The organism is Nocardia sp. NPDC127526, from assembly GCF_042672265.1.
Lineage (GTDB): Bacteria > Actinomycetota > Actinomycetes > Mycobacteriales > Mycobacteriaceae > Nocardia.
In genome coordinates this window covers 9,101-95,425 of record NZ_JBHXVO010000028.1, presented here as the reverse complement: position 1 = coordinate 95,425, position 86,325 = coordinate 9,101, and the positions used below count along the sequence as shown (strand labels likewise).

The following is an 86,325-nucleotide window of genomic DNA, read 5'->3' as shown; positions in this document are numbered from 1 at the left end:
GCTTTTGGCCGGGATCCACACCAGCCCGGTGGATTCCGGCCAAAAGCACGCCGGAATGACGGGGAAGACCTCGGAGTCCTGGGAGTCCTTCGCTCAGATGCTCGGATCCGCGACCCGCGGCCCCGCGGTCGTCATCGCCGGACCGGAGATCGCGCGGGCCGACGCCCGCGCGGAACTCGCGGCCTTCGCCGCGGCCCTCGACGCCTCGGTGCTCGTCACCCCGGATGCGAAAGACGCCTTCCCGAACGACGATCCGCGCTTCGCCGGAGTCACCGGGATCATGGGCCACCCGCACGTCCCCGGCCTGGTGGCCGAGTCCGCCCTGTGCGTGCTGGCGGGCGCGGCCCTGCCCATGACCGCCCGCGCCGGTTTGGACGATGCGCTGGCGGCGTGCCCGCGCGTGCTGCACCTGGGTGACCAGGAACCCTTTGTCACACCGCATGTCCGGGTTCCCGGGCCGCTGCGCCTCCGCTTGCGGGAACTTGCCCGTCATCCCGGCAGTCTGACCACTCGTCATCCCGGCGTGCTTTTGGCCGGGATCCACACGAGCCGGGGAGATTCCGGCCAAAGGCACGCCGGAATGGCGGAGAGGTTCCCCGAGCTCGTTCCGCCGCCGGCGACCGGTCCGGGCGTGCGATATCGGGACGCTGTCACCGCCATAGCCGCCCGCCTGGACCCCGGCACCGATGTGGTCGCCGATGCCGGGAACACCGGCGCCGCGGTGGTGCACCACCTTCCGGTGCCCGAAGGCGGCCGGTTCCTCATCGCGCTCGGCATGGGCGGGATGGGGTACTCGTTCGGGGCCGGGATCGGATGCGCGCTGGGGCGCGGGCGGCGCACGGTCGTGATCGCCGGGGACGGTTCGTATTTCATGCACGGGCACGAGGTGCACACGGCGATCGAATATCAGGTCCCGGTCACCTTCGTCGTCTTCAACAACAACGCGCACGCCATGTGCGTCACGCGGGAACAGCTGTACTACTCCGGCGACTACACCTACAACCGTTTCGGGCCCGCGCTGCTCGGCGACGGCGTGGCCGCCATGTTCCCGGATCTGCCCGCCTACAGCGCGGCCACCCTCGCGGAATTCGAGACCGCGCTGGACAAGACCCGGATCGAAGCCGGTCCGGCATTCATCGAACTTCGGTGCGATCCCGACGAGATCCCGCCGTTCGCACCATTTCTGAAGGAGCACAACGCATGACCGAATCCGTGCACGCCGCACCCGTCGAGGTCCCGGACGTGGGGGTGCCGGGCGTCTACCGCATCGAGACCCTGGCCATGAAGGAGGGCATGCCGATGGTGCTGGACATGACCCGCGCCGTGTACCCGCACGACGAGATCTTCGGCGAGTACTGCACCGTCAACGAGTACATCGCCGCACCGCCGGACGAGGTGTACGAGTACCTGTCGGACACCCGCAGCCTGTGCGAATGGACCTACAGCATGCGGGGTTTCGAGCGCACCGGGCAGCCGGATCTGTGGGTGTCCGATGACCGGATCGGCTCGCACACCCGCATCTACACGCGCACGGTGGCCAACCCCGGGGCGCGCACGGTGGACTACCACTGCGCCTGGGATCAGGGCGAACACCTGTGGATGATCTACCTGATGCGGGTCGTGGACGCGCAACTGGTGCTCGGCAAGCCGGGATCGGTGGTGCTGTGGACCAACTGCCGCCACCCCTTCTACGACGAGAACGGCTACCCGGACACCGCGCCGCCGGACCGCCCGGTGTGGGTCGGCGACTTCTGGCACCTCTTCGCCGCCGGGCATCTGCTGGAACTGCGCAATCTCAAAGCCATTTGCGAACACCGGCACGCCAACGGCCTGCCCATCAAGCCGGAATGGATGGTCTGACCATGAGCACCGTGAGCCTCATCGACGTCGCCGGGTACCTGCCCGAGAACATCGTCTCCGCAGACTATTTCGCGCAGTACGCGGATCCGGCGGACGTCACCGCCAACACCATGTTCAAGGCCCCCAAGTTCCGTCACCACATCGCGCCGGGGGAGACGCCCGCCGATATGGCCGAGCGGGCCGTCGCTCCCATCCTGGCGCGGCAGGGCCGGGAGGTGCTGGGCGACATCGACATTCTCATCGTGCACACCCAGCTGCCCGAGACCGGCATCGTCGGCAATGGCGGCGAGGTCGCCGCGCGGCTCGGTATCAAACCCGAATGGCTGATCGACCTGCACAATGGCGGCTGCGCGGCCTTCGTGCACGGGATGAAGCTGGCCCGGCAGCTGCTGCTGAGCACCGATGCCAAGGCGGCGCTCATCGTGACCGTGCAGAACGTGGCCGGTCAGGTGTTCACCCAGGAGCAGGTGCGCGGGAAACCGCAGGCCGCCATTCCGGGTGACGGCGCGGGCGCGGGACTGCTGGTGAAATCCGGGGATTCGCCCATTCTCGATATCGAGACCAAGCATCTGCCGGAGTTCGCGGGGCAGATGACCGTCATCGCCGATCCGCCGCGCCGTTACTGGGAGGCCGGCGCGGGCCAGATGCATGTCGGCTTCACCGAATCCAAGATCGCCAAGGTGCTCGGTCGCGGCAATCGCATCGTGCCCGAGGTCGCGCACGCGGTGTGCGGACGGCTGGGCGTCGCCTCCAGCGAGCTCGATCTGCTGGTCACCAATCAGCCCAACCGGGCCTTCCTGCGCAACTGGCGCGATGCGCTGCTGCTGCCGCCGGAACGGCATCCGGACACCTTCGACGAGTGCGGAAACCTGTTCGCCGCGGGCATTCCGGTGACCTTCGACCGCGCGGTGGACGAGGGGCGGGTCCCGGCCGGATCGCTGGTCATGTTCGCCGGTTTCGCGCACGCGGGCGATTTCGCCGCGGCCGCCGCGGTGCGCTGGGGCGGGCGCTGATCATGCGCCGCGCGCTCGCGACGGCCCGGTTCGGCCATCAGCTCCAGCTCAACGAGAACCCGTACGGGCCACCGCCGTCCGTGCGCGCGGCGCTGGCGCATGCCCTGGCCTCGGCGAACCGATATCCGGAGTTCTTGCCGCAGCGGCTGCCCCGGCTCATTGCCGAACGGCTCGGCCTGGCGCCCGACCGGGTGGCGGTGGGAGCCGGGGCGACCGGGGTGATCATGCACATCGTGCAGGAGTTCGGCTCCGCCGGAGCGCATGTCGTCATGGCCACGCCGACCTTCGACGGCTATCCCATCCTGACCGCCATGGCCGGCGGCCATCCGGTCGAGGTGCCGCTCACCGGGGACGGGCGCCAGGATCTGGCGGCCATCGCGCGGGCGGTGGACGAGCGCACCCGGCTGGTGGTGCTGTGCAGTCCGCACAATCCGACCGGAACTCTCATCGCCCCAGCGGAATTGGCGGCCTTCCTGCGGCAGGTGCCCGCCGGGGTGATGGTCGTCCTGGATGAGGCGTATGTGGATTTCGTGGTCGGCGCCGATCGCATCGAGGTGGCGGCGCTGCTCGATCGCCATCCGAATCTGCTGGTGCTGCGCACCTTTTCGAAAGCGTACGGCTTGGCGGCGTTGCGGGCCGGGTACGCCCTCGGCCATCCGGAGCTCATCGCGCGAATCGCCCGGTGGCAGTTGCCCTTCGGCATGAACGCCCTCGCCGAGGTGGCCGTGCGCGCCAGTTACGAGGCCGAACCGGAGATCGCGGCGCGGGTGCGGGTGATCGGCGAGCACCGGCGGCGTCTCACCGCGGGACTGCGCGAGCTGGGCCTGTCGGTCCCCGAGAGCCATGCCAACTTCGCGTATGCGACCCTGCCCGGCCCGGATATCGATCGGGTGGGAACCGCGTTGGCGGGCGCCGACATCCACGTCAAGCACTATCCGACCGGAATCCGCATCACCGTCGGGGACCGGGCGGCCACGGAGGCGGTGCTCGACGCCGTACGCAGTACAGTGCAGTAATGCACGAGAATCCGCCTTCTGGACCCGAGGGACGCCGGGCCGGAGCGGACGAGGAGATCGATTACGCACTGCTGTCCTTGGGCGCGCAGCTGTGTTTCGCGCTGTACTCCACGTCGCGGTCCATGACCGCCGCGTACCGTCCGTTCCTGGACGCCATGCACCTCACCTATCCGCAGTATCTGGTGCTGCTGGCGCTGTGGGAGCGCCCGGGCATCACCATGAAAGAGCTCGGCGAACACGTCCACCTCGACTACGGCACCGTCTCGCCGCTGGTCGGCCGCCTGCAGACGCGCGGCCTGGTGGAGAGCGTGCGCAGCGAGGTGGACGCGCGCGCGGTCATCCTGCGCGCCACCCCCGCCAGCGAGGAACTCCAGCACGCCGCGCAGGACATGATCCGCACCGTGCTCGATCGCGTCGGCATGCCGCTGGAGGATGTCACCGCCCTGCGCGATCGGGTCAAGGCGCTCGGCCTCCGCCTCGACGCGGTCGTGGCCGCCGCCCGCACGCGCTAGCCCGCGCGGGTTCGAGTGGGCGGGCGCACATTCCGCGGACCGCCGCGATGGTCGCACGCCCATTGTGATCCAGGGCGCACCGTCGCAGCATGGTGGCCCGGACCGGAAACCGCCCGGCCCGCCAGCGTGCCCCAGAGAGGTCGTCAGCAGATGGTTTCCACCACCGTTGCTCCCCGCGAATTCGACGTGCCGGTGTCCTACGCACTGGCCGAGGATGCGGCGCTGACCGACGTCGTCGACGATCTCGCCGCGAATTCGCCCGATTTCGTGGCCTTCCGCAAGCCGGTGGACGGCGGCTGGACCGATATCACCGCCGCGCAGTTCGCCGCCGAGGTGCGCGCGCTGGCCAAGGGCATCATCGCCTCGGGCATCGAGGCCGGCGATCGCGTGGCCATCATGGCCGCCACCCGTTACGAGTGGACGCTCATCGACTACGCCATCTGGACCGCCGGCGCGTGCACGGTCGCCATCTACGACTCCTCGGCCACCGAGCAGGCCCGCTGGATCCTCGAGGACTCCGCCACCAAGCTGCTGCTCGTCGAGAACGACCGGCACGTGGCCACCGTCGCGACCATTGCCACTCCCGATCTGCGCGAGACCTTGAGCATCGACGCGCGTGCGGTGGCCGAGCTGGTCGAACGCGGAAGGTCCCTCGGCGACGAGGTGCTGGCCGAGCGCCGCGCCCGGGTGCGCGCCGCCTCCCCGGCCACTCTCATCTACACCTCCGGCACCACCGGCCGCCCCAAGGGCGTGGTGCTCACGCACGCGAATCTGCTCTCCGAGTCCGCCTCCGGCAAGATCGCGCTGCGCCATCTGATGAAGGAGGGGCAGTCCACCCTCATGTTCCTGCCGCTCGCGCACGTTTTCGCGCGCGCCATCGCGGTGGGCGCCCTGGGTGCGAAGGTCACCGTCGCGCACACCGCCGACTGGACCACGCTGACCGACCAGTTCGCCGCGTTCCGGCCGCATTTCATGCTGGCCGTGCCGCGCGTGTTCGAGAAGGTCTTCAATGCCGCGAAGCAGAAGGCTCACGATGCCGGCAAGGGCCGCATCTTCGATCTCGCCGCCGATACCGCCATCGCCTGGAGCGAGGCCCAGCAGTCCGGCGGCCCGGGCCTGGGACTGCGCGTCAAGCACGCCGTCTTCGACAAGCTGGTCTACTCGAAACTCCGTGCGGCCCTGGGCGGTCGCTGCGAGGGCGCGGTCTCCGGCGGCGGTCCGCTCGGCGCGCGGCTCGGGCACTTCTTCCGCGGCGTGGGCATTCCGGTCTTCGAGGGTTACGGCCTCACCGAGACCAGCGCCGCCATCACCGTGAACACCGCCACCCACATGCGCGTCGGCACCGTGGGCCTGCCCATCGAGGGCAATGCCGTGCGCATCGCCGAGGACGGCGAGGTCCTGCTCAAGGGCAATGTGGTCTTCAACGGGTATTGGAAGAACGACGCCGCCACCGCGGAAGCCCTGTCCGACGGCTGGTTCCACACCGGCGACCTGGGCGCGCTGGACTCCGATGGGTTCCTGTCCATCACCGGTCGCAAGAAGGAGATCATCGTCACCGCCGCGGGCAAGAACGTCTCCCCGGCCCCGATGGAGGACTCGCTGCGCGCGCACCCGCTGATCAGCCAGTGCATGGTGGTCGGCGACAACAAGCCGTTCGTGGCGGTGCTCATCACCCTCGATCCGGAAACCCTGCCCGGCTGGAAGCAGCGCAACGGGGTGGCCGCGGAGACCGCCATCGACGCGCTGATCGATCACCCGGCCCTGCTGGCCGAAATCAATGCCGCCGTGGCCGATACCAATGCCAAGGTCTCGAAGGCGGAGTCCATCAAGAAGATTCGCATCCTCACCACCGACTGGACCCAGGAGACCGGGGAACTCACCCCGAAGATGTCGCTCAAGCGCGCCGTCGTGCTGGAGAAGTACGCCGCCGAGGTCGGCGCCCTCTACGCCTGACCCGCACTTCCGCCGCCGAAGATCCGGTGCGCCTCCAGCGCCAGCTGGATCTCGGTGGCCGAGCGGGGCGAGGTGAGGCGGCGGCCGGTGAGCGTCGCGACCCGATTGAGGCGCAGGCGCACCGTATTGCGGTGGCAGAACTGGGCCGCCGCGATGGCGGACACCTCGCCGTCGTGCGTGAACCAGGCGCGCAGGGTGTCCAGCAGGGTGTCGCGATCGTGTGCGGGCAGGGCCAGCACCGGGCCCAGCACCGTGCGCGACAGCGCGGTGGCGACCTCGGGGGACCCGGCCAGTAGCACCGGCAGCAGCGCGTCGTCGTAGCGGAGGACCTCGCGAGAGCCGGGCTGAGTTGCGGCGCAGGCCAATTCGGACTGCCGCAGCGCGGTCGGCGCTTCGGTCAGGGTGGGGAACGGCGAGCTGATGCCGACCCGCCCGATGGCGCGCTCGGAGAGGATGGCCAGCAGCCGCTGTTCGGTGAATCGCGGTGTGAGAACCACGATTCCGACCTGCCCGAGCGCCCGGACCCGCCACGCCGAGGAAACGCCGAGCACCGAGAGGGCCTTGGCGATGCCCGGAAGGGCTTCCGCGGCTTCGGCATCGGTGGCCGCCACGACCGCGTAGGTGCCCTGCGGCGGGAGCCCCAGGGTGCGGGCGCATTCCCAGAGGCGGGCCCCTTCGACCTGCCCGGTGAGCAGCGCGTCCAGCGCGGCGTCGTGGGCGCGCGCATCGCGGCGCAGCTGTTCGGCCACGGCCTCCTGATAGCCGGCGGTCAGGGCCTGGGAGTAGTCGTCGACCAGCTGCCAGACCTCGGCGGCGGCGGTGAGCAGGGCCCGGTTGTCATCGGGATCGTCGCGGGTCTCCGCCAGCAGCTCGTCCCAGACCACGCCGGAGCCGATGCGATAGGCGCGCAGCACCGCGGGCAGCGGCACCCCGATCTCGGCGCGGCGGTAACCGGTGTCGCGGGGCGTCGAGGTGTGCACGCCGGGTTTCCCGGCGAGAAAGCCGAGCACGGCGGAGAGATTGGCCTTGTTGGACCGGCGCAGCTCCTCCCGCTCCACCAGGCGCAGTTCGCCGTAGACGGGCTCGACCTGCTCGATTTCGGTGACCACCCGGTCCACCACCTCGTCGAGCCGGTCGAGGAGGGCGGTGCAGGCGCGGACCATGAAGGCGCCGGTCCGGGGGTATTCCATGGTCCGATGATCACATATCGGCTGTTGACGGCCCGCCAAGGTAGGTGTAACCATGAGGTACATCTAAATTGCTCTGGAGAGGCCCTGACAATGACGTCAGCACCCGTGAAGACCGATCCCGTCGTCGCGCTGGCTCGGCAGTACGCCGAGAAGCTGCTCCTGCTGTCGCAGGGATCGGTGGACAAACACTTCGATCCTTTCACCGATATCGATTGGGACAACCCCGATTTCGAGGTCGCCGCCGATGATCCGCGCTGGATCCTGCCGAAATCCGGCGATATGTTCGGCCGCCATCCCTGGTACCTCGCCCTGCCCGACCGGCGCAAGATCGAGATCGGACTGTGGCGGCAGGCCAATATCGCCAAGGTGGGCCTGCAGTTCGAGACGCTGCTCATCGGCGGCATGGTGCAGCACACCTTCAAGCTGCCCAATGGCTCGCCGGAGTTCCGGTACTGCACCCACGAGGTCATCGAGGAGTGCAATCACACCCTGATGTTCCAGGAGATGGTGAACCGCATCGGCAAGGATGTGCCGGGCATGGGGCCGATCCTCAAGCGCCTCACCTATGTGGTGCCGCCGCTGGCCGCGCTGTTCCCGAATCTGTTCTTCATGGCCGTGCTGTCGGGCGAGGAGCCGATCGACCACATTCAGAAGGCCATTCTGCGCGCCGGCGAAGAGGTGCATCCGATCATGCGCGGCGTCATGGCGATTCACATCGCCGAGGAGGCGCGGCACATCTCCTTCGCGCACGAGTTCCTGGAACATCATGTGCCGGAGTCGAATCCGCTGAACAAGTTCGTGCTCTCGCTGGCCTTCCCGATCGTCATGTGGATCGGCGGGCGGGCCATCATCGTGCCGCCGCGGGCCTTCTTCCGGGAGTTCGGCATCCCGGCGGCCGTGCGCCGGGAGGTCTTCTTCGGGCTGCCCGATTCCAAGGAGACCTTCGCCGGGTACTTCGGCGACGTGCGGGCGCTGGCCCAGCGGATCGGGCTGATGAATCCGGTGGCCAAGCGGGTGTGGAAGGTGCTCGGCATCGACGGCCCGGTCACGCGGTATCGCTCCGAGCCGGAACGGACGGGACGCGTCCGGGCCGCATAGCCGGTCAAGTAGACGTAACCTGAAATAACATGTAATACTCGGTGCGGCCGGACGCAGGTGTCCGGCCGCGACCAGACGAAGCGAGTTTCCTCAATGACGCGGCATGTCGACGTACTGATCATCGGCGCGGGCCTGTCCGGTATCGGCATGGCCTGCCACCTCACCCGGGAGCGGACCGGGCGCAGCTACCTGATCCTGGAGCGGCGCACCGCCATCGGCGGAACCTGGGATCTGTTCAAATATCCGGGCATTCGCTCCGACTCCGATATGTACACCTTCGGCTTCGGCTTCCGCCCCTGGCACGGCACCAAGGTGCTGGCCGACGGACCGCACATCCGGCAGTACATCGAGGACACCGCCGCGGAGTACGGCGTCACCGACCACATTCGCTTCGGCCGCAAGATGACTCGCGCGAGCTGGTCCAGCGAGCGGGGGCTGTGGACCGTCGAGGCCGTCGACGAGCGCACCGGCAAGACCGAGACCTACACCAGCGACTTCGTGGTCGGCTGCACCGGTTACTACGACTACGACAACGGCTACCGCCCGCAGTTCCCCGGCGAGGAGAACTTCCGCGGGCGCATCGTGCACCCGCAGCACTGGCCGGAGGATCTCGACTACACCGGCAAGCAGGTCGTCGTGATCGGCAGCGGCGCAACCGCTATCACGCTGATCCCGGCCATGAGCAAGGACGCCGCGCACGTCACCATGCTGCAGCGCTCGCCCACCTACATTGCCGCGCTGCCCGCCGACGATCCGGTCGCGGTCGGCCTGAAGCTGGCGAAAGTGCCCGCCGCCCTGGCCTACAAGGCCGGCCGCGCCCGCAATATCGCCCTGCAGCGGGCCAGCTACCAGCTCTCGCGCACCAATCCCAAACTGTCGCGCAAGCTCATGCTGGCGGCGGTGCGGGCCCAGATCGGCTCGGGCATCGACATGCGGCACTTCACCCCGAGCTACGACCCGTGGGATCAGCGGCTGTGCGTGGTGCCCAATGGCGACCTGTTCCGGGTGCTGCGCAGCGGCAAGGCGTCCATCGCGACCGATCACATCGACACCTTCACCGAGCACGGCATCCGCCTGCGCTCGGGCGAGGAGCTCGAGGCCGACATCGTCATCAGCGCGACCGGCCTGACCGTGCAGATGCTCGGCGGCGCGGACCTCGAAATAGACGGTGCAGTGCAGCGGACCCGGGAACTGGTGGCCTACAAGGGCGCGCTGCTCGGCAATGTCCCCAACTTCATGGTGGTGCTCGGCTACACCAACGCCTCCTGGACGCTGAAGGCCGATCTGGCCGCCGAATACTTCTGCCGCCTGCTCAATCACATGCGCGACAACGGATACACCGAGGTCGTCGCGGTGCCCGAGCCGGGCGACAAGTCCGAGGCGTCGCTCATGGGCGGCGCGCTGACCTCCGGCTACATCCAGCGCGGTGACGGCGTCATGCCCCGGCAGGGCACGCGCGGCCCGTGGATGGTCATCAACAACTACTTCCGCGATCGTGCGCTGCTGCGCAAGGGCGCGCTGGAGGACGGCATCCTGCGATTCGGCCGCGGTGCGCGCCGGGCCGCCCCGGAACCGGCCGAAACCCGGTCCGCCTGAAGCGCTTCCAAGATCATGCCAGTTTCCGGCTTGCTGGACCTTTCGGACCGGGTCCAGGGCTCGGAGGATGGGGTGATGACGATTGCGCCGACTCCAGTTCAGTTTCCGGCCGTCGCTCGGGAGATGTTCGCGCCCGCGGTGACCTATCTCAATACGGCCAGCTACGGATTGCTGCCGAAGCCCGGCGCCGCCGCCCTTGCGGAGGCCGCGGAGCGGCAGGGCCGGGGTGAGCTCGACATCCTGGTCGACGATCTGGTCCACGAGTGCCGGGTCGCATTCGGCGAGCTGACCGGATTCCAGGCGCGCCAGGTCGCCACCGGCGCGCAGGTCTCGCAACTGGTCGGGCTGGTGGCGCAGAGCCTGCCCGCGGGCGCGACCGTGGTCGTGCCCGAGAACGAATTCACCTCGGTGATCTGGCCTTTCCTGGTGCGGTCCGACCTGACCGTCCGCACGGTGCCGCTGGCGGAGCTGGCGGCGGCGGTGCGCCCCGGCGTCGATCTGGTGGCCGCCGCGGTGGCGCAGTCGGCCGACGGCGGCCTGGTGGACATGCCGGCCGTGGTGGCCGCGGCGCGCGCGTGCGGTGCGAAGGTGCTGTTCGATCTCAGCCAGGCGGCCGGCTGGCTGCCGGTGCGCGATACCGGCGCGGACTGGGTGGTCAGCGTCGGCCACAAGTGGCTGCTGGGCCCGAAGGGCATGTCCTTCCTGGCCGGGACCGATGCGGCGCTGGACACGCTGCGCCCGCTGGCCGCGGGTTGGTACTCCGGCTACACCCCGTTGGAGACCTGCTACGGCGCGCCGCTGCGGCAGGCCGAGGATGCCCGGCGCTTCGATCTGTCGCCGGTGTGGTCCGTCCTGACCGCGCAGCGGATCGGCCTGGATCTGGTGCGGTCCATCGGGATCGAGGAGATCCAGCGGCACGATGTGGCGCTGGCGCAGCGGTTGCAGGCGGGACTCGGGCTGCCGCTCGGGAACTCGGCCATCGTGTCGGTCGAGGTGGCGCCCGGCACCATGGAACGGCTGCGGGCCGCGCGGGTCGCCGGGTCGGTGCGCGATGGCCGGCTGCGGCTGGCCTGCCATCTCTACAACACCGAGGCGGATATCGACCGGGCGCTGGAAGTGCTGACCGCGTAGCGGTTTCGGGCGGGCGGGGCCGCCGGGTCAGACGGGCTGGAATCCGGCGCCGACGCCCTTGCTCGCGTTCACGACCGAGCGGACCGCGTCGAACGATACGGCGATGACCGGCGTGTGCAGCGGGTTGTTGCCGTCGGTGCAGCTGAAGCGCAGCACCCGGGTGTCATTGATCAGCGGGCCGGAGACCATGCCCACCAGCCGATCGCCCACCGTCAGCGGCCCGCCGGAATCGCCGTAGCCCGAACACGCCTGATCGATGAAACCGTAAGGGCTGGAAGCCCAGACCAGCCCGCAGGCGCGTCCGCTGGTGCGGCCGTTCTGGCAGACCACATTCCCGGCGGGCGGGGGTTCGCCGATGCCGGTGATGGTGGTGCCGCCCACCGTGCGCAGCGGCACGACCGCGCCGGCGTCGAATTCGATGACCGCGTAATCGAGTTGGGCGTCGGAGCTCACCACGACGCCCACCACCCCCGCGTCCGGGAACTGCTCACCGGAGACCGGCGTGCCCGCCTCGGCGCAGTGCCCGGCGGTGAACCCGACCAGGCGGCCCGCCCGGTCGTAGCCGATGGTTGTCAGACTGCATGTGGCGCCGCCCCCGAACACGATGCCGGATCCGCCCCCGAGCGCCGCCGGCGGACCGGCCTGAGCCGGTGCGGCCGGGAGAAGCCCGACCGTGGCGGCGACCACGGCGGGCAACGCCCACCGGGTGAATACGAGCATCTGGAACCGTCCGTCCGTCTCGTCCTGGAGTTTGCGTCCAGTTTGCCAGCCCTGCGGCCGGGCCTGCATCCGGTTCATTGTTCGTAGTGCAGGCTACCCAGGACTGGTGGATCGAATCGGCCGGTCGGCGTAGTCGTGGATCCGGTCCCGCGACGGTACCGCTACTCCCCTCCCGGTAGCGGTACCTCGCGGGCAGGTCATCCGGTCGGGCTGACGATCAGCAGGACGACCGTCACCGTGCAGGTCGCCGCCGTGATCGAGGCCATGGCCCAGCGGGAGATGTGCCGGCTCCCGGTCCGGATATTGGTGAGGCTCGAGGCCCGGAACTCGCCGCCGCGACGGGAGTACCCCTCGGCGAAGGCCGGATCGCCGCGCCGCAGATCATGCCCGTACCAGGGCAGGAAGTGCAGGCTCCAGGGCGTGCCCGCGTCATCGGTGAGGTCGAGCCGCAGGCCGGTGCGGGACCGGACGGGCGCCAGCCGGCCGGCGATGCGCGCGATTGGCGTCGAGCCCGAACGCGCCGCCGTGTGCACGCAGACGGCGGCGGTCAGCACCGCGCCCAGCGTCGCCGCCATGACCGTGCGCGGCAGCGGCGGAATGGCCTCGAGCACCAGCAGGAAGGTGGCGAGCACGAACCAGAACGGTTGCAGCACCCGCATTTCCATCGGGCTCGGGTCCGTGGTCACGGTGCCGACCAGACTGGACCGGCGGCGCAGATATCGGGGTGTGGCATCGGCGTACATGGTGGCCCCCGGCGTCGAGGGTCAGGGGCGGACCGGCGCGCTCGCGCCGCGCCGGTGCGACCGGAAATGGGCGTAGCCGGGGCCGTGCCCGCCGCGGTGCAGATCGCGCTGCGCCACTCGAACCGACAGGCGCACAACCACTTCCCGCAGCGAGATGCCCAGCTCGGCGGCGTGCACCGCGGCCATGGCCAGGGCCTGTTCGCTGTCGGCCGGCTCGGGATCGCTCAGGATTTCGTCGAGGGCCATACCGCTGATGGCCTGGTCGCGGGTGAGTTCGCGCTCCGACAGCCAGCTCAGAATCCAGACGTCGGTGGAATCGATGGCGCACACGGCGATTTCGGGAGTCAGGTCACTGGAGATCGACCAGGGCGTGATGGTGAGGGCCATGGGGTGCGAACACCTCCTGCTTCAGAAGGGCCTGTGCCATCAATGCTAGGGCACGACATTGATGACTGAAAGCGAGTATTTGTGTCTTGCAAAGCCATTGAAAGTCGCCGTGTGCTCGGAAAGTATCAGTGAAGATACTCAGTATCGTGAATGTGCTTGTATATACGCAGATTGGCTCAGAATTTCGGCCCAAGAGGCGAGTGTCAAGCTCTTGGCAAACGTCCAGGAGGGATCAAGATCCTTGTCTTGTAACGCCGTTCGGGGTCCGATCCGAACCAATCGGAAAACACTCTCTAGTTATGTGGCACGTTTGACACCTCATGCTTAGGATGGGTCCCGCATGACACGTTCTGGGCGCAGAGATGCAGATGGATGGGAGACGCAGCATGTCCCGCTCGGCCTCGGACGGTGAGCAGGTCGGCAAGCTGGTGCGCCGGCTCCGCGAGGAGCGCCGCCTCACACAACAGGCACTGGCCGACCAGACCGGCTGCTCGCGCAGTCTGATCCAGCAGATCGAAAACGGTACTCGGGTACCACCTCTCGCGCTCCGGGAGCGACTCAGTTCGGTGCTCGGTGAGCGGCTGCCCACCGCCGGCACCGAAACCGACGCCGATCTCGCGGGCAGTGAACTGCGGATGCGCTTCAGCATTCTGCTCGGCAAGGATCCGGCCGCGGTCGAACGCGTGCTGACCATCGCGGAGAGCATCGTCAATGCCAATGCGGCGCGCGCGGAGGTCGCGCCGCTGCGCTTCATCGCCGAACGCCAGCTGGAGCGCGCCGAGGAGGTGCTGACCCAGATTCCCTCGGGCAGCGCCACGGTGTGGGAATGGAACACCATCAATGACTGGCTGGCCGTATTGGGCCGGGCCCAGCAGGCCATCTGCGCCATTCACACCGCCGACCTGGGCACCATCAGCGGCGACGTGGGCGATGAGTACCACGCCGAAATTCTCCGGCTGGCCGGTGCCGGGGTGTGGGTGCGGCGGTTGTATGTTCTGGACGATATCGCCGACGTCGAGTCCTATGAGGACAAGCTCTGGCAACAGGTGCGCGCGGGTGTGGAAACGGTACTGGTCAATCGTCGTTTCGCGAGCAACGCGCAAAGCATGTTGATCGTCGATGAGAACTATGTGGCAACCGGCGAATACGATTACGCCCGCCGGGAACGGGTCGCGACCCGTTTCTCCGCACTGAAGCACGATATTCAGTTCGCACAGACCAGGTTCAACAAACTCTACGATCTCAGGAGCGTCGGAATGGCCCTCGTGGTCAACGACATCGCCGCCCTGCCGCAGCTGGCCGCGTTCCAGCGGCTCGGCCAGGACGACTGTCGCAACCTGTTCCGCACCGCGCTGCGGCAGGCTTGGAACGACGAGGGTGAGCCGCCCGTCGAAGGCGATCACCCGTGACCGAATCCCAGGCACAGCTGTGCCCGGACCCGGTGCGCATGACGACCCGCTCCGATGAGCGCAAGAAGGCCGCCCGCGCATACCTCGGCCCGGACCCCCGGTTTCCGGGCCTGGCGAGTCCCGCCTATCGCGGCGTCATCGACGCCTATCACGGCGAGGCCGGGGTGCCGATGGACGAGCCCGCCGCCGCCGCGCTGAATGCCGCGTGGGCGGAGCTCATGACGCGGACGCAGCCGGAGGAGTACCTCGACGGCGCGCTGTACGACAAGAAGCAGCCGGTGGTGCTCCGAAAGCTGGCCGCGGAGCAGCTGTTCCAGCGCTTGTCGGCGCCCGCGCCGGGGCTGTCCGGGGTGCGGATCGACCTGTCCGAGGTCATCGTGTGCCCGTATTCGAGCACCGTTCTGCTGGAGGAGGCGGTCGCGACCATCGCCCGCCCCGGCGGGGTGCTGGTGTGCCCGGAGGGGTACTACAAGAGCGCCAGCGTGCATGTGGCCAAATACGAGCTGCGGATGGTCGCCAGCGCGGCGACGCCGGACGCGCAGTTCAAGATAGATCCGCGGGCGCTGGCCGCCACCCTGGAACATCATGCGCGCCAAGGGGATCTGTGCGGCGTGCTGCTCACCCTGCCCGGCAATCCGGTGGTTGCACGGTACTCCGTCGAGGAGCTGATCGAGATCGGCCGGGTGCTGATCGCGGCGCGGGTGCCGGTCATCTGCGATATGTCCTTCGATCTGCTGGTGGACGACCACATTCCGATCGCCGCCGTCACCGTGCCCACCGCGGACGGCCCGGTTCGGCTCTACGATCACGTGCTGACGATCACCGGTAATTCCAAGGCGTACAACGCGTTCGGGCCTTGCAAGCTGGGCGCGGCCTGCACCGGCGACAAGGCGTGGCTGGCGCGGGTGCGCAACCGCCTGCAGGTCGCCTGCCAGCGCGAGACCACGCACCTGGTGCGGGCGACCATCGAGCACACCACCGAGGAGTATCTGGTGCGCAACCGTCGCGCCATGCGCGCCCAGATCGACCGCGCCTGCGGGCTGCTCGAGGGCATCAATACCCGCGCCGGCGCGGAACTGCTACGCCCGCTGGGCGCCAGGCAGGGCATGTTCCTCACCGTGGAATTCGAGGCGGCGCTGCTGGCCGCCGCCGGGGTGCGCACCAGCTCCGAGCTGGAGGACCTGCTGCTCACGGTGGCCGGAATCGATTGCGTCGCACTGGATCGCACCGGATCGCCGCGCCCGGCCGTGCGCCTCAATGTGGTGGCCCCGCGCTTCGGCCCCGGCCGCGAGGACCCGGAGCTGATCGGCGAGCTCTTCGACCGCCTCGCCTGCCTGGTGCTGCGCATGCGCGACGGTCTGCGCTATCGAGATGCCCTGCTGGAGAGGCGGATTCCCGAGATGGCGGCGGCCTCGTGATCGTCGGGGCGGTGCGCGAGACCGCGGCGGGCGAACAGCGCGTCGCGCTGACGCCCGATGACGTGGCGCGGCTGTCGGATCGGGGCGCGGAGGTCGTGGTGGAGCGCGGCGCGGGCGCCCGCGCCGACTTCGGCGATGCCGACTACTCCGCCGCCGGAGCCGATCTGGTGCCCGGCCCCGAGCTGGTCTTCGGCCGCTCCGATGTGGTCGCCTGGGTGAAACCGCCGGCCTACGACCTGGATTCGATGCCGCTGCGGCCCGGCCAGGTGCTGATCGGCTTCCAGGACCCGGTGCAGCGCGGCGACCGCATAGCCGCGCTGCGCGCGCGGGGCGTGGAATCGATTGCCTTCGAGCGCATGTCGTATGACGCGCGGGCGGCGCAGCCGGATCCGCTGTCGGCCATGAGCCGTATCGCCGGCGGGGTCGCCTATCGGGAAGGGCGCGCCCTCCTACCCGAGCGGGTCCGCTCGCGCCGGGTGCGGGTGCTCGTACTCGGTTGCGGCCAAGCCGGACTCGCGGCCATTGCCGAGGCGCGGACCCGGGGCGACGAATCGCCGGTCGCCGTCGCCCATCGGGAGGAGCACCGGGTGACGGCCATGGCCCGCGGCGCCCGGCGCTGCCTGGTGAATCCGAGCCCGGCGGCGATCACCGATCTGATCGTCGACATGGATCCGGAACTGATCATCTGCGCCGCCGGACAGCGTGGCACGCACGCGCCGCGGCTGCTCGATCACGCGGCCCTCGCGGCCCTGACCGCGGGCGCGGTGGTGGTGGACCTGACCGCCAAGGCCGGCGGCAACAGCGTGGCCACCGTGGTGAACTCCACCGTGCACCTGGACAATGGCGTGCTCGTCACGCACCGGTCGAACTACCCGTCGGCGGTGCCGCATGCGGCCAGTCGCGCCTATGGGGCCGCGACCGCCGCCGCCATCGGGGAACTACCGCCGCTGCGGACCGGATTGGACTGGTCGGGCTTGCGGAATTGACACGGTAGGTCCTTAGTCTGGCGCAGGAAGTCATGATCGGAGCGGTCGCCGCGTCCTACTGTTTGAAATGCCCGGTCTGACCGGGATATCGGATACGAGGTCCGGTGGATGGCGCCTCCGCACCAGCCACCGGGCCGCCGGTCTCGGTTGAAAAAAGATCGCCGGAGATTCGCTGCATTCCCGGACCGGGGTGGTTCGATGTCCTGGTGGACCAGCGCACGGATCTTCGAGGCGCCATTGGCGGCCTCCTCCCAGAGCTGACCGAACTGCTGGAGCAGTTCGTCGCCATCCCGTCTATCGCCTTCCCGGACTATCCCGAGGAGAATGTGCGGCGCGCGCACGACCTGGTAGCCGAGGAATTGCGCAAATCGGGTGTCAGCGACCTACAGGTCTTGAACCTGCCCGATACCTCGCCCGTCGTGTACGGGCGGATTCCGGCCCCGCCGGGCGCGCCGACGGTACTGCTCTACGGGCATTACGACGTGCAACCCTCCGGCGACGAAAGCCTCTGGCATACACCGCCGTTCACGCCGACCCTGAAGGACGGGGCGATGTACGGGCGCGGGGCCGCCGACTGCAAGGCCAATGTGGTGGCGCACATCGGCGCGCTGCGGGCCTTCGGCGGGAAGCCGCCGGTCGGCGTCACCATCGTCATCGAGGGCCAGGAGGAATACGGGTCGGCCTTCGACGACTACCCGGCCGAGCAGCCCGAGCTGTTCCGGGCCGACGCGCTGCTCATCTGCGATGCCGGCAATATCCGGGCGGGCACGCCCACCCTGGTGACCGCCCTGCGCGGCGTGGCCGATGTCTTCGTCGAGGTGCGCACGCTCGCCGCGCCGGTGCACTCGGGCCAGTTCGGCGGCGCCGCACCCGATGCCCTGCTGGCGCTCATGGCCGCGCTGACCACCCTGCACGACGAGAACGGCAATGTGGCCGTCGCGGGCCTGCGCCGCGACACCTGGACCGGGGCCGACTACACCGAGGCCGAATTCGCCGAGATCACCGGCATGGCACCGGGAATGCCCCTGCTCGGCACCGGTCCCATCGGCGAACGCATCTGGTACGGCCCCGCCATCACCGTCATCGGATTGGATGCCCCGCCGACGAAAACCGCTGCCTCCGCGGTGGTTCCGTATGCCCGCGCGTACCTGAACGTGCGCGTGCATCCGGAACAGGATCCGGCCGAGGGGCAACGGGCCGTCATCGAGCACCTGCGCAAGGTGAAGCCCTACGGCATCGAGCTCACCGTGACCGGTGGTGATGTGGGCGCCGGATTTGCCGCGGCCACGAACGGTCCCGCCTATGCGGCGATGCGCGAGGCCATGGGCAAGGCGTGGGGCGCCGAGGTGGTCGATTCGGCCATGGGCGGGTCCATTCCGCTGACCAACTCGATGGCCGCCGCCAATCCGGGGGCCGAGGTGCTCATGCTCGGCGTCGAGGATTCCCAGTGCAATATGCACGGCTTCAACGAGCGAGTCCTGTTGAGCGAGTTGGGCAATGTGGCGCTCGCGGAGGCCGAATTCTTCCAACTCTTCGCGGACAGGATGCGCAAGTGAGCAATGCGACGGCGGTAGCGGAGCCGGCGCCGGCCCGGCACGAGAAGCAGCGCTCGTTCCCCTCCACCTACACCATTCTCGCGGGCGTCAGCCTGGCGGTGTGGCTGGCGGCCTTCCTCATTCCGGCCGGTGCGTACAACCTCGACGATCAGGGGCGTCCCATCGCGGGGTCCTATCACCGCATCGAGAACACCAAGAGCTTCGTCGAACGGCTGCGGGATCTGTTCCTCGCGCCGATCAACGGCCTCTACGGCGTGCAGGACGCGCAGACCGGGCAGGTCGGCCCGGATATGTCCGGTGAGTTGTACGGTGCGGCAGCGGTTTTCCTGTTCGTGCTGGCGGTGGGCGCGTTCATCACCGTGGCCTTCGCCACCGGGGCTCTGGACGCCGGCATCGGCAGGCTGGCGTACAAGCTGCGCGCCAAGGCTTTTCTGCTCATCGTCGGCATCATGGTGGTCTTCGCCATCGCGGGCACGGTGGAGGGCTTCGCGGAGGAGACCCTCGGGTTCTACGCGCTGCTGGTGCCGCTCACCCTCGCCCTCGGCTACGACCGCATGACCGCGGTGGGCGCCATCATCTGCGGCGCCGGCATCGGCGTGCTGTGCTCGACGGTCAACCCGTTCGCCACCGGCACCGCCACCTCCGCGGCCGAAATCCCCATTGGCGACGGCATTGTGCTGCGCGTCGCCATGTTCGTGGTGCTGACGGCCGTCACCGTCGGCTATGTGCTCTGGTACGCGCGCCGGGTGAAGAACGATCCGGACAAGTCCTGGTCGGGCTGGCTGCCCGGGGACCGGGACGTGAAAGCCGAAGAGCACGAACCGGATCCGATGACCCGGCGGCAGATCGCGGTGCTCTGGCTGGTGGCGCTCACCTTCGCGTTCATGATCTTCTCGATTATTCCGTGGGCCTCGGTCATCGCCGGGCCGGACGCGAAATCCTATCCCTGGCAGCTGGATTGGTTCTTCCCGGAGCTGACCGCGCTGTTCCTGGTGGGCGCGGTGGTGATCGGCCTGGTCGGCGGCCTCGGCGAGGGCAAGATGTCGGAGTCGGTGGGCAAGGGCTTCGGCGACTTCGTGGGCGCGGGCATCGTGATCGTGCTCGCGCGCGGCGTCACAGTCATCATGAACAACACCCAGATCACCGCCACGGTGCTGCACGCCCTGGAAGGCGTGGTCACCGGAACGTCCTCGGCGCTGTTCGCGGTCGGGATCTTTCTGGTGAACGTGCCGCTCGCCTTCCTCATCCCGTCCACCTCCGGGCATGCCACGCTGGCCATGCCGATCATGGCTCCGCTGGCCGACTTCGCCAATGTGCCACGGTCATTGGTGGTGACGGCCTGGCAGTCGGCGTCCGGCTGGGCCAACCTGGTCACGCCGACCACCGCCGTCGTCACCGGTGGCATCGCCCTGGCAAAGGTGCGCTACGACCGGTACGTCAAATTCGTCGCACCGCTCATGGCAATCCTGTTCGTCCTGATCTGCGTCTTCCTGGCCGTGGCGGCCTGGCTCGGCTGAGCCTCAGGACAGCTGCACAATGCTCATGACAGCTGCACGACGGCCGTGGCCCGCCCGAAGATCTTGCGGCCGTTGTGCAGTGCGGTGAGCGCGACGGTCGCGGTGTGCGCATCGGGATCGACGGACTTGACCCGGCCGCTGAATTCGACGCTGCTGGGCCGATCGTCGGCCACATAGACCGGGCTGGTCATGCGCACGCTGTACTGCCGCAGCGCACCGGGATCGCCCAGCCACGAGGTGATGAACCCCGCCCCATAGGCCATGGTGAGCATGCCGTGTGCGACCACCCCGCGCTCCAGTCCGAACAGGCGGGCGGCGTCGATATGCCAGTGAATGGGATTCGGGTCCTCGGCCACCCCGGCGTAGTGCACCAGATCGCCGAGCGCCACGCTGACCGTGCGACCGGGTAGCTCGTCCCCGGCCGCCACCGAATCCAGCGTGCGCGCATGCGTGCTCCAGTGCGCGCCGACGGCGGGCCGCCAGGTGGAGAGCTCGATCAGCCGTTCCCGCGGCGGCTGCGGGCCGCTGCGTACGATGCCGGCCAGCAGCGCGGTGGTTCCGGTGTCCGCGGCCACCTGCCCGGAGCGGGCGATGAGGCTGGTGCGCGTGGTGACCACGGCCTCGTCGAGCTGATTGGTCACCGCGATCTCGATGACCAGCAGATCGCCGCCGAAGGCCTGCCGGAAGGAATGCAGCGACAGATTGGCGGTGAGCCGGTCGCCCACCACGATCGGGCGGTGGAATTCGTAGACCTGATCGGTCTGCACCGAGGCGGTGAGGTCGTAGCCGGCGAGGATCTCGGTGAGCGCGCGCCGGGCCATACCGCCGAGCAGGCAGGTGAAGGTGGGCGAGGCGGTGGTGGCCGCGTAGCCGAAGTCCTTGGCGGCCTGATCGTTCCAATGGATCGGATGGAAATCCTGGACCGCCCCCGCGTACTCCCGGACCTTCTCCCGGCCGACCTCGTAGAAGTCGTCCACCCGATAGCGCCGGCCGACCACCGAGCGCGCATGGGCCGCCGGATCGAATGGCGTTTCGAAGCTGGTATCGATGCTGCGCACGTGTCCGTCCCCTCGTTCAGGCTTCAGGGTGTCTGCCGGCCGTCCCAATTTGAAGCGGCTGCTTGGTTATCGGGATCGATCGCCGAACCGTATCCGTGTGAGGCCCCTTCCGGGGCGGAAATCCGGTTGGTCATAGCTCTGCTCTATGGGTGCATCGACCCGAGGCCGCTACCGGACAGCAACCGGTAGGCGAAAAGTAAGGGGTGACCGAATTCCCGAGGAAACCAGGACACCATGTACACCTTGCTCTTCGCACTCATTCTGCTGTGTGTGCTGGCGGTGGTCCGCGACTGGCCGCGCCGGTACTCCATGTCGCTGTGCTCGGCGACCCTCGCCCTGTCCGTGCTGGCCTTCCTGCCGCACGTCATCGACCATCAGTTCAGCCTCGGCCTGTAAGCCGACCATCCAGGAGAAAGCTCCCATGACCACCTTCGCGATTCCCGCCACCGAGACCGGCCGCGGTACCACCGAGCCCGCCGCCACCGGCCTGTCGCATCGGCTCGGTCTGTGGTTCGCGCACCTCTATGTGATCGGCATGTGCGCCACCCTGGCCGGCGCCTACACCTTCCAGTTCGGCCTCTGGGAGTATCCCTGCCCGATGTGCCTGATGCAACGAATGTTCTTCCTGCTCAGCGCCATCGGACCGGTCTGGATCATCGTCCGCTCCCGCACCGGGACGGTCACCACCCGGGAATTCGCCACCGGTTGGGGCTGGGCGGTGCTCGCCGCCATACTCGGCAGCTTCGTCTCGCTCGCCCAGGTCCTCATGCACATCGCACCCGATGATCCGGGCTATGCCGGAGCCCTGTTCGGATTGCATCTCTACACCTGGGCTTTCGTCACCTTCGTCGCCGCCGTGATCGCCGCGGGCATCATGCTCTTCCTGACCCAGTTCACCGAACCCGGTGCGGTGGCCGCCACCTCCAAGGCGCTGGCCCGGGCCGCCAGAGTCACCCCCGCCATCCTGATCGCCTTCGCCGCCACCAATCTGATCGCCTGCTTCTTCCTGCAGGGCCTGCACTGGAAGATGACCGGCGACCCCACCGGCTACCAGTTCTTCACCGACCTCGGTTGGTGAACCTCCGGCAAAACACCGCCCGCCGCACCGGAATCCGGTGCGGCGGGCGACCGGTTGTTTCAGCGCAGGGCCGGCAGCACCTCGCGCTCGAAGAGCTCGATGCCGGAGGTGTCGTACGCGGCCTCGGGGAAGTTGAAGATCGAGTAGGACAGGCCGAGATCGCGGACGCGTCCGATCCGTTCGGCGATCTGCTCGGGGGTGCCGACGGCGGCGGAGGTGCGGAACATGGAGTCGACCCAGCCCTTGGCCGTATCCGCGCCGGCGACGGGGGCGAGGCGGTCGGCCAGGGCGGCGAGGCGGTCTTCCACCTCGGCCTCGGTGGCGCCGACGACCGCGTTGAAGTTGGCGCTGCGGGTGATGGCGTCGAAGTCGGTGCCCACCTCGGCGCAGTGACCGCGCAGCAGCTCGGACTTGCGGGCGAACTCCTCGGGCTCGGCCGAGAAGTTGGTGTACTGCGCGTATTTGGCCGCGATGCGCAGGGTCACCTTCTCGCCGCCGCCCGCCACCCAGATCGGAATGCCGCCCTCCTGCAACGGAAGCGGGCGCACAATGGCCCCGTTGACCTGGTAGTGCTTGCCGTCGAGGGTGGCCGAACCGGTGGTCCAGGCCTGCTTGAAGATCTGCACGCCCTCGTCCAGCCGGGCCAGGCGCTCACCGGCGGGCGGGAATCCGTAACCGTAGGCGCGCCATTCGTGCTCGTACCAGCCGGCGCCGATGCCCATCTCGACGCGGCCGCCGGAGATGAGATCGACCGTGGCGGCGACCTTGGCGAGGTAGGCCGGATTGCGGTAGCTGATGGCGGTGCACATCTGGCCGAGCCGCACCCGCGAGGTGGTGGCGGCGAAGGCCGACATGAGCGTCCACGCCTCGTGGGTGGCCTCCTCGGTCGGCACCGGCACGGTGTGGAAGTGGTCGTACACCCAGAGCGACTCCCAGGCGTCGTTGTCGTCGGCGCGCTGGGCGAGACCGCGCATCACGTCCCACTGTGCGGCTGGGTCGATCCCGACGAGATCGAGCCGCCAGCCCTGCGGGATGAAAATGCCGAATCGCACGAGTTTTCTCCTGTCGTCCGTGTCTCCCGAGCTTGTGGCTCAGGGGGTATCGGTGGTCGGGGTGGGTAGGTCGGTGGGGGAGAGCACTTTCCGCAGCGCGGACGCCACGGTGTCGAGTTCTCCGCTGTCGAGTCTGCCCCCGAAGCGGCGTTCGATGCCCGCCAAATAGTGCGGAGCGGCCGCGCGGAAGCGGCGTCGGCCCTCCTCGGTAATGCTCACAAAGGCGGAGCGCCCGTCGTCAGGGTTGGATTCACGCCGAACCAAACCCTGCGCCTCCAGTTCGGTGACCAGCCGGCTCACTCGGGTGCGGCTGAGCACCACCCGCTCGCCCAGATCGCTCATGCGCAGCCGTTGCGGCCCATCGAGTTCCAGCAGGACGTCGTACCAGCTCAGCGGCAGCCCGGTGGCGCGGCGCAGGTCGGCGTCGAGTTCGGGGACCAGCCTGGCGTGCACCTGGAGCAGGGCGGCCCAGGCGCCGACGGCGGGATGGGATCGGTTCGGCACGCCTCGATCATAGCCACTTGCGTGCGCGCGCACATACTTGATAGCGTGCGCACGCACATAAATTCGTGCCAGGAAAGGAAATCCCATGACCGCGTTGATCACTCGCGACGAACTGGCCAAGGAAATCGAGGCCGGATCGGTCATCGTGCTCGATGCCCTCGGCGGCGAGTACTACGCCAAGCAGCATCTGCCCGGCGCGCTCGCCCTGGTCGAGGCCGAGGTGGAAGCCCGGGCGTCCGAACTGCTTCCGGACAAGGCCGCGGCCGTCGTCACCTACTGCAGCAATGCGGCGTGCCCGAACAGCCAGAATGTGGCCACCAAGCTGGAGCGGCTCGGCTACACCAATGTCCGCAAATACCGTGACGGCATCGAGGATTGGGCCGGGGCGGGGTTGCCGCTGGAGAACTGATTCATTGTCCCAGACACGTTAGGATAGCGGTCGGTTCCTGTTCTCTCCTTCGAACGCAAAGGGCTCGACGATGAGCACGATCGAACTGACCGCACCCGACGGCCCCATCGAGGCACTGCTGGAAGTCCCCGCCGGGACCGGGCCGTGGCCGGGCGTCGTGGTGCTGCACGACGGGACGGGCATGGGGGCGGACGTGGCCCGCACGACCCGTATGCTCGCCGACCACGGCTACCTGGCCATCGCCCCGAATCTGTTCTCCCGCGGCCGGGTTCGCTGCGTCCCGAGCATGATGCGCGAGATCATGGGCAACCGCGAAGGACAGACCACCCGGGACATCCTCGCTGCCCGGGAGCACTTGCTCGCCGACGGGCGGTGCACCGGCGGCGTCGCCGTCGCCGGCTACTGCCTGGGCGGCGGCTTCGCACTGCTGGTGGCCCCCAAGGGATTCGACGCGGCCGCACCCTTCTACCCCTCGGGCCGCGGCAACTACGAGGAGTTCCTGCGTGGCTCCTGCCCGATCGTGGCCAGCTACGGGGCCCTCGATCCGCTCAACCCGGGCCGCGGCCCCAGGCTCGAACGCGTGTTGACGGAGTACGGCATCGACCACGACGTGAAGACCTATCCCGGCGTCACGCACTCCTTCGCCAATCAGCTGCCGGTCGAGCCGTTGCTGCGTGTCACCGGCCTCGGGTACAGCGAGGAGGCGACCGCGGATGCCTGGTCGCGCATCTTCGCCTTCTTCGAGACCCACCTGTCCGCCGGCCGCCCACCGGGCGAACAGTCGGTGTGACCGAACCGCTCGGGTCAGGCGTTGCGGCCGCGGGCGACCAGGGCGAGGCACCCGACCACCGCGGCCGCGAGCGCCAGGAACATCGCCGGATAGCCGAGACCGGCGTCCTCGTGCAGCACCGCCATGATGGCGGGCACGGCGAAGCCGAGGTAGCTCACCGAGTAGAAGACGGCGGTCAGGCCCGCGAGGTCGTCGGGGCGGGCCATGCGCTCGATTTCCACCAGCCCCGCGACCAGGCCGATGCCGTAACCCGCGCCCAGCACCATGGCGGTGGCGAAGGCGAGCCAGAGCGACAGGGTGGCGGAAGCCGCTGCGGCCAGGGCCATTCCGGCCAGCACCAGCGCCAGCGTCAGGACCGGGAGGCGGATGGTGCCGGGACGGTCCAAGCGGCGGGCGGCGGATTGGATGCCGAAACCGCAGCCGAGGGTGACGACGGTGATCAAGGCCGAGAAGGCGATGGGGGCGCCGTGCACCTTGGGCATCATGAGCGTCGGCATGATGGCGTAAGCCGTTGCCGAACAGGCGAACAGCCACAGCGCGACGGGCAGCACGATCAGCCGGAAGCGGCGGTGCGCGATGGCCGGAATCTTCAGATCGTCCAGCAGACGTCCCGGGCGCGGTTGGGGGACAGCGGTTTCCGGCGTGCGCAGCAGCCACGCCGCAGCGGCCAGGCACAGCGTGACATTGATCAGGTAGGGCAGCGTGCCCGGCCACGGGCCCCACTGCGCCAGCACGCCGGCGACGCCCGCGCCGATGCCGAAACCGGCGGTCAGGCTCATGGCGGAGCGGCGAGCCCCGGTGCCGGAAGCGGTTTCGGGCGCGAACGGCGGCGAGGACAGCTCCTTGAGCCAGCTGCTGCCCACCGCCATGGCGAGGCCCAGCGCCACGCCGCTGAGCACGCGGCCTGCGGAAAGCATTGGCACGGAAGACGATCCGAAGGCCAGTAGCAGGGACCCGGCGGCCGCGATCAATGGCGCCGGGCGCATGAGCGGGCGGCGGCCGTAGCGGTCCGACAGCGGGCCGCCGATCAGCAGCGCCGGAACAATGCCCAGCACGTACTCGAACAGCAGCAGATCCACGGTGGCCAGCGGCAGCCCGTCCCGCTTGTACATCACCAGCAGCGGCGTGAATTCGTTTCCGCCCCAGGCGATGGCGAAGATGGCCGTGGACACGGCCAGCCAGGCGCGGGTGGTGGTGCGGGTTCCGGTCGCCGGGTTGCCGGCCACGGCCAGGGTGGCCATCACAGTCCTCTCAATTCCACGCCGTGCACGTGCGTCAGGTGCTCGGCCAGGGCGGCCGCGAAACCGGCGGTGTCCCCGGCCTCGATGAGATCCGCCAGGCGGGTGTGCTGGTCGATGATGCGCGCGGTGTCGATGGCGCCGTGCCGCAGCGCCACGCTGTTCATGCGCCGCTGCCGTTCCCGCAGCGAGTCGTAGAACCCGGCCAGCAGCGGATTGCCCGCGGCCACCACGAACTCGCGATGGAAATCGGCGTCCACCACCGCGAACTCGTCGAGGTCGCCGGCCGCGGCCAGGGTGCGCTGCTTGTCGAGCGAGGTCCGCAGCGCCTTCATGACCGCGGTCCGATCGGTCTCCGCCAGCACGCGCACCGCGCCGGTCTCCACCACGTACCGCGCCTGGGTCACATGCTCGGCCTCGTGCGAGGGCACCGGCACCACCAGCGCGCCGCGCTTGGGGTACAGCTTCATCCAGCCCTCGGTCTCCAGGCGCAGGAAGGCCTCCCGCACCGGAGTCCGCGAGGTGCCCAGCGCCTCGGCGATCTCGCCTTCGCTGATCAGTTCGCCCCCGGGCAGGGCTCCGCTCAGGATGCGTTCCTTGACCTCGCGGTAGGCGCGCTCGGCGGCTGAATACGTCTTAGACACAAGTTGCATCCTAGGCGCAGACCAGGCGGTATTCGCTGGCCTGTGGCGGGCTTCACCCCCGGCGGGAACTGCGGTAGCCTGCCTGCACTTGCGTCGGGCGCCGGGTTCCGGCGATGATTCTCTCTACTGGCGCTGTGCCAATACGTGAGCGGCGCCGAATGACAGACATGGAGGTCCGCATGACGACTGAAGCCGCCCCGCCGCTGCACGAGATCATCAACGGCGCGATGGAGGCCACCATCCCCGTCGTGCACAACATGGGTGTCAAGGCCACCGAGGTGCGTCCCGGCTATGCGGCCACCACCGTGCCGGCCGAGGGCAATGGCAATCACTTCGGCGTGATGTACGCGGGCGTCCTGTTCACCGTCGCCGAGGTGCTCGGCGGCGCGCTGGCCATTGCCAGCTTCGACACCGCCAAGTTCTTCCCGCTGGTCAAGGACCTGCACATCTACTTCCGCAAGCCGGCCGCCACCGATGTGAAGGCCGAGGCCACGCTCACGCCGGAGGAGATCGCCCGCATCGCCGCCGAGGCGGAGGAGAAGGGCAAGTCCGATTTCACCCTGAAGGCCGTCGTCACCGACGCCAATGGCGTGGTGGTGGCGGAGACCGAGGGGCTGTACCAGCTGCGCGCCCACGGCAAGTAGCCGCGACGGCGGCCCGGCATCGTCATTCCGGCGTGCTTTTGGCCGGAATCCACCGCGGATCCCGGCCAAGAGCACGCCGGGATGACAGGGTGGTCGATCCGGGCCGCGCGTTCAGCCGATCGGCAACTGCGGCACCTGCACCTGCGGCACCTGCACCTGCGGCATCGCGGGCAGCTGCGGCACCGAATCCGGCGTCACCGGGCTGAGCACGATTCGCCCGGTGCATCCGGTTCCGGCGCTGCCCGGCCATTCCGGTGACGACACCTTGAAGTTCAGGATGCCCGGCCCGGGCACCCCGAGATCCACCGTGGTGGTCACCGGCCGATAGGTGTCCGGCAGCGCCACCGAATTACCGGGCAGCTCGATGACCGCACCGTCGGTGAAGTTGTCCGAGGTATTGATCTCCAGCGTGGTCGGCACTCCCGACCTGGCCAGCAGTGTGGTCTTGCCGCACTTGCCCTTGGCGAAGTCCAGCACGATGCGCTGCGCCGGCTCCGTCGCGGACGCACCGGGCGCGACGAGCGCACCGGCCAGGCCGAGCGCGGCGGCGGTCAGGGTGACGCGGCGGAAGTAGCGCTTCGACACGGTTTTCACTGGCAACGAGCCCCTCTCCATTGGTCACGTACGGCTTCGATCGCCGACATCATGCCGTGGCGGGGGCCCGGACACTCCGCAGACGCGCGGAACGGATCAGCAGAGGTTGTCGCGCAGGCACGCGAGCAGCAGCAGGGTCACGTCCGCCTTGGGCGGGGCGGTGGTGCGCGGTTGCAGGGCCAGCGGGATCTGCGGGAAGTCGGCGGTATCGGCGGCGCCCAGCTGGGTGGCGGAGCGGAAACCATAACGCTTCCAGGCGATCTCCTGGATCTTCGGATCCTGCAGGGCGGTAATGAGCCGCTGGGCCTCGGCGGTGAGGGCCAGGATCGGATTGCTGTTGAAGATGGTGGGGTCCGGATACAGCATGCGGGTGCCCGCCAGCAGCGCGTCGGTCGCGGACTTGTTGTCGCGGTAGGCGGAGAGCTGTTGCAGGACTTGGTTCTCGTAGCCCGCGTAGAGGGAGCTGGCGCCCTGGATCAGCCATTCCCGGAAACCGCCGTCGGAGCTCTCCGATTGCAGGCCCTGCGCGTCGTAGAGGCCGCGGACGGTGGGCAGCCCGGCCTTGGCCTCGGCGAGGGTGGGCGGGGAGAAGATATCGCCGGAGGCGACGATGGTGAGTTCCAGCTGGGCCAGGGTGAAACCGGAGTTCGAGGTCTTCGGGTCGGTGCTGGTGATGCGGATCGGGCCGACCAGGTTCTGCGCGCCGATGGCCTCCCACTTCTGTTTGGGCAGCACGTATTCCAGCAGCAGCCGCTCGAGATCCACGATGTAGTAGGAATTGTCGCGCTGGGCGATGATGCCCGCGCGCAGCAGCGCGTCGGTGGCGGCGGGCCCGGCGTAGATGACCTCGGGGGATTCCAGCACCGATTCGGCGCGGTAGTCCGGGAAGTCGCCGGTGTCGTGCGTCTGCTCGAATACGCTGCGGGCGCTCGCCGACGACGGCCACAGGCAGCCGATCTGCTGGGCGCGCAATTGATCGGTGGGGATCTGCACCAGATCGTAGGAGCCGCGCTTGTCGAAGCGCACCTCCAGCCGGAAGTCCTCGCGCAGGATCCGCTGCACATCGGGATCCGCCATGAGCGAGGACTTCTCGGAACCGCCCAGGCAGGTGAGCTTGGTGATGGCGACCGGGGGTTCATTGGCGTCCCGGATCACCACGACGCCGACGGCGATCGCGACCACCGCGAGCACGAGCGCGATCAGCAGGGGCAGGCGGGATCTGTTCATCGGTCCTCGATCCGGGGCAGCGGTGGGGGAGAGAGCAATTCCAGATGCGCCAGCGCGGTGAAGAACGACTCCATGTTCGCGCCGCGCAGCTGCTCGGCGCTGTGCTCGGCGAAGGCCTCGAACCCGGTGAGCACCTGGCGGCTGTGCGCGAGCAGCGCCGCCGCGTCGTGATAGCGGCCGGGGCGGTTCTGGATCTCCAGATAGCGCTCCAGCACCGCCTCGACGCTGCCGAGGTAGTCGTCCAGCGTGCGATAGGTCGTGGAAAGGCTTGCCGGATCGACCGTTTCGGTGCGGGCCAGCAGCACGGGAACGGTATCGCAGGCGCGCAGCAGCGAGGCGCGGGTGTGCACATCGGTGACCTGGCCCGCGAGCTGGGCCACCCGCGCATTGGACTTCTGTACCCGCTGCTGCAGCTGCCGCCGCGCCCGGGCGGACGATATCGACTGTCCGGCAAGGGAAACGATGACCGCCGCGCCCGCCGCGATGAGCGCCGCGCCCAAGGCGGAGCCCAGCACGGCATAGAGCCCCAGGAACGAGGCGACGAGGACGACCAGCGCCGCGATCAGGACGGAATTGCTGGGCAAGCGGGCTCCTACCGGTACCCGGTGGCCTGGCGCAGGGCCGCGACCATATCGTCGGAGGTGAAGTACGAGCCGCCGGTGCGCTCGGCGATCTGCTTCAGAGCGTCGTCGTTGACGGCGTCGCCGAAGCCGATGGTCACCACCGGAACACCGGCGCTGGCAATGGCATTCGCGCTGCCGCCCTCGGTGTCCATACCGTCGGTCATGAGGATGACCAGGCGCTTGCGATCCACGTCCGCGGAGCCGTTGAACTGGCGCGCGGCGGCGTCCAGGCATTTGTAGATGCCGGTCTCGCCGCCGGGATCGCGGTCCCGGATGGTGGCGCGCAGCGTCTTCAGGACCTGCTCGGAATTGCCGTCCAGCCAGGGGGTGCCGGTGGTGACGGCCTCGAACAGCTGGATGGAGGTGCGGTCGCGCGGGCCGGTCTGCAGGAAGTACTTCTTGGCTTCGACCGGATCGAAGAGCAGGTCGGCGGCGCGCTGCACGCCGTCCCAGCCGCCATTGTCGGCCATGCTGCCGGAGGCGTCGATGCAGTAGACCAGATCGGTGGGGGTGCGGTATTCGGTCTGGTACTTGTCCAGCGCGGCATCGATGACCGCCGTGGCGGGGAAGGTGATCGGCTGGCCGGTCAGCGTGGCCTGAATGCCCCAGTCGGGGTTGAAGACCGCGCGCGGGGCGTCGGGCAGTGACAGTCCGATGCTGGTGATGGGCCGCCGGCCCAGTTCGGTCAGCCGCTGCTGGGTGTCGGCGGCGAGCAGGAAGTCCTGCAGCTGCTGGAAGTTGCGCAGCTTGTCCGGATTGTCGCCGTGCGGGAAGAAGCCCAGCGGTGCGTCCGAAATGGCCAGCACGCCTTTGGGATACACCACCTCCAGCGGTTCCTGGCCTGTGGCCACCAGCTCCTTGTTGCGCTCGATCACCAGATCCTCGTAGGTGAACAGCGTCTTGCACTCGGTGGAGGCCAGGCATTCGTCCATGAGCAGGCCGGTCGAGGGCGGTGTGCGGGCGAAAGCGCGGGCGAAGCGGGTGATTCCAGCGCGCACCGGTTCGGAGTCGAGCTGTTCGCGGGTGAGCGGCACGCCCGGGCCATTGCCCGCGAAATAGTTCAGGTAGCCCAGCAGAACCGTGGCGCCGGAATTGGATTGGGTCGGGTTGGTCATCCATGCGGTGGTCTTCTTCGCCTCGACGGCGGCGAGGATCTCCTCGATGCCGACCTCGCGGCCGGAGAAGCCCAGCTTGTCCAGCTCGGATCCGCGCCCGGCGTAGACCAGCGGCGTGCTGAACATCGGCTGCACCTCGCGCAGCCGGTTGCCGGTATCGCCGAGCTGCTGGAAAACGCTGCTGGCGAACCAGAATGCGTCATAGGGCGTATCCCCGGACTGCAGCACCCGCGCCTGATCCACCGAGCCCAGTTTGGTCATGGTGCAGGTCAGATTCTGGTCCCGGCACCACGGTCCGACGATCTGCTCGAATACCGCCTCGTGCTCGGAGCCCGCCACGAAGTTCAGCACGTCCGCGCTGGGGTCGTATTCGGTGACCCGGCTCGGGTCCTGTGTATCGTCGCCGCTGCAGCCCGCAATCACGGCCGCAAGTGTGAGCAATACCGCGACAAGCACTTTCGTGCGCCGGACGGGCAATTTGGCGCCACCTTCCCCTCGATGTCCGCAGCCTAAACAGGGCAACAGGGAGGTTGGGTGAACATTCGGTGACCGCCGAAGGAACCCTGCGGGGTCAGTGGGAGATGGGCGAATCCGAGCGCAGCAGCGGCAGCAGATCGGGGCGTTTGGGGACGCGGGCGTCGCCCGAGGAGCGGCCCTGCAGGCGATGGATGGCCCACGGCACCAAGGCGGTTGCCACCCACTGCAATTCCTCCGAGAGGGCGCCGAGCACACCCGGGGCGGGCAGCGGCGGGGTCAGCGGCAGCGTCCAGGCGTCGGAACTGCTCGGCAGCGCCAGCGCGTGGGCGACGGCATCGGCGATGAGCTGATGCCCGAGCGGGCTGGCGTGCAGCCGGTCCGCGCTCCACAGGCGCCGGTCGGCGACCACCGGGTGATGCCCGGTCTCGGCGACGATCACGCCGTAGCGGTCGGCGGCCGCCCGCATCCGCGCGTTCATGGCGTGCACGCGGCCGCGAATCGGCCGGGTGAGCGGAATGATCTGCCCGACATCGGGAAAGGTCAGCGTCACCACGGTCGCGCCCTGCGCGGTGAGGGCGGCGAACATGGCGTGCAGGTGCTCGGCGACCTCGTCCGCGTCGAAGCTCGGCCGCAGCAGATCGTTCATGCCGGCCATGACGGTGACCAGATCCGGCCGCAGCGCCAGCGCCGCGTCCAGCTGCTGGGCCCGGATCTGCCCGGCCAGCTTGCCGCGCACCGCCAGATTGGCATAGCGCAGCTCCGGATTGACCACCGCCAGCCGCTCGGCCAGCCGGTCGGCCCAGCCGCGCAGGCCGGTCAGATCGTCGCCGTCGCCCACGCCTTCGGTTTGACTGTCGCCCAGGGCGACATAGCGGGTGAATATGCCGTCGCGCATGATGAATCGCCTTTCGGTGACTGTAGACAGATCATCACCGATGAACCGCCCGCGCGGGCAGTGAAGTCGCCCGAAGTTCACTCCATCGCAACTGGAGACCTGTCAGTCGTTCGCGAGCCGGACCAGCATCTTGCCGGTATCGGCGCCCGCGCAGGGTGATTCGCTTGCCGATTGCCAGCGGCAGCTGGCGGGGCCCGGCCGGGAGCTCGACATCGTTGTAGACGGAGATGGCGCCGCACAGGGCGACCCGGCCGAACCGGTTCATGGCCAGCAGGGCGGCGTCGAGGTGATCGCCGCCCACATTGTCATATCGATGTTCCTTCGAGGTCTTTCGGGTGAAGCCCCGCGAGCAGGGCATCCGAGGTGCGGCGCAGCAGATCGGCGCGGCCCGCGCCGAGCAGGCCGCAGGCGGCGGCCAGCAGGATTGCGGCGGTGTCCTCGGCATTGGGCCGATTCGCCGCGGTCAGTACGCCGGTGAGCAGTGCGCGCAGGTCATCGGTGAAACGGCGGCAGATATCGCCGCAGAGCCGGGCCTGTTCATCGAGAAGCTCTGCGGCGTGCGGTGATTCGGCGAACGGCCCGGCGGTGAGCTCGAGCTTCGCCGACAGGATGGCGAAGACGCGATCCGGCAGCGGTGCGTCCCCGCCCGCCGCCGCGCGGGCGTGCCGCAGCGCCCCGTCGTGCAGCCGGGCGGCGACCTGCCGCACGGCATCGTCCTTGTTGCGGACGTACTGATAGACGGCCGACCGGGAAACGCCTGTCTCCGAGGCGATATCGTCCATCGTGGTGCGTCGCGCCCCGTAGCGCAGCAGACAGCGCAGGGTGGCGTCGAGCACCTCGGCGGTCCGGTCGGCCATCGCGCTCAGAGCGCCTTCAGCAGCTCCGCGGCCAGCGGGGCGGAGGAGGCCGGATTCTGGCCGGTGTACAGGTTGCGGTCCACCTCGATGTGCGGCGCCCACGGCGCACCCGCGCGGAAGTCGGTCCCCAGGGCGACGAGGCGGTCCTGCAGCAGCCACTTGGCCTTGTCCGCGAAGCCCGCGATGGTCTCCTCGGCATTGGTGAAGCCGGTCACCCGGTAGCCCGCGAAGGGAGAGTTGCCCTCGGCATCGGCGGTGGCCAGCAGGGCGGCCGGGGCATGGCAGACCACGCCGAGCGGCTTGCCCGAGGCCAGCGCGGCCGCGAGCAGCCTGCCGGAGTCGGCGTTCACGGCCAGGTCTTCCATCGGACCGTGGCCGCCCGGGTAGTAGACCGCGTCGAACTCGGCGAGGTCGACCTCTTCGAGCCGCACCGGGCTGGTCAATGCGCTTGCCTTGCGCAGGGTTTCGGCTATCTTCTCCGCGCCCTCGGGGCCGCCGTTGGCCTCCGGAGCCAGGCTGCCGCGGTCGACCGCGGGCGCCACGCCGCCCGGCGTCGCCACCACGATCTCGTGCCCGGCGGCGGTGAACGCCTCGTAGGGCGCGGCGAACTCCTCGGCCCAGTAGCCGGTCGGGTGCTTGGAACCGTCGGCCAGCGTCCAGTAGTCGACGCCGGTCATGACGAACAGGATTCGCGACATGCGATTCTCCTCGAGTGGGAAGTCTTGTCCCGACGTCCTGACACTCCGAATGCGGAATGTCAGTTCGTCGCGTGGTCAACGGTAGGCACCCTCGGATCGGATTGCCAATAGACTCGTCGATATGGGACATAGAAATGCCGATGGCTCGCTGGACTTGGCGCAGCTCCGCACGTTCCTGGCCGTGTACCGGGCCGGATCGCTGACCGCGGGCGCGAATGCCGTCGGTCTGTCCCAGCCCACCGTGACCGCTCAGTTGCAAGCGCTGGAGCGCCGGCTGGACCGCCCCCTGTTCGAACGCCTGCCGCGCGGCGTCGCCCCCACGGCCGTCGCGCACGACCTGGCCGCCCGCATCGCCGCACCCCTGGATTCCCTCGCCACCGTGCTCGGCGCGGCCGACCCGCACGCTCGCGCCGAACCTCCCGTCCTGCTCGGCGGCCCCGCCGAACTGCTCGCCGCCCTGGTGCTCCCGACCCTGGCGCCGCAGCTCGCCCAGGGCGTCCGCCTCGTCGTCACCACCGGCCTGGCCGACGACCTGCTGGCCGACCTGCGCGTCGGCAAACTGGATCTGGTCATCTCCAGCATTCGCCCCCGCGGCCGCGCCGTCCTCTCCGAACCCCTCGCCGACGAGGAATTCGTGCTGGTCGCCGCCCCCGACCTGGCCGCCCGCGCCGACCCGGACCGCTTGCGCGCCAACGATTTCACCGGCGTGCCCCTGATCAGCTACGCCCCCGATCTGCCGATCCTGCGCCGCTATTGGCGGCATGTGTTCGAAACCCGTCTGGAAGCCGAGCCCGCCCTGGTCATTCCCGACCTGCGGTCCGTCCTGTCCGCGGTCGTCGCCGGGGCGGGCATCTCCGTTCTCCCGCGTTACCTGTGCTCGCGCGAACTGGCCGCCGGTTCGATCGTCACCCTCCTGGACCCCGAAGACGCTCCCATCAACACCATCTACCTGGCCCGCCGGGTCGGCGGGCCGGGTAGTCCGCACCTCGATCTAATCCGCTCCCGCCTGCGCGAAGTGGCCGGCATCTGGCGAGTCTGCGCGCACTGACGATCCGTCGCGGTCCAGGTACACGGCCAGGGCGGCGATGCCCAGGCCGATCGCGGTGACCACAGCGCCGGCCAGGTTGAGCGCGGGATAACCCGCGCCGCTGCCGATGAGCGCGCCGCCGAGCAGCGGCCCAAGGGTATTGGCGAGATTGAAGGCCGCCACATTGGCCGAGGAAGCCAGTGCCGGGGCATCGCCGGCCTTGGCCATGATGCGCATCTGCATCGGGATGACGGTGCCGCCCGCCGCCGCGCCGAACAGGAAGACGGTCACGCAGGTGGCGGTCTTGTCGTGGACGGTGACGGTGAACGCGGCCAGCACCAGGGCCAGGGCGGCCACCGCCGTGAGCACGGCGGCGCGCGGGTGGCGGTCGGTGACGCGGCCGCTGATCAGGTTCCCGGCGAACATGCCCAGGCCGAACAGCATGGTGATCCAGGTGACCGCCCCCGCGCCGAAACCGGTTACCCGGGTGACCATTTCGGCGATATAGGTGTAGGAGGTCATGACGCCGCCGAAACCGAGCACGGTCGCCGCCAGCACCAGCAGCACCTGCGGGCGGCGCAGCACGGTCAGTTCGCCGCGAATGTCGCCCGTCGCGGCGGGCTCGGCCCGCGGCACCAGGGTCATGATCCCGGCCAGACCGATTGCCGCGCACAGGATGACGAGCCAGAACGCGGACCGCCAACCCAGGTGCTGTCCGACCAGCGTGCCCAGGGGCACGCCGAGCACGGTCGCCACGGTCACGCCGGTGGCGACCAGCGAGACGGCGCGACCGCGCTTGCCGGGGGCCACGAGATCGGCCGCGGTGGCCATGGCGACGCCCATGAACGCGCCGTGCGCCAGGGCGGCGGCCACCCGGCCGATCATGAGCATGCCGTAGGCGGAGGCGAGGGCGGAGAGCGCAGTGCCGGCCAGGAACAGGGTCATGAGCCCGGTGAGCAGGCGACGGCGCTCGGTGCGGCCGGTCAGCGCGGTGAGCACGGGCGCGCCGACCACGACGCCGAAGGCATACCCCGACACCAGCATTCCCGCCGTGGGAATCGAAACGTGAAGGTCTCCAGCGATATCCGGCAGTAGCCCGGCGACCACGAATTCGGTGAGACCGATGGCGAACGCGCAGACCGCGAGCGCGACAACAGCGATAGGCATGGGAAGAGCACACCGCGGCGGGCGGTGGCAACCAATGGGCATTGCGTGCTCGCAGCGATATCGAATGCTTATCGTTGCTGCTCGGGCGGATCGCCCGCGTGCGCGAGCAGCGCGGCGAGCAAGGTCAGCGTGGCCGAGGTGGAGTCTCCGCGTACCGCGAGCGCGATGGGCAGCGACATGCCCTCATCGGCGAACGGCCGGAATGTCACGCGGGGGTTGTGCAGCTGACGGGCATTGGCGGCGTAGACCACCGTCCACATGGGCGGACCGGCGCCGATGGCGGCGAGGGTGTCCTGCAGCGTGGCCGCCGCGGGTAGCGGAGCCGGTTCGAAACCCGCTCGCACACAGGAGGTTACGACAAGATCCACCAGGCCCGGATGATTGCGGCGTTCGGTCAGGCTCAGCGGTGTCGACGCCAGCTCGGCCAGGCGCACCGAGTCGTGCGCCGCCAGCGGGTGCCGGGCCGGGAGGGCGGCCACCAGGGGATCGTTCCAGGCGGGCAGGAAATCCAAGTCGGGACTGTCCGCCGGGGAGGGGGAGCGCACGAACGCGGCGTCGAGGCGGCCGTCGGCCACCTGTGCCATGCGCTCGCGAACCGGCAATGCCACCAGCTCGACGCGGACCTGCGGCGCCTGCTCCGCGAAGGCGTCGAGCACGGTGTCGAGGCGTTCCCCCAGGCCGGTGATCGTGCCCAGCCGGAACACCTCCGCCCGCCCGCGGGCCAGCTCCGCCACCGATGCGCGGGCCTGATCGGCGGCCGCGAGCACCGTGCGAGCGGCCGGGAGGAAGCGCGATCCGGCTTCGGTCAGCCGCACCCGCCGCGGGGACCGATCCAGCAGCTGCACCTGCAGTTCCCGCTCCAGCCGGCGCACCTGCTGGCTGACGGCCGGCTGCGCGATGTGCAGTCGCGCCGCGGCGCGGCCGAAGTGCAGTTCTTCGGCCACGGTCACGAAATAGCGCAACTGTCGCAGCTCCACACGGTCATGTAACCAGTTGCGGCGCATCCCGCTTGCTTCGCCGAGCCCCGGCTGTGAGGTGGGACACGTCCGGTCGCCATCGCCTTGACCTAAATAATTGTTCAGGTTTCAAGATGAACTCACACGAACTTCACAGCTTCGACTCAGGAGATCATCATGACCACCGTGGCAACCACCACCGCCGCCAATGTCCGTCCCGCCCTTCGCATTCCGGCGCTGAGCCGTCCGGTCGCCGTGCTCGGCGCGGTCGCCGGGGCCGTGCTGGCCAATGTGATCGTCTGGCTGCTCGGGGAACTCGCGGGCGGATCCTTCGAGGTGAGCAATGGCAGTCGGGTTCAGGATGTGGCGCCGGGCGGCATCATCATGATGACCGCGGTGCCGCTGCTGATCGGGCTCACCGCCGCCGCACTGCTGTCCTACAAGTGGGTGGGCGTGCTGCGCCTGGCGGCCGTGATCGGCTCGGTGCTCGCGGTCGGGACCATCGCCATGACCGTGGCCGCCGATTTCGACACCGCCTCCACCATCGCCCTGTCGGTCACCCACCTGACCCTGGTGCCCGCCCTGGTCGCCGCCACCGAGGGCATCCGGCGCACGCTGATCGGGCGCTGAATGTGCGAATCGAGCGCCGCCTGTAGGGAAGGGCCCGCATCCCATGGATGCGGGCCCTTCCCCGTGTTGTGCGGCGGCCTATTTCTTGTCGCCGATGAGGCCGTACTCCGCCATGAGCTCACCGATCTCGGTCCGATCGAGCTTGCTGATCAGCTTGCGGCGCAGGAACTCCGGGCCGGGGATATCGATGGGGTCGCCGTCGCGCAGCCGGGTGACGGCGGTCAGCAGGGTGCGGACGTCATAGGTGGAGTTGAAGACCTCGGGGACGCCGCGTTCGATATCGAGCAACTGGTAGGCGGCTTCCATGCCGGTGCGGACCGAGTACTCGGTGGTGAATATGCAGTCGCGGGTGGTTTCGGCGAACTGGCCGATGAAGGCGAAGTTGACCGAGCCCTCGGGGACCACGTCGGGGCGGTCACCGGCCTTGCGCGGCATGAAGAAGGCCGTGACGTAGGGCATCATGCACGGAACGCACTTGGCGGCGTCGGCGGCCAGCTCCGGGATGTCGGCCTCGGGAACGCCCATGTGGTACAGCCATTCCTGGGTGATCTCCTCGCCGTTGCAGTCCTGCATGGGCTTCTTCACATAGTCGCCGGGTTTGTCCACGAACAGCGAATAGACCCAGACGACGATCTGATCCTTGGGCTGCTGCTTGAAGTGCGGCTGGCGGTTGACCGTCCAGCTCATCAGCCAGCTGGAGTCCTTGACGGTGACGATGCCGCCGGTGACCACCTTGCCGCTGAAGGGATCCCGCTTGCAGATCTTCTGAATGTATTCGGGGATGCGCTGATCGAGCGTGGTGACGGTGGCCGACTCCCACTTGGTGCGGGAGATGTCCCCGGCGAAGACGTCCGGATGGCCGAAGGCCTTGTCCTTGGCGGCGATTCGCCGCCACAGATCCCAGGCCGGGGCCGGGCCCTCGTTCAGCTTCGCCGGGGTGTGCTGGTCGCCCTCGTCGGAGTTCTCGGTGAGCGAGCCGATGGTCATGAGCACCAGATCGTCCGGGCCGAGATCGACCCCGCCCGCGACGCCCTCGCTGACCCAGTGAATCCGGGTGGCCTGCTTGCGTTTCGCGCTCAGGTCGAAGTCCACGTCGGTGACCGTGGTGTCGAATTTGAAGGTCACGCCCTGATCGAGCAGCCAGCGGTAGAGCGGCAGCACCAGTGACTCGTACTGGTTGTACTTGGTGAACTTCAGCGCCGAGAAGTCCGGCAGTCCGCCGATGTGGTGCACGAAGCGGTGCAGGTACAGCTTCATCTCCAGCGCGCTGTGCCATTCCTCGAAGGCGAACATGGTGCGCCAGTACATCCAGAAGTTGCTGTCCAGGAAGTCCTTCGAGAAGACCTCGTCGATGCGCTTGTTCTCCATCTCCTCGCGGGTGGCGAGGAAGATCTTGGTGATCTCCTTCTGCGCCTTGTCGTTCAGCGTGAACAGGCCGTCGGTGTGCGCGTCCTGACCGCGCTTCACGGTGGCGCGCTGCAGCGAGTAGTTCGGGTCGTCCTTGTTGAGCCAATAGAATTCGTCCAGGACGCTGGCGCCGTCGATCTCGATGGATGGGATGGAGCGATAGAGATCCCACAGGCATTCGAAGTGGTTCTCCATTTCGCGCCCGCCGCGAATCACGAAGCCCTTCTTCGGTTCCTTGATGCCGTCGAGCGCGCCGCCGGGCAGCTTCAGCTCCTCCAGGATGGTGATCTTCTCACCGGACATCTGCCCATCCCGGATCAGGAAGGCCGCGCCGGACATGGACGCGAGTCCCGCGCCCACGAACCACGCCGTCTTGCCGTCGACCCCCGCCGGTTTGCGTGGCCGGGCGAACGCCTCGTAATTGCCGTTGCTGTAGAACATGTGACTCCTCTCCCGCAGGTGGTTCGAAGTACTGCCGCGCTGTTCTAGCTGTATTTGTAGAAGCCCTCCCCGGTGGCGATGCCGAGCTTGCCCTTGTCGATGTAGTTGTCCTTCAACCACTTCGCGAGTTGCTTGACGTTCTCGTCATCGCTATTGGCGAGAATGTTGTAGGGCGTGGTGAGGCCGATCACATCGAGTATGTGGAAGGGCCCGGCGGGTGCGCCCGTGCCGATCTGCCAGGTCTGGTCGATCGCCTCCGGATCGGCGTAGCCGCCGGCGGCCAGGGCCATGGCGGAGTTCAGCAGCGGCACCAGCAGCGAATTGAGGACGTATCCCGCCTTCTCCTTGTGGATCTGGATCGGCACCATGCCGATGGCCGAGGCGAAGTCCACGACCTCGTGGAAGACCTCGGGATCGGTTTCGGTGGTGCCCATCACCTCGGCGGTATTGAAATGCCAGATCTGATTGGCGAAGTGCAGGGCCAGGAATCGATCCGGGCGGCCGGTGAAATCCTTCATGGCGCTGGGCAGCAGCGTCGAGGAATTGGTGGCGAAAATGGTCTTCTGCGGCGCGAGTTCGGCGAGCTTCTCATAGGTCTGCTGCTTGATCGAGAGCACCTCCGGCACCGCCTCGATCACCAGGTCGGCCTCCCGCACCGCGTTCGCGAGATCGGCGGTCAGGGTGATGGCGGCGGCGGCCTGCTCGGCCTTGCCGTTCCCGCCGCCTTTCACCTGGGTCCGGTAGACGGCCGCGAGTTTCTCGAAGCGCGCTCGTCCGGCTTGCAGGGCCTCCTCGGTGATGTCGTAGGCGGTGACATCGAATCCGCTGAACGCGGTCTGGAATGCGATCTGCGAACCCAGGACTCCGGTGCCGAGGACGGTCACCTTGCGAATGGTCATGCTTTTCTCCTGTTCTCGAGCGAAGCGAAGAAGCCGGCGACGATCTGGGCGATCTGGGCGCGCAGATCGGCGAGGGCATTGTGGCCGGGATGTGCGCCTGTCGCAGGTTGGACAACGGCCAATTGCAGAACCGCGAAGACGGTGCGCCCGGCCAGCCTGGCCTGACCCTCGAGCCGGGGTGAATCGAGGCGGCGGGCCCGGGCGTCCTGGGCCAGTCGTTCGGCGATCATGGACTCCAATCGGGCGACCAGGGCGAGCCCTTCCGAACGGTATTTGTCGGTGGGGGATCCGAACAGCAATTCGCGTTGGTACACAACAGTATTCGCGGGATGCCGGTTGGCGGCCTCGGCAATCGGCGCGGTCATGGCGAGAATGGCTTTCACCGGGTCCCGCTGCGCCCGCGCCTCGCGTTCGCCGCGTTCCAGGGCTGCCCGGAAATCCTCGTTGTACACCATGAGCAGCAACTCGCCCTTGGTCGCCGCGTACCGGAACAGCGTGCCCGCCGCGATATCCGCGCGGTCCGAGATCTGTTGTGTCGTAACGTTCTCGAAGCCGCGTTCAGCAAACAGCGTGGTCGCGGCTTCGAAGATGCGCGATTGCTTATCGTGCATATTTCGCAAGCGCCGGCCGACCTGCGCCGACGTGGGCGGTTCGGTCATCCGGCACCTCCGGACCTGCGGCTGGTAAATGATTAGGCTCAGTAATGAGCGTACTCCCAGTTATCGATCTGGCAACCCCTGATTCCGGGCAGGGGGGTCGTGGCACGCCGTCCCGGACACCGCTAATCTCGAGATCGGGACAATTACGGCGCTCCCCGTCATGGAAGCCGGGCCGAGCCGCTGCGCAAGCCACCCACGTCCACGTGACCCGTGTTCGAAAGGCATTGGAAAACAACAGTTTTGGAGTTCGACTGATTATGGCAACGCGTACGGTACCCGCAGCGGCCTTCCACCCCCGTCCACCCGCCACCACCCCCGACACCTGGCATCCCGGCTCGCTCTGGTGGGATTCGAAGTCCGTCCTGGTGACCCGCCCCATCGCCCCCGGCAGTGTCGCCACCACCCCGCACCTGGTGTTGCCCGCCGATCACGGCCGGCTGGCCTTTCTGCTCTCCTCGCACGGCGCGGAAGCCGAGCAGCTGGCCTATGACGGCCGGGTGGTGATCCAGGCCGGTGATTGGCGCGGCCGCCCGGCGCTGGGTTCGCGCCAGCATTACGGCACCGCCCGCATTATCGGCGACCACTATCTGGCCGAGCGGATCCACGAGGGCATGCGCATCAAGTACGGCGCGCGAACCGCCCTGGCGCGCATGGTCCATCGCCTCGCCAATGGCTCGGTCCCCTACGGTGACCTGGTCGCACTCGTCGAACTGCACCCGCCGCGCCCGCTCATGATCGGGTCGTAGCGCGCCCGCCGATCAGTCGGCGGGCAGCCGCCCCCGGACCTGCTGCGCGCGGCGTACGAGTCCTTCCAGATGCCGGTCGGCGCGGCGCAGGACGTCGCGCGCCCGGCGTTCAGCGGCCACGCTGAAGCGGCGCTGATCCTCGGCCCGGGCCAGCTCGTCGCGCAGGCCCGCGATGCGGGAGTCGAGTTCGGCCAGGTCGGCGGCCGCGCGGTCGTGCTCGGATGCGGCGGAAGCCTGTTCGGCGCGCGCGGATTCGACCTCGGCGATCAGCTCCCCGAGTTCACGGCGCACCGCGGCCCCCGCATCCGGGGACTTGTCCGTGCGCGGCGCTTTACCGGCTGTGCGCGTGGCCGCGGTGACCTGCCGATCCTGCTGGTCAGCGGCTTTCGATGCCCTGGAATCGGATTCGCTGGACCGGTCGGTCCCGACGGCGACGAGGGCGGCCGGGCCGAAGCCCTCATAGCTGGCTGCCGCGGTCAGCGTCCCGGCCCGGACCTGCTCGGCGACCTCCGGATCCGCCAGCGCCGCCTGCAGCGTGCTGCCGACATCGCGCAGTACCGATTCGCTCGGCCGCTGCCCGTGCGCCGCGGCCAGCTCACCGGCCTTCCGGGTGAGCGCGTTGACCACCTGCTGGCGCTGTGTGGTGAGCGTTCGCAACTGCTCACCCGACAGCCGCCGCTGCGCCTCCCGCAGGGCGTCGCCCACCTCCAGCAGTGCGCCCACATCCTCGCCCGCTTCGCGGGCCAGCAGATTCACCGCCCACGCCGCCACGGTCGGCCGCCGCAATGTGCCGATGGCGGTGGCCAGCGCCTTGTCCCCGCCGTCCCGCGCCTGCTGCGCCCGCTCGGTGCGCACCGCCACGAACTCTCCGGGCGGCACCCCGTACAGCTCGGCCGCAACCTCTTCGAGGTTCATACCGCCCAAGCCTACGAGCATGCGGACTCGTCGGTTCGCTACAGCCCGGATCAGTGCGCGCGCAGGCCGTTGTCAGCGCTTGCGCAAACCGTTGAGCAGCAGGTCGAGAATGGCGTCGAGATTGTGTGCGCGGGCTTCCGGTCCCAAGGGGCCGGACATCATGTCGACCATGCTGGGGGTCAGCATCATGTAGATGGCACGGCCGAGGGTGTGGGTGTCGATGTCCGCACGCAGGTAGCCCCGGGCCATACCGAGTTCGAGCGCGGCGGCGGTGCCGGCGGCGAGCGCTTCGTTGACCGCCAGCAGCCGGGCGGTGAGTTCGGCGTCGACGGCGGTGCCCTCGAACATGAGCATGCGGACCATGCCGGGTTCCTCGTCGACGGCGCGCAGCACGGCCTCGCCGACGGCGCGGACATGGGTGAGGAAGCCTTCGAAGTCCTCCGGCGGGCCGTCGCCCCAGGCCTCGCGGGCCACGTCGAACATCTTCTCGATGCCGAAATCGATGACGTGGTCGAGCATGTCGCGCTTGGAGTCGAAGTAGCGGTAGAAGGTGCCGGTGGCGACGCCGAGGCGATCGGTGATGTCGCTGACGCCCGCGGCGGTGTAGCCCTTCTCGATGAAGACGGCGTAGGCGGTCTCGATCAGCTCGCGGCGGCGCTGGGCGGCCAATTCGGCGCGCGGGGGACGGCCGCGTTTGGGGCGGTCGGGGGCGGTCGATCCTTCGGCGGTCATGGGCGCTTTCTCGGGGAGTGACGGCGACGGGAACAGCGTACCGCCCGGAAAATTAGGTGAGTGAGGTCTCGTTCACTTATTTACAGAGGTGTCGGGCGGCTGTTAGCTTTTTGGTGAATGAGACCTCATTCATTGATGCGGGCGACCGCAGATCGCCCGTTCAGCAGCATGGAGACGAACATGGCGAAAGATCCCGTGTCCAAGAAAGATCCGGTGGACAAGGAGGTCCCCACCTCCCGCGCGGTGCGTACCGCCGCACTGGGCCGCATTGCCGCCGGCCAGGTGCTGCGGCAGGCCGGTGCGAAGGTCGCCACGGTGGGGCGCGGCGAGGACAAGAAGAAGGTGGTCATGGACCGCCGGCAGGCCGAGGCCATGCGCGCGCTGGTCAACGGGCTGGGCACCATGCGCGGGGCCGCCATGAAGATCGGGCAGGCGCTGTCGGTGGTGGACGGCGGCATCTTCCCGGACGAGATTCGCGAGGACTTCCAGAAAGCCCTTGCCCAGCTGCGCGATTCGGCGCCGACAGTGTCGTTCGACAAGATGCGCAAGGTGATCGAGGAGGATCTCGGCGGCAAGCTGGCCGAGCACTTCGCGCACTTCGAGGACGCGCCGCTGGCCTCGGCCTCCATCGGCCAGGTGTACCGGGCCCGGCTGCACGACGGCCGCGAGGTCTGCGTCAAGGTGCAGTACCCGGGCATCGACAAGGCGGTGCGGGCCGATATCAAGAACATGGCGCTGCTCACCCACGGGCTGAAAATCATTGCGCCCGCTCTGGATACGAAGGCCATGGCCGATGAGATCCGGGATCGGGTGGAGGAGGAGCTGGACTACGAGCTGGAGGCGCAGAATCAGCGCGCGGCGGCCCGGCTCTATCGCGGGCATCCGTTCATCGTGGTGCCCGATGTGGTGTCGAGCCTGTCGGGGCGGCGGGTGCTGGTCACCGAATTCTTTGCGGGGCGTGGATTCGAGGAGATCAAGGACGCCGATCAGCAGACGCGGAATCGCGTGGCGGAGATACTCTTCCGCTTCTTCGGCGGCGGCATGCTGCGCTACCGGCAGTTCTCCGGTGATCCGCATCCGGGCAACTTCCTGGTCGGTGATGACGGCCGGGTCGCATTCCTGGATTTCGGTCTCTACAAGTACGTCGCGGCCGAGGCGGTCGAGCATCAGCTCCGGATCCAGCGGGCCATGGCCGAGGACGACGCGGTGGGCGTGCATCGGGCGCTGAGCGAGGCGGGCTTCATTCCCGAGCCGGACTCCGTGCCGGTGGACGAGGCCGCGGGCATTGTCGGCGCGGTGATCGGCTGGCTGACCACCGATGAAAACCTGTGCATCACACCGGAAATGGTGAACGACGCCATGGCGCAGACCATTGTGCCCACCTCCGACAGCTTCGGGCTGATTCGCAAGCAGTCGGTGCCGCAGGAGCAGCTGGTCACGCTGCGCACCCTGGTCATGGTGATGGCGGCGCTGGGACAGCTGCGGGCCGAGGGCAATTGGCATCGCATCGCCCGCGAGTGGCAGTACAACGACGCACCCGTCACCGAACTCGGCCGCATCGAGGCGGAATCCGAGTGGGCGATCACGACTCTGGCCGCGGCCGGCTGATCGTCCCAACCATTCGCAAGGAGGAACCCGTGATCACCAATCTGCTCAACGACGTGCTCAGCAACCCCATCACCCGCGGGGCGATCGACCGCGCGCAGGACGCCCGCGATGCCGCCCTGGAGGCGCAGGAGGCGGTGCTCGGCCTGTTGAACCTGCCCACCGCCACCGGTGTGGACACCATCCTGCATCGGATGAAGTCGATCTCGCAGCGCCTCGAACTCCTCGAGGACGCCGTGGAGAATCTCAATCGGTCGGCCGCGACCATCGCCTCCATCTCCAAGAAGCTCGCCGAGCTCGACAAGCACCTCGAGCAGGTGCTCGCGGAGCGGGCGGCCGAGACCACCGTGTGATCCACGATCGAATATTTGGCCTGCGGCTTTCCGAAAGTTAAGCCCGGGAAGCCGAACCGTCATGCACGAGAATCTGAACGTTCAACCATCCGGCCTACCGTCGAGTAGAGGGCACGACGGAGGTTCCGATGCAGAACGCACGTCTTCGAACCGTATGGCTGGCGAATGTGACCGCGGGGGCGGCGGTGGTGACGGCGCGGGCCTCGCTCCCGCGCTCCGCGTTCACCGTTTATCAATCGGCGATCTCGCGATCGGAGGCCGCGCGGGTCCGGCGCAGCGCCATCGTGGCCTCGGACCTCGAGGTGGTCACCGTGACCGATCGGTCCGTGGTGTTGACCTGGACCACCCGGGCGCGGGACAAGACCGGGCGGCTGCGGCCGGCGCCGGCCGATACCGAGGTGCGCATCACCCCGGCCGACGGGGTCGCGCCCGCGCTGCCGCTGTATGCGGACGAGCGGCCGACCGCCTTCCACTACGCGGAGATCGACGGGCTGGAGCCGGGGCGGAGCTATCGGTTCGAGGCGTACTCGGCCGGGCACCGGGTGGTCCCGGCGCGCACGCGGGTGACGCAGCGGGCCGGAACACCGGAGACCACCGGGGTTTTCACCACCCTCACGCCGCCGCCGGGCCGTCTGCTGCGCACCCTCGCGCTGGCCAATGACGTGCACTACGGGGAGGAGGCCAGCGGCATCTTCGTGGCCGGATGGCCGCCGGGGCTGCGGCACGACACCGAGGATCATCCGGAGGTCATGCTCGACGCGCTGCTGGATGACGTGCGCGAGCCCGGGCGGGGCGCCGATCACCTGATCCTGGCGGGCGATCTCACCGACAGCGGGACGCTGGCGCAGTCGCTGGGCGTGCGCGCCCGGCTGGATCGCTGGGGTGCGCTCGGCCGCGACTATTTCGTCTGCCGCGGCAATCACGATGCGCCGCTGCGGTATCCGGACGATCCCTGGGGTTCGGTCTTCCATCCCCGCCAGCAGCTGGTCGACAACCGGGCGGGCGGGTTGCGGATCATCGGCCTCGACACCACCCGGCTGCGCGGGGCGGGCGGGACGATCGTGCGCCCGCAACTGGATCACCTGCGCGAGCTGCTCACGGCGGAGCCGGAGCGCCCCACCCTGATCTTCGGCCACCACCCGGTGACTTCCTGTGCGGCGGTGAGCAATCCGGGCGGTCCGGGCTTCGTGCTGGACCGTTCCAACGCGGCCGCACTGCACGATCTCTACCGCGCCGCGCCCGGAGTCTTCCTGCACCACTGCGGCCACACTCACCGAAATCGCCTGGGCCGCCCCGATTCCGGCATCGACGTGGAATTCCTCGAAGTAGCCGCGGTCAAGGAATACCCGGGCGGCTACCTGCTGCTGCGAATCTACGAGGGCGGCTACATGGCCAACTTCTACAAGACGCGCACGGAGCCGGCCCGCAGCTGGAGCACCCGCACCCGCCGCCAATTCCTGGGCATGTATCCCGATCACGCACTCGGCAGCTTCGCCTCGCGCAATCATGTTGTGCTGCGCGACTTCTCCGGTCTGGCGGCCGCGGACTCCGCGGCCGTCGTTCAGCGCGGATGGGCGGCGACGTAGCGGGCCACCTCGAAGTCGCGCAGTTTCTGGGCCTCCGGATTCTTCAGGTCCTCGGGCAGGCCGTGCTGGCGGAGCCGATGGGCGCGGTTGAGGTGCATGTGCGCCGAGCAGTAGAACCACGCCAGGATCATGGCCAGCAGCGTCATCGCGCCGCGCAGCCACAGCTCGCCAGGGAAGCACAGGAATGCGGCGAACAGTGGTGAGAACGGCACCATCCCGCGAATCAGGTGCCGCATATAGGAGTGCTTGCAGGTCAGGTCGTAGCGGACCCAGTCCGTCATCGAATCCGGCAGGCGCCGCCCGAGGGCGTAGCCGAGCCATTGGATCGGATTGGGCCGCCGTTGTGGTTTCGATGTCATACCCACAGTCTTCGCGCGCGCGAATGTGCCCGGTAGCGGGTGCGATTCTGGTTATGCATAGAACGGTTCTATGGCTTGCGGGCCGGGAAGCGTTCCTCGAGGAAGTCGGCGAAAACCTGCCGGGAGATCTGCGTACCCCAATCACCCCAGGTGAAGTCGTACACATGCTCGCCGTAGGGCACCGGCAGCAGTTCGTTCGGCACGCCCGCGTCGTCGAGGCGATCGATCAGGGCCACCGACTGCTCGTAGGGGACCACATGATCGCGGGTGCCGTGCATGATCAGCGTGGGCGGCAGCCCCGGGCGCACATAGTTGATCGGCGACGCGGCCGCGTAGTGGCTGGGCACTTGCGCGGGCGTGCCGCCGGTGTAGTCCTCGACCAGATCGCGGATCTCCGGTAGCAGCCGCGGATCTCGCCATGCGGCGGCGAGATCGGTCGCCGGATAGAAGGTGGCGACCGCCCGCACGGAGGTGTCGGGCACCGCGCAACTGGGCGCGATCGGATCGGCATAGGCCGCCATGAGCGCCAGATTCCCGCCCGCCGAACCGCCCGCCACCATCACCCGCTCCGGATCGATCGTGTACTCCAGCGCATGCTGCTTGACCCACCCGATCGCGCATTTCACATCCGCCGCCGCCTGATCCCACCGCGGCGGCGGCGACATCCGGTACTCGATGGCGAACACCGCATACCCCTTGTCGTTCAACCACTTGTGCCACTTCGGCGCCTCCCCCCGATCCCCGTGCGCCCACCCGCCCCCGTGCACCCACACCACCGCGGGCCGCGCCCCCGACGGCCCGCCCATGGGCACCTTGGCATCCAGCAGCAAGGCCGTCCCGTCGATGGTGTTGTAAATCGTGCTCAACGACTCGACCGGCCGCCCCGAATTGGACCCACCGGTGACATAGTCCAGCACCGACAACTTCGCCTCGTACCGATCAGCCGACCGATACGAACTCACCACCGGAAACACCGCCGCGACAACCCCGATCAGGCACACCACCGCGGTTCCAATGCCGACCACCCGCAGCGCACGAGCCATTCGCCGCTGTGCGAGCAACGCCGACAACCCGGCGCCGAACAATCCCAGCGGTATCAAATAGAACCCGTAATTGCTCACCAGATACGACAGCTCGACCATTTCGGCGGGAATCCGCGCGGTGGCAATCACATACGTGAACAACCCCATCGCCACCGCGACCAGCACGGCCACACCGGCCGAGACCAAGCGCACGACCATGCCGCCCATTAACGCATGCACTCACCACGCCGACCCCCGCCGACACGCCCCCACTCCGGACGCCGAGCTCAGCTCGCCCGGAATTCGGCGGTGGTCAGTCCGGCGACGCCCCAGTCCTCGAGTTCGACCTCGTCGATGAGGACGAAGGTGAGGCGGGGGTCCTTGTCGAGGACGTCGACCAGGACCTGGGTCATGCGGGCGATGATCTCGGCCTTCTGTTCGGGGGTGGCGCCTTCGCGGGTGATTTTGACGTTGACGTAGGGCATGGTGGGGCTCCTTTGAAGGGGTGGTCAGCTGAAGGGGTGGTCAGCGGCGGGCGGTGACGAAGCCGCCGTCGTGGTCGAGTTGGGCGCCGGTGGTGAATTCGGCGTCGGCGAGATGCAGGACGGAGGCGGCGATTTCGGAGGGCTCGGCGACCCGATCCAGGACCGCGAGAGCGCCCAGGCCGTCCACGTCGGAGGCGTGCAGCGGGGTGCGCACGATGCCGGGGGAGACCTCGTTGACCCGGATGCCGTAGGCGGCGAGTTCGGCCGACAGTGAAACGGTGAGGGCGCGGACACCGCCCTTGGACACCATGGCGGCGCTGGCCGGGAAGCCGGCGATGGAGTGGGAGAGCAGGACGGTGGTGATGTTGACGATGGCGCCGCCGGAGCCCTGCTGGATCATGCGGCGTGCGACGGCCTGGGTGATCAGGTAGGTGCCGCGCAGGTTGCCCTGCAGGAAGCTGTCCAGCTGAGCGGGGGTGACCTCGGTGAACGGGGTCGAGGCGAAGGTGCCGGCATTGTTCACCAGGATGTCCGCCGAGCCGAACGCCTCGACCGCGGTATCGACCAGGGCTTGTCCGGTCGCCTCGTCGGCGAGATCGCCGACCGTGAACCGGCTGCGCACACCGCCGTCCAGCTGGGCGACGGCCTTCTCCAGCTTGGCCCGGTCGCGGCCGCCGATCACCACATTGTCGCCACGGGCGACCAGCGCCGCCGCGACGGCGAAGCCGATGCCGCTGGAACCGCCGGTCACGATCGCGGTGCGTGGATTGCTCGTCATCTCATCCTCTTTCGTTTCCGCCCGGCTCTCGATCGCCGGCGCCCTTCGAGGATCGTCCGGAGGCGCTATATAAGTCCACGACGTAATAGTTCGCCAACCGCTAAGCTGAGCTTATGGATTTGGATGTCCGCGATCTGGAGCTGCTCGACGCGCTGGCGACCGGCGGCACCCTGCAGCAGGCGGCCGATCGGCTCTATGTCAGTCAGCCCGCGCTCAGCCAGCGGCTGCTCAAAATGGAGGAGCGGCTGGGTACCCCGTTGTTCGACCGGGTGGGGCGGCGGCTGGTGCCCAATATGGCGGGAAAACGCCTGTTGCCGAGAGCATCTCGCATTCTCGCCGATCTCGCCGCCGCCGAGCAGGAGGTGCGCGAGATGGCCCGCTACGGCGATCGCCACATCCGCCTCGCCACCCAGTGCGCGACCACCTTCTCCTGGCTCACCCCGGTCATGCGCGAACTCCGGATCAATCGCCCCGACAGCCTGATTCGCGTCCAGAACATCGGCGACGAGGACCCCATCGACGCCCTGCTCGCCCAGCGCATCGACGTCGCCGTGGTCACCAAACTGCACTCCACCGCCGACCACGTCCACCTCACCCACCTCATGGACGACGAGATGCTGGCCGTGGTCGCCCCCGACCACCCCTGGGCCACAAGGGAACACATCACCGGCGCCGACTTCGCCACCGAGAACCTGATCCTCTACGACACCTACGATCCGAGCCGCCCCAACCCGACTCCGCCGCCGCTGCCGCCCGGCACCCACCCCGCCCGGCTGACCCTGATCCCCATCCTCACCGAACTGTTCATCGAATTGGTCGTCGCCGGTGAGGGTGTCGGCGTCCTCCCGTCCTGGGTAGCGGCCCCCTTCGTGGCCCGCGGCGATATCGCAACCGTCCGCATCGGCGCGGGCGGCGACATGAGGCCCTGGTACGCCGGCGTCCGCCCCGATGACGACCGCCCGCACATACGGGATTTCGTCGCTCTCATCCGAGCGCATTTCAATGCCGAACCGGCCGAAGCGGCGGCCCGCTGGGACGCCGCTTCGTTCTGATCCCGCCCTGGCCTGGTTCACGCGGGCACGATGACGACTTTGCCTGTCACCGTGCCGGATTCGGCGAGCTCCAGGGCGCGGGCCGCTTCGCTGAGGGGGATGCGGGCGGCGACCTGGGCGTGCAGGACGCCGGTGGCGCCGTTGACCACGAAGGTTTCCGCCTCGGCGGGATCGAGGGATTCGGGGACCCGGACCAGGTCGGCGGCCTCCAGCAGGATGTGGCTGCTCCAGCCGCCGATCTTGGTCAGGGCCGCCACGCGGCGGCCGACGAGGCTCGGGTGCCGCGGCGCATCTGCTGTTCGGCGAAGGAGACGCCGGAGGCGTCCACCCGGACCAGCGCCTGATGCGCTGCGGGCGCGGGCAATTCGCGCTCGGTCACGAGCAGGCCCTGTGGTTCGACCTTGCCGGGGTTTTTCGGGATTGTCCAGAGGGGCCTCGGGAATCCCGGGCCGTCGATACCGTGGAGGGGCGAGACGGCGGTTCCGATAGTTGGAGGTTGCGTGAATTCCCTGTTCCCGGCGGCGGATTCGCCCAAGAAGGCCCTGATGAACGTGCGAATCCTCGATGGATCGGGCATATCCGGTCCGACGACCGTGGTGATCGACGGCTCCGTCCTCGGCAGCGACCCCGAGGGTGCGGAGCGGATCGACGCGCAGGGTGCGGTGCTGCTGCCCGGCTTCATCGACTGCCATATTCATCTGCACGGCCGGGAGACCCTCGACCAGCTGGCGGCGCACGGCGTCACGACGGCCTTGGATATGACCACCTGGCCCGTCGAGAAGCTGGCCGGGCTGCGGGAAGTGCCCGGTACCAGCGATATTCGCAGTGCGGGCGTGCCGGTGATCGGCGGGGGCGGAGTGCACGCCAAGCTGCCCGGGCTGGCCGCCGAGGCGGTCATCGCCGATACCGCGCAAGCCGATCGCATGGTGGCCGAGCGTGCGGCCGCCGGTTCCGATTACGTGAAGCTGGTGCTGGAGGCCCCCGGACAAGGCGGGCCCGAGCCCGAAGCCGCCGCGGCGGTGGTGACGGCCGCGCACGCCCGGGACCTGCGGGTCATCGCGCATGCCACCGCGATCAGCGCGTACGCCCTGGCCGCGCAGATCGGCGTGGACGTCGTCACGCATGTGCCGTTGGACGGCGTGGTCCCCGCGGAAGTGGTGCGGCTCTTGGCCGAACGCGGCCTCACCGTCGTCCCGACCCTGGTGATGATGGAGGGCATCGCGGCGGCGATCGGCGCGCCCGAGGCTTTCGACGGCTGCCTCGCCACCGTGCGCGCCCTGCACGAGGCGGGCGTGCCCGTCCTCGCGGGCACCGATGCCAATGCCCAAGCGGGCGTTCCGTTCCAGCCGCCGCACGGGGCCGCGCTGCACCGCGAGCTCGAACTGCTGGTGTCCGCCGGGCTGACCCCGGCCGAAGCTCTCCGCGCCGCAACACTGCTGCCCGCAGAGCATTTCGGGCTGCACGACCGCGGCCTGATCGAGCCCGGCCTGCGCGCCGACCTGGTGCTCCTCGACGGCGACCCGCTCGCCGATATCCGCGCAACGCGTGAGATCACCCGCGTCTGGTGTGCGGGGACCGAGCACGACGTGGCGAAACCCGATAACTGACAGCCGGTTCCACCTCGCACCAAGGCGCTGTGCGGCCCGCGCCCTGTGCGGTCCTCGTCGCGCCGGCACTCTCTATTCGGCATTGCGCCCCGCTGCCGTCAGGCAGCGGGGCACGAGATCACAGAGCTACTTCAGCGCGTGCTCCGCGCCGCGGTTGAGCGGGACCGGGTTGGTATTGCCCGCGGTCGCGCGGTCGATGCCCTTGGCGGCCGGGTTGGCTTGCACCAGTTGGTCTTTGCGATCGAAGAGGACCTTGGTCAGCACGCACGCCAGGTTGGCGTCGATATTGTCGCGGACCAGCAGGACATTCGGGACCACGATCGTCTTCACATCGGCGGGCAGGCCGTAGGTGGCGGCCGGAATGACGCCCTGCTCGTAGACCGGGTTGACCGTGCGCATCTTGTCGAGCTGATCGGCGATATCGAGGAACTTCACCGAATCCTTTGCGGTGGTGAACAAGTCGGTGATACCCGGCGTGGGCAGCCCGCCCGACCAGAACATGGCGTCGACCGAACCGTCCTTCATGCCTTCCACGGTCTTGGTCAGGTCCAGGCGCTGGGCGGAGATGTCCGAGTCCGGATTCAGCCCCGCGGACTGCAGCAGCCGGTTGGCGATGACCTCGGTCCCGGACTTGGGCGAGCCGGTGGACACCCGCTTGCCGCGCATATCGGCAATGGAGTTGATGTTCGCGCCATTGCGCACGATCACCTGGGTGTAGTTGGTGTAGATGCGCGAGATCGCCTGGATCGGCTGCTTTTCCTTGAAGGTGTCCCCGGCGCCGAGCACGGCGTCGGCGGCGGAATCGGCGAGGGAGAACGCCACCTGATACTGCCCCTGCACGAGCTGCTGGATGTTCTGCACCGAGGCGCCGGTCTCGGCGGCGGTCGCCTTCACCTTGCCGCCGGTGGCCGCCGAGATCTGCTCCGCGTAGGCATTGCCGAGCGCGTAGTACACGCCCGTCGCATTGCCGGTCGCAATGCTGACCCGCGTCTCCTGCGTCACCTCGCAGGTGATCTCGCCGCCGGTGTCGGCCGTCGGAGTGTCCTGCCGGCCACCGCATCCGGTGAGCAGCGCGGCCGTGACCGCCGCCGCCACCGCGATCGTCGCGAATCTGGTCATGATTTCCCCTCGTGTGAGACCGGCTTCGAAAGAGCTTGTGCCGGGGCCGGTTCCCGACGGTGACTTGTGAAGCGGGTGAGCGCCCAGGCCGCGGCCAGCAGCGCCGCCCCGATGCCGAGCGTGACGAAGTTCGGATACAGCAGCACGACACCCGCCAGGGCCGCGAGTATCCGGGCGACCCGGTCGGCGTGCCCGGCGCCGAGAATCCAGCCGCCGGTGGCCATGGCCAGCGCCGCCACCGCGAGCGCGACCATCAGGCTGGTGATGACGATTTCGACGATCGGCCCCCGGCCCAGCAGCCGCTCACCGGAATCGGTGAGCACGAACACCAGCGGAACCAGGAAGGCGGGCAACGCATATCGCAGGGTCTGCCACATGGTCGGCAGCGGCCGGGCGCCGGTCACGGCCGCCGCTCCGACCGCCGCGAGCGCCGTCGGCGGCGTCACCTCCGACAGCACCGAGTAGTAGAAGACGAACATGGCGGTCGCGGGCGCGGACACGCCCAGCGTCAGCAGCGCCGGCCCGATGATCACCCACCCGATCACGAACGACGCCGTCACCGGAATGGCCAGCCCCAGCAGCGCCAGCGCGATGGCCGCCAGCGCCACCGTGGCCGCCAGCACCACGGTCGCATTGTCGGACAAGGCCGATGCCGTCCGCACCAGCACCGCCGCCAGCTGCGCGCCCAGCCCGGTCTTGGTGGTCATCGAGGTGATGATCCCCGCCGCCGCGCACACCGCCACCACCGGCAGGGCCGAGCGAATGCCCGCCGACAGCGATGACAGGCTGCCCGTCACGAACTCCCGCACGGCCGCGCGATCGAACGAACCCTGCTGCCGCACAGCCCGATCGATCAAGGCCAGCACCAGCGCCAGCGCCGTGGCGTACGCGACCGCCTTGGTCGCGCTCACCCCGATCAGCAGCAGCACGATGATGGCGATCAGCGACAGGAAGTGATATCCGAAGCGCCCCAGCAGTTTCCACGCCGGCACCGGCGGCTGTACCACTTCACCGTTGGTGGCGGCCGTGCCCTGCGAGTGGAACCGCCGCGCATCGATCTCGACCGCCAGCAGAATCCCCAGGTAGTAGAGCACCGTCGGAATCGACGCCCAGACGAGCACCTGCAGATACGAAACCTCCAGGTATTCGGCCACAATGAACGCCGCGACCCCCAGCGTCGGCGGCGACAGAATCGCCCCCACGCCCGCCGCGGCGAGCATCCCGCCGGCCTGTTCCGGCGAGTATCCCGCCTTCCGCAGGATCGGCCACGTCACCGCTCCCGTGCTGACCGCGGTAGCCGTCCCCGACCCGGACACGGTCCCCAGCAGGAATCCGGACGTGACCGCGGTCCGCCCCGGCGCGCTGTTCGACCGCCGGAACGCCGCCACCGACAGCTCCACGAAAAACCGTGCCGCCCCTGAGAATTCGAGCACCGCCCCATAAATCGTGAACAGCACGATGTAACTGGCGGCCACATCGAGCGGAGTCCCGTAGAACCCGCTGGCCGAGTTGTACAGCGCATCCACGATCTGCGAAAAGTCCAGTCCCGCATGCGCCACCGACCAGTCCTGCGGCAGCAGCCCGCCGTAATACCCGTACGCCAGGAAGATCGCGCCCACCAATGGCAGCACCCACCCCGTGGTCCGCCGGCAAGCCTCCAGCACCAGCAGCAGTACTACCGCGCCCATTCCGATATCGACGGGATCGAGCAACCCCTGCCGATCCAGGAATTCGTTGTAACCCCCGCCTCCGGAACCAATTTCAAATGGAAGCACCGGATAAAGGCAGGCAACCAGCGCCACCCCCGCCAGCACCCAATCCAGCCACACCGGCCGATCCACCCGATCCAGCCGCCGCCACCCCGACCCGTAACTCAGGAAAACCAACGGCAGCGTCAACCCCAGGAACAGAACGAGGTAATACTGACTCCCCTGCGCCAGCGGCCGGAAAACCTGCCACAGCGCCAGCGCCCCAATCCCGAACGCCCACACCGAAACCAGGCGATTCGACCACCCCCGCAATGCCCGCGAGGGCCGCTCCTCATCGTCCACCCCGAGCTCGGCCGGCGTAGCCAGACCCGTACTGGCACCTTGCGCAGCCAACATGTGCGAGACGATATAACGCTCAGTTTGTTTCCGCAGACGAACAAAGCCCCCATTTCCGGACTACGCCGCACTCCGGTGCGGATGATCGAGCGTGGCGCGGGCCCGGATCAGAACCTGCGCGGGATCGAAGGCGTCGGCATGCCAGAGGTCGGTGGCCACGGTGACCCGACCGCGCCAGGCCCGGACGATCTCGGTGTGCACCGGCCATCGAACGAACCGGCGCATATCTCGCTCGGACTCCCAAACGGTGATCGAACCACCCCGGAACTCGCCGGGACGACCCCAGAGCCACAGCCCCACGGCTCCTTGCATGACCGGCCAAGTCCGGCCCAATTCCAGCCCGAGCTCATAGATCTGGCGGACATCGTCCTCGGAGCCGGTCTGGAAATCCGTCACGCTGACACATACCGGACCCGGGATGTCATGGCGTGGACCGGGTTTCCATGGCATGAGGACGGTGCCGTCGGCGAAGGCGGGTACGGAGTCAATAGTACGCATGTGCATACCGTATGCGTAAGCCTATGATTAAGCAACAATGGTGAGCGCCGTCGAGGGGCTCCGGGGTGCGGATATTTCGACCCGCGATACGCCGATATGGCACGATCGTGCAGGTGAGCAACCGGACCGGTACTCAGCAACATCTGCAGGATCTGGCGCGGCTGCGGCGGGTCAAGGATCGGATCGACCGGGAGTACGCGCAGCCGCTGGATGTGGAGCGGCTGGCTCGGGATGCGCATATGTCGGCGGGGCATTTGAGCCGGCAGTTCAAGGCCGCCTATGGGGAATCGCCCTATTCGTATCTCATGACGCGACGGATCGAGCGGGCCATGGCATTGCTGCGGCGGGGGGATCTCAGCGTGACCGAGGTGTGCTTCGAGGTGGGGTGTTCGTCGCTGGGGACGTTCAGTACGCGGTTCTCCGAGCTGGTCGGCGTGTCGCCGAGTGTGTACAAGCGGGAGGCGGAGGAGGCGCGGAATACCGAGGGGATTCCGCCGTGCGTGGCGAAACAGGTCACCAGACCGGTCAGGAATCGAGAAGCACCGGCCGCCGGGCAGCAATTAGCGTGATGCGCATGGACATCAGAATTGCTCAGAGCTACTTACCGCAGACCGATCCGGAGGCCGCGATCGGCTTCTACCGCGACGTGCTCGGGTTCGAGGTGCGCTCCGACGTCGGGTTCCAGGGCATGCGCTGGATCGCCGTCGGGCCGCCCGGCCAGCCCGATATCGCCATTGTGCTGTACCCGCCGGGGGCCGATCCGGGAGTCACCGAGGACGAGCAGAAGGTCCTAGAGGAGATGATGGCCAAGGGCACCTTCGCCAGCATCAACCTGGCCACGCCGGACCTCGACGGGGTCTTCGAGAAATTGCAGGCCAGTGATGCCGAGGTCGTGCAGGAGCCGACCGACCAGCCCTACGGCGTGCGCGACTGCGCCTTCCGGGATCCCTCCGGCAACATGATCCGCATCAAGCAACTCTGAGGAGACGGACGGATGAGCCCTGCCACGAAAGCGAAGCGGGCGCCCGCCCTGCCGGCCGCGGACAGTCACGATCTGATCCGGGTGCACGGCGCGCGCGAGAACAATCTCAAGGACATCAGCATCTCGATTCCGAAGCGCCGGCTCACGGTGTTCACGGGCGTCTCGGGCTCGGGGAAGAGCTCGCTGGTGTTCGCGACCATCGCCGCGGAATCGCAGCGGCTGATCAATGAGACCTACAGCGCTTTCGTGCAGGGCTTCATGCCGACGCTGTCGCGGCCCGACGTCGACGTGCTCGAGGGGCTGACCACGGCCATCATCGTCGATCAGGAGCGGATGGGGTCGGACCCGCGCTCCACGGTCGGCACCGCCACCGACGCCAATGCCATGCTGCGCATTCTGTTCAGCCGGCTGGGCAAACCGCATATCGGCTCACCGCAGGCGTTCTCCTTCAATGTGGCCTCGATCAGCGGGGCGGGCGCGGTGAGCATCGAGCGCAATGGTCAGACGGTGAAGGAGCGGCGCAGCTTCAGCATCACCGGCGGCATGTGCCCGCGCTGTGAGGGGCGCGGGTCGGTCAACGATATCGATCTGACCCAGATCTACGACGAGAACAAATCGCTCAACGAGGGCGCGCTCACCGTGCCCGGTTACAGCATGGACGGCTGGTACGGCCGGATCTTCAGCGGCAGCGGCTTCTTCGACATGGACAAGCCGATCAAGAAGTTCACCAAGAAGCAGCTCAACGACCTGCTCTACAAGGAGCCGACCAAGATCAAGGTCGAGGGCATCAACCTCACCTACGAGGGCGTCATCACCAAGCTCCGCAAGACCACCCTCGCCAAGGACGTCGACTCGATGCAGGCGCACGTGCGGGCATTCGTGGAGCGGGCGGTCACCTTCCAGACCTGCCCCGACTGCGAGGGCACCCGGCTCAGCGCCGAGGCCCGGTCCTCGAAGATCAAGGGCATCAGCATCGCCGACGCCTGCGCCATGCAGATCAGCGATCTCGCCGACTGGGTGGGCAAGCTGAAGGAGCCGTCGGTGGCCCCGCTGCTGGAATCGCTGAAACACACGCTCGACTCCTTCGTGGAGATCGGGCTGGGCTACCTCTCGCTGAACCGCCCGTCCGGGACGCTGTCGGGCGGTGAGGCGCAGCGCACCAAGATGATCCGCCACCTCGGCTCCTCGCTCACCGATGTCACCTACGTCTTCGACGAGCCCACCGCCGGCCTGCACCCGCACGACATCCAGCGGATGAACAATCTGCTGATCCAATTGCGGGACAAGGGTAATACGGTGCTCGTGGTCGAGCACAAGCCGGAGACCATCGTCATCGCCGACCACATCGTGGACCTCGGTCCCGGCGCGGGCGCGGCGGGCGGCGAGGTCTGCTTCGAGGGCAGCGTCGACAAACTGCGCACCAGCGGCACCATTACCGGAAGGCACTTCGACGATCGCGCGTCGCTCAAGGACGAAGTGCGGAAGTCCAAGGGCGCACTGAAGATTCGCGGCGCGAAGGCGAACAACCTGCGCAACGTCAATGTCGACATCCCGCTCGGGGTACTGTGCGTGATCACCGGCGTGGCGGGCTCGGGCAAGAGCTCGCTCATCCACGGATCCATTCCGGCCGCGGAGAACGTGGTGGCCGTCGACCAGACCCCCATTCGCGGCTCGCGCCGCAGCAATCCGGCCACCTACACCGGCCTGCTGGAACCGATCCGCAAGGCCTTCGCCAAGGCCAATGGCGTGAAACCCGCCCTGTTCAGCGCCAATTCCGAGGGCGCCTGCCCGAACTGCAACGGCGCCGGCGTCATCTACAGCGATCTCGCGATCATGGCCGGCGTAGCCACCGTCTGCGAAGTATGCGAGGGCAAACGCTTCCAAGCCGAGGTCCTGGACTACAAGCTCGGCGGCCGCGACATCGCCGAAGTACTCGCCATGTCCGTAGCCGCCGCCGAAGAATTCTTCGCCTCCGGCAAAGCCCGCATCCCCGCCGCACACGCCATCCTCCAGCGCCTGGCCGACGTCGGCCTCGGCTACCTCACCATCGGCCAGCCCCTCACCACCCTCTCCGGCGGCGAACGCCAGCGCCTCAAACTGGCCACCCACATGGCCGACAAAGGCGGCGTCTACGTCCTGGACGAACCCACCACCGGCCTCCACCTGGCCGACGTCGAAAACCTGCTGTCCCTCCTAGACCGCCTGGTCGAATCCGGCAAGTCCGTCATCGTCATCGAACACCACCAAGCAGTCATGGCCCACGCCGACTGGATCATCGACCTGGGCCCCGGCGCCGGCCACGACGGCGGCACAATCGTCTTCGAAGGCACCCCCGCCGACCTGGTCGCGTCCCGCTCCACCCTCACCGCCGAACACCTCGCCGACTACGTCGGCGCCTGACCGCCGCGCAATCCGATTCCCGGGCACCCGGCAGCACGCGCTGCCGGGTGCCCGTCGGGTCTGTCAGGAATCCCGGGCGAGCAAACGTGCCAGTGGCCGCCGGTGGTGCGGGCGGTAGCGGTCGGCCCAGCGGGGGTTGTCCTCGTTGCGGCGGTAGGCGGCGACGCGGCCGACGATGCCGAAGCGCAGGCGGGTGCCCTCGCCGATGACCTCGCCGTCGGCGGCGACGGCCTGGGGTGCGGTGAGGTCGACAATGAGTTCGCGGGTTTGCCGTTCGCCATAAACCTTGCTGTGCCCAACCGCCGCCAAGGCCAGGGCGAGCACCGCCCGCGTCCGAGAGAAGCGCAGGTCCGCCCGCAGCCAGCGGACATCGAGCAGTCCCTCGTCGAGCCGGGAGCGAAACGCGGGAACAGCCCCGTGCGGGTGATACGGCCCATTGCCCACGAACAGGAACCACACATCATGCCAGCGGTCGTCCACCCGAATGCGAATCGGCGTGGCCCGCCGCAGCGTCACCACCAGGGCCGCCGCGAAAGCCGGCCACTTACCCCAGCGCTCCTGCCATTTCTCGCGCAGCCGCACCAGATCCGGATAGGAGCCGAGGCTGGCGGTATTGATCCAATAATGCGTGCGCACCCCATCGGCGGTATCGAATTCCACACCGGCGATATCGACGGCCACGGCTTCCCCCGCTCCGGTGGCGTCGACAACCTCCCGCAGGTCGTACACGCCGAGATCGCGCGCAAAATGGTTGAGCGTGCCGGTCGGTATGACGACCAGCGGCAGCTTGTGCCGCACCGCGACCGCCGCCGCCGCGGCAATGGTGCCGTCACCACCGGCCGCGCCCACCGCCACGATCCGATCCGGATGCGCCGCCAGCGCCTCTTCGAGCTGCTCGACGCAATCCCGCCCGGGCTCGGTGCGCAGCACCAGCGCGGCGGGCAGCGCCGTGGCGATATCGAGCGTCGGGTCGTAGTAGGGATCGCCGGACACCGGATTCACCGCCAGCACCAGCCCATTCCCCGCCACCAGGGCGGGTGCGTCGCGCACCACGCGCGCCTCCGCCTCATCGGATTCGCGCACCGGCCACCAGCGCCGGGTGGCCAGCGCGACACCGGATCCGATGGCCGCGCCCACCAGCACATCCGAGGGCCAGTGCACGCCGGTGTGCACGCGCGAATACGCGACGGTCGCCGCGAGCGGCCCCACCGCCAGCGCGGTGCGCGGGCTCTCCAGGGCGACGGCCGTGGCGAAGGCGGCCGCGCAGGCGGCGTGCCCGGACGGGAACGACGAGGACGTCGGCACCTTGACCAGCCGCCGATGCGCCGGCAGCACCTCCGCCGCCGGCCGACGCCGCACGAACAGCGATTTCAGCACGAAGTTCACCACCACGGTGGTGCCCCCGACGGACACCATGCCGCGCAGCGCGGCCCGGCGGGTGGAACCCGGTTTGGTGGCCAGCAACGCCGCGGTGACCGACCACAGCAGGCTGTGATTGGCGGCGGTGGTCAATCGCAACATGCCGGAATCGATTCCGGACTTGGGTATCCGGGCGACCACCCCCGTCATCGATCGGTCGATATGTCCCACCCTGCGGAATCTCCGCCGCAACCGCGCACTCACCTGTTCGACCCTACCGACCTTGACGGCCAGTGCATTTCGAACGGTCCGGCAAATCCGGACCGGCCTGTTTGCTGGACCGGTGGGCGCAATGCCCGATACGGGAATATGCTCAAGGTAACCGGCTGGTAGTTGTATCGAGGTTGCCGTGGCGTATATCGATCCGCTCTCCACGCAACGTTCGCCGACCTCCGGATTCGCGGCGGAACTCGAGGCTGCCGGGTTCGCCGACGCCATCGAGATCGGGCGGGGCGGCTTCGGCGTCGTGTATCGCTGCTTCCAGGCTGCCCTCGACCGGATGGTGGCCATCAAGGTGCTCACCGCCGATCTGGAATCGGAGAACCTGGAACGCTTCGTCCGCGAGCAGCTGGCCATGGGCAAGCTGTCCGGGCACCCGAACATCATGACCGTCTTCGAGGTGGGATCCACCGCGACCGGGCGGCCCTACATCGTCATGCCGTATCAGGCGCACGGCTCGCTGGATGCCCGGGTCGCCGAGCAGGGCCCGATCACCTGGCAGGAAGCGGTGCGCATCGGCGTGAAGATCGCGGGCGCGCTGGAGACCGCGCATCGGCGCGGCATGCTGCACCGCGATGTGAAGCCGGGCAATATCCTGCTCACCGAATACGGTGAACCACTGCTCGGCGACTTCGGCATCGCCCGGCTGGTGGGCGGTTTCGAGACGACGGCCGGGACCGTCACCGGCTCGCCCGCCTTCACCGCCCCCGAGGTCCTGCAGGGGCAGACGCCCGACGCCACCGCCGATGTGTACAGCCTGGCCTCCACGCTGTTCTGCGCGAGCACCGGGCACGCGGTCTTCGAGCGGCGCAGCGGCGAACAGCTGGTGGCGCAGTTCGTGCGCATCACCAAAGCGCCGATCCCGGATCTGAGCGGATCCGGGCTGCCCGCCGATCTGACCGCGGCCATCGAGGGCGCCATGGCCCGCGATCGCGGGAAACGGCCCGGCACCGCAGCGGAATTCGGCGAAATGCTGCGGGAGGTGCAGGAGCGGCACGGCCTGCCGCTCGATGAGATGGCAGTACCGTTGCCGGCCGCCGAACCGGCCGCCCATCGCACCGCGCCGACGCCGACCGGATCCAGCCGCCGGCGCGGCACCTCCTCGGCGCGCGTGACCCCGCCGGTTCCGGCCACCCGGCTGCGGCCGCCGGTGCTCACCCGGGCGCTGGTCGAGCGGGAGCGGCTGATCGACCGGCTGCGGCAGGGGAGCGGGCGGCGGCTGGTGGTCATCCACGGCCCCACCGGTTTCGGCAAGACCACCCTGGCCGCGCAGTGGGCGGCGGCGCTCACCGCCGACGGCGTCTCGGTGGCCTGGCTGACCGTCGATCACGACGACAATAATGTGGTCTGGTTCCTGTCCCATCTCATCGAAGCCATTCGGGCCGTGCGGCCTTCGCTGGCGCGGGAGCTGGGGGAGCTGCTGGAGGAGCACGGTGACGAGGCCGAACGCTTCGTGCTCACCTCGCTGATCAACGAGATCGACCGGCGCGGTGAGCAATTGGCGATCATGATCGACGACTGGGATCGCGTCACCGATCCGGCCACCACCGGTGCGCTGCGCTTCCTCATCGAAGGCTGCTGCCCCGGCGTGCAGACCGTGGTGACCAGCCGGCGCCAGACCGGGCTGCCCATGAGCTCCATGCGCGGGCGCGACGAGCTGGTGGAAATCGGCACCGCCGCACTGCGTTTCGATATCGACGAGACCTACGAGTTCCTGGTCGAGCTGAGCGAGCTGGAGCTGGATCGCGGGGATGTGGAGGATCTCACCGAATCGACCGGCGGCTGGATCGCGGCGCTGCAGCTGGCGGTGCTGTCCCTGCGCGGCAGCGAGGATCCCGCGCAGCTCATCGGCCATCTGACCGGACGCCACCACGCCATCAGCGAATTCCTCGCCGAGAACGTCCTGGACACCCTCGAACCCGGAATCCTGGATTTCATGGTGGCGACCTCGATCACCGAACGGGTCTGCGGCGAGCTGGCTTCCGCGCTCACCGGTGTTCCCGACGGGCAGGCGCTGCTGGAGCACATAGAGCAGCAGGATCTGTTCCTGCGCAGGCTCGATGGCGGCCAATGGTTCCAATACCACCGCCTGTTCCAGGATTTCCTGCAACAACGCCTGGAACACGATCTGCCCGAACGCATCGACGATCTGCACCGTGCCGCCTCGGCCTGGTTCGCCGAACATCGGCACGTCAGCGAGGCGGTCGATCACGCCCTGCTCGCCGGGGACGAGCAGCGCGCGGTGGAAATCGTCGAGCGCGACGGCATGTCGCTGCTGGAGTACGGGCAGATGGCCACTCTCATCGGCTTGGTCAATAAGCTGCCCGCCCCGGTCATCGAAACCCATCCACGGCTGCAACTCGACCTGGCCTGGGCCAATATCCTGCTGCACCGCGCCGTGCCCGCCGAACGCGCGCTGCGGCTGGCCGAGGCGACCATCGACCAGGGCGGCCTCGATCCGGAGACGGCCGCGCTGCTGCGCGCCGAGGCCGGTGTGGTGCACGCGGTCATCACCGTCCGCGCCGATGTCCTCGCCGGTGTCGAGGACATGCTGGCCCCCTGCTTCTTCCGCGCCGACGACCTCTCCCCGTACGTGGTCGCCATCGGCGCGAATGTGGCCAGTTTCGCGGCCGGCTACCGCTACGACTTCGACGAGGCGCTGCGCATCCAGGAATGGTCCGCCCCGTACATGCGCCGCAACAAAGGCTTCTACAACAACGTCCACGGCCTGTGCTTCCTGGGCGGCGCGGCCAGTCTGCAACTCGATATCGCCGGGGCCGAGAAGTATTTCCGCAAGGCCCTCAAGGTCGCCAAGCAGTCCGGCGGCAGCCACTCCTACGGCGCGCGCCTGGCCGGATCCCTGCTCGGCGAACTCCTCTACGAGCGCAACGAGATAGCCGAGGCCGAACGCCTGCTCGACGAGGGCTACAAACTCGGCCCCGATGCGGGCGTGGTCGATTTCAAGCTCGCCCGCTATGTGGTCGGGGCCCGCGTCAAGGCCCTGCTCGGCGACCGCAGCGCCGCCATCCGCCGCCTCAATGAGGGTGCGCGCGTGGCGCATTCCATGAACCTGCCGCGCCTGCGCGCCGAAGTCGAGAACGAACGCCTCCGCCTGGGCCTGCCCCCGCATCCCGAATTCGGACCCCTACCGGTGGTCGACTACAACAATCGCCGCACACCGGTGGACGCCATCGACGAATTCACCGTCCTCTACGAGGAATTCACCTCCATCCGCCTCCTCCTCGCCGACGAGACCCCCGAAAGCACCGCCCTGGCCTGCACCTGGGCCAAGGAGTGGGTGGACAAACTCGAATCCGTTCACCGCCCACGGGAACTCCTCAAGGCCCGCCGCCTCCTGGTGGCCTGCCTGGCCGCGGCGGGCCGCACCGCGGAAGCGAAGACGCTCCTGGCCACGGTCACCGCCCAATGCGCCGAACTGGGTTCGGTCCGCTACATCCTCGACGGCGGCCCGCACGTGGTGGCCACCCTGGCGGCCCTGCACGAGGACCAGACCACCGGCCGCTGGCAGACCGACTGGCCCCACGTCCCGGCCGCCTTCCTCCAGGCCCTGGTCGACGCCCACGCCGCCCAAACCATCTGAAGCATCATCGACCGGGAACTGGTGGCGGGCGCTACTCGGGAATCGGCGTTGTGGTCCGCGTGATGAGAGCCGTTGCCGCCAGTGCGATCAGTAGGGCGGCGGCGCAGATGTAGGCGGAGATCTCGATACCGGTGCTCATGGCGGCGCGTGCCGACTCCGCGACCGCGGTGGTGCCCGGATCGGCGGCGAGCGCGGGGATGACCGCACCCGCGCTGTCGGCGACCGTGCGGCTCAGTTCGTCGGCGGCGGGGTGGCCGGTGTCGGCGAGCCGGTCGCGGACGCCGGTGCCGAGGAGGCTGAAGAACACCGTCGTGAGCAGTGCGATGCCCAGCGCCGAGCCCAGTTCGCGGGCGGTGCTCTGGATTCCGGAGCCTTGGCCCGAGAGTTCGGCGGGCACGTCGGCGAGGACGGCATTGGTCACCTGGGCGGTGGCGAAGCCGACGCCGATGCCGTAGACGAACAAGGCGATGGCAATGGCCCACCAGGCGGTGCCGGTCCCGGCGATCAGTCCGAGCAGTGCCAGCCCGCCTGCTTCCAGCAGCAGTCCGATGCGCACCTGGGTGAGGGCGGAGGCGGTCAGGGAGAAGCTCGCGCCGCTGGCGCAGAAGCTGCCGACGGCAAGTGCCGCGAGTGCCAGCCCGGCCTGCAATGCGCTGTAGCCCAAGGTGAATTGCAGCCAGAGGGGCAGCACCGCGATGATGCCGAACTCGCCGAGGCCGACGATCAGGGTGACGGCATTGCCGGTGCGGAACGAGCGGATGCCGAACAGGCGCACATTCATGAGCGGCTCGCCGCCCGTGCGCGTCAGGGCGGCCTGTCGTCGCCAGCAGGCGTAGAGGGCGAGACCGGCGGCGAGGAAGGCGACGAGGACCGGCGATGGTCCACTGTCCCAGCGGAATTCACCGATGCTCAGCGGTGTGATGGTGACCAGCCAGCCGTAGGTGCGTCCTTCGATCAGGCCGAAGGCGAGCAGTCCCAGGCCGATGATCGACAGCAGCGCGCCGATTCGATCGACTCGCCCCGAAATGCGTTGGGGAGCGGGAAGGTAGCGCAGGACGCCGATGGCGATCAGCGCCACCAGCGGGAGGTTCACGCCGAAGGCCCAGCGCCAGGAGAAGTCCGCCAGCCAGCCGCCCAGCAGCGGACCGACGGCGGCGGCCGCGCCGATGGTGGAGCCCCAGATCGCGAACGCCTGCCCGCGCGCCTTGCCGGTGAAGCTCGCGTTCACCAGCGCCAGCGAGGTCGGCAGGATCAGGGCCCCGCCGATGCCCTGGAGGAAGCGTGCGCCGATGAGCAGCGCGCCGCTGGGTGCGATGGCGGCGAGCAGGCTGGTCGCGCCGAAGACGGCCAATCCGATCAGGAAGATGCGCCGCGCGCCGTGCAGGTCGGACAGCCGCCCGGCGAGCAGCAGCAGGGCGGCGAAGACGATGGCGTAGGACTCCTGGATCCATTGCGCCTCGATCGAGGTGATGCCCAGATCGTCGATGATCGGCGCGACGATCACATTGACGATGGTCATGTCCACCACGATCAGCGCCACGCCCAGCGAGACCGCGATCGAGCCGAACCACACCCGCCGCGCGGGTGCGTCTATCTCGGTAGCCAATGTACCTCCATGGTAAAGTAACTTCATCATGAAGCTAAAGCGGCGACGGGTAGGTTGTCAATCCGATCGACGAATGACGAAGGAGGGACCCGGATGGCGGGGCAGTCGCCCGAAGGCATGGCAGGGAAGTCGCCCGAAGGCATTGCCGCGCAACGAGAACGGCTGGCCGAGGGGCTGCAGGCCTATGGCGCCGCGTTCACCGAGCTGGGCCGCCGTTTCGCCGTGACGCTGAACGTGCACTCGACCGATGCCTTCGCGCTGCTGGAGATCGCCTCGGCCGAGGCCAAGGGCGCGCCGATCTCGCCCGCGCAGCTGAGCAAGCGCATCGCGCTGACCTCGGGCGCGATGACCACGCTGCTGAACCGGCTCGAGCAGGCCGGATACATCGGCCGCACCCGTGAGCACAGTGATCGCCGGGTGGTCACACTGCGCGCGAGTCCGCTGGTCAAGGAGTTGGGTGACGACTTCTTCGGGCCGATCAACGCCCGGCAGGACGCGGTCCTGGCCGAGTATTCGCCGGAGGTGCTGCGCCAGTTCGAGACCCTGGTGGCTCGCCTGCGCGCCACGATCGAGGACTACAACCGCTGAGTGCTGCATATTTATGTGATGTAGCGGAAAAGTATTTACATTCGCGCGTTGGCCGCCTACGCTCCGAGCGATGGTGACAATCGCTGTGCTGTCCGATGTCCACGGCAATACGCCCGCCCTCGCGGCCGTCCTCGCGGAGATCGACCGGCAGCGCGTCGACCTCATCGTGAACCTGGGCGATATCGCCTCCGGCGGCGTCGACCCGCGCGGCACCTTCGACCTGCTGCGGCAGCGGCCCGAAATCATCACGGTGCGCGGCAATCACGAACGCCAGGTGCTCACCTTCGCGGAGGAGCGCATGAGCCGGTCCGACCGGCTCGCCGCCCGCCTGGCCACGCCCGCCGACCGCGCCTGGCTCGAAAGCCTGCCCGCCACAGCCGAACCCGCCCCGGGCGTGTTCGCCTTCCACGGCAGCCCGGCCGATGACCTCTGCTACCTGACCGAGACCGTCGAGCCGACCGGACTGCGCGAGGCGACCGACGAGGAGATCGTGCGGCGGCTCGGCGAAACCTATGGCCGCCACCGGGTTTACCTGTGCGGCCACACGCACCTGCAACGCACCCGCCGCCTGCCCGACGGCTCCCTCGTGATCAATCCCGGCAGTGTCGGCTGGCCCGCCTACGACGACGAGCTGCCCTATCCGCACAAGGTCGAGGCCGGCACCCCGCCCGCCCGGTTCACCATTATCGACGACGGCGAACCCGGTTGGATCGCAAGGGAGTTCGTCGTCGACTACGACTACGAGGCCGCCGCGCGGATCGCCGACGCCAACGACCGCCCCGACGTCTCGTATGCCCTGCGCACCGGCCGCATGCGCTGAGCGGGTGCGGCCTCAGTCGCTCAGGTGGCGAATGAGGCGCTGGATCTGCTCGATATAGAAGCGCTGGAATTCGGGTGAATCGGGATCCAGGCCGGTGACGCGCCGGACGACCTGCGGCAGCACGGTGGGGACCAGGGCCGCGCCCATGACGGTCAGCAGGAATGCGCCCGGATCGATGTCGGCGGGGAACTGCCCCTCGGCCTGGCGGCGGCGCAAGTCCGAGAGGTCCTCGGGCGCGTAGTCGACCGGCGGTGCGCCGCTGGATTCGGCCAGGCCCTCCCAGGCCAGCAGGCGGCTCATGCGGGAATCCTCGAAGCCGTTGCGCAGGTAGGCGGCGGCCAGCTCGTCGAGGGGGAGGTCGGGGGCGGCGAAGCCGCCTTCGATTTGCAGCCATTGCTGTTGGAGGGTCTGGTAGAGGCCGTCTTTGCCGCCGAAGTAGTAGGTGATGAGCTGTTTGTTCACACCTGCGCGGTCGGCGATCTCCTGGACTCGCGCGCCGGCGAAACCCTTGGCGGCGAACACATCCAAGGCGGCGGCCAGCAGCCTGCCGCGGGTGCGTTCGGCGTCTCGCTGCCGTTCGTCGGCGGTGGGTACGCGGCGTGCTCGGCGGCCTGCGCCGGTGTCTTCATTCGGGGTCTCATCAGCCATAACGGGGTGTAACTGTACTCGTGGTTGACACAATCATCCAAATGGATGATTATTTACGGCATGTCGAAGCACACTTCCGAAACCACCATTGCCATTGCCGGAGCCGGGTTGAGCGGCCTGTGCCTGGCGCAATCGCTGCTCCACGCCGGGTTCGACGTCCAGGTGTACGAGCGCGACGAAGCGCCGCACGCCCGTCGTCAGGGGTACCGCATCACCACCGACGAGCACGGGATCGAGGCGCTGCGGCGCTGCCTGCCGCCGCGGCTGTTCGAGCTGTATCTCGCCACCGCGAGCGATACCCGCGAGGGCGGGCACTTCCGGTTCTTCAACCAGCGCATGCAGGAGATCTTCAGCCTCGCCTTCGACGGCGATCCCACCGGCGAGGACCTCACCAAGCCACGGCAGTCCGACCGTCAGACACTGCGCGCCCTGCTGCTCGACGGGCTCGAGGGCCGCGTGCACTTCGGTAAGGTGGCCGCGCGGGTCGAGACGGGTTCCGACGGCGCGACACTGTATTTCACCGACGGCACCGCCGTGCGAGCCGATCTCGTGGTCGGCGCGGACGGCGCGAACTCCCCGCTGCGCGAGCAACTCCTACCGGACTGCGCGCCGAAGAACACCGGTATGACCGCCGTCTACGGCTGCTCGCAGCTGGTTCAGGACGGTGATGCCCTGGTTCCGGCGGCGCTCGCCGACAGCGGCGTACTGTCCGTGGGCGCACCCGGATCGGCCTTCTTCTTCACGACCATGCCGTTCAAGGAATCCCCGGCGCAGGCGTTCGGCCGGCTGGCCCCGGCCCAGCGTCCGCCCGTCGAGGACGACTACGTGATGTGGGCGATCATCTTCCCCGACACCGTGTTTCCCTCTGATCAGCGGCTCGACAGCACCGCGCTGCATGGACTCGCGTTGGCGGCTTCTCGTGAATTCCACCCTGTACTACAGCGTTTGGTCGAGCGCGCCGATATCGAGTGCACCCTGGCGGTTCCGTTGCGCGCTTCCATCAAGCCCGCGCATTGGCCGCCCGCTCGCGTCACTCTCATGGGCGACGCCGTCCACACCATGCCGCCCTTCGGGGCGCACGGCGGCAATACCGCGCTGCGCGACGCCGCGCTCTTGAGCGAAAAGATCCAGGCGGCAGTGCATGCCGGCGCATCCCTCGAATCGGCCGTCGACGCCTACCAGCGGGAGATGCTCGCCTACTCCTTCAAGGAGGTCGAAGCCTCCGAGAAGATGATGGCCCGCTTCACCACCCGCAACCCGATCATGCGCTGGGGCATGATGCGCGTCGCCCCGTGGATCCAATCCCTGCGCGGTAAGGCGGTCGATCTCGAAGCCGCCTGAAGCCCGATTCTCGCGGCTATCGTGAATTCATGTCTCGCCCCAGTGTTCTCGCCACCGCCGAGCCACCGGCCATTCCGGGCGTGCGCCGCTCATTCGTGGAGGCCCGTGGGGTCCGATTCCATGTCACGGAGTCCGGCGATCCCACCGGCCGCCCCGTCGTGCTGCTGCACGGCTGGCCGCAGCACCATTACGCCTACCGCGACCTGCTCGCCGATCCGCCGGAGGGGCTGCGCATCATCGCACCCGACCTGCCCGGATACGGCTGGTCGGGCCCGGCCCCGCATCGCTGGGCGAAGGAGGACATCGCCTCGGATGTGCTTGCCCTCCTGGATGTTCTGGGCCTGGAACGGGTGCTGCTGGTCGGCCACGACTGGGGCGGGTTCATCGGCTACCGGATGGCGCTGCGCGAGCCCGAACGCTTCTCCGGCTATCTGGTCCTGAACATGGCCCACCCCTGGGTCCCCGCCCCCATCGTGGCCCGCAATGTCTGGCGCTTCCTCGTCTATCAGCCGCTGATCGCCGCCGTCGGCGTTCCCCTCCAGCAGCGCACCCGCTTCCTGGAATGGACCATCGGCGCCGCTCTCACCAACCGCGCCGCCCTCTCCCCGGAACAGGTCCGCATCTTCGCCGACCGTTTCCGCGACCCGATCTGCGCCCGCGCCGCCACCGACACCTACCGCACCTTCTGGCTGCGCGAAATCCCCGCCTCCGCCCGCACTCCCGAGCGTCGCCGCGCCACCATCCCCGTCCGCGCCCTCTTCGGCGTGAACGATGCGGCCGTCCACTACTCGCTGGCCGCGCCCGAAACCGCCCGAGCCGACGACTACACCCTCGAACTCGTCTCGGACTGCGGCCATTTCGTCGTCGACGAACGCCCGGACCTGGTCCGTGCCCGTCTGCTCGAACTGGCCGCCGCCACGAAGTAGGCCGATCAGCAGACCAGGTAGGGATCGGCGCCCGCCCACGCCTGCCGGCGTTCGGCCGGAAGACGGTCGTCGGTCAGGCGTGGCTGGGCGTCGAAGGACATGCACGCCCGGTTGTCCGGGGTGAACGACGGCCACGCGGGTAGGTCGGGTACGGCCGGGTCGCCGGTGTGAGCGAAGGCGGTGAAAGCGGAAACCATTGCCTTGGAGAGCTTTTCGGTGGTCGCCGGTTCGGTGAGCTCGGTGGTGTCGAGGTTGCCGAAGCTGTAGGGGACATCGGCCCCGTGCACCGCGCCCCGGGGGCCCGCGGCGGCGTAGTCGAAGGTGTACTGCCAGACCTTCGCGCCCGCGCGCTGGGCGTGTTCGGCGAGCCACACCGAGGGCATGACGGCGAACCAGCCGCTGAGGATGTCGTTGAGCGGGACGTGGCCGTCTACCGGTGTGCCGGTATAGGTCTGGAGGATGTGGTTCCAGGTTCGGTCGCCGATCGCTTGGCGGGCCTGGGTTTCGAAGCGGGTGCGATTGGCCGGATCGATGAGGAAGAGGTCGGCCTCCTTGGCGCAGGTGCCGATGAGCAGATCGACGCTGCCGTCGACGGTGCGCAGGGGATGATCGGTCAGCACGATGCCGTCGATGACGTGTGGATAGGGTTCCAGCAGTTCGGCATTGGCGTGGGCGGCGACAGACGCGTCCAGGAGGTCCCGGGTGGGGACGTCCATGAGACGGGCCGGATCGTTCAAGCCGAGGGTGCGCAGGACGGCGGTGGTGGTGAGGGCCGCGAATTCGGGCGTGCGGACGGGGCGGGGGCCGCCGCTGGACAGGATCGCGCGGTGGAACAACCGGCGGGCGACCTGAATGCCGAGCAGCGGGCCGATGGACATGGCTCCGGCGGATTCGCCCATGACGGTGACATTGTCCGGGTCGCCGCCGAAGCCGGAGATGTTGTTGCGCACCCAGTTCAGCGCCGCCATCTGGTCGAGCAGGCGCAGGTTGCCGGAACCGGGCTTGCCGGGCTGATAGAGGCAGCCGAAGGCCCCGAGCCGGTAGTTGACGGTCACCAGCACGCAGTCGCGATCGACGAAATGCCGGCCGTCGAACCGCGTGTCGCCGCCGGTGCCGACCACGAACGCGCCGCCGTGAATCCACACGATCACCGGCCGCTGACCGCTGGTCGAGCGGGACCACACATTCAGGTAGAGGCAGTCCTCGCTCTGGTTCGGCGCCGCGGGCGTGCCCGGCGCGAGCGGTCCTTGCGGTGCGACGGGGCCGAATTCGGCGGCCTCGCGAATGCCGGTCCACGACTCGGCGGGCTCGGGCGCGGCGAATCGGCGCGAGCCGGTCGGCGGTGCGGCAAAAGGGATGCCCTTCCAGGTGATGACACCCTCGGATTCGATGCCCCGCACCTTGCCCTGCCGCGTGGTCGCCACCGTGGCGGCGTCCGAGGCCGCCCCGCTGCCGCACGCGGTGCCCAGCGCCACGCTCGCGGCGACCGATCCGGCCGCACCCAGGAAGCGCCGCCGGGTCAGCGGGCGGTCGGCGGACCGGCTGTCGATCATAGTGTCTGCCTTTCGAATTCATTGTCGGCCGCGACGGGCTCGGCCAGGTTTCGGTGCCGCGTCTCGGAGATGGCCAGTACGCACGCCACCGACAGCAGCGCGAAGGCCGCGACGATCAGTGAGACGCCGATGGTGTTGTTATCGAAGGACTTCTGCATGCTCGTGAAGATCAATGGCGCGACGCCCGCGCCGATACCGGCGAGCTGATAACCCAGGGAGGCGCCGGTGTAGCGGGAGGAGGTCGAGAACATCTCGCTGCACAGCGCCGCCAACGGCCCGTACCAGGCCGGATGCAGAATACCCACACCGATGACGAGGGCGATGAGCAACATGGGCCAGCTGCCGGTGCGAATCAGGGGGAACAGGGCGAAGGCGAACACGCCCATCGACACCGCGCCGGCCAGGATCACGGGTCGGCGGCCGACCCGGTCGGTCAGGCCCGCCCACACCGGAATCAGCACCACCGAGCAGGCCGAGGCGATGGTGAGCGCGTTGAGCACCGAGGGGCGGGCGAAGCCCACGTTCACCGCGTAGGCGACGACGAAGGTGGTCAGGGTGCCCTGCGCGATGAACGCGCCGAGGCCGACGCCGACCGTCAGCAACAGATTGCGCCAATGGTCGCGCAGCACCTCCAGCAGCGGGAAGCCGCGGTCGTGCACGGCCTCGTGCAGCTGCTCGAAGGCCGGTGTCTCGCGCACGCTCAGCCGGATGTAGAGGCCGACCGCCAGCAGACCGAGGCTGAGCAGGAATGGAATTCGCCAGCCCCAGGACAGGAACTGCGCATCGGTGGTGAGACCGGCGGTCGCCGACATGACGGCGGTGGACAGCACCAGGCCCGCGGGTGCGCCGGCATTGGTGAAGCTGGCCCACAGCCCGCGCCGCGAGGTGGCGTGCTCGGCGGTCATGAGGACCGCGCCGCCCCATTCGCCGCCGACGGCGATGCCCTGGACCACGCGCAGCAGGGTCAGTAGCAGCGGGGCCCAGAAGCCGATGGCCGCGTAGGTGGGCAGCAGGCCGATGACGGTGCTCACGCCCGCCATCAGGGTCATGGTCAGCACCAGCATCTTCTTGCGGCCGAGCCGATCGCCGAAGTGCCCGAACACGATTCCGCCGATGGGGCGCGCGAGATAGCCGGCCGCGAAGGTGGCGAAGCTGGCGATGGTGGCGGTCAGGCCGTCCAGGTTGGAGAAGAAGACCTTGCCGAAGACGACCGCGGAGGCCGTCGAGTACAGCATGAAGTCGTAGTACTCGATGAGGCTGCCGGTGAAGCTGGAGGCCACGACCCGGCGCATTTGGCTGCGCGCGTCCGCGGGGGAAATGGATGACATGGGGAGCTCCCAGAAGTGGTGCAAAAAGATCAGAGTTCCTGATAGTCAGGAACCCTGATGATTATGCTGTGTGGTCCAGCTCACGTCAAGAGGCCGAGCAGACCCGCGGCATTGTTCTTGAAAATCCCGGGCAGCACGTCCTCTTTGAGGCCGAGCGTCGCGAAATCGGCGAGCCAGCGCTCGGGTGCGATGAGCGGATAATCGCTGCCGAACAACACTTTCCGGCGCAGCATGCCGCCGGCCGCCTGCGCCAATTCGGCGGGGAAGTATTTGGGGGACCAGCCGGACATATCGATGAAGACATTGGCCTTATGGGTGGCCATGGAGATGGCCTCGGCCTGCCAGGGCACCGATGGGTGCGCCAAAATGACTGTCAGACCGGGGAAGTCGGCGGCGATGTCATCGAGCAGCAACGGGTTGGAATAGCGCAGCTTGATGCCGCGCCCACCGGGCAGGCCCGCGCCTATGCCGTTCTGGCCGGTGTGGAACAGGGCGGGCACGCCGAGTTCTTCCAAGGCTGCCCACAGCGGATTGAACTGCGGCTCATTGGGTGCGAAACCTTGCAGGCTGGGGTGAAACTTGAAGCCGCGCACGCCGTATTCGGTGACCAGCCGCCGCGCCTGCGCGATCGCGGCGTCCCCGCGCAGGGGATCCACCGAACCGAAGGGGATCAGCACATCCGCGTGCTCGGCCGCCCGCTCGGCGATCTCCTCGCTCGAAATGGCCGGGTGCCCGGTGGAAGTCGCGGCGTCCACGGTGAACACCACCGCTGCCATGCCCGCCGCGCGATAGCGTTCCGCGATGTCGTCGACGGTCGGCGTGCGATTGTCCGACGATTTGAAATAGGCCGCCGACGCGTCCATCAACTCCTGATCCAGCGAGAGGCACCCGTGGTGGTCCTGTTCGATATGGACGTGCATATCGAGCGCGGTGATCGCCTCGACATCGATCTTGCATTCGTACTTCACGGGTTCTCCTCGTTCACCGCTCCGTGTAGTTCACGAATGCGGGCCTTGATCAGCTTTCCGGAGGCGTTGTGCGCCAATTCGTCCACGAACACAACGGATTTCGGGATCTTGTAGCGGGCAATGCGGGTGTCCAGGAAGGCCAGCAATTCGGCCTCGGTGAGCGCCGCGCCCGGGCGGAGCACGACAATGGCGCGGCCGACCTCACCCCAGGTTCGATCGGGAATGCCGATGACCGCGCATTCGGCCACGGCCGCATGGGCGTAGATCGCCTGCTCGACCTCGGCGGGATAGACGTTCTCGCCGCCGGAGATGAACATGTCCTTGAGCCGGTCGACGATATAGAGGTGGCCGTCCGCGTCGCGGCGGCCCAGATCGCCGGTGTGCAGCCAATGCCCCGCCTCGTAGGCCGCGGCGGTGGCGTCGGGCCGATTCCAGTAGCCGGGACTGACATTCGGGCCCTGCACCAGGATTTCGCCGGTATCGCCGGAGTCGCCGGTCAGCCGGACATCGGTGAAGAAGCACGGCGTGCCCGCGGAACCCAGTTTCGCGCCGTCCGCGCCGGGATCGGTGTCGCGCAGCATGGTGACCCCCGGCGACGCCTCGGTGAGGCCGTAGCCCTGGATGATGTTCAGCCCGCGCGCCCGGTAGGTCTGCAGCAGTGCGACCGGAATCGGCGCGCCGCCGCTGAGCGCATTGCGCAGCGAGGACAGCTCGGCGGTGTCGAACCCGGGCGTCAGCGCCAGTGACTGATACATCGAGGTGACGCCGAAAAGCATGGTGACGCCATCCTTTTCGATGAGCCGCAAGGCCCGTTCCGGATCCCATTTGGCTTCGATGAGCGCGGTGCCGCCCTTGAGCAGTACCGGGAACAGCGCTTGATTGAGCGCCGCGGTGTGGAACAGGGGAGCCGTGACCAGCGCGACCTCGGTACTGCGAACGTCCATGTCCACCAAGAGGTTGTAGACGTTCCAGGTGATATTGCCGTGGGTGAGCATGACACCCTTGGGCTGCCCGGTAGTGCCGGAGGTGTACTGGATCATGAACAGGTCGCCGAGGGCGATCGGCTCGTCCAGCGCTGTGCCGGAACCGGATTCGCGAATCTCGCCGAGCGTGGTCGCGCCCGCCCTCACCCGATCGTCGACGCCCACCAGGTCCAGCCCGAGCGCCCGCACCTCACCGGAGTCGAGCACGGCGTCGAAGCCCTGATCGGCGATGAGCAGCCGTGGCGCGCAATCCGCGAGGATGAACGCGGTCTCGGGTGCGGCCAGCCGTGTGTTCAGCGGCACCACCACCGCCCCCAATTTGGCGACCGCGAACATGGTTTCGACGAACGCGACCGAATTCCAGCCCAGATAGGCGACTCGATCCCCGCGCTCCACCCCGCGCAGTCGCAGCCCGTGCGCCAGCCGCGTCGCCCGCACCTCCAACTCCCGATAGGTCGTCGCCACCCCATCCTGGGCCAGCGCCGCTCGCTCCGGTGTCATTCGGGCGCGCCGAGTGGTCCAGGACCCCATGCCCCGGTCGTTCATCGGTGTCTCCAAACTTCGCTGTCTGCCAATGCCACTTCGCTGTCCGGCAATGTCTCGGGCATATCAGCCGAGCCCGTGCCGGTTCTTGAGCGACAACAGGTCTCGCAATGCGTGATCCCGCCGCTCCAGCAACTCGTCCGCCGCGGTCTCACCGAGCTCCTCGGCAACCCCCGTCACCAGGCGTTCGATCAATCCGGGCGTCAGCTCCGGCGACCCCATATCGGCCCACCAGTCCACCATCGGCGGCCCGAGATGCTCGAGCACATGCCCCAGCCCGCCCGGCCCACCGGACAGGTGCTGAGTAGCGAACGGCCCCAGCAACGCCCACCGCAGCCCCGGCCCCGCCGCAATGGCGGTATCGATATCGGCCACCGACACTACGCCCTGCTCCACCAGGTAATACGCCTCCCGCCACAGCGCGGCCTGCAACCGATTCGCCACATGCCCCGGCAACTCCCGCCGAATATGCACCGGCTCCTTACCCCAGTACCGCAGCACCGCCATGGCGGCGGCGATGGCTTCCGCCGAAGTTTTCTCACCCCCGACCACTTCCACCAGCGGCACCAGATGCGGCGGATTGAACGGATGCGCCACCAGCACGCGCTCCGGATACCGGCACACCTGCTGAAAACCGCTCGGCGCAAGCCCCGACGAACTGCTCGCGAGCAGCACCTCCGGCCCCGCCGCCGCATCCAGCTCCGCGAAGATCTCCCGCTTCACCTCCAACCGTTCCGGCCCGTTCTCCAGCACCAGATCCGCGGCAGCGGCCGCCTCGGCCAGTTCAGGGGTGAAGCTCAACCGCTCCCGCCAGTGCGACACTTCCGCGCCGCTGTGCAGCCGTGCGCGAGTGGGCGCTCCGAGCGGACTGCCGCCTGCGCCGGGGGAATCCGCGACTCCGCCGGCGCCCTCGACGGTGTCGTCCGCCCCGAGGTCGGCCAGCAGGGCATTCACCGTGTCGGACAATGACTCCCGTGCACCAGGCGCGGGGTCGGTGGCGATCACCGTGAGCCCGCGAGCCAAGGCCAGCGCCGCCCAGCTCGCTCCGATCGAGCCCGCACCGACAATCGCCACGGTCCGCACTTCCTCGGCCGGGATCACAACGCCACCTCCTCTCGTGATGCTTCCTTCGTCATTCCGGCGTGCTTTTGGCCGGAATCCACGGCCGTGTGCGAGATCCCGGCCAAAAACACGCCGGGATGACGGGTGTGGGTCGCGTCGGGATGCCTTATGAGGCTTGTGTTTACGTGCTCGGGTGTGATCACGGTGCAACCGCCCTTCGGTCTTCGGCGAGTGCGATGAAGGGGTCGAGAGCGGTGGGGACGGCGAGGGCGTCTCGGCTGGCGACAGATTCGGGCAATGCGCCGAGGAGGATCCGCTTTGCGGGGAGTTCGAGCTTCTTGCCGGTGAGGTTTCTGGGTATCAACGGGATTTGGTGGATCTCGTCGGGGATATGCCGGGGTGACAAGGAGGTGCGCAGGACTCGGGTGATCGTCGCGCGGAGATCCGTGTCGAGGTGGAGGCCGGGCTCCAGGGCGACGAACAGGAGGAGGTCGCCGTTGCCGCCGTCCGGGTCTTCCAAGTGGACGACCAGGCTGTCGGCGATGCCATTGATTTCCTCGACCACGCGGTAGAACTCGGCGGTGCCGAGGCGGACGCCGCCGCGGTTGAGGGTGGCGTCGGAGCGGCCGGCTACGTGGCAGGTGCCGTTGGCGTTGAACTGGATCCAGTCGCCGTGACGCCAGACGCCGGGCCAGCGGTCGTAGTAGGTGGAGCGCAGACGGGTGCCGTCCGTGTCGCCCCAGAAGGCGACGGGCATGGAGGGCATGGGGGAGGTGATGACGAGTTCGCCGAGTTCGCCGGTGACGGGGGTGCCGGATTCGTCGAAGGCGTGGGCGTCGACGCCGAGGCAGCGGCCGGAGATCTCACCCGCGTGGACGGGGAGGAGCGGATTGTTCTGCACCAGGCCGGAACACACGTCGGTGCCGCCGCTGCCGACGTTCAGCTGGACGCGGGGGCCGAATTGATCGCGTATCCAGGCGTAGCCCTCGGGCGGGAGGGGCGCACCGGCCGAGCCGATGACGCGGAGGGGGAGGTTCAGGTCGCCGGGCCGCAGTCCCGCCTTGCGGGAGGCCATGAGGAAGCCGGGGCTCGCGCCCATGATGGTGGCCCGGGTCTGCTGGGCGAGCCGCCACTGCCAGCCCACGTCGGGGTGCATGGGGTTGCCGTCGATCAGGACGATGGCGGAGCGGGTGAGCAGGCCGGACACCAGGGCGTTCCACATCATCCAGGCGGTGGTGGTGAACCACAGCATGCGGTCCTCGGGGCCCATGTCCCAGGAGAGCATGTGATTCTTCAAGTGCTCCAGCAGGATTCCGCCGTGGCCGTGCACGATGGCCTTGGGCTTGCCGGTGGTGCCGGAGGAGAAGAGGACGAACAGCGGGTGGTCGAAGGGCACCGGGAGGAATTCAGGTGTGCCGCCGGGGGCGGCGGAGAGCATGGCGTGCCAGTCGAGGGCGTCGTCGACACGCCATGGCCCGTATTGGATGTCGGCCACATGCCGCACGCTGGGCAACTCGGCGCGGATCTCGGCGATCTGCGGGCGGCGGTCGATGTCCTTGTCGCCGTAGGCGTATCCGCCCGCGACCAGCAGCATCGCCGGTTCCAGCTGGGCGAAGCGATCGATCACGCTGCGCGGGCCGAACTCGGGGGCGCAGCTCGCCCAGATCGCGCCGAGGCTCGCCGTCGCCAGGAAGGCGACCAGGGTTTCCGGCGCGTTGGGCAGGTATCCCGCGACCCGGTCGCCGGGACCCACGCCGAGGTCGCGCAGGACATTGCGTGCCCGCGCCACCTGATCGCGCAACTGCCCGAAGGTCAGCTCGATATCCGGCCGGGTTTGCGAAATGCCCAGCACCGCACTGCGATCGGTATCCGCTTCGGTGCCCATGGCATGTTCGGCGTAGTTGAGCAGCGCGCCGGGGAACCACTGTGCGCCCGGCATGACCCGATCGGCGAGCACGCTGTCGTACGGTGCGTGGCCGATCACGCCGCCGAATTCCCAGATGGCGGACCAGAATCCGGCGAGATCGGTGACCGACCATCGCCACAGCTCATCGTGACTGCTGAACTCGAGTCCGCGATGCTCACGCAACCAGCTCAGAAACTGCCCAGCCCGGCTGCGCTCGAGCACATCGGCCGATGGCGACCAGACGATCTCGCCCTGTTCGATGCGCCGACCCGTCGCCCGGCCGTCACCCCTCATGGAATCGCTCCGCGATGCAGTGCTCATGCCGGCTCCTCAGTGACCTTGGCCGTGCGCCCGGCGAGGAAATCGCCCATGCGGCGCTTGGCATCGTCACTGCCCGAGGCAATGGCCGCCATGAGCGATTCCATGAGGTATCCGTCGCGCGGATTGGCTTCGGCAATGCGTGGCAGGGCTTGCAGCACGGCGTAATTCGTCTGCGGGGCATTGCCGGCCATGCGCTCGGCCAGTTCGAGAGCCTTGTCCACACCGGTCCCGTCGGCCACCACGTACTGCGAGAGGCCGATGGCAAAGCCCTCCTGCGCGTTGTACTTCCGCCCGGTGAGCATCATGTCCGTCATGCGGGCCACGCCGATGAGCCGCGGAATCCGCACGGATCCGCCACCGCCGACGAACAATCCGCGCATGCCCTCCGGCAGCGCGTAGAACGTGGACTCCTCGGCCACCCGGATGTGCGCGGCGGCGGCCAATTCCAGCCCGCCGCCCACCACCGCGCCCCGCAGCGCCGCCACCACGGGCACCCGCCCGTTCTCGATGGCCTCGAAGACCCGGTGCCACATCCGCGAATGCGCCACCGCGTCGAGCGTGTTCCGCTCGGTCATCTCCGCCAGATCCAGTCCGGCACAGAAATGTTCGCCGTCGGCGGTGATGACCGCCGCCCGCACGTCGGGTCCCAGCGAGGTGAAGAACCGCTCGATGCCCAGGATGGTGTCATCGCTGAGCGCATTGCGCTTGTGCGGCCGGGCCAGCGTCAATACCGCCACGCCGCCCCTCATGGCGGCGCGCAGGGTATCGGGCAGGGTGACGGCGGAGAGCGGTCGGGGCGGGGTCAACGAATCCTCCGAAGCAGCAGATCATCAGGTTTCCTGATAATGAATCAGGTTTCCTGACTATGCAAGATCCTGCTTGAATGGCCGTGTGACCGCTTCCGATGAGCCGGCCCCCGCCACGCTGCTGTACCTGATCAAGCGCCTCGAACTGGCCAGCCGCGCACAGCTGGACGCCCTGCTCAAACCGTCGGGTGTGACGGCCCTGCAGTACACCGCCCTGTCCGTGCTGGAGCGGCGGCCCACCATGTCCTCGGCGGATCTGGCGCGGGCGTCGTTCGTGCGGGCGCAATCGACCTCGGATCTGATCGGCGCGCTGGAGCGGCGCGGGCTCATCGAGCGCGCCGTGGATCCGGCCAATCGGCGGCGGCTGCTCATCAGCCTCACCGACGAGGGGCGAAAGTTCTTGGCGCGGTACAACCCTCGCGTTGCCGAGATGGAAGAGCGCATGGTCGCGGAGCTGAGTGCGGAAGAGCGGCGCGTCTTCCGCGAGTTCCTCGTCACCAGCCGCCGGGCGCTGAGCAAGGACTCCGACGCCTGAGCGAAGCCGTTTCCGGCTCGCTCGCATCCGCGGGTCTTGAGTCGATGACGCCTGCGCGTTAATGTGTGCGTATAGCAACCATGTGTTCGTATAGCGCACATTCTCTAGGGAGTGAGTATGGCCAAGATCCAGTCCTTGGCTGCGGCGGTCGCCGAACTCGTCCACGACGGCGACACCGTCGCCTTGGAAGGGTTCACCCATCTGATCCCGGTGGCCGCCGGGCAGGAGATCATCCGGCAGCGGCGGCGCGAGCTGACGCTGGTGCGAATGACCCCGGACATCGTCTACGACCAGCTGATCGGCGCCGGCTGCGCGCGCAAGCTGGTGTTCTCCTGGGGCGGGAATCCGGGCGTCGGCTCACTGCACCGGTTCCGCGAGGCCGTGCAGCAGGGCTGGCCGGCGCCGCTCGAGATCGAGGAGCACAGCCATGCGGGCATGGCCAACCGGTATGTGGCCGGGGCCTCCGGGCTGCCGTTCGCGGTGCTGCGCGGCTACGCCGGAACCGATCTGCCGACGGTGACCGACACCATCAAATTCATCGAGTGCCCGTTCACCGGCGAGCGGCTGGCCGTTGTGCCCGCCATCAATCCCGATGTCACGATCATTCACGCCCAGCGCGCGGACCGGCAGGGAAACGTGCAGCTCTGGGGCCTGCTCGGGGTGCAGAAGGAGGCCGTGCTGGCGGCGCGGCGCAGCCTGGTCACCGTGGAGGAGATCGTCGACGAGCTGACGCCGGTGCCCGGCGCCATCGTGCTGCCCGGCTGGGCGATCACCGCCGTCGCCGAGGTGCCCGGCGGGGCGCATCCGTCCTATGCGCAGGGCTACAGCGAACGGGACAACGCCTACTATGCGGCATGGGACGCGATCGGCCGCGACCGTGACGCCTTCACCGGCTGGCTCGACCGGCACGTCTTCACCACCACCGGGAGCCCGGCATGACACTCACCGATATCGAGTCCGCGACCGCCGCGCCGGAGTACACGGCCGACGAGATGATGACCGTCGCGGCCGCGCGGGCGCTGCGCGACGGCACCCGATGCTTCGTCGGCATCGGCCTGCCCTCGACCGCGGCCAATCTGGCCCGCACCACGCACGCGCCCGGACTCGTCCTGGTCTACGAGTCGGGGACGCTCGGGTCGAAGCCGGATCGGCTGCCCGCCTCCATCGGCGACGGAATTCTCGCCGAGACCGCCGACGCGGTGATCAGCGTGCCGGAGGTGTTCAACTACTGGCTGCAGCCGGGGCGCATCGACGTCGGATTCCTGGGCGCGGCGCAGATCGACAAGTACGGCAATATCAATACGACCGTCATCGGCGGGGACTACGCGGATCCGGGTGTGCGGCTGCCCGGCGCGGGTGGTGCGCCGGAGATCGCGGCCTCCTGCGGTGAGGTGTTCGTGGTGGTGCGGCAGTCGCGGCGATCGTTCGTCGAGCGGGTGGATTTCATTACCTCGCTCGGGCACGGGCGGGGTGACGGTGAGCGGGCGCGGCTCGGAATGCGCGGGGCGGGACCGACTTTGGTGATCACCGACCTCGGCGTCATGCGGCCGGATCCGTCCGGGGAGCTGGTGCTGACCGCCGTGCATCCCGGGGTGACGGTGGCACAGGTGCGGGCGGCCACCGGCTGGGAGCTGCGGGTCGCGCCCGAGCTGTCGGCCACCGAAGCGCCTACCGCCGAGGAGCTTTCGGCGCTGCGCGCATTGAAGGCGGCGTCGTGAAACAGGCATTTCTCTACGACGGCATCCGAACCCCGTTCGGCCGCTTCGGCGGCGCATTGAGCCGGGTGCGGCCCGACGATCTGGCGGCACATGTGCTGCGGGTGCTCGCCGACCGCACCGGGCTCGATCCGGAGACCGTGGACGAGGTCGTGCTGGGCGCGGCCAATCAAGCCGGGGAAGACAACCGGAATGTGGCGCGCATGGCCGCGCTGCTGGCCGGGTGGCCCACCACCGTTCCCGGAACCACGGTGAATCGGTTGTGCGGGTCGAGCCTGGATGCCGTCATCCACGGCGCTCGGATGATCGAAACCGGGGACGCGGCAACGATTGTCGCGGGCGGTGTGGAATCCATGAGCCGCGCGCCGTGGGTGATGGCCAAGCCCGCCAAGGGCTTTCCCGCCGGGAACGAGACCCTGCACTCCACCACGCTCGGCTGGCGGCTGGTGAATCCGGCCATGCCCGGCAAGTGGACGGTCTCGCTGGGCGAGGGCACCGAAATCCTGGCCGAGCGCTACGGCATCGGGCGTGCGGCGCAGGACGAATTCGCCGCGCGCAGTCACCAATTGACGGCCAAGGCGTGGGACAGCGGGTTCTACGAGGATCATGTCATCGCCGTGCCCGGGACCGACCTGGCCCGGGATGAATCGCTGCGTCCGGCGACCACCGTCGAGACGCTGGCGGGGCTGAAACCGTCCTTCCGCGGCGACGGCACGGTCACGGCGGGCAATGCCTCACCGCTCAATGACGGCGCGTCGGCCTTGCTGCTGGGTGATGAAACCCTTGCCGAGCGAATCGGTTTCGCGCCCATGGCCCGGATCGCCGGGCGCGGTGCGGCCGGTGTGGATCCGGACGCCTTCGGCATCGGACCGGTGCAGGCGGCGCGAATGGCGCTGCGGCGCGCGGGCATCGGCTGGGAGGATCTCGGCGTCGTCGAGCTCAACGAGGCGTTCGCGGCGCAGGCGCTGGCCTGCCTGTCGGAGTGGCCCGCGCTGGATCCGGCCATTGTCAATATGAACGGCGGCGCCATCGCCCTCGGGCATCCGCTCGGGGCGTCCGGCGGTCGTCTCGTCAATCAGCTGGCTCGCGAGATGCGGCGCAGCGGCAGCCGGTGGGGGCTGGCGGCGCTGTGCATCGGGGTGGGCCAGGGTCTTGCCGTGGTTCTGGAGGCCGCATCGTGAAAATCCTTACCAGCCAGCAGCTTCCGGTCTATCGGCCGGATGAGGCGGGTACGCATCCGCCGCTGGATTTCCCGGACTACAAGTCGACGGCGCTGCGGCATCCCAAGGAGCCGTTGGTGCTGCTGCCGCAGACGCTGACCGAGATCACCGGCCCGGTGCTGGGCAACGGCCTGGTCCGGCCCGGCGATCACGATCTCACCTACCAGCATCGCGGCGATCCGATCGGCCAGAAGATCCTGGTCTTCGGCCGCCTGCTCGACGGCGACGGCCGACCCATTCCGGACTCGCTCATCGAGATCTGGCAGGCCAATGCCGCCGGGCGCTACCGTCATCTCGGCGATCGCTGGGATGCGCCGCTGGACCCCAACTTCGACGGTGTGGGCCGCACCCTCACCGATAAGCAGGGCCGCTACGAGTTCGTCACCGTCAAACCCGGGGCGTACCCGTGGGGCAATCACCACAATGCCTGGCGACCGGCGCACATTCACTTCTCGGTCTTCGGCCGCGCCTTCACCCAGCGCCTCGTCACCCAGATGTACTTCCCGGACGATCCGCTGTTCGGCCAGGACCCCATCTACAACTCCATTCCGGAAGCCGCGCGCCCCCGGCTGATTTCGCGCTTCAGCCTGGAACGCACCAAGCCGAACTGGGCGCTGGCCTTCGAATTCGACATTGTGGTGCGCGGGCGCGCCGCCACCCCGTTCGAGGAGCCGCACGATGACTGAGACCGGATTGCCCGCCACGCCCTCGCAGACCGTCGGCCCGTACCTGCACATCGGCTTGGACTGGGGTGATGACGGCCGACTGGTGGTGCCAGAAGGAACGCCCGGCGGGTTCTGGATTCGCGGCGCGGTGCTGGACGGCGCGGGCGAGCCCATCCCGGACGCCATGATCGAAACCTGGCAGGCCGATCCGGACGGGCGTTTCGACCATCCCGACGATCCGCGCGGGCGCGTGCACGGCTGGCGCGGTTTCGGCCGCAGCGACACCCGCCTCGGCGAATTCGCCGTCCACACCGTCCATCCCGGCGTGGTGCCGGATCGCGACGGCCGCCCGCAGGCCCCGCACCTGGACGTCTCGGTCTTCGCGCGCGGCATGCTGAACCGCGTGGTCACCAGGATCTATTTCCCCGACCACGCCGACCGCCACGACGCCGACCCGGTGCTGGGATCGGTGCCGCCGCACCGCCGTCCGACGCTGATCGCCCAGCCCGCACCCGGCGGATACCGTTTCGACATCCGCATTCAAGGCGAGCACGAAACGGTGTTCTTCCATGTCTGACGGGTTGTTCGACGGCGTGCTCGCGGCCGGACCGGTCGCCGAGCAGGTGAGCGACCGCGCCTGGGTGCAGGCCATGCTCGACTTCGAGGGAGCGCTGGCGGGTGCGTCGGCCGAGGCGGGTGTGATTCCCCCCGAGGCCGCCCGCGCCATCGAAAGCCGCTGCCACGCAGAGCTGTACGACATCCCCGCACTCGGCGAACGCGCCGTGAGCATCGGCAACCCCGCAGGACCGCTGGTGCGGGCCCTCACCGCCCGCGTCACCCCGGAGGCCGCCGGATACGTCCACCTCGGGGCCACCAGCCAAGACGTCATGGACACCGCGGCCATGCTGGTGACCGCCCGCGCCCTGGCCGCACTGCGAAACGACCTGCGCGCCGGCGCCGACCACCTGGCCAACCTCGCCGAAACCCACGCGGCCACAGTGCAAGCCGGTCGCAGCCTCCTGCAACAGGCACTCCCGGTCACCTTCGGCCTCACCGCCGCCAACTGGCTCTCCGGCCTCATCGCGGCCCTCGACCGCCTCGACGCCGTCCGCGACCGCCTGGCCGTCCAATTCGGCGGAGCCGTAGGCACCCTGGCAGCATTGGGCGACAAGGGCATTCCCGTCCGCGCCGCCCTCGCCCGCCGCCTCGGCCTCTCTGAGCCAGCTCTGCCTTGGCACACCGAACGCAGCCGCATCGCGGAAGTCGCTGCCGCCCTGGGCCAAACCTGCGGCGCGATCGCGAAGATCGCCCGCGACATCACCCTCCTAGCTCAAACCGAGGTCGCCGAGGTCTCCGAACAGGGCCCACCCGGCACCGGCGGCTCCTCGACCATGCCGCACAAGCGAAACCCGGTCGCCGCGGTCCTCGCCGCCGGCTCCGCCGCCCAAGCCCCCGCCCTGGTGGCCGCCCTACTGGGCGCGAGCGCCCACGAACACCAGCGCGCCGCCGGCTCCTGGCACGCCGAATGGCGCCCCTACACGGAGTTGCTGCGCACCACGGGCTCTGCCGCGCACTGGCTGCGCACAAGTCTGGACCGGCTCCAGGTGGATCCCGAGCGCATGCGGGCCAACCTGAACCTGACCGGCGGCCTGCTCCTGGTGGAAAACGTGGCCATAGAACTGTTTTCGGCCTCCCACGGTGAACTCGGCAGACAGGCCGCCGCCGACCTAATCGCAGCCCGCTGCGCACCCACCGCCCCCACGGCCGAAGACTCACCTGCTCCTGTGGGTGAGGGCTTGCCTGCTCCTGTGGGTGAGGGCTCGCCGGCTCCCGTGGGTGAGGGCTCGCCCGCCCCCATGGTTGACGACTCGCCCGCCCCCATGGTTGACGACTCGCCCGCCCCTATGGTCGACGACTCGCCCCGTCATTCCGGCGTGGGTTTTGGCGGGCTGACCCACCCCCGGGGGGGTTCCGGGCAAAAAGAAGCCGGGGTGGGGGGGGGGGGTGGGGGGGA

General features: G+C 68.5%; 84 protein-coding genes and 1 pseudogene. 42 read left to right on the top strand and 43 right to left on the bottom strand.

The features are described 5' to 3' along the window. From ACFVIV_RS31755 to ACFVIV_RS31730, 6 genes are all read left to right on the top strand, one after another. Positions 1-1,204: thiamine pyrophosphate-dependent enzyme (locus ACFVIV_RS31755; protein WP_379202710.1), on the top strand; the 1,204-nt coding region annotated here is incomplete at its 5' end. Further along, complete coding sequence (locus ACFVIV_RS31750) at positions 1,201-1,860, top strand: SRPBCC family protein (protein WP_379202708.1); 660 nt, start codon at positions 1,201-1,203, stop codon at positions 1,858-1,860. The genes ACFVIV_RS31755 and ACFVIV_RS31750, both read left to right, overlap by 4 nt. Positions 1,861-1,862: 2 nt before the next feature. Further along, positions 1,863-2,873, top strand: a complete 1,011-nt coding sequence (locus ACFVIV_RS31745; protein ID WP_379202706.1) for a 3-oxoacyl-ACP synthase III family protein — start codon at positions 1,863-1,865, stop codon at positions 2,871-2,873. A 2-nt stretch (positions 2,874-2,875) separates the two neighbouring features. Then, positions 2,876-3,889 (top strand): pyridoxal phosphate-dependent aminotransferase, encoded by a 1,014-nt coding sequence (locus tag ACFVIV_RS31740; RefSeq protein ID WP_379202704.1) that lies wholly within the window; start codon positions 2,876-2,878, stop codon positions 3,887-3,889. Positions 3,890-4,011: 122 nt separating this feature from the next. Then, positions 4,012-4,401: a MarR family winged helix-turn-helix transcriptional regulator gene (locus ACFVIV_RS31735; RefSeq protein ID WP_379202718.1), complete on the top strand. Its 390-nt coding sequence runs from the start codon at positions 4,012-4,014 to the stop codon at positions 4,399-4,401. Positions 4,402-4,551: 150 nt separating this feature from the next. Next, positions 4,552-6,354: an AMP-dependent synthetase/ligase gene (locus tag ACFVIV_RS31730; RefSeq protein WP_379202702.1), complete on the top strand. Its 1,803-nt coding sequence runs from the start codon at positions 4,552-4,554 to the stop codon at positions 6,352-6,354. Here the strand turns inward: ACFVIV_RS31730 and ACFVIV_RS31725 are convergent. Next, positions 6,345-7,544: a PucR family transcriptional regulator gene (locus ACFVIV_RS31725; RefSeq protein WP_379202700.1), complete on the bottom strand. Its 1,200-nt coding sequence runs from the start codon at positions 7,542-7,544 to the stop codon at positions 6,345-6,347. The genes ACFVIV_RS31730 and ACFVIV_RS31725 overlap by 10 nt on opposite strands. Positions 7,545-7,628: 84 nt before the next feature. On the opposite strand from ACFVIV_RS31725, the gene ACFVIV_RS31720 reads away from it, so the two are divergent. From ACFVIV_RS31720 to ACFVIV_RS31710, 3 genes are all read left to right on the top strand, one after another. Continuing rightward, on the top strand, positions 7,629-8,642 hold the full coding sequence (locus tag ACFVIV_RS31720; protein WP_379202716.1) for a diiron oxygenase: 1,014 nt from the start codon (positions 7,629-7,631) through the stop codon (positions 8,640-8,642). 93 nt (positions 8,643-8,735) lie between these two features. Then, positions 8,736-10,238, top strand: coding sequence for a flavin-containing monooxygenase (locus ACFVIV_RS31715; protein ID WP_379202698.1), 1,503 nt, complete (start codon positions 8,736-8,738; stop codon positions 10,236-10,238). Between the two features lie 75 nt (positions 10,239-10,313). Beyond that, positions 10,314-11,369: an aminotransferase class V-fold PLP-dependent enzyme gene (locus tag ACFVIV_RS31710; protein WP_379202696.1), complete on the top strand. Its 1,056-nt coding sequence runs from the start codon at positions 10,314-10,316 to the stop codon at positions 11,367-11,369. A gap of 27 nt (positions 11,370-11,396) precedes the next feature. Here the strand turns inward: ACFVIV_RS31710 and ACFVIV_RS31705 are convergent, their stop codons facing one another. From ACFVIV_RS31705 to ACFVIV_RS31695, 3 genes are all read right to left on the bottom strand, one after another. Next, positions 11,397-12,167, bottom strand: a complete 771-nt coding sequence (locus tag ACFVIV_RS31705; protein WP_379202694.1) for a hypothetical protein — start codon at positions 12,165-12,167, stop codon at positions 11,397-11,399. Between the two features lie 119 nt (positions 12,168-12,286). Next, positions 12,287-12,832 (bottom strand): hypothetical protein, encoded by a 546-nt coding sequence (locus ACFVIV_RS31700; RefSeq protein WP_379202692.1) that lies wholly within the window; start codon positions 12,830-12,832, stop codon positions 12,287-12,289. Between the two features lie 21 nt (positions 12,833-12,853). Further along, entirely contained in the window at positions 12,854-13,219 is a 366-nt protein-coding gene (locus tag ACFVIV_RS31695; protein WP_379202690.1) for a hypothetical protein, read from the bottom strand. 386 nt (positions 13,220-13,605) lie between these two features. Here ACFVIV_RS31695 and ACFVIV_RS31690 point away from each other — a divergent pair, with 386 nt between their 5' ends. The 5 genes from ACFVIV_RS31690 (at position 13,606) to ACFVIV_RS31670 (ending at position 20,105) form a co-directional block, all read left to right on the top strand. Further along, positions 13,606-14,628 carry a multiprotein-bridging factor 1 family protein gene (locus ACFVIV_RS31690; protein ID WP_379202688.1) on the top strand — a complete coding sequence of 341 codons (1,023 nt, stop codon included), beginning with the start codon at positions 13,606-13,608 and terminating at the stop codon, positions 14,626-14,628. Beyond that, the gene (locus ACFVIV_RS31685) at positions 14,625-16,046 is read left to right on the top strand and encodes an aminotransferase class I/II-fold pyridoxal phosphate-dependent enzyme (protein WP_379202686.1); all 1,422 of its coding nucleotides are present in this window, start codon (positions 14,625-14,627) and stop codon (positions 16,044-16,046) included. The genes ACFVIV_RS31690 and ACFVIV_RS31685 overlap by 4 nt, the downstream gene beginning before the upstream one ends. Before the next feature lie 11 nt (positions 16,047-16,057). Then, positions 16,058-17,032 carry a hypothetical protein gene (locus ACFVIV_RS31680; protein WP_379202684.1) on the top strand — a complete coding sequence of 325 codons (975 nt, stop codon included), beginning with the start codon at positions 16,058-16,060 and terminating at the stop codon, positions 17,030-17,032. Positions 17,033-17,238: 206 nt separating this feature from the next. After that, complete coding sequence (locus tag ACFVIV_RS31675) at positions 17,239-18,588, top strand: M20/M25/M40 family metallo-hydrolase (RefSeq protein ID WP_379202682.1); 1,350 nt, start codon at positions 17,239-17,241, stop codon at positions 18,586-18,588. Next, entirely contained in the window at positions 18,585-20,105 is a 1,521-nt protein-coding gene (locus tag ACFVIV_RS31670) for a YfcC family protein (protein ID WP_379202680.1), read from the top strand. The genes ACFVIV_RS31675 and ACFVIV_RS31670 overlap by 4 nt, the downstream gene beginning before the upstream one ends. Positions 20,106-20,128: 23 nt before the next feature. On the opposite strand, the gene ACFVIV_RS31665 is transcribed toward ACFVIV_RS31670, so the two are convergent. Then, positions 20,129-21,163, bottom strand: coding sequence for a fused (3R)-hydroxyacyl-ACP dehydratase subunits HadA/HadB (locus ACFVIV_RS31665; RefSeq protein WP_379202679.1), 1,035 nt, complete (start codon positions 21,161-21,163; stop codon positions 20,129-20,131). A gap of 234 nt (positions 21,164-21,397) precedes the next feature. Between ACFVIV_RS31665 and ACFVIV_RS31660 the strand changes: the two genes are divergently transcribed. Both ACFVIV_RS31660 and ACFVIV_RS31655 read left to right on the top strand, forming a co-directional pair. Continuing rightward, positions 21,398-21,559 carry a hypothetical protein gene (locus ACFVIV_RS31660; RefSeq protein WP_379202677.1) on the top strand — a complete coding sequence of 54 codons (162 nt, stop codon included), beginning with the start codon at positions 21,398-21,400 and terminating at the stop codon, positions 21,557-21,559. 25 nt (positions 21,560-21,584) lie between these two features. Next, positions 21,585-22,241, top strand: coding sequence for a disulfide bond formation protein B (locus ACFVIV_RS31655; protein ID WP_379202675.1), 657 nt, complete (start codon positions 21,585-21,587; stop codon positions 22,239-22,241). A 59-nt stretch (positions 22,242-22,300) separates the two neighbouring features. Here the strand turns inward: ACFVIV_RS31655 and ACFVIV_RS31650 are convergent, their stop codons facing one another. Further along, a complete protein-coding gene (locus ACFVIV_RS31650; protein WP_379202673.1) occupies positions 22,301-23,293 on the bottom strand; it encodes an LLM class F420-dependent oxidoreductase in 993 nt (330 codons plus the stop codon). Positions 23,294-23,332: 39 nt separating this feature from the next. After that, positions 23,333-23,797 (bottom strand): MarR family winged helix-turn-helix transcriptional regulator, encoded by a 465-nt coding sequence (locus ACFVIV_RS31645; RefSeq protein WP_379202671.1) that lies wholly within the window; start codon positions 23,795-23,797, stop codon positions 23,333-23,335. Positions 23,798-23,882: 85 nt separating this feature from the next. Between ACFVIV_RS31645 and ACFVIV_RS31640 the strand changes: the two genes are divergently transcribed. Further along, complete coding sequence (locus ACFVIV_RS31640; protein ID WP_379202669.1) at positions 23,883-24,206, top strand: rhodanese-like domain-containing protein; 324 nt, start codon at positions 23,883-23,885, stop codon at positions 24,204-24,206. A gap of 70 nt (positions 24,207-24,276) precedes the next feature. Then, on the top strand, positions 24,277-24,996 hold the full coding sequence (locus ACFVIV_RS31635; RefSeq protein ID WP_379202668.1) for a dienelactone hydrolase family protein: 720 nt from the start codon (positions 24,277-24,279) through the stop codon (positions 24,994-24,996). Positions 24,997-25,010: 14 nt separating this feature from the next. Here the strand turns inward: ACFVIV_RS31635 and ACFVIV_RS31630 are convergent, their stop codons facing one another. Both ACFVIV_RS31630 and ACFVIV_RS31625 read right to left on the bottom strand, forming a co-directional pair. Next, positions 25,011-26,237, bottom strand: a complete 1,227-nt coding sequence (locus ACFVIV_RS31630) for an MFS transporter (RefSeq protein WP_379202666.1) — start codon at positions 26,235-26,237, stop codon at positions 25,011-25,013. Then, a complete protein-coding gene (locus ACFVIV_RS31625) occupies positions 26,237-26,887 on the bottom strand; it encodes a GntR family transcriptional regulator (protein ID WP_379202664.1) in 651 nt (216 codons plus the stop codon). The genes ACFVIV_RS31630 and ACFVIV_RS31625 overlap by 1 nt, the downstream gene beginning before the upstream one ends. A 170-nt stretch (positions 26,888-27,057) precedes the next feature. On the opposite strand from ACFVIV_RS31625, the gene ACFVIV_RS31620 reads away from it, so the two are divergent. After that, positions 27,058-27,522 carry a PaaI family thioesterase gene (locus ACFVIV_RS31620; RefSeq protein ID WP_379202662.1) on the top strand — a complete coding sequence of 155 codons (465 nt, stop codon included), beginning with the start codon at positions 27,058-27,060 and terminating at the stop codon, positions 27,520-27,522. Positions 27,523-27,633: 111 nt separating this feature from the next. On the opposite strand, the gene ACFVIV_RS31615 is transcribed toward ACFVIV_RS31620, so the two are convergent. The 8 genes and pseudogenes from ACFVIV_RS31615 to ACFVIV_RS31580 all read right to left on the bottom strand — a co-directional run bounded on the left by ACFVIV_RS31615 (position 27,634) and on the right by ACFVIV_RS31580 (position 34,008). Beyond that, positions 27,634-28,116: a hypothetical protein gene (locus ACFVIV_RS31615; protein ID WP_379202660.1), complete on the bottom strand. Its 483-nt coding sequence runs from the start codon at positions 28,114-28,116 to the stop codon at positions 27,634-27,636. A gap of 96 nt (positions 28,117-28,212) precedes the next feature. Continuing rightward, positions 28,213-29,343 (bottom strand): hypothetical protein, encoded by a 1,131-nt coding sequence (locus ACFVIV_RS31610; RefSeq protein WP_379202658.1) that lies wholly within the window; start codon positions 29,341-29,343, stop codon positions 28,213-28,215. Then, a complete protein-coding gene (locus ACFVIV_RS31605) occupies positions 29,340-29,927 on the bottom strand; it encodes a hypothetical protein (protein WP_379202656.1) in 588 nt (195 codons plus the stop codon). The genes ACFVIV_RS31610 and ACFVIV_RS31605 overlap by 4 nt, the downstream gene beginning before the upstream one ends. Before the next feature lie 8 nt (positions 29,928-29,935). Then, positions 29,936-31,504 (bottom strand): VWA domain-containing protein, encoded by a 1,569-nt coding sequence (locus tag ACFVIV_RS31600; RefSeq protein ID WP_379202654.1) that lies wholly within the window; start codon positions 31,502-31,504, stop codon positions 29,936-29,938. 148 nt (positions 31,505-31,652) lie between these two features. Further along, on the bottom strand, positions 31,653-32,453 hold the full coding sequence (locus tag ACFVIV_RS31595; protein WP_379202652.1) for an SGNH/GDSL hydrolase family protein: 801 nt from the start codon (positions 32,451-32,453) through the stop codon (positions 31,653-31,655). Positions 32,454-32,598: 145 nt separating this feature from the next. After that, positions 32,599-32,763 (bottom strand): annotated as a pseudogene (locus ACFVIV_RS31590) (NADP-dependent oxidoreductase); the annotation flags it as partial. Beyond that, positions 32,759-33,310, bottom strand: coding sequence for a TetR/AcrR family transcriptional regulator (locus ACFVIV_RS31585; RefSeq protein ID WP_379202650.1), 552 nt, complete (start codon positions 33,308-33,310; stop codon positions 32,759-32,761). The pseudogene ACFVIV_RS31590 and the gene ACFVIV_RS31585, both read right to left, overlap by 5 nt. 5 nt (positions 33,311-33,315) lie before the next feature. After that, positions 33,316-34,008 carry a type 1 glutamine amidotransferase domain-containing protein gene (locus tag ACFVIV_RS31580; protein WP_379202648.1) on the bottom strand — a complete coding sequence of 231 codons (693 nt, stop codon included), beginning with the start codon at positions 34,006-34,008 and terminating at the stop codon, positions 33,316-33,318. A 121-nt stretch (positions 34,009-34,129) separates the two neighbouring features. On the opposite strand from ACFVIV_RS31580, the gene ACFVIV_RS31575 reads away from it, so the two are divergent. Continuing rightward, complete coding sequence (locus ACFVIV_RS31575; protein ID WP_379202646.1) at positions 34,130-35,056, top strand: LysR family transcriptional regulator; 927 nt, start codon at positions 34,130-34,132, stop codon at positions 35,054-35,056. On the opposite strand, the gene ACFVIV_RS31570 is transcribed toward ACFVIV_RS31575, so the two are convergent. Beyond that, a complete protein-coding gene (locus ACFVIV_RS31570; RefSeq protein WP_379202644.1) occupies positions 35,000-36,202 on the bottom strand; it encodes an MFS transporter in 1,203 nt (400 codons plus the stop codon). The genes ACFVIV_RS31575 and ACFVIV_RS31570 overlap by 57 nt on opposite strands. A 68-nt stretch (positions 36,203-36,270) precedes the next feature. Continuing rightward, entirely contained in the window at positions 36,271-37,179 is a 909-nt protein-coding gene (locus tag ACFVIV_RS31565; protein ID WP_379202642.1) for a LysR substrate-binding domain-containing protein, read from the bottom strand. Positions 37,180-37,335: 156 nt separating this feature from the next. Here ACFVIV_RS31565 and ACFVIV_RS31560 point away from each other — a divergent pair, with 156 nt between their 5' ends. Continuing rightward, entirely contained in the window at positions 37,336-37,788 is a 453-nt protein-coding gene (locus ACFVIV_RS31560) for a DUF6069 family protein (protein ID WP_379202640.1), read from the top strand. 78 nt (positions 37,789-37,866) lie between these two features. On the opposite strand, the gene ACFVIV_RS31555 is transcribed toward ACFVIV_RS31560, so the two are convergent. From ACFVIV_RS31555 to ACFVIV_RS31545, 3 genes are read right to left on the bottom strand one after another with little or no spacing between them, the layout of a single operon-like run. Further along, positions 37,867-39,636: an oleate hydratase gene (locus ACFVIV_RS31555; protein WP_379202638.1), complete on the bottom strand. Its 1,770-nt coding sequence runs from the start codon at positions 39,634-39,636 to the stop codon at positions 37,867-37,869. 44 nt (positions 39,637-39,680) lie between these two features. Then, positions 39,681-40,535 carry a 3-hydroxyacyl-CoA dehydrogenase gene (locus tag ACFVIV_RS31550; RefSeq protein ID WP_379202636.1) on the bottom strand — a complete coding sequence of 285 codons (855 nt, stop codon included), beginning with the start codon at positions 40,533-40,535 and terminating at the stop codon, positions 39,681-39,683. Then, positions 40,532-41,194 (bottom strand): TetR/AcrR family transcriptional regulator, encoded by a 663-nt coding sequence (locus tag ACFVIV_RS31545; RefSeq protein ID WP_379202634.1) that lies wholly within the window; start codon positions 41,192-41,194, stop codon positions 40,532-40,534. Before ACFVIV_RS31545 ends, ACFVIV_RS31550 begins: the two co-directional genes overlap by 4 nt. 257 nt (positions 41,195-41,451) lie before the next feature. Here ACFVIV_RS31545 and ACFVIV_RS31540 point away from each other — a divergent pair, with 257 nt between their 5' ends. Continuing rightward, the gene (locus tag ACFVIV_RS31540; protein WP_379202632.1) at positions 41,452-41,940 is read left to right on the top strand and encodes a hypothetical protein; all 489 of its coding nucleotides are present in this window, start codon (positions 41,452-41,454) and stop codon (positions 41,938-41,940) included. A 12-nt stretch (positions 41,941-41,952) separates the two neighbouring features. On the opposite strand, the gene ACFVIV_RS31535 is transcribed toward ACFVIV_RS31540, so the two are convergent. Both ACFVIV_RS31535 and ACFVIV_RS31530 read right to left on the bottom strand, forming a co-directional pair. Beyond that, positions 41,953-42,855: a hypothetical protein gene (locus ACFVIV_RS31535; protein WP_379202630.1), complete on the bottom strand. Its 903-nt coding sequence runs from the start codon at positions 42,853-42,855 to the stop codon at positions 41,953-41,955. A gap of 72 nt (positions 42,856-42,927) precedes the next feature. Further along, positions 42,928-43,587: a TetR/AcrR family transcriptional regulator gene (locus ACFVIV_RS31530; protein ID WP_379202628.1), complete on the bottom strand. Its 660-nt coding sequence runs from the start codon at positions 43,585-43,587 to the stop codon at positions 42,928-42,930. A 180-nt stretch (positions 43,588-43,767) separates the two neighbouring features. Here ACFVIV_RS31530 and ACFVIV_RS31525 point away from each other — a divergent pair, with 180 nt between their 5' ends. The 3 genes from ACFVIV_RS31525 (at position 43,768) to ACFVIV_RS31515 (ending at position 47,131) form a co-directional block, all read left to right on the top strand. Beyond that, the gene (locus ACFVIV_RS31525) at positions 43,768-45,195 is read left to right on the top strand and encodes an ABC1 kinase family protein (RefSeq protein WP_379202626.1); all 1,428 of its coding nucleotides are present in this window, start codon (positions 43,768-43,770) and stop codon (positions 45,193-45,195) included. Positions 45,196-45,224: 29 nt separating this feature from the next. Beyond that, complete coding sequence (locus ACFVIV_RS31520) at positions 45,225-45,545, top strand: hypothetical protein (protein ID WP_379202625.1); 321 nt, start codon at positions 45,225-45,227, stop codon at positions 45,543-45,545. 128 nt (positions 45,546-45,673) lie between these two features. After that, positions 45,674-47,131, top strand: coding sequence for a metallophosphoesterase (locus ACFVIV_RS31515; protein ID WP_379202623.1), 1,458 nt, complete (start codon positions 45,674-45,676; stop codon positions 47,129-47,131). On the opposite strand, the gene ACFVIV_RS31510 is transcribed toward ACFVIV_RS31515, so the two are convergent. The 4 genes from ACFVIV_RS31510 to ACFVIV_RS31495 form a co-directional block, all read right to left on the bottom strand. Further along, positions 47,107-47,490: a DUF5313 family protein gene (locus ACFVIV_RS31510; protein ID WP_379202621.1), complete on the bottom strand. Its 384-nt coding sequence runs from the start codon at positions 47,488-47,490 to the stop codon at positions 47,107-47,109. The genes ACFVIV_RS31515 and ACFVIV_RS31510 overlap by 25 nt on opposite strands. Before the next feature lie 68 nt (positions 47,491-47,558). Further along, entirely contained in the window at positions 47,559-48,731 is a 1,173-nt protein-coding gene (locus ACFVIV_RS31505; RefSeq protein WP_379202619.1) for an alpha/beta hydrolase fold domain-containing protein, read from the bottom strand. 68 nt (positions 48,732-48,799) lie between these two features. Continuing rightward, on the bottom strand, positions 48,800-48,997 hold the full coding sequence (locus ACFVIV_RS31500; RefSeq protein WP_379202617.1) for a 4-oxalocrotonate tautomerase family protein: 198 nt from the start codon (positions 48,995-48,997) through the stop codon (positions 48,800-48,802). Positions 48,998-49,037: 40 nt separating this feature from the next. Beyond that, positions 49,038-49,775 (bottom strand): SDR family NAD(P)-dependent oxidoreductase, encoded by a 738-nt coding sequence (locus ACFVIV_RS31495; RefSeq protein ID WP_379202615.1) that lies wholly within the window; start codon positions 49,773-49,775, stop codon positions 49,038-49,040. Positions 49,776-49,888: 113 nt separating this feature from the next. On the opposite strand from ACFVIV_RS31495, the gene ACFVIV_RS31490 reads away from it, so the two are divergent. Next, positions 49,889-50,827, top strand: a complete 939-nt coding sequence (locus ACFVIV_RS31490) for a LysR family transcriptional regulator (protein WP_379202613.1) — start codon at positions 49,889-49,891, stop codon at positions 50,825-50,827. A gap of 17 nt (positions 50,828-50,844) precedes the next feature. Here ACFVIV_RS31490 and ACFVIV_RS31485 read toward each other — a convergent pair whose 3' ends face one another. Further along, entirely contained in the window at positions 50,845-51,084 is a 240-nt protein-coding gene (locus ACFVIV_RS31485) for a zinc-binding dehydrogenase (protein WP_379202611.1), read from the bottom strand. After that, on the bottom strand, positions 51,072-51,206 hold the full coding sequence (locus tag ACFVIV_RS31480) for a hypothetical protein (protein WP_379202609.1): 135 nt from the start codon (positions 51,204-51,206) through the stop codon (positions 51,072-51,074). Before ACFVIV_RS31480 ends, ACFVIV_RS31485 begins: the two co-directional genes overlap by 13 nt. A 121-nt stretch (positions 51,207-51,327) precedes the next feature. On the opposite strand from ACFVIV_RS31480, the gene ACFVIV_RS31475 reads away from it, so the two are divergent. Beyond that, positions 51,328-52,434 (top strand): amidohydrolase family protein, encoded by a 1,107-nt coding sequence (locus tag ACFVIV_RS31475; protein WP_379202607.1) that lies wholly within the window; start codon positions 51,328-51,330, stop codon positions 52,432-52,434. A 126-nt stretch (positions 52,435-52,560) separates the two neighbouring features. On the opposite strand, the gene ACFVIV_RS31470 is transcribed toward ACFVIV_RS31475, so the two are convergent. From ACFVIV_RS31470 to ACFVIV_RS31460, 3 genes are read right to left on the bottom strand one after another with little or no spacing between them, the layout of a single operon-like run. Beyond that, on the bottom strand, positions 52,561-53,553 hold the full coding sequence (locus tag ACFVIV_RS31470) for a TAXI family TRAP transporter solute-binding subunit (protein ID WP_379202605.1): 993 nt from the start codon (positions 53,551-53,553) through the stop codon (positions 52,561-52,563). Further along, positions 53,550-55,658: a TRAP transporter permease gene (locus ACFVIV_RS31465; protein ID WP_379202603.1), complete on the bottom strand. Its 2,109-nt coding sequence runs from the start codon at positions 55,656-55,658 to the stop codon at positions 53,550-53,552. The genes ACFVIV_RS31470 and ACFVIV_RS31465 overlap by 4 nt, the downstream gene beginning before the upstream one ends. A 60-nt stretch (positions 55,659-55,718) precedes the next feature. Next, the gene (locus ACFVIV_RS31460) at positions 55,719-56,156 is read right to left on the bottom strand and encodes a hypothetical protein (protein ID WP_379202601.1); all 438 of its coding nucleotides are present in this window, start codon (positions 56,154-56,156) and stop codon (positions 55,719-55,721) included. Positions 56,157-56,269: 113 nt separating this feature from the next. Here ACFVIV_RS31460 and ACFVIV_RS31455 point away from each other — a divergent pair, with 113 nt between their 5' ends. Genes ACFVIV_RS31455 through ACFVIV_RS31445 form a run of 3 tightly spaced genes read left to right on the top strand, consistent with a single transcriptional unit; the run spans position 56,270 to position 59,538 of the window. Further along, positions 56,270-56,725 carry a helix-turn-helix transcriptional regulator gene (locus tag ACFVIV_RS31455; protein WP_379202599.1) on the top strand — a complete coding sequence of 152 codons (456 nt, stop codon included), beginning with the start codon at positions 56,270-56,272 and terminating at the stop codon, positions 56,723-56,725. 5 nt (positions 56,726-56,730) lie between these two features. Further along, the gene (locus ACFVIV_RS31450; protein WP_379202597.1) at positions 56,731-57,138 is read left to right on the top strand and encodes a VOC family protein; all 408 of its coding nucleotides are present in this window, start codon (positions 56,731-56,733) and stop codon (positions 57,136-57,138) included. Between the two features lie 12 nt (positions 57,139-57,150). Then, a complete protein-coding gene (locus ACFVIV_RS31445) occupies positions 57,151-59,538 on the top strand; it encodes an ATP-binding cassette domain-containing protein (protein ID WP_379202595.1) in 2,388 nt (795 codons plus the stop codon). A 63-nt stretch (positions 59,539-59,601) separates the two neighbouring features. On the opposite strand, the gene ACFVIV_RS31440 is transcribed toward ACFVIV_RS31445, so the two are convergent. Next, positions 59,602-61,107, bottom strand: coding sequence for a bifunctional phosphatase PAP2/diacylglycerol kinase family protein (locus ACFVIV_RS31440; protein WP_379202594.1), 1,506 nt, complete (start codon positions 61,105-61,107; stop codon positions 59,602-59,604). Between the two features lie 199 nt (positions 61,108-61,306). Between ACFVIV_RS31440 and ACFVIV_RS31435 the strand changes: the two genes are divergently transcribed. After that, positions 61,307-64,777, top strand: a complete 3,471-nt coding sequence (locus tag ACFVIV_RS31435; protein ID WP_379202592.1) for a protein kinase — start codon at positions 61,307-61,309, stop codon at positions 64,775-64,777. Positions 64,778-64,808: 31 nt separating this feature from the next. On the opposite strand, the gene ACFVIV_RS31430 is transcribed toward ACFVIV_RS31435, so the two are convergent. After that, complete coding sequence (locus tag ACFVIV_RS31430) at positions 64,809-66,383, bottom strand: MFS transporter (protein WP_379202590.1); 1,575 nt, start codon at positions 66,381-66,383, stop codon at positions 64,809-64,811. Positions 66,384-66,476: 93 nt separating this feature from the next. Between ACFVIV_RS31430 and ACFVIV_RS31425 the strand changes: the two genes are divergently transcribed. Together ACFVIV_RS31425 and ACFVIV_RS31420 are read left to right on the top strand one after the other, a co-directional pair. After that, positions 66,477-66,971 (top strand): MarR family winged helix-turn-helix transcriptional regulator, encoded by a 495-nt coding sequence (locus ACFVIV_RS31425; RefSeq protein WP_379202588.1) that lies wholly within the window; start codon positions 66,477-66,479, stop codon positions 66,969-66,971. 70 nt (positions 66,972-67,041) lie between these two features. Next, on the top strand, positions 67,042-67,791 hold the full coding sequence (locus ACFVIV_RS31420; RefSeq protein WP_379202586.1) for a metallophosphoesterase family protein: 750 nt from the start codon (positions 67,042-67,044) through the stop codon (positions 67,789-67,791). 12 nt (positions 67,792-67,803) lie between these two features. Here the strand turns inward: ACFVIV_RS31420 and ACFVIV_RS31415 are convergent, their stop codons facing one another. Beyond that, a complete protein-coding gene (locus ACFVIV_RS31415; protein WP_379202584.1) occupies positions 67,804-68,439 on the bottom strand; it encodes a TetR/AcrR family transcriptional regulator in 636 nt (211 codons plus the stop codon). 60 nt (positions 68,440-68,499) lie between these two features. Here ACFVIV_RS31415 and ACFVIV_RS31410 point away from each other — a divergent pair, with 60 nt between their 5' ends. Beyond that, positions 68,500-69,780: an FAD-dependent oxidoreductase gene (locus ACFVIV_RS31410; RefSeq protein ID WP_379202582.1), complete on the top strand. Its 1,281-nt coding sequence runs from the start codon at positions 68,500-68,502 to the stop codon at positions 69,778-69,780. Between the two features lie 29 nt (positions 69,781-69,809). Next, positions 69,810-70,706: an alpha/beta fold hydrolase gene (locus tag ACFVIV_RS31405; protein ID WP_379202580.1), complete on the top strand. Its 897-nt coding sequence runs from the start codon at positions 69,810-69,812 to the stop codon at positions 70,704-70,706. Positions 70,707-70,711: 5 nt separating this feature from the next. On the opposite strand, the gene ACFVIV_RS31400 is transcribed toward ACFVIV_RS31405, so the two are convergent. The 7 genes from ACFVIV_RS31400 to ACFVIV_RS31370 form a co-directional block, all read right to left on the bottom strand. Next, positions 70,712-72,259 carry a carboxylesterase/lipase family protein gene (locus ACFVIV_RS31400; protein ID WP_379202578.1) on the bottom strand — a complete coding sequence of 516 codons (1,548 nt, stop codon included), beginning with the start codon at positions 72,257-72,259 and terminating at the stop codon, positions 70,712-70,714. Further along, complete coding sequence (locus tag ACFVIV_RS31395; protein ID WP_379202576.1) at positions 72,256-73,587, bottom strand: MFS transporter; 1,332 nt, start codon at positions 73,585-73,587, stop codon at positions 72,256-72,258. The genes ACFVIV_RS31400 and ACFVIV_RS31395 overlap by 4 nt, the downstream gene beginning before the upstream one ends. Before the next feature lie 80 nt (positions 73,588-73,667). Continuing rightward, positions 73,668-74,507: an amidohydrolase family protein gene (locus ACFVIV_RS31390; RefSeq protein WP_379202714.1), complete on the bottom strand. Its 840-nt coding sequence runs from the start codon at positions 74,505-74,507 to the stop codon at positions 73,668-73,670. A 44-nt stretch (positions 74,508-74,551) separates the two neighbouring features. Then, positions 74,552-76,084 (bottom strand): long-chain fatty acid--CoA ligase, encoded by a 1,533-nt coding sequence (locus tag ACFVIV_RS31385; protein ID WP_379202574.1) that lies wholly within the window; start codon positions 76,082-76,084, stop codon positions 74,552-74,554. A gap of 63 nt (positions 76,085-76,147) precedes the next feature. Then, positions 76,148-77,182, bottom strand: coding sequence for a 3-hydroxyacyl-CoA dehydrogenase NAD-binding domain-containing protein (locus tag ACFVIV_RS31380; RefSeq protein WP_379202572.1), 1,035 nt, complete (start codon positions 77,180-77,182; stop codon positions 76,148-76,150). 160 nt (positions 77,183-77,342) lie between these two features. Then, positions 77,343-79,370: an acetoacetate--CoA ligase gene (locus ACFVIV_RS31375; protein WP_379202570.1), complete on the bottom strand. Its 2,028-nt coding sequence runs from the start codon at positions 79,368-79,370 to the stop codon at positions 77,343-77,345. Further along, complete coding sequence (locus ACFVIV_RS31370) at positions 79,367-80,176, bottom strand: crotonase/enoyl-CoA hydratase family protein (protein WP_379202568.1); 810 nt, start codon at positions 80,174-80,176, stop codon at positions 79,367-79,369. Before ACFVIV_RS31370 ends, ACFVIV_RS31375 begins: the two co-directional genes overlap by 4 nt. Positions 80,177-80,261: 85 nt before the next feature. Between ACFVIV_RS31370 and ACFVIV_RS31365 the strand changes: the two genes are divergently transcribed. From ACFVIV_RS31365 to pcaB, 7 genes are all read left to right on the top strand, one after another. Continuing rightward, positions 80,262-80,711, top strand: a complete 450-nt coding sequence (locus ACFVIV_RS31365) for a MarR family winged helix-turn-helix transcriptional regulator (RefSeq protein ID WP_379202566.1) — start codon at positions 80,262-80,264, stop codon at positions 80,709-80,711. A gap of 117 nt (positions 80,712-80,828) precedes the next feature. Next, positions 80,829-81,650, top strand: a complete 822-nt coding sequence (locus ACFVIV_RS31360) for a CoA transferase subunit A (protein ID WP_379202564.1) — start codon at positions 80,829-80,831, stop codon at positions 81,648-81,650. Beyond that, positions 81,647-82,429 carry a CoA-transferase subunit beta gene (locus tag ACFVIV_RS31355; RefSeq protein ID WP_379202562.1) on the top strand — a complete coding sequence of 261 codons (783 nt, stop codon included), beginning with the start codon at positions 81,647-81,649 and terminating at the stop codon, positions 82,427-82,429. The genes ACFVIV_RS31360 and ACFVIV_RS31355 overlap by 4 nt, the downstream gene beginning before the upstream one ends. Continuing rightward, the gene (locus ACFVIV_RS31350; protein WP_379202561.1) at positions 82,426-83,607 is read left to right on the top strand and encodes a thiolase family protein; all 1,182 of its coding nucleotides are present in this window, start codon (positions 82,426-82,428) and stop codon (positions 83,605-83,607) included. Before ACFVIV_RS31355 ends, ACFVIV_RS31350 begins: the two co-directional genes overlap by 4 nt. Then, a complete protein-coding gene (gene pcaH / locus ACFVIV_RS31345) occupies positions 83,604-84,332 on the top strand; it encodes a protocatechuate 3,4-dioxygenase subunit beta (RefSeq protein WP_379202559.1) in 729 nt (242 codons plus the stop codon). Before ACFVIV_RS31350 ends, pcaH begins: the two co-directional genes overlap by 4 nt. After that, positions 84,325-84,888 (top strand): protocatechuate 3,4-dioxygenase subunit alpha, encoded by a 564-nt coding sequence (gene pcaG, locus ACFVIV_RS31340; RefSeq protein WP_379202557.1) that lies wholly within the window; start codon positions 84,325-84,327, stop codon positions 84,886-84,888. Before pcaH ends, pcaG begins: the two co-directional genes overlap by 8 nt. Continuing rightward, positions 84,881-86,325: 3-carboxy-cis,cis-muconate cycloisomerase (gene pcaB / locus ACFVIV_RS31335; RefSeq protein WP_379202555.1), on the top strand; the 1,445-nt coding region annotated here is incomplete at its 3' end. The genes pcaG and pcaB, both read left to right, overlap by 8 nt.

Excerpts from the sequence above, each read along its gene's own strand:
- ACFVIV_RS31405 (WP_379202580.1), top strand. The coding sequence starts at position 69,810 with ATGTCTCGCCCCAGTGTTCTCGCCACCGCCGAGCCACCGGCCATTCCG.
- ACFVIV_RS31595 (WP_379202652.1), bottom strand. The coding sequence starts at position 32,453 with ATGCGCGACGGCATATTCACCCGCTATGTCGCCCTGGGCGACAGTCAA.
- ACFVIV_RS31385 (WP_379202574.1), bottom strand. The coding sequence starts at position 76,084 with ATGAACGACCGGGGCATGGGGTCCTGGACCACTCGGCGCGCCCGAATG.
- ACFVIV_RS31360 (WP_379202564.1), top strand. The coding sequence starts at position 80,829 with ATGGCCAAGATCCAGTCCTTGGCTGCGGCGGTCGCCGAACTCGTCCAC.
- ACFVIV_RS31465 (WP_379202603.1), bottom strand. The coding sequence starts at position 55,658 with ATGTTGGCTGCGCAAGGTGCCAGTACGGGTCTGGCTACGCCGGCCGAG.
- ACFVIV_RS31545 (WP_379202634.1), bottom strand. The coding sequence starts at position 41,194 with ATGACCGAACCGCCCACGTCGGCGCAGGTCGGCCGGCGCTTGCGAAAT.
- ACFVIV_RS31390 (WP_379202714.1), bottom strand. The coding sequence starts at position 74,507 with ATGCACGTCCATATCGAACAGGACCACCACGGGTGCCTCTCGCTGGAT.
- ACFVIV_RS31515 (WP_379202623.1), top strand. The coding sequence starts at position 45,674 with ATGCAGAACGCACGTCTTCGAACCGTATGGCTGGCGAATGTGACCGCG.
- ACFVIV_RS31640 (WP_379202669.1), top strand. The coding sequence starts at position 23,883 with ATGACCGCGTTGATCACTCGCGACGAACTGGCCAAGGAAATCGAGGCC.
- ACFVIV_RS31375 (WP_379202570.1), bottom strand. The coding sequence starts at position 79,370 with ATGAGCACTGCATCGCGGAGCGATTCCATGAGGGGTGACGGCCGGGCG.
- ACFVIV_RS31500 (WP_379202617.1), bottom strand. The coding sequence starts at position 48,997 with ATGCCCTACGTCAACGTCAAAATCACCCGCGAAGGCGCCACCCCCGAA.
- ACFVIV_RS31395 (WP_379202576.1), bottom strand. The coding sequence starts at position 73,587 with ATGTCATCCATTTCCCCCGCGGACGCGCGCAGCCAAATGCGCCGGGTC.
- ACFVIV_RS31510 (WP_379202621.1), bottom strand. The coding sequence starts at position 47,490 with ATGACATCGAAACCACAACGGCGGCCCAATCCGATCCAATGGCTCGGC.
- ACFVIV_RS31700 (WP_379202692.1), bottom strand. The coding sequence starts at position 12,832 with ATGTACGCCGATGCCACACCCCGATATCTGCGCCGCCGGTCCAGTCTG.
- ACFVIV_RS31710 (WP_379202696.1), top strand. The coding sequence starts at position 10,314 with ATGACGATTGCGCCGACTCCAGTTCAGTTTCCGGCCGTCGCTCGGGAG.
- ACFVIV_RS31495 (WP_379202615.1), bottom strand. The coding sequence starts at position 49,775 with ATGACGAGCAATCCACGCACCGCGATCGTGACCGGCGGTTCCAGCGGC.
- ACFVIV_RS31580 (WP_379202648.1), bottom strand. The coding sequence starts at position 34,008 with ATGTCGCGAATCCTGTTCGTCATGACCGGCGTCGACTACTGGACGCTG.
- ACFVIV_RS31715 (WP_379202698.1), top strand. The coding sequence starts at position 8,736 with ATGACGCGGCATGTCGACGTACTGATCATCGGCGCGGGCCTGTCCGGT.
- ACFVIV_RS31610 (WP_379202658.1), bottom strand. The coding sequence starts at position 29,343 with ATGAACAGATCCCGCCTGCCCCTGCTGATCGCGCTCGTGCTCGCGGTG.
- ACFVIV_RS31730 (WP_379202702.1), top strand. The coding sequence starts at position 4,552 with ATGGTTTCCACCACCGTTGCTCCCCGCGAATTCGACGTGCCGGTGTCC.
- ACFVIV_RS31535 (WP_379202630.1), bottom strand. The coding sequence starts at position 42,855 with ATGAACCTCGAAGAGGTTGCGGCCGAGCTGTACGGGGTGCCGCCCGGA.
- ACFVIV_RS31560 (WP_379202640.1), top strand. The coding sequence starts at position 37,336 with ATGACCACCGTGGCAACCACCACCGCCGCCAATGTCCGTCCCGCCCTT.
- ACFVIV_RS31690 (WP_379202688.1), top strand. The coding sequence starts at position 13,606 with ATGTCCCGCTCGGCCTCGGACGGTGAGCAGGTCGGCAAGCTGGTGCGC.
- ACFVIV_RS31635 (WP_379202668.1), top strand. The coding sequence starts at position 24,277 with ATGAGCACGATCGAACTGACCGCACCCGACGGCCCCATCGAGGCACTG.
- ACFVIV_RS31550 (WP_379202636.1), bottom strand. The coding sequence starts at position 40,535 with ATGACCATTCGCAAGGTGACCGTCCTCGGCACCGGAGTCCTGGGTTCG.
- ACFVIV_RS31425 (WP_379202588.1), top strand. The coding sequence starts at position 66,477 with ATGGCGGGGCAGTCGCCCGAAGGCATGGCAGGGAAGTCGCCCGAAGGC.
- ACFVIV_RS31415 (WP_379202584.1), bottom strand. The coding sequence starts at position 68,439 with ATGGCTGATGAGACCCCGAATGAAGACACCGGCGCAGGCCGCCGAGCA.
- ACFVIV_RS31540 (WP_379202632.1), top strand. The coding sequence starts at position 41,452 with ATGGCAACGCGTACGGTACCCGCAGCGGCCTTCCACCCCCGTCCACCC.
- ACFVIV_RS31655 (WP_379202675.1), top strand. The coding sequence starts at position 21,585 with ATGACCACCTTCGCGATTCCCGCCACCGAGACCGGCCGCGGTACCACC.
- ACFVIV_RS31620 (WP_379202662.1), top strand. The coding sequence starts at position 27,058 with ATGACGACTGAAGCCGCCCCGCCGCTGCACGAGATCATCAACGGCGCG.
- pcaG (WP_379202557.1), top strand. The coding sequence starts at position 84,325 with ATGACTGAGACCGGATTGCCCGCCACGCCCTCGCAGACCGTCGGCCCG.
- ACFVIV_RS31505 (WP_379202619.1), bottom strand. The coding sequence starts at position 48,731 with ATGGTCGTGCGCTTGGTCTCGGCCGGTGTGGCCGTGCTGGTCGCGGTG.
- ACFVIV_RS31460 (WP_379202601.1), bottom strand. The coding sequence starts at position 56,156 with ATGCGTACTATTGACTCCGTACCCGCCTTCGCCGACGGCACCGTCCTC.
- ACFVIV_RS31575 (WP_379202646.1), top strand. The coding sequence starts at position 34,130 with ATGGGACATAGAAATGCCGATGGCTCGCTGGACTTGGCGCAGCTCCGC.
- ACFVIV_RS31445 (WP_379202595.1), top strand. The coding sequence starts at position 57,151 with ATGAGCCCTGCCACGAAAGCGAAGCGGGCGCCCGCCCTGCCGGCCGCG.
- ACFVIV_RS31420 (WP_379202586.1), top strand. The coding sequence starts at position 67,042 with ATGGTGACAATCGCTGTGCTGTCCGATGTCCACGGCAATACGCCCGCC.
- ACFVIV_RS31470 (WP_379202605.1), bottom strand. The coding sequence starts at position 53,553 with ATGACCAGATTCGCGACGATCGCGGTGGCGGCGGCGGTCACGGCCGCG.
- ACFVIV_RS31525 (WP_379202626.1), top strand. The coding sequence starts at position 43,768 with ATGGCGAAAGATCCCGTGTCCAAGAAAGATCCGGTGGACAAGGAGGTC.
- ACFVIV_RS31630 (WP_379202666.1), bottom strand. The coding sequence starts at position 26,237 with ATGGCCACCCTGGCCGTGGCCGGCAACCCGGCGACCGGAACCCGCACC.
- ACFVIV_RS31740 (WP_379202704.1), top strand. The coding sequence starts at position 2,876 with ATGCGCCGCGCGCTCGCGACGGCCCGGTTCGGCCATCAGCTCCAGCTC.
- ACFVIV_RS31585 (WP_379202650.1), bottom strand. The coding sequence starts at position 33,310 with ATGGCCGACCGGACCGCCGAGGTGCTCGACGCCACCCTGCGCTGTCTG.
- ACFVIV_RS31625 (WP_379202664.1), bottom strand. The coding sequence starts at position 26,887 with ATGCAACTTGTGTCTAAGACGTATTCAGCCGCCGAGCGCGCCTACCGC.
- ACFVIV_RS31410 (WP_379202582.1), top strand. The coding sequence starts at position 68,500 with ATGTCGAAGCACACTTCCGAAACCACCATTGCCATTGCCGGAGCCGGG.
- ACFVIV_RS31355 (WP_379202562.1), top strand. The coding sequence starts at position 81,647 with ATGACACTCACCGATATCGAGTCCGCGACCGCCGCGCCGGAGTACACG.
- ACFVIV_RS31450 (WP_379202597.1), top strand. The coding sequence starts at position 56,731 with ATGGACATCAGAATTGCTCAGAGCTACTTACCGCAGACCGATCCGGAG.
- ACFVIV_RS31570 (WP_379202644.1), bottom strand. The coding sequence starts at position 36,202 with ATGCCTATCGCTGTTGTCGCGCTCGCGGTCTGCGCGTTCGCCATCGGT.
- ACFVIV_RS31440 (WP_379202594.1), bottom strand. The coding sequence starts at position 61,107 with ATGACGGGGGTGGTCGCCCGGATACCCAAGTCCGGAATCGATTCCGGC.
- ACFVIV_RS31400 (WP_379202578.1), bottom strand. The coding sequence starts at position 72,259 with ATGATCGACAGCCGGTCCGCCGACCGCCCGCTGACCCGGCGGCGCTTC.
- ACFVIV_RS31660 (WP_379202677.1), top strand. The coding sequence starts at position 21,398 with ATGTACACCTTGCTCTTCGCACTCATTCTGCTGTGTGTGCTGGCGGTG.
- ACFVIV_RS31490 (WP_379202613.1), top strand. The coding sequence starts at position 49,889 with ATGGATTTGGATGTCCGCGATCTGGAGCTGCTCGACGCGCTGGCGACC.
- ACFVIV_RS31555 (WP_379202638.1), bottom strand. The coding sequence starts at position 39,636 with ATGTTCTACAGCAACGGCAATTACGAGGCGTTCGCCCGGCCACGCAAA.
- ACFVIV_RS31745 (WP_379202706.1), top strand. The coding sequence starts at position 1,863 with ATGAGCACCGTGAGCCTCATCGACGTCGCCGGGTACCTGCCCGAGAAC.
- ACFVIV_RS31705 (WP_379202694.1), bottom strand. The coding sequence starts at position 12,167 with ATGAACCGGATGCAGGCCCGGCCGCAGGGCTGGCAAACTGGACGCAAA.
- ACFVIV_RS31750 (WP_379202708.1), top strand. The coding sequence starts at position 1,201 with ATGACCGAATCCGTGCACGCCGCACCCGTCGAGGTCCCGGACGTGGGG.
- ACFVIV_RS31735 (WP_379202718.1), top strand. The coding sequence starts at position 4,012 with ATGACCGCCGCGTACCGTCCGTTCCTGGACGCCATGCACCTCACCTAT.
- ACFVIV_RS31695 (WP_379202690.1), bottom strand. The coding sequence starts at position 13,219 with ATGGCCCTCACCATCACGCCCTGGTCGATCTCCAGTGACCTGACTCCC.
- ACFVIV_RS31530 (WP_379202628.1), bottom strand. The coding sequence starts at position 43,587 with ATGACCGCCGAAGGATCGACCGCCCCCGACCGCCCCAAACGCGGCCGT.
- ACFVIV_RS31725 (WP_379202700.1), bottom strand. The coding sequence starts at position 7,544 with ATGGAATACCCCCGGACCGGCGCCTTCATGGTCCGCGCCTGCACCGCC.